The organism is Enterobacter sp. 118C5, from assembly GCF_034107645.1.
Taxonomy (GTDB): domain Bacteria; phylum Pseudomonadota; class Gammaproteobacteria; order Enterobacterales; family Enterobacteriaceae; genus Enterobacter; species Enterobacter nematophilus.
On sequence record NZ_JAWNEU010000002.1, the window covers coordinates 230,687 to 343,875 of the forward strand.

Annotated in this window: 111 protein-coding genes, 2 tRNA genes, 1 other RNA gene and 1 pseudogene (1 of these 115 cut by a window edge); 38 read left to right on the forward strand and 77 right to left on the reverse strand. The window is 56.2% G+C overall.

Annotated features, from left to right (window positions below; translation table 11 throughout):
• The 6 genes from UTO39_RS06315 to UTO39_RS06340 form a co-directional block, all read right to left on the reverse strand.
• Positions 1-1,253, reverse strand: the 5' portion of a protein-coding gene (locus tag UTO39_RS06315) for an ATP-binding protein (RefSeq protein WP_320726745.1). It extends 1,054 nt beyond the left edge of the window; 1,253 of the gene's 2,307 nt are visible here — the first part of the coding sequence; the start codon lies at positions 1,251-1,253; its stop codon lies off the left edge, out of view.
• 98 nt (positions 1,254-1,351) lie between these two features.
• A complete protein-coding gene (locus tag UTO39_RS06320) occupies positions 1,352-3,646 on the reverse strand; it encodes an ATP-binding protein (RefSeq protein ID WP_320726746.1) in 2,295 nt (764 codons plus the stop codon).
• A 162-nt stretch (positions 3,647-3,808) separates the two neighbouring features.
• A complete protein-coding gene (locus UTO39_RS06325) occupies positions 3,809-4,519 on the reverse strand; it encodes a response regulator transcription factor (RefSeq protein WP_320726747.1) in 711 nt (236 codons plus the stop codon).
• Positions 4,520-4,590: 71 nt separating this feature from the next.
• A complete protein-coding gene (locus tag UTO39_RS06330) occupies positions 4,591-6,891 on the reverse strand; it encodes a CS1-pili formation C-terminal domain-containing protein (RefSeq protein WP_320726748.1) in 2,301 nt (766 codons plus the stop codon).
• A gap of 210 nt (positions 6,892-7,101) precedes the next feature.
• Complete coding sequence (locus tag UTO39_RS06335) at positions 7,102-7,584, reverse strand: CS1 type fimbrial major subunit (RefSeq protein WP_061097171.1); 483 nt, start codon at positions 7,582-7,584, stop codon at positions 7,102-7,104.
• A gap of 26 nt (positions 7,585-7,610) precedes the next feature.
• Positions 7,611-8,339, reverse strand: coding sequence for a hypothetical protein (locus tag UTO39_RS06340; RefSeq protein ID WP_320726749.1), 729 nt, complete (start codon positions 8,337-8,339; stop codon positions 7,611-7,613).
• Between the two features lie 331 nt (positions 8,340-8,670).
• Between UTO39_RS06340 and UTO39_RS06345 the strand changes: the two genes are divergently transcribed.
• Positions 8,671-9,903, forward strand: a complete 1,233-nt coding sequence (locus tag UTO39_RS06345) for a hypothetical protein (RefSeq protein WP_154643295.1) — start codon at positions 8,671-8,673, stop codon at positions 9,901-9,903.
• Positions 9,904-9,914: 11 nt separating this feature from the next.
• Positions 9,915-10,937, forward strand: a complete 1,023-nt coding sequence (locus UTO39_RS06350) for a hypothetical protein (RefSeq protein WP_320726750.1) — start codon at positions 9,915-9,917, stop codon at positions 10,935-10,937.
• A 36-nt stretch (positions 10,938-10,973) separates the two neighbouring features.
• Here the strand turns inward: UTO39_RS06350 and UTO39_RS06355 are convergent, their stop codons facing one another.
• From UTO39_RS06355 to UTO39_RS06400, 10 genes are all read right to left on the reverse strand, one after another.
• A complete protein-coding gene (locus UTO39_RS06355) occupies positions 10,974-11,480 on the reverse strand; it encodes a fimbrial protein (RefSeq protein ID WP_320726751.1) in 507 nt (168 codons plus the stop codon).
• An 8-nt stretch (positions 11,481-11,488) separates the two neighbouring features.
• Positions 11,489-11,998: a fimbrial protein gene (locus UTO39_RS06360; RefSeq protein ID WP_320726752.1), complete on the reverse strand. Its 510-nt coding sequence runs from the start codon at positions 11,996-11,998 to the stop codon at positions 11,489-11,491.
• On the reverse strand, positions 11,991-12,494 hold the full coding sequence (locus UTO39_RS06365; protein WP_320726753.1) for a fimbrial protein: 504 nt from the start codon (positions 12,492-12,494) through the stop codon (positions 11,991-11,993). Before UTO39_RS06365 ends, UTO39_RS06360 begins: the two co-directional genes overlap by 8 nt.
• A 68-nt stretch (positions 12,495-12,562) precedes the next feature.
• Positions 12,563-13,036: a fimbrial protein gene (locus UTO39_RS06370; protein ID WP_061097164.1), complete on the reverse strand. Its 474-nt coding sequence runs from the start codon at positions 13,034-13,036 to the stop codon at positions 12,563-12,565.
• Between the two features lie 40 nt (positions 13,037-13,076).
• Entirely contained in the window at positions 13,077-13,610 is a 534-nt protein-coding gene (locus UTO39_RS06375) for a fimbrial protein (RefSeq protein ID WP_320726754.1), read from the reverse strand.
• Between the two features lie 20 nt (positions 13,611-13,630).
• On the reverse strand, positions 13,631-14,143 hold the full coding sequence (locus tag UTO39_RS06380; RefSeq protein ID WP_320726755.1) for a fimbrial protein: 513 nt from the start codon (positions 14,141-14,143) through the stop codon (positions 13,631-13,633).
• 26 nt (positions 14,144-14,169) lie between these two features.
• Positions 14,170-14,928: a fimbria/pilus periplasmic chaperone gene (locus UTO39_RS06385; RefSeq protein ID WP_320726756.1), complete on the reverse strand. Its 759-nt coding sequence runs from the start codon at positions 14,926-14,928 to the stop codon at positions 14,170-14,172.
• A 44-nt stretch (positions 14,929-14,972) separates the two neighbouring features.
• Positions 14,973-17,483 (reverse strand): outer membrane usher protein, encoded by a 2,511-nt coding sequence (locus UTO39_RS06390; RefSeq protein ID WP_320726757.1) that lies wholly within the window; start codon positions 17,481-17,483, stop codon positions 14,973-14,975.
• Between the two features lie 8 nt (positions 17,484-17,491).
• Complete coding sequence (locus tag UTO39_RS06395; RefSeq protein ID WP_320726758.1) at positions 17,492-18,010, reverse strand: hypothetical protein; 519 nt, start codon at positions 18,008-18,010, stop codon at positions 17,492-17,494.
• Between the two features lie 66 nt (positions 18,011-18,076).
• A complete protein-coding gene (locus UTO39_RS06400; RefSeq protein WP_320726759.1) occupies positions 18,077-18,631 on the reverse strand; it encodes a fimbrial protein in 555 nt (184 codons plus the stop codon).
• Positions 18,632-18,843: 212 nt separating this feature from the next.
• Between UTO39_RS06400 and UTO39_RS06405 the strand changes: the two genes are divergently transcribed.
• On the forward strand, positions 18,844-19,686 hold the full coding sequence (locus tag UTO39_RS06405; RefSeq protein ID WP_320726760.1) for a hypothetical protein: 843 nt from the start codon (positions 18,844-18,846) through the stop codon (positions 19,684-19,686).
• 167 nt (positions 19,687-19,853) lie between these two features.
• On the opposite strand, the gene UTO39_RS06410 is transcribed toward UTO39_RS06405, so the two are convergent.
• Together UTO39_RS06410 and actS are read right to left on the reverse strand one after the other, a co-directional pair.
• A tRNA-Gly gene (locus UTO39_RS06410) sits at positions 19,854-19,927 on the reverse strand.
• A gap of 80 nt (positions 19,928-20,007) precedes the next feature.
• Positions 20,008-20,751: an amidase activator ActS gene (actS, locus tag UTO39_RS06415; protein ID WP_041908359.1), complete on the reverse strand. Its 744-nt coding sequence runs from the start codon at positions 20,749-20,751 to the stop codon at positions 20,008-20,010.
• 163 nt (positions 20,752-20,914) lie between these two features.
• Between actS and idi the strand changes: the two genes are divergently transcribed.
• Positions 20,915-21,457 (forward strand): isopentenyl-diphosphate Delta-isomerase, encoded by a 543-nt coding sequence (gene idi, locus UTO39_RS06420; RefSeq protein ID WP_320726761.1) that lies wholly within the window; start codon positions 20,915-20,917, stop codon positions 21,455-21,457.
• 39 nt (positions 21,458-21,496) lie between these two features.
• Here idi and lysS read toward each other — a convergent pair whose 3' ends face one another.
• The 5 genes from lysS to xerD form a co-directional block, all read right to left on the reverse strand.
• Positions 21,497-23,014, reverse strand: coding sequence for a lysine--tRNA ligase (gene lysS, locus UTO39_RS06425; RefSeq protein WP_061097156.1), 1,518 nt, complete (start codon positions 23,012-23,014; stop codon positions 21,497-21,499).
• A 9-nt stretch (positions 23,015-23,023) separates the two neighbouring features.
• Positions 23,024-24,122, reverse strand: a protein-coding gene (gene prfB, locus UTO39_RS06430; RefSeq protein WP_096059326.1) for a peptide chain release factor 2 whose coding sequence is annotated in 2 segments (ribosomal slippage) — positions 23,024-24,046 and positions 24,048-24,122 — 1,098 coding nt in all. Because the reading frame shifts where the segments join, the coding sequence is not laid out codon by codon here.
• A gap of 90 nt (positions 24,123-24,212) precedes the next feature.
• Complete coding sequence (recJ, locus tag UTO39_RS06435) at positions 24,213-25,946, reverse strand: single-stranded-DNA-specific exonuclease RecJ (RefSeq protein ID WP_320726762.1); 1,734 nt, start codon at positions 25,944-25,946, stop codon at positions 24,213-24,215.
• A gap of 5 nt (positions 25,947-25,951) precedes the next feature.
• Complete coding sequence (gene dsbC, locus UTO39_RS06440) at positions 25,952-26,665, reverse strand: bifunctional protein-disulfide isomerase/oxidoreductase DsbC (RefSeq protein WP_320726763.1); 714 nt, start codon at positions 26,663-26,665, stop codon at positions 25,952-25,954.
• 28 nt (positions 26,666-26,693) lie between these two features.
• Complete coding sequence (gene xerD, locus UTO39_RS06445) at positions 26,694-27,590, reverse strand: site-specific tyrosine recombinase XerD (protein WP_061097153.1); 897 nt, start codon at positions 27,588-27,590, stop codon at positions 26,694-26,696.
• A gap of 101 nt (positions 27,591-27,691) precedes the next feature.
• Between xerD and fldB the strand changes: the two genes are divergently transcribed.
• On the forward strand, positions 27,692-28,213 hold the full coding sequence (fldB, locus tag UTO39_RS06450; protein ID WP_061097152.1) for a flavodoxin FldB: 522 nt from the start codon (positions 27,692-27,694) through the stop codon (positions 28,211-28,213).
• Positions 28,214-28,219: 6 nt separating this feature from the next.
• Here fldB and UTO39_RS06455 read toward each other — a convergent pair whose 3' ends face one another.
• Both UTO39_RS06455 and sdhE read right to left on the reverse strand, forming a co-directional pair.
• Positions 28,220-28,630, reverse strand: coding sequence for a protein YgfX (locus UTO39_RS06455; protein WP_028014322.1), 411 nt, complete (start codon positions 28,628-28,630; stop codon positions 28,220-28,222).
• Complete coding sequence (sdhE, locus tag UTO39_RS06460) at positions 28,611-28,877, reverse strand: FAD assembly factor SdhE (protein WP_014071654.1); 267 nt, start codon at positions 28,875-28,877, stop codon at positions 28,611-28,613. The genes UTO39_RS06455 and sdhE overlap by 20 nt, the downstream gene beginning before the upstream one ends.
• Positions 28,878-29,171: 294 nt before the next feature.
• Here sdhE and ygfZ point away from each other — a divergent pair, with 294 nt between their 5' ends.
• Positions 29,172-30,152, forward strand: coding sequence for a tRNA-modifying protein YgfZ (gene ygfZ / locus UTO39_RS06465; protein ID WP_320726764.1), 981 nt, complete (start codon positions 29,172-29,174; stop codon positions 30,150-30,152).
• Positions 30,153-30,262: 110 nt separating this feature from the next.
• Here ygfZ and UTO39_RS06470 read toward each other — a convergent pair whose 3' ends face one another.
• A complete protein-coding gene (locus UTO39_RS06470) occupies positions 30,263-30,922 on the reverse strand; it encodes a hemolysin III family protein (protein WP_023331242.1) in 660 nt (219 codons plus the stop codon).
• A gap of 265 nt (positions 30,923-31,187) precedes the next feature.
• On the opposite strand from UTO39_RS06470, the gene UTO39_RS06475 reads away from it, so the two are divergent.
• Together UTO39_RS06475 and bglA are read left to right on the forward strand one after the other, a co-directional pair.
• The gene (locus UTO39_RS06475; protein ID WP_320726872.1) at positions 31,188-31,919 is read left to right on the forward strand and encodes a MurR/RpiR family transcriptional regulator; all 732 of its coding nucleotides are present in this window, start codon (positions 31,188-31,190) and stop codon (positions 31,917-31,919) included.
• A 116-nt stretch (positions 31,920-32,035) separates the two neighbouring features.
• On the forward strand, positions 32,036-33,469 hold the full coding sequence (bglA, locus tag UTO39_RS06480; protein WP_320726765.1) for a 6-phospho-beta-glucosidase BglA: 1,434 nt from the start codon (positions 32,036-32,038) through the stop codon (positions 33,467-33,469).
• Positions 33,470-33,516: 47 nt separating this feature from the next.
• Here the strand turns inward: bglA and UTO39_RS06485 are convergent, their stop codons facing one another.
• From UTO39_RS06485 to UTO39_RS06520, 8 genes are all read right to left on the reverse strand, one after another.
• Positions 33,517-34,260, reverse strand: coding sequence for an SDR family oxidoreductase (locus UTO39_RS06485; protein WP_320726766.1), 744 nt, complete (start codon positions 34,258-34,260; stop codon positions 33,517-33,519).
• A gap of 70 nt (positions 34,261-34,330) precedes the next feature.
• Positions 34,331-37,204: an aminomethyl-transferring glycine dehydrogenase gene (gene gcvP, locus UTO39_RS06490; RefSeq protein WP_320726767.1), complete on the reverse strand. Its 2,874-nt coding sequence runs from the start codon at positions 37,202-37,204 to the stop codon at positions 34,331-34,333.
• Between the two features lie 70 nt (positions 37,205-37,274).
• A complete protein-coding gene (gcvH, locus tag UTO39_RS06495) occupies positions 37,275-37,664 on the reverse strand; it encodes a glycine cleavage system protein GcvH (RefSeq protein WP_014885143.1) in 390 nt (129 codons plus the stop codon).
• Positions 37,665-37,687: 23 nt separating this feature from the next.
• Complete coding sequence (gene gcvT / locus UTO39_RS06500) at positions 37,688-38,782, reverse strand: glycine cleavage system aminomethyltransferase GcvT (protein WP_320726768.1); 1,095 nt, start codon at positions 38,780-38,782, stop codon at positions 37,688-37,690.
• Between the two features lie 397 nt (positions 38,783-39,179).
• Positions 39,180-40,382, reverse strand: coding sequence for an FAD-dependent 2-octaprenylphenol hydroxylase (ubiI, locus tag UTO39_RS06505; protein WP_320726769.1), 1,203 nt, complete (start codon positions 40,380-40,382; stop codon positions 39,180-39,182).
• 12 nt (positions 40,383-40,394) lie between these two features.
• Complete coding sequence (gene ubiH / locus UTO39_RS06510) at positions 40,395-41,573, reverse strand: 2-octaprenyl-6-methoxyphenyl hydroxylase (RefSeq protein ID WP_320726770.1); 1,179 nt, start codon at positions 41,571-41,573, stop codon at positions 40,395-40,397.
• Positions 41,570-42,883, reverse strand: a complete 1,314-nt coding sequence (pepP, locus tag UTO39_RS06515; protein ID WP_320726873.1) for a Xaa-Pro aminopeptidase — start codon at positions 42,881-42,883, stop codon at positions 41,570-41,572. Before pepP ends, ubiH begins: the two co-directional genes overlap by 4 nt.
• A gap of 31 nt (positions 42,884-42,914) precedes the next feature.
• Positions 42,915-43,493: a YecA family protein gene (locus UTO39_RS06520; RefSeq protein WP_028014333.1), complete on the reverse strand. Its 579-nt coding sequence runs from the start codon at positions 43,491-43,493 to the stop codon at positions 42,915-42,917.
• A 167-nt stretch (positions 43,494-43,660) separates the two neighbouring features.
• Between UTO39_RS06520 and zapA the strand changes: the two genes are divergently transcribed.
• The 3 genes from zapA to UTO39_RS06535 all read left to right on the forward strand — a co-directional run bounded on the left by zapA (position 43,661) and on the right by UTO39_RS06535 (position 44,836).
• Positions 43,661-43,990, forward strand: a complete 330-nt coding sequence (gene zapA / locus UTO39_RS06525) for a cell division protein ZapA (RefSeq protein WP_006811891.1) — start codon at positions 43,661-43,663, stop codon at positions 43,988-43,990.
• 41 nt (positions 43,991-44,031) lie between these two features.
• Positions 44,032-44,215, forward strand: a non-coding RNA gene (ssrS, locus tag UTO39_RS06530) — 6S RNA.
• A 24-nt stretch (positions 44,216-44,239) separates the two neighbouring features.
• Positions 44,240-44,836 (forward strand): 5-formyltetrahydrofolate cyclo-ligase, encoded by a 597-nt coding sequence (locus UTO39_RS06535; RefSeq protein WP_061097141.1) that lies wholly within the window; start codon positions 44,240-44,242, stop codon positions 44,834-44,836.
• 97 nt (positions 44,837-44,933) lie between these two features.
• Here UTO39_RS06535 and serA read toward each other — a convergent pair whose 3' ends face one another.
• Both serA and rpiA read right to left on the reverse strand, forming a co-directional pair.
• On the reverse strand, positions 44,934-46,166 hold the full coding sequence (serA, locus tag UTO39_RS06540; RefSeq protein WP_116341913.1) for a phosphoglycerate dehydrogenase: 1,233 nt from the start codon (positions 46,164-46,166) through the stop codon (positions 44,934-44,936).
• A gap of 266 nt (positions 46,167-46,432) precedes the next feature.
• Positions 46,433-47,092 (reverse strand): ribose-5-phosphate isomerase RpiA, encoded by a 660-nt coding sequence (gene rpiA, locus UTO39_RS06545; RefSeq protein ID WP_320726771.1) that lies wholly within the window; start codon positions 47,090-47,092, stop codon positions 46,433-46,435.
• Between the two features lie 127 nt (positions 47,093-47,219).
• Between rpiA and argP the strand changes: the two genes are divergently transcribed.
• Positions 47,220-48,113, forward strand: coding sequence for a DNA-binding transcriptional regulator ArgP (gene argP, locus UTO39_RS06550; RefSeq protein ID WP_003860089.1), 894 nt, complete (start codon positions 47,220-47,222; stop codon positions 48,111-48,113).
• A gap of 485 nt (positions 48,114-48,598) precedes the next feature.
• On the opposite strand, the gene UTO39_RS06555 is transcribed toward argP, so the two are convergent.
• The 7 genes from UTO39_RS06555 to tkt all read right to left on the reverse strand — a co-directional run bounded on the left by UTO39_RS06555 (position 48,599) and on the right by tkt (position 56,993).
• The gene (locus UTO39_RS06555) at positions 48,599-49,339 is read right to left on the reverse strand and encodes an oxidative stress defense protein (protein ID WP_061097140.1); all 741 of its coding nucleotides are present in this window, start codon (positions 49,337-49,339) and stop codon (positions 48,599-48,601) included.
• Positions 49,340-49,431: 92 nt separating this feature from the next.
• On the reverse strand, positions 49,432-50,067 hold the full coding sequence (gene argO / locus UTO39_RS06560; RefSeq protein ID WP_320726772.1) for an arginine exporter ArgO: 636 nt from the start codon (positions 50,065-50,067) through the stop codon (positions 49,432-49,434).
• A gap of 145 nt (positions 50,068-50,212) precedes the next feature.
• Positions 50,213-51,067 (reverse strand): small-conductance mechanosensitive channel MscS, encoded by an 855-nt coding sequence (gene mscS, locus UTO39_RS06565; protein ID WP_266179101.1) that lies wholly within the window; start codon positions 51,065-51,067, stop codon positions 50,213-50,215.
• 186 nt (positions 51,068-51,253) lie between these two features.
• A complete protein-coding gene (fbaA, locus tag UTO39_RS06570; RefSeq protein WP_061097137.1) occupies positions 51,254-52,333 on the reverse strand; it encodes a class II fructose-bisphosphate aldolase in 1,080 nt (359 codons plus the stop codon).
• Between the two features lie 92 nt (positions 52,334-52,425).
• A complete protein-coding gene (pgk, locus tag UTO39_RS06575) occupies positions 52,426-53,589 on the reverse strand; it encodes a phosphoglycerate kinase (RefSeq protein WP_048957304.1) in 1,164 nt (387 codons plus the stop codon).
• Between the two features lie 49 nt (positions 53,590-53,638).
• Positions 53,639-54,658, reverse strand: a complete 1,020-nt coding sequence (gene epd / locus UTO39_RS06580) for an erythrose-4-phosphate dehydrogenase (RefSeq protein ID WP_320726773.1) — start codon at positions 54,656-54,658, stop codon at positions 53,639-53,641.
• A gap of 343 nt (positions 54,659-55,001) precedes the next feature.
• Positions 55,002-56,993 carry a transketolase gene (gene tkt, locus UTO39_RS06585; protein WP_266179100.1) on the reverse strand — a complete coding sequence of 664 codons (1,992 nt, stop codon included), beginning with the start codon at positions 56,991-56,993 and terminating at the stop codon, positions 55,002-55,004.
• A gap of 271 nt (positions 56,994-57,264) precedes the next feature.
• Between tkt and UTO39_RS06590 the strand changes: the two genes are divergently transcribed.
• Positions 57,265-58,023: a M48 family metallopeptidase gene (locus tag UTO39_RS06590; protein ID WP_320726774.1), complete on the forward strand. Its 759-nt coding sequence runs from the start codon at positions 57,265-57,267 to the stop codon at positions 58,021-58,023.
• 210 nt (positions 58,024-58,233) lie between these two features.
• Positions 58,234-59,502 (forward strand): OprD family outer membrane porin, encoded by a 1,269-nt coding sequence (locus tag UTO39_RS06595; RefSeq protein ID WP_320726775.1) that lies wholly within the window; start codon positions 58,234-58,236, stop codon positions 59,500-59,502.
• A gap of 100 nt (positions 59,503-59,602) precedes the next feature.
• Here the strand turns inward: UTO39_RS06595 and UTO39_RS06600 are convergent, their stop codons facing one another.
• The 14 genes from UTO39_RS06600 to UTO39_RS06665 form a co-directional block, all read right to left on the reverse strand.
• A complete protein-coding gene (locus UTO39_RS06600) occupies positions 59,603-61,243 on the reverse strand; it encodes a thiamine pyrophosphate-binding protein (RefSeq protein ID WP_320726776.1) in 1,641 nt (546 codons plus the stop codon).
• Positions 61,244-61,256: 13 nt separating this feature from the next.
• Entirely contained in the window at positions 61,257-62,726 is a 1,470-nt protein-coding gene (locus tag UTO39_RS06605) for an aldehyde dehydrogenase (protein WP_320726777.1), read from the reverse strand.
• Positions 62,727-62,735: 9 nt separating this feature from the next.
• On the reverse strand, positions 62,736-63,506 hold the full coding sequence (locus UTO39_RS06610) for an aspartate dehydrogenase (protein WP_061097131.1): 771 nt from the start codon (positions 63,504-63,506) through the stop codon (positions 62,736-62,738).
• Between the two features lie 9 nt (positions 63,507-63,515).
• Entirely contained in the window at positions 63,516-64,310 is a 795-nt protein-coding gene (locus UTO39_RS06615) for an SDR family oxidoreductase (RefSeq protein WP_151412624.1), read from the reverse strand.
• Entirely contained in the window at positions 64,294-65,064 is a 771-nt protein-coding gene (locus UTO39_RS06620) for an alpha/beta hydrolase (protein WP_320726778.1), read from the reverse strand. Before UTO39_RS06620 ends, UTO39_RS06615 begins: the two co-directional genes overlap by 17 nt.
• Before the next feature lie 9 nt (positions 65,065-65,073).
• A complete protein-coding gene (locus tag UTO39_RS06625; RefSeq protein WP_061097128.1) occupies positions 65,074-65,604 on the reverse strand; it encodes a cupin domain-containing protein in 531 nt (176 codons plus the stop codon).
• Between the two features lie 10 nt (positions 65,605-65,614).
• Positions 65,615-66,871 carry an MFS transporter gene (locus UTO39_RS06630; RefSeq protein WP_320726779.1) on the reverse strand — a complete coding sequence of 419 codons (1,257 nt, stop codon included), beginning with the start codon at positions 66,869-66,871 and terminating at the stop codon, positions 65,615-65,617.
• A 21-nt stretch (positions 66,872-66,892) separates the two neighbouring features.
• A complete protein-coding gene (locus UTO39_RS06635; protein WP_320726780.1) occupies positions 66,893-68,080 on the reverse strand; it encodes an FAD-dependent oxidoreductase in 1,188 nt (395 codons plus the stop codon).
• The gene (locus tag UTO39_RS06640; protein ID WP_320726781.1) at positions 68,077-69,003 is read right to left on the reverse strand and encodes a VOC family protein; all 927 of its coding nucleotides are present in this window, start codon (positions 69,001-69,003) and stop codon (positions 68,077-68,079) included. The genes UTO39_RS06635 and UTO39_RS06640 overlap by 4 nt, the downstream gene beginning before the upstream one ends.
• A gap of 78 nt (positions 69,004-69,081) precedes the next feature.
• The gene (locus UTO39_RS06645) at positions 69,082-69,870 is read right to left on the reverse strand and encodes an IclR family transcriptional regulator (protein WP_151412657.1); all 789 of its coding nucleotides are present in this window, start codon (positions 69,868-69,870) and stop codon (positions 69,082-69,084) included.
• 12 nt (positions 69,871-69,882) lie between these two features.
• Positions 69,883-70,632 (reverse strand): SDR family oxidoreductase, encoded by a 750-nt coding sequence (locus UTO39_RS06650; RefSeq protein WP_151412627.1) that lies wholly within the window; start codon positions 70,630-70,632, stop codon positions 69,883-69,885.
• The gene (locus UTO39_RS06655) at positions 70,632-71,654 is read right to left on the reverse strand and encodes an aromatic ring-hydroxylating dioxygenase subunit alpha (protein WP_017692695.1); all 1,023 of its coding nucleotides are present in this window, start codon (positions 71,652-71,654) and stop codon (positions 70,632-70,634) included. The genes UTO39_RS06650 and UTO39_RS06655 overlap by 1 nt, the downstream gene beginning before the upstream one ends.
• A 10-nt stretch (positions 71,655-71,664) precedes the next feature.
• The gene (locus UTO39_RS06660) at positions 71,665-71,973 is read right to left on the reverse strand and encodes a recombinase-like helix-turn-helix domain-containing protein (RefSeq protein WP_061097122.1); all 309 of its coding nucleotides are present in this window, start codon (positions 71,971-71,973) and stop codon (positions 71,665-71,667) included.
• On the reverse strand, positions 71,970-72,293 hold the full coding sequence (locus tag UTO39_RS06665; RefSeq protein ID WP_320726782.1) for a non-heme iron oxygenase ferredoxin subunit: 324 nt from the start codon (positions 72,291-72,293) through the stop codon (positions 71,970-71,972). Before UTO39_RS06665 ends, UTO39_RS06660 begins: the two co-directional genes overlap by 4 nt.
• 414 nt (positions 72,294-72,707) lie before the next feature.
• Here UTO39_RS06665 and UTO39_RS06670 point away from each other — a divergent pair, with 414 nt between their 5' ends.
• Positions 72,708-73,919 carry an MFS transporter gene (locus UTO39_RS06670; protein ID WP_320726783.1) on the forward strand — a complete coding sequence of 404 codons (1,212 nt, stop codon included), beginning with the start codon at positions 72,708-72,710 and terminating at the stop codon, positions 73,917-73,919.
• A gap of 3 nt (positions 73,920-73,922) precedes the next feature.
• Here UTO39_RS06670 and speB read toward each other — a convergent pair whose 3' ends face one another.
• The 4 genes from speB to UTO39_RS06695 all read right to left on the reverse strand — a co-directional run bounded on the left by speB (position 73,923) and on the right by UTO39_RS06695 (position 77,735).
• Positions 73,923-74,843, reverse strand: a complete 921-nt coding sequence (gene speB / locus UTO39_RS06675) for an agmatinase (RefSeq protein ID WP_006811917.1) — start codon at positions 74,841-74,843, stop codon at positions 73,923-73,925.
• Positions 74,844-75,093: 250 nt separating this feature from the next.
• The gene (speA, locus tag UTO39_RS06680) at positions 75,094-77,070 is read right to left on the reverse strand and encodes a biosynthetic arginine decarboxylase (protein ID WP_253543270.1); all 1,977 of its coding nucleotides are present in this window, start codon (positions 77,068-77,070) and stop codon (positions 75,094-75,096) included.
• Positions 77,071-77,078: 8 nt separating this feature from the next.
• A complete protein-coding gene (yqgB, locus tag UTO39_RS06685; protein ID WP_127312443.1) occupies positions 77,079-77,210 on the reverse strand; it encodes an acid stress response protein YqgB in 132 nt (43 codons plus the stop codon).
• A 306-nt stretch (positions 77,211-77,516) separates the two neighbouring features.
• Positions 77,517-77,735, reverse strand: a complete 219-nt coding sequence (locus UTO39_RS06695; protein ID WP_266179082.1) for a hypothetical protein — start codon at positions 77,733-77,735, stop codon at positions 77,517-77,519.
• A gap of 138 nt (positions 77,736-77,873) precedes the next feature.
• Here UTO39_RS06695 and metK point away from each other — a divergent pair, with 138 nt between their 5' ends.
• The 8 genes from metK to ruvX all read left to right on the forward strand — a co-directional run bounded on the left by metK (position 77,874) and on the right by ruvX (position 84,942).
• Positions 77,874-79,028, forward strand: a complete 1,155-nt coding sequence (gene metK, locus UTO39_RS06700; protein ID WP_061097111.1) for a methionine adenosyltransferase — start codon at positions 77,874-77,876, stop codon at positions 79,026-79,028.
• A gap of 357 nt (positions 79,029-79,385) precedes the next feature.
• Positions 79,386-80,783: a galactose/proton symporter gene (gene galP / locus UTO39_RS06705; RefSeq protein WP_041908328.1), complete on the forward strand. Its 1,398-nt coding sequence runs from the start codon at positions 79,386-79,388 to the stop codon at positions 80,781-80,783.
• Positions 80,784-80,841: 58 nt separating this feature from the next.
• Positions 80,842-81,339: a SprT family zinc-dependent metalloprotease gene (locus UTO39_RS06710; RefSeq protein ID WP_061097110.1), complete on the forward strand. Its 498-nt coding sequence runs from the start codon at positions 80,842-80,844 to the stop codon at positions 81,337-81,339.
• A 94-nt stretch (positions 81,340-81,433) separates the two neighbouring features.
• Positions 81,434-82,141 carry a deoxyribonuclease I gene (gene endA, locus UTO39_RS06715; RefSeq protein WP_061097109.1) on the forward strand — a complete coding sequence of 236 codons (708 nt, stop codon included), beginning with the start codon at positions 81,434-81,436 and terminating at the stop codon, positions 82,139-82,141.
• Positions 82,142-82,192: 51 nt separating this feature from the next.
• The gene (gene rsmE, locus UTO39_RS06720) at positions 82,193-82,924 is read left to right on the forward strand and encodes a 16S rRNA (uracil(1498)-N(3))-methyltransferase (RefSeq protein WP_041908327.1); all 732 of its coding nucleotides are present in this window, start codon (positions 82,193-82,195) and stop codon (positions 82,922-82,924) included.
• Positions 82,925-82,943: 19 nt separating this feature from the next.
• Positions 82,944-83,891 carry a glutathione synthase gene (gene gshB, locus UTO39_RS06725; protein WP_023331278.1) on the forward strand — a complete coding sequence of 316 codons (948 nt, stop codon included), beginning with the start codon at positions 82,944-82,946 and terminating at the stop codon, positions 83,889-83,891.
• A gap of 74 nt (positions 83,892-83,965) precedes the next feature.
• On the forward strand, positions 83,966-84,526 hold the full coding sequence (locus tag UTO39_RS06730; RefSeq protein WP_028014368.1) for a YqgE/AlgH family protein: 561 nt from the start codon (positions 83,966-83,968) through the stop codon (positions 84,524-84,526).
• The gene (gene ruvX / locus UTO39_RS06735; RefSeq protein WP_021242076.1) at positions 84,526-84,942 is read left to right on the forward strand and encodes a Holliday junction resolvase RuvX; all 417 of its coding nucleotides are present in this window, start codon (positions 84,526-84,528) and stop codon (positions 84,940-84,942) included. Before UTO39_RS06730 ends, ruvX begins: the two co-directional genes overlap by 1 nt.
• A gap of 10 nt (positions 84,943-84,952) precedes the next feature.
• Here ruvX and UTO39_RS06740 read toward each other — a convergent pair whose 3' ends face one another.
• Positions 84,953-85,933 (reverse strand): type IV pilus twitching motility protein PilT, encoded by a 981-nt coding sequence (locus tag UTO39_RS06740; protein WP_061097107.1) that lies wholly within the window; start codon positions 85,931-85,933, stop codon positions 84,953-84,955.
• A 17-nt stretch (positions 85,934-85,950) separates the two neighbouring features.
• Here UTO39_RS06740 and UTO39_RS06745 point away from each other — a divergent pair, with 17 nt between their 5' ends.
• The 6 genes from UTO39_RS06745 to UTO39_RS06770 all read left to right on the forward strand — a co-directional run bounded on the left by UTO39_RS06745 (position 85,951) and on the right by UTO39_RS06770 (position 89,691).
• Positions 85,951-86,652: a YggS family pyridoxal phosphate-dependent enzyme gene (locus UTO39_RS06745; protein ID WP_320726784.1), complete on the forward strand. Its 702-nt coding sequence runs from the start codon at positions 85,951-85,953 to the stop codon at positions 86,650-86,652.
• 21 nt (positions 86,653-86,673) lie between these two features.
• Positions 86,674-87,240, forward strand: a complete 567-nt coding sequence (locus tag UTO39_RS06750) for a YggT family protein (protein WP_320726785.1) — start codon at positions 86,674-86,676, stop codon at positions 87,238-87,240.
• Positions 87,237-87,533 (forward strand): DUF167 family protein YggU, encoded by a 297-nt coding sequence (gene yggU, locus UTO39_RS06755; RefSeq protein ID WP_008499758.1) that lies wholly within the window; start codon positions 87,237-87,239, stop codon positions 87,531-87,533. Before UTO39_RS06750 ends, yggU begins: the two co-directional genes overlap by 4 nt.
• Positions 87,534-87,536: 3 nt before the next feature.
• On the forward strand, positions 87,537-88,130 hold the full coding sequence (locus UTO39_RS06760) for an XTP/dITP diphosphatase (RefSeq protein WP_266179078.1): 594 nt from the start codon (positions 87,537-87,539) through the stop codon (positions 88,128-88,130).
• The gene (hemW, locus tag UTO39_RS06765) at positions 88,123-89,265 is read left to right on the forward strand and encodes a radical SAM family heme chaperone HemW (RefSeq protein ID WP_320726786.1); all 1,143 of its coding nucleotides are present in this window, start codon (positions 88,123-88,125) and stop codon (positions 89,263-89,265) included. The genes UTO39_RS06760 and hemW overlap by 8 nt, the downstream gene beginning before the upstream one ends.
• 63 nt (positions 89,266-89,328) lie before the next feature.
• Positions 89,329-89,691 carry an endonuclease domain-containing protein gene (locus UTO39_RS06770; protein WP_320726787.1) on the forward strand — a complete coding sequence of 121 codons (363 nt, stop codon included), beginning with the start codon at positions 89,329-89,331 and terminating at the stop codon, positions 89,689-89,691.
• Positions 89,692-89,765: 74 nt separating this feature from the next.
• Here the strand turns inward: UTO39_RS06770 and UTO39_RS06775 are convergent, their stop codons facing one another.
• Genes UTO39_RS06775 through trmB form a run of 3 tightly spaced genes read right to left on the reverse strand, consistent with a single transcriptional unit; the run spans position 89,766 to position 91,585 of the window.
• Positions 89,766-90,482 carry a DUF2884 domain-containing protein gene (locus tag UTO39_RS06775; RefSeq protein WP_320726788.1) on the reverse strand — a complete coding sequence of 239 codons (717 nt, stop codon included), beginning with the start codon at positions 90,480-90,482 and terminating at the stop codon, positions 89,766-89,768.
• A 57-nt stretch (positions 90,483-90,539) separates the two neighbouring features.
• A complete protein-coding gene (locus UTO39_RS06780; protein WP_151412639.1) occupies positions 90,540-90,866 on the reverse strand; it encodes a YggL family protein in 327 nt (108 codons plus the stop codon).
• Entirely contained in the window at positions 90,866-91,585 is a 720-nt protein-coding gene (gene trmB / locus UTO39_RS06785) for a tRNA (guanosine(46)-N7)-methyltransferase TrmB (RefSeq protein WP_248113525.1), read from the reverse strand. The genes UTO39_RS06780 and trmB overlap by 1 nt, the downstream gene beginning before the upstream one ends.
• A 144-nt stretch (positions 91,586-91,729) precedes the next feature.
• Between trmB and mutY the strand changes: the two genes are divergently transcribed.
• The 4 genes from mutY (at position 91,730) to UTO39_RS06805 (ending at position 95,688) form a co-directional block, all read left to right on the forward strand.
• Positions 91,730-92,782, forward strand: a complete 1,053-nt coding sequence (mutY, locus tag UTO39_RS06790; RefSeq protein WP_192845922.1) for an A/G-specific adenine glycosylase — start codon at positions 91,730-91,732, stop codon at positions 92,780-92,782.
• 25 nt (positions 92,783-92,807) lie between these two features.
• On the forward strand, positions 92,808-93,080 hold the full coding sequence (locus UTO39_RS06795; RefSeq protein ID WP_023309138.1) for an oxidative damage protection protein: 273 nt from the start codon (positions 92,808-92,810) through the stop codon (positions 93,078-93,080).
• A gap of 56 nt (positions 93,081-93,136) precedes the next feature.
• Entirely contained in the window at positions 93,137-94,213 is a 1,077-nt protein-coding gene (gene mltC, locus UTO39_RS06800) for a membrane-bound lytic murein transglycosylase MltC (RefSeq protein ID WP_061097099.1), read from the forward strand.
• 218 nt (positions 94,214-94,431) lie between these two features.
• Positions 94,432-95,688, forward strand: a complete 1,257-nt coding sequence (locus UTO39_RS06805; protein WP_061097098.1) for a nucleoside permease — start codon at positions 94,432-94,434, stop codon at positions 95,686-95,688.
• A 33-nt stretch (positions 95,689-95,721) separates the two neighbouring features.
• Here UTO39_RS06805 and citG read toward each other — a convergent pair whose 3' ends face one another.
• Genes citG through UTO39_RS06845 form a run of 8 tightly spaced genes read right to left on the reverse strand, consistent with a single transcriptional unit; the run spans position 95,722 to position 103,030 of the window.
• Positions 95,722-96,525 (reverse strand): triphosphoribosyl-dephospho-CoA synthase CitG, encoded by an 804-nt coding sequence (citG, locus tag UTO39_RS06810; RefSeq protein ID WP_061097097.1) that lies wholly within the window; start codon positions 96,523-96,525, stop codon positions 95,722-95,724.
• Complete coding sequence (gene citX, locus UTO39_RS06815) at positions 96,503-97,042, reverse strand: citrate lyase holo-[acyl-carrier protein] synthase (protein WP_061097096.1); 540 nt, start codon at positions 97,040-97,042, stop codon at positions 96,503-96,505. The genes citG and citX overlap by 23 nt, the downstream gene beginning before the upstream one ends.
• A gap of 2 nt (positions 97,043-97,044) precedes the next feature.
• Positions 97,045-98,562 carry a citrate lyase subunit alpha gene (gene citF, locus UTO39_RS06820; RefSeq protein WP_320726789.1) on the reverse strand — a complete coding sequence of 506 codons (1,518 nt, stop codon included), beginning with the start codon at positions 98,560-98,562 and terminating at the stop codon, positions 97,045-97,047.
• Between the two features lie 10 nt (positions 98,563-98,572).
• The gene (gene citE / locus UTO39_RS06825; RefSeq protein WP_320726790.1) at positions 98,573-99,448 is read right to left on the reverse strand and encodes a citrate (pro-3S)-lyase subunit beta; all 876 of its coding nucleotides are present in this window, start codon (positions 99,446-99,448) and stop codon (positions 98,573-98,575) included.
• On the reverse strand, positions 99,445-99,738 hold the full coding sequence (gene citD, locus UTO39_RS06830) for a citrate lyase acyl carrier protein (RefSeq protein WP_061097093.1): 294 nt from the start codon (positions 99,736-99,738) through the stop codon (positions 99,445-99,447). Before citD ends, citE begins: the two co-directional genes overlap by 4 nt.
• A 16-nt stretch (positions 99,739-99,754) precedes the next feature.
• Positions 99,755-100,777, reverse strand: a complete 1,023-nt coding sequence (gene citC / locus UTO39_RS06835) for a [citrate (pro-3S)-lyase] ligase (RefSeq protein ID WP_320726791.1) — start codon at positions 100,775-100,777, stop codon at positions 99,755-99,757.
• 10 nt (positions 100,778-100,787) lie between these two features.
• On the reverse strand, positions 100,788-101,651 hold the full coding sequence (locus UTO39_RS06840) for a fumarylacetoacetate hydrolase family protein (protein ID WP_320726792.1): 864 nt from the start codon (positions 101,649-101,651) through the stop codon (positions 100,788-100,790).
• Positions 101,652-101,668: 17 nt separating this feature from the next.
• On the reverse strand, positions 101,669-103,030 hold the full coding sequence (locus tag UTO39_RS06845) for a 2-hydroxycarboxylate transporter family protein (protein ID WP_023333366.1): 1,362 nt from the start codon (positions 103,028-103,030) through the stop codon (positions 101,669-101,671).
• 345 nt (positions 103,031-103,375) lie between these two features.
• On the opposite strand from UTO39_RS06845, the gene UTO39_RS06850 reads away from it, so the two are divergent.
• Positions 103,376-105,001, forward strand: coding sequence for a sensor histidine kinase (locus UTO39_RS06850; protein ID WP_320726793.1), 1,626 nt, complete (start codon positions 103,376-103,378; stop codon positions 104,999-105,001).
• Positions 104,991-105,683: a response regulator gene (locus UTO39_RS06855; protein WP_151412646.1), complete on the forward strand. Its 693-nt coding sequence runs from the start codon at positions 104,991-104,993 to the stop codon at positions 105,681-105,683. The genes UTO39_RS06850 and UTO39_RS06855 overlap by 11 nt, the downstream gene beginning before the upstream one ends.
• A 108-nt stretch (positions 105,684-105,791) precedes the next feature.
• Here UTO39_RS06855 and UTO39_RS06860 read toward each other — a convergent pair whose 3' ends face one another.
• Positions 105,792-107,927, reverse strand: a complete 2,136-nt coding sequence (locus tag UTO39_RS06860) for an ornithine decarboxylase (protein WP_320726794.1) — start codon at positions 107,925-107,927, stop codon at positions 105,792-105,794.
• Between the two features lie 181 nt (positions 107,928-108,108).
• On the opposite strand from UTO39_RS06860, the gene UTO39_RS06865 reads away from it, so the two are divergent.
• The 3 genes and pseudogenes from UTO39_RS06865 (at position 108,109) to UTO39_RS06875 (ending at position 110,158) form a co-directional block, all read left to right on the forward strand.
• The gene (locus UTO39_RS06865; RefSeq protein ID WP_320726795.1) at positions 108,109-108,822 is read left to right on the forward strand and encodes a DUF554 domain-containing protein; all 714 of its coding nucleotides are present in this window, start codon (positions 108,109-108,111) and stop codon (positions 108,820-108,822) included.
• A gap of 95 nt (positions 108,823-108,917) precedes the next feature.
• A tRNA-Phe gene (locus UTO39_RS06870) sits at positions 108,918-108,993 on the forward strand.
• Between the two features lie 345 nt (positions 108,994-109,338).
• Positions 109,339-110,158, forward strand: a pseudogene (locus UTO39_RS06875) (DUF4225 domain-containing protein).
• Here the strand turns inward: UTO39_RS06875 and UTO39_RS06880 are convergent.
• The 3 genes from UTO39_RS06880 to UTO39_RS06890 form a co-directional block, all read right to left on the reverse strand.
• Entirely contained in the window at positions 110,136-110,462 is a 327-nt protein-coding gene (locus UTO39_RS06880) for a hypothetical protein (protein WP_320726796.1), read from the reverse strand. The pseudogene UTO39_RS06875 and the gene UTO39_RS06880 sit on opposite strands and share 23 nt — an antisense overlap.
• 241 nt (positions 110,463-110,703) lie before the next feature.
• Complete coding sequence (locus UTO39_RS06885; RefSeq protein WP_320726797.1) at positions 110,704-112,500, reverse strand: hybrid sensor histidine kinase/response regulator; 1,797 nt, start codon at positions 112,498-112,500, stop codon at positions 110,704-110,706.
• Positions 112,497-113,129: a response regulator transcription factor gene (locus UTO39_RS06890; protein WP_320726798.1), complete on the reverse strand. Its 633-nt coding sequence runs from the start codon at positions 113,127-113,129 to the stop codon at positions 112,497-112,499. The genes UTO39_RS06885 and UTO39_RS06890 overlap by 4 nt, the downstream gene beginning before the upstream one ends.
• Between the last annotated feature and the right edge of the window lie 60 nt (positions 113,130-113,189).

Sequence of the window (113,189 nt, forward strand, 5' to 3'; positions counted from 1 at the left end):
CGTAAGCGATGTGCATCACCCACTATCCACTGCCGCTCAAGCGTCGTATCCAGCGTCACATTCAGCGATAATCTCTTTTGAGCTGCCAGGGGACGATGCACTGCCACCAGATCGTCTACCAGTTTTTTCAGTGAAAAGCCTTGCCTGTTCAGGACAAGCTGACTGTGCGACAGCTTGCTATGGTCGAGAATGTCGTTCAGCAAGTTCATTAAATGCGTTGATGAGCTGTGCGCAAGGGCGAGATACTCATTGCGCTGTGAAGGGGTGCCGGGCAGCCGTAGTAGCTCCAGGGCCGCAATCATCGCATTCATCGGGGTGCGGATTTCATGGCTCATCACTGCCAGAAACTGACTCATGCGCGCCTCGCTGGCGACAGCACGTTTGCGGTGCCATAGCGCGCGCCACAGCGCCCATGCGAGACCGAGCAGAAGCAGAGCAATGAGCGAAAGTTCCAGCTGGTAAAGGCCGAAAATCATGCCTGCAGTCATCTTTCCAATTTTGAGATCGCCAATCCACTGGCTGAACATGGCGTCTGTTCGGCTTGCTGGCATCTCGCCCAGCGCTTTATCGATAATGGTTTTCAGCAAAGGCAATTCGGGCAGCGTCCCCATGTGCAGGCCCGCCACTAGCGAGGGGAGTTGTCCGGAGACCACCAGCTTACTGCCCAAACTGCGGTAAAGCAGCGGACGAATGATGAGATCGGCACCGATGGCAACATCGGCTTCCCCTTCCCTTACGCTTCGCAACAGAGCAGGCATATCCTCCTGAGGAAAAAGATGAATCTCAGGATGGAAGCGGCGTAGCCAGCGCTCATAGTCACTGTCCTTACGAACCGCTACCCGTTTACCGCGCAGATGCTCAAGAGTACGTAAATTACTGGCATCATCTCGTGCGATCATCAGTGCATTCGTGGTGATCCAGCGCTGGCTGAAAAGCCATTTTGCACGTTCTGTGTCTGTCATCAGGGACGGTGCGAGATTGGTAACCAGCGCGGCCTTCCGGGGCTCTTCGGCCAGCTTAAAACGCAGCCCGGTCATCTTCTCAATCTGGTCGAGATACGCGCGGCTCAGGCCGAAGTGCCTGCCCCGATCGCTATAATCAAGCGGCCACTCCTGCTGCACGCTATAGCTAATCACGGGGTTTGCCACCATCCAGGCATGCTCTTCCTCACTGAACAGCGATGTGGCCCGAGCGCTGGTACTCAGGAGGGACAACGCCATTACAATTAATAAAGTTGCAATACGGGAGGGCATAACCATTTTCTCACTTTGCTACCACAGATGTTCGTGTAAATGAGTAGCAATTGAACAGAAAATGTTCTCACCCTAACTACGAGAGCACTCTTAAATCATTAGTCTTTAACAGGATTTAGGGGCGAACAAAGCGCCCATAATTGCTGACGCCACTGTTCAGGACGCCACTGCTCAGGGGGCAATTCGGCTCGCAAACTTTTTTCAATTGATTCAGCATATTCCGCCAGAGCGTGCAGCTGGTACATCAGCGCCACGCCTTTTATACGATGAATATGATGTATCATATGACGAGTTTGCTGCCGCTCGCTTGCCGCATAAAAATCCTGCACATCCTCCTGCAATGACTGCCAGACATCTTCCGAGAGCTGGAGGGGTATTTCATCTCTCACCGCTCTTATATCAGCAGGCTGAAACCACTTTTGTAACTGAGCGGCGAGTTCACCTAACCGGATCGGTTTTGTCAGTACCGCATCCATCCCGCTTTCACGGCAGCGGGCGAGATGGTTGGCAGACTGCAGAGCAGAAATGGCGATAATGATTGATGGGTCACGCTGCTGCTGCTGTTCTAACAGCCTGACTTTTCGCGACACGGCATATCCGTCCATTCCCGGAAGCCCGCAATCCAGCAGAATGACATCGTAATAATTCTCTTCCTCTAACAGCGCAAGTGCACTTTCTCCGTCTTCAGCCAGCTCGTAATGGCAAGCTAAAAGAGTAAGCTGCTCAGCCAGTAATTGTCTGTTCGCAAAATGATCTTCCACCACAAGCACTGCACACTTTCCGGCGAAATCGGGTAATGCCTGCAAATGAGAGCTACTGCCCCCCTCAACGGCTGAAACTGTCTGCAGTGGCAGAGTTATTGTTACCGTTGTGCCTTTTCCTGGAGCGCTTTCTAGCTGAATCGTCCCCTGCATCTGTGTCACCAGGGAGCGGCTGATGTATAAGCCAAGGCCGCTGCCACCCGCCTGAGGCTCTCCCTGTTGCCACGCCTGCATCAACTTTTTCTGCAGCGCTGGCGGAACGCCTGTTCCACTATCCTCGACGCAAATACGGAACTGCTGTTCTTCATCACTGACTCGCAACTTTACGCTGCCGCTGTGAGTAAATTTGATGGCATTAGAAATGATATTATTGACTACCTGCCGCAGACGATGCGGATCGGAAAGGATCCATTGGAACGGTTCGCTACGGACATCCTCAAAGATTAGCGATAATCCTTTACGCTCGGCGGCAGGCCGCTGGCTGTCGATAACGGCCTCCAGAAGCGCGCCTGGATCAACAGGCTCAAGGGCAAGCGCCAGACTATTCTGGTTGCTTTTCTCATGGTCGAGTACGCTGTTCAGCAGTTCCATTAGTTCCTGCGAAGAGGCATAGGCGAGGTCGGCATACTTCTGACGCTTATCGCCACTGCTTTGCTGTAACAACTCCAGCGAAGCAATAATGGCATTCATCGGCGTACGCACTTCATGACTCATTACGGCGAGGAACTGGCTTTTATACTGCTCGCTTCGGATAGCACGACGTCGTGAAACCCAGGCGAACCGCATGGCAATAAGTAACAGCACGATCAGGACACCAATCACTATCAACGGGTACCGATATTGCCATAACACAAAAAGCAAAGTCGGCGTTCCGATATCCACCACGCTGACCCAATGCGCAAATAAACGTTCAGCATCACGCGCGGTGATATTCGCCATGACGCTGTTGAGAATGTCCCGCAGTTCAGGATAAGCAGGGTCAATGCCCATATTCACGCCGCTGACCATTTCCGGAATCTGCGCTACGATGCCGAGATGATTAATATAGTGGCGCTGCAAAATGGGCAACACCACCAAACCTGAAGCAATAGCGGCCACGTTCTCACCCGACTGAACAGATTTTAATGCGCTAACCACATCGGGTTTGACGCTTAGCCGTATGGCAGGATAGTGCTGCCGGATCCACTGTGCGTATTCACCGTCTGCCGAGACGGCTATCCTTTTGCCCTGCATCTGGCTGAGCGTGCGCACCTGAACCTGATCTTTTGTGGACACGATAATGGGCATGGTATTAATCCATGGAAAGGTCAGAAGCCACCGCTTACGCTGTTCATCGCTCAGTAAATTGGCAGTAACAGCGCTGTCCATCATTGGCTTTTGCTCGCCGGTTTGCCCGGGAGGAACATAGATAAAGGTGATGCCGGTGCGCCGCGTGACTTCATCCAGCACTTCCCGGCTTAGCCCGGTATGCTTACCGTCACGCACGGATTCCTGAGGCCAGAGGTTTTTGACGGTGTAGAACACGCGCGGATGGGCATCGATCCAGGCTTGCTGCTGGGATGAAAATTGCTGTTTCGCCATGCACGGTAAGGATACCGCCACCAGCACAATCAGGAACCACCAACGTAGCATTCGCTATCCTTCACAGACCTGGACGTCATCTCCTACTGTATAGAATTTTAAGCAAGTAAAGTAGAGCGAGTAAAAGAATTGCCGGATTTGCGTTTATTTAAGGCCAGCAGCAGCCTGCAAAAGGCAACGCTAATGAACAGTTTTTCTGTTTATTGTAGCGACTTATGGCAACGGCACACTGGAGCCATTTAGCGCGTTATGATGTTGCAAAAAACTCCGGTCCGAACTGAAACCCAGTTTGCGCATTGCCGTCTGCTTCTGACCACTGATGGTTTTTATGCTGCGTTTAAACTTATCGGCGATTTCTGAAACGCTCATACCGTCGATGAAGCATTGAATCACCTCCTGCTCTCTCGGTGACAAAAGTGAAAAGTCCAGCGACGGCTGTTTAGCACTGTTACCAAAAGGCGGCAGATGGTGCGTGAGCTCGGTATTGAACAGCTGGGTCAATTCCAGCGCCATCTCAGGCATAAGATGAATTTGTCCGCTCGCGACATTGCCGACTGCACGGGCTAACTCCTCCGTATGCATGCTTTTACTGATAAATCCTTTGGCGCCTGCATGCAAAGCCAGCAGCACGGTAGCGCTGTTGTAAATGGCAGAAATCACAAGGACTGCCAGCGTCGGATACTGCGTCTGGAGTAAACGCAGCAGGCTGATGCCATCCATATCGTCGGGTGCGAGGGCAAAATCCATCACCAGAACGTCTGCGTCTAAGCTTGCCAGCTCTGCCAATAAGTCACTGCTATGAACATAGCGGCCAACGACCTGGAAGTCATTCGGCTTATTCAGTAGTGCGTACATGCCATGAAGGGCGATCGCCTGGTCATCAATAATGACGATTCGGGTACGATTGAGGGGATTATTACCCATGGTGACGGGTTCCTTTTATTAATGAATTTTAATCCCCAGGTCACGTTACTGGCCTGGGGATTAAATGCATATCAGCTTTTTGTATTACGTTTGCAGCTAAAATCGCCAATCATTAGCGTATCGTTCTCACGTTTATAATCCTTGAGGTCGAATTTAACCGTGCAGAGCTCTTTATCGCGAGCATGAACGACCACCTCAGGCGTGTGTTCGTGCATATCCATGATGAAAAAGCCGTCATTCTCTGTGATACCCTGGCCGGCATGATTAACCAGTTTCGCGCCGGAGAGCGGCGTCCCGTTGTGATCCAGTACGCGACCAATTAACGTTAGCGTTTTCATCACGCGTACTTTGCTGTGCGCGACACCACCTTTATTCAGGTGATAAGGCAGTTCCGCGGGCCAAATTTTCAGCGGCGGCGCATCGCGACCGTCGAAATCAATTTGCAGCTGGCCCGGTTTATATGCCGTGGTCGGAATAAAGTTACGTCCGGCTCGCAGCGTACTGCTACCTCCCTGGCTGTCCCGGGTTTTCAGGCGCACATCAGGATCGTCACTCTCCACATCAACGATAATGCCGGTTTTATTGCCATACGCATCCGGGCTATGGCTCACTGAAACCTTCCCTCCCCCCACGGCCAGGGTATTGTTCATGTTAAGGCCGCCGCTGAAAGCCTGTCCTTGCGAAGAATGATTGGCGTACGCGGTGCCGCTGGCGTAGAGACCTTCAAATCGGGTGTAAAGATTGGTGCTGACGCCGAACTTATCGCCGGTGACGCCTGCGCTCACGTCTTTAAACACGCTCTCTTCAAAACTCTGGCTGACGCTGGCCGACGCAAACAGATCGCGCCCGCCTTTGTTGTCGTTACGACTCCCTAAACTGGCGCTGACGCTCCGGTTTTCGCCACCCAATGCCAATGAGAGGTTAAGGCTGGCGCCACGATTACGCTTCTGAGCACCTTGCATGTATGGACGGTCGTAGGCGTTCAGACTTAACGTGACCGGCGTATCTTTTATTTTCATGCGCGTGCGCCAGGTCGCATCCACACCGACGCCATTCTCGCGACTGTAATGCGTGCCGCGCAGCGAAAGTGAATCGCCATTGCCGAGCCGCTGATTGATCGTTGCGCTGCTATTTTGCTGACGACCAGGTGAATTACGGCTCTTACTTTCCTGATACCAGCTCTGATTGTGGTTAAACATCAGGCTTGTTTGCTGGCCCAGCCTCCAGTTTAATTGCGTGTCGTAGCGCGATCCCCAACGATCGCTGCTTCCTGCGCTGCCGTATAATTGAATATTTTCCGCGGCCTGCACATCCGCAGATACGCCATATTGCTTGCCCTCTGCAGCATGTTGTGCAGCGGCGCCCAGTACCACTTTTGGGTGCGCCATATAGTTGACGCTGGCCCCAAGAGCGGGCTCGCCTTCATTATTTTTATAGCGGCTATTGCCGAGCTGCTGCTCCATGCCGGCATACGCTGAGTATTGCCAGCGCTTATTTGGATTGCGCCAGTTCGACGGCTTATAAATAGTTTCAGTGCTGCGGCTAATCTCTTTACCCGCTTCAACAATGCGCACTTCTACATCATAAATGCCGCCAGGCAGAACGGTGGTGTCGAGCTGCTGTAATCCTGGTGCAACCGGCTGACTATTAATCAGAACGCCGTCGCGAAAAATTTCAGCGACAGAGTCCCGATTCGCCGTAACCATGACCGGGTAAAGGCTGGCCTGCCCGGTTTGGATCAACAGCGTGTCGGATGATGCCAGCATGGCCCCCGCCACCGTTTGCACGCTGCTGCCACCCGGCATGTTCGGCTGGCGCAAAATACCCTGGCTATCCGGCTGGAACAGACCCGCTCGTAAGACCTGATCCGGGTATTCCCGCTGAACAAACAATGAGCTCACACGTGCTTCCGTTTGGCTGTTTTCGATATCGCTCCGGCTCAGCTGACCCGCGGCAATCCCCGTCCAGTTACCGAGGCTGCTTTCCAGGTTCAGGTTCTGTGAACCCGACCACGGCTGCTGTTCACCACCGATTAAATTCAGCTGATTACGCAAAATCAGCCCGCTGCTGCCACCTTCCGGCAGCGCAACATGGCGTTGCTCGCCTTGTACCGCGAGAGCCTCCGTTGTGGCAATCGATAGCGTGGTATTTACAAGGTTATAGTAAAGACTGACTAACCCCTGCGGGCACTGCTTATCACAGCTTCCCAGAGAAACGGGTTTACTCAGCGCCTGCGCCCAGCGGCTGCGCGTGGCAGGTGGAAACTGACTCTCGTTTGACTGGATGAAGTTAATAAGCTGTACCGTTTTTTCCGTCGATAACAAAATCATGGCGTCACCCAGGTATTGACCATCGAGTTCAATACGAGTCATCAAAGGCGCATTAAAGAAATGAGAGCTAAAATCTTCAGGCAGATTTTCTGTCTGAGAGATCAAGTCTTCCATTGGCAACGCCGCGGCCTGCAGAGACATCAGCGTAAATGCGATAACCGTTGCGAGGCGAGTTTTTGAAGATAACGTCATGAGTTTGTCCGCTAAAAAAGGACGCCTGCGCGTCCTTTAATGTGTCAGGAAGGTAACGGATTAAGGCAATTCAAAATCAAACATCATTTTGACTGCGCCGTTATAATCACCCGGCGCGTAAGTTGGCGTGCCGGTTGGCGTAACGGTTAACGGCAGTGACTGCGTCGTATTTGTAGAGGCGTTGATAATTTCAACCGCGCTTGTTGCTCCCACCGGCAGAGCAAGGTTGTTAATTGAAACCGTCAGCGGGATCGTTTGGGTGCCATTTGATAAGGCGGCAGCGGAATCCAGATGCGCGGTAATTTTGCCAACGTTATTTTTGGCCAGCAGGGTGGTGCTCACATCCTCCAGCTTTTCGTTTACGTTGTCCCATGCCATTGTTTGTGTCGTGGTACCAAAGGCGGGATCCTGAAACTCAACAAAATATTGTTGAGCAGGAATGTTAGCCTCCAGCTGAAACTGCAGTTCCGTTTGGTCATCTGCGATCGCGGCGGAGCTAGTGGCGAGCAGTGCAGCGAAAATAGTTTTATTTGAATATTTCATTTAAATATCTCATGTTAAATTAATGGTCATCCGAATGTTTTCGGCGTTTTCTTACGTCCTTCCAGCAAGGTAAATTGCCAGATTTTTTTCATTTCTTTCCGGAGTTGATGCTGCTTCCCGGGCAAGAGAATAATGGATGCGCTTTCCGAACAACTATTTCCGGCGCACTGTTTAATATTGTCCAGCACTACGGTGCTATTACCGTTATTACGAATAGTGATGCTACTTCCTTCACTCTGAATGGTAGTGTTAAATATTGAGTTTTTTGGCCGCACTACCGCTATAGTGCCAAAGCCGGTGAGGACATTGACGCCCGCATTCAGTTTTTTACTGTAATCGTCAAAATCTTTTTTAGTTTGTCCAAACTCATACTGATCCTTAGGCATAACCGGGATAAAACGCACACGGTAATAACGCTCTTTATCCCTGTTGCCCGTAACGATAAAACGCGCCGGCTGCATGTTTTTTGCAGGCACAATCATTCTGGCTGGCGTCACGATCAGACCATCGGCATTGGTATTTGATATTGCACTGGCATCAAAGCGCTTCTCATTTTTTTGCCCATTGGCGCTCCAGGTAATTTCACTGACTTCTGTTTTAATAAAGGCGGTATTGTCACCGTTATTCATGATTCTTTTCAGAAGCGTGCTCTTATCACTTTCAATAAATTCATACATCTGACCAACAGAGATCTGCGGTATAGCAGTTGCCGTAAAGCTCACGGCCATTAATGCTGTCGCTAACAGTTTTTTCACAATGGTAGTCCTCTTTTCATCAGCACCGCCACTAAACTGTTATCCTTGTCTGGCAGCACTTAATTAACGAAGCGAAGTATCTGGTTTTACTGCCTCTAAGAAATATGAGAGCACTCTCGAATTTCTCAATAACAAAAAATAACCATTCAAAATCAACAAGATGCAATAAATTCTCTTTTCTTTAAATTTCATTTCCACTATAAGCTCGATTTATTTTGTTTGATTTTTTTCTGGTTTGAGAGTGCTCTTGTATCCAAATTAAGACGATTTAAGACATCATTTGCAGATGATTTTTGACGTTACACATTGATGTTGTTCAGCGTGAGGTAAAATGAAATACATCTTTATATTGTTATCCTGTGTATCTCTTACACTTATCTTTCTACCGTCAGGCTATGCTGCGGAAGTTGTTGTCAATGCAGAATTTAAACCGTCCGCCGCAAATCCTGATGTGGTAGATTTTACAAATATCACGCCATCAACAGGATTTTGCGTTGGCGATCGTGCCAAAACCTGCCCTGAGGGCACGTTTTCAATCGACACGGGGATTGAGGTCGAGAATAAAATATTAAGAGGTACCGGTGGTATTTTGCGGGAACAAACATTTCAGAAAGTAAAATCCAACTGGCAATACGTTACTCTGACTGATGCTGAAACGGGCAAGACCATCATTTTACAGTTTCGCATTACCTTATTAGGCCAACGATTTTACCACCGCGATAAAGGACTTTTAAATAAATTGAACGGCGCTGGTGCACTTCCCGGTGGTGGGTGCACCGGGACGCAAGGATGGGCGCTTAGTGACGGTTCCTCATACCGTTTCGCATGGCTTCATCCAGACAGGGCTTCTTCAACATGTAACCGTGCGCCGGTATCATCGCTTGATCTAGATAATGTGAATATCGATGAAGTCTCGATTGGCTATGAATTAAGAAGTATCGCCAGCCCATTAACATTACCTAACGGCAATTACAGTGGCGGATTCCAGTATACAGTGGGAAAAGACAAGGATATTGATCTTGGGGAAGGAACCTATAACGATACCTACCTACAGGTTTATATCAATGCTGAAATCAAGCATGATTTTAAGGCCAGCATTCAGGGTTCTAACAGTATTGAATTAATCCCGCCAGGAGGATGGCGTTCATGGAGTAACAGCAGTAAGCCGCAGTTTCGACTGGAAGGTACGGGACAGATCCTGATGACGGCATCCTCACCTGTCAGCATTACGGCATATTGCACGCATGAGCAGCTGAAGAGCTGTGCCCTTAAACGTGAAGGAGGGGATGAAACCGTTGCCGTTGATATCAACTTCTCAATGCCTGGAGTGCATGAACGTGACACAGGGGAATCCGTTACCCGAGTGGCTATACCTATTACCACACCAGCCACGCCGGGCGTGATTATTGAGCCGGATAATTATCTTAATAATGTCACTGGCCAGGTGCATTTTACCGTTAATGAAGTCGAAAGCCTTAAAATGGCATCGCACCCGGGCTCGACCTGGAAGGGCTCTGCGACGCTGGTATTTGACGTTGATATCCCCTTTTTACCGGATCCCTGAACGAGAGCGTGATGAACATTGAGCATTCCTTCTCCGCCTGTAGTAACAATAAAAAATTATTGCTGCTTCTGATCCGTCAGTCGAAGCTGAGCTATACCTCCTGCTGCGCCTGCTGCCAGTCAGCGCTCAATGCATGGCACAACAATAATGTGGCGGGTGGAATTGCGTGTATCGACGATCTGCCCGATGCCGCCAGCGTCGAATTGCTGATGAAGAACCTGAAAAACCTGCGCTACGCAATGACAGCGGCGCCACGACAGGCAGGAGGCAGCATCATTCTGGTCTGTCAGCAGCTCTCCAGTATTACGCAGCAAAGCGCCATTCATCTTCAGCCCGCGATGTTATCGGAGGTGCAGCGTAACTGGATCATGCATGCCTTAAAACCGCGCCTGAAGCAACAGCAGCAGTCTGCTGAACTGCTGCGACGCTTACTCAACCCGGCTCCGCTGATTGCACGCATTCGCTATTGGCGCACGGTTGATTCAAACCAGGTCCTGGCGTGTGAACCTGAGCCTCACGATGCCACAATCTCATTTCTACGCCTCAATGAAAGCGGGCTGGAGATGCTTGCAAGCTTTCGCCTGCTGCAGGAGATGGTGCAACAGCAAATTCACGCGATTGCACCACTGTCTCTAACAGTCAGTCTTGCCTGGCTCTCCCATGCCAGCTTACCCGAGCTGCTGTACCGGACGCTCTCCTTCTCACAGCAACCGGTACAGCTGGTACTGAACATTGACAGCGGCAACAGCGATACGCTGACAGAACAGGTCCTTACCAATATTCGCGAGCTAAAACAGCAGGGTCTGCGTTTTGTTATGAGTACGCAAGGACGCTGCGATCGCTATTTACGCCTGAAAATGCTCTGTGATGGCGTGCGCTATGATATGGCGACACTCTTGGCCTCAAGCGATGCACAAGCCGAGCTTAAAATGCATCAGCGAGAAGGGAAGTTTATACAAATTGACGGTATCACTTCACCGGAGCAATCGCAGCTGGCTGGCGAACTGGGCGGTGAGCAATTGCTCAGTTATTAACGCAGGAATAGATGCATGAGCCGAATAGCTCAGCACTTAGTCGTGCATAATATGCACCGTGGCATTGGTATTAATGGTCAGAGGCTTCAGGTTGTTCTGATTTACCCATCGTACCGGCGTAACGGTTAAGTCAGGAACGCTATTTTTGTCGAATGAGTACCATTGGTTAACCGGCATGATGCTGTGTGCTGAAGCATCATCGAAGCGAAACCCAAAACCGTCTTGTGCAGATTTCAGTACATTACTGTCTTGCTCTGCGGCATCACCGCTGACCATGATCTTAAGCTGATCTTTTTTTGCTCCCTGACAATCTAAGCCTAAGGCTATTTTTCTTGTATTTTTATCACTGCCAACCGTTGAAGGGCTGATCTCATCGGTGAATATTCTTCCAAATGAAACCTCAATCGTGTTGCTTGTGACAACACAAGGCGGGGGATAAAAAACCTTACCAGATAAGGTCATCGCCACACTATTGGTATCCTGAGCAGCATGTGCGGGTAAAAATCCGCTATAAACGATGAGGGCAACAAGATGAACTCGCATAAACAACCTTAATCAACTGTCAGACGAAATGTCGCACTGGCAGTAAACTTGCCAGGCTGTAAGGCCACTGAGGGGTCTTTTAGCAATACCGCTTCGTATTTAGGCGCCGAATTGAGATCGACGACGTGCGCCTCGTTCATCCTTACCCGGTTATCATCAAGATTTACTTTTATGGCTAGCCCCGCTAGGTTGGTCGCGATAGCATTCTCATCAAAAGTAGAAATCGCGCCGGGAACAATTGTTATTTTCCCGGTGTAATTATTTGCCGCACAATTGAATGTCATGGCAATATCCTTTTTTTGTAAATCCCCCGCAATGGACGTTGTCAGTATGTCATCACCAAAACTCACTGAAATTGGATTTCCTGAATTGACCGTGCAAGGCGTCTCTAACACCGTAAAATTGACCGTGATCGTAAGGTCATCAGCATAAGCAGCCTTTAGCGATAATAAAGTAAATACGCAGACCGCTGCCGTTTTTTTTACCATCGCGAAGTCGTTTAGAAGAGTCTTATTCATGTTTGATTTCAAGCGTTATAGTGGCAGAGAAATTACCCGGTTCTATCACTGCGGTGGAATAGTGTCTCGTCCTGGCATAAAAAGTTGGCACATCGTTTTTGTTAAACGAATACCATGATCCAATTCTAAGTTGTGCATCATCCTGATTGTAAATTCCTATACCTAAACCACTAATACCGGTTTCAAACCACTGCCAGACATTGCCGGACATGCCGCGTCCCGTGACGCGATAAGCAAGTTGATCTTTTTTTGCGCCAGCACAATTTAACGTTAAAGGGATATCTTTGCGCTGGGTATTAGCATTTGTAGTCAGCATATCGTCGAACGTAACATTAACCTCTGATGAAACATTACATGGCGGCGGATAATGCAGTTTACCTGTAATGCTGACTTCAACCTCGTTCGCATCCGATGCTAGCACCATAGAACTTAAACTCAACAAGGCGACGAAGAGGGTAAAGCGCTGCTTTTTATTTTGAATAATTGTGCTATTCATCTTCCCACCTGAATATTTTTAAAATGCAATCATCGAGCATCTTATATAGTCTGTTTTATTTGAACACATTACTGATAATCCACTTCCAGCGTGGCCGTAGCGGTAAACTGACCGGGGGTTAAAACGCGTCCTGGCCTTACTATGGGTACAGCAGAAAGTTTAGGTGGTGTAGCGGTAAAATTAAGCCATTCACCATTCGCCAGCTTGTTCCCGCTCTGACGAATTTCAATGGCTAAATCACCATGCGTGGTGTTAAGTACCTCGCTATCGAATTCGGCCCCTTCTCCAACAAAACGTAATTTTAAGGCATTTACCGCAGCGGCACTGCAATCAAGGGTTTCCAGCACTTGTTCATATCTGACGCCGTCAACCGCATTGTGATGTAAATTGTCGCCAAAATCGACCTCGATCGTATCACTACTGAACTTACACGGGACTGGATAGGCCAGTTCTCCGGTGATATTGAGTACCAGATCATTGCTGTTTGCCTGTGAAGTAGCAGAGGCTATCGCCAATAGCCAGATACTGGATAATATTCTCATGAATCGCATTCACTCTTTTTGTAATTCTGATCTAACGCTATTACTGATAGCCAATCTCGAGCGTAGCAATTGCAGTAAATGCCCCGGGAATCGGTTTCCGATCAACTGGCACAGCTTTGAAGTGGAAAGCGCCAACTCGTATTTCTGGAACACTATCCTTATCAAAGTTGTAGGTTTTTCTGATGTTAACCCGTCCATTATCGTCCTCATCCGTATTACTTTCATCAATAAAAGTCACGCCAAGATTATCAATGGATGTTTTAATAACATACTGCTGGTCACCCGCCATTCCTTCCCCCCTGATGGCGTAGGTAAGCTGGTTTTTTCCGGCAGAAGCGCAGTTAAATGAAACGGGTAAGTTTATAAATGATGCACTCGTTGAATCAAAAATAACGTCTCCCAGCTCAACATTAACCACGCTGCTTATCGTGCAAGGCGGTGGATAGAATAAAGTACCCGAAAAAGTCACTTCAACTTCTGAAGACTGTGCCGTTGAAGCAGGTAAATTCAGCCCGGCAATAAAAGAAATAAAAGCCAGTTGGCGCATGGTAAGCTTTGATTTTTTACGTAACATTACGCCTCCTGCCTCCTGCGTTAGTTATGCTGAATTTTTAATGTCGCCGTCGCGGTGATATCGCGTGGTTCCAGTTCTGCGGTACCAATTTTTACCGGGACGAGCCACAGTTTTGGAACGGTTGTCTTTGTAAAATTAAAATCGGTATTAATATTCAAATCGACGGGCGTAGTTGCTCCCGTTTTAAAGCGAATGCCCAGTCGGTCATAGCTTGTTTTCAGCAACCCTGCCGGCACACCCGTTCCCGTTGCAGCATCGCCCGCAAACGATAGTTTAAGCGAGTCCTTTTTCGCTGCTGTACAGGTAATGGTCACCCCAATCTCTTTGATATATTCAGTGCCATCAACTTTAGAGGTCGTCATATCACCAAGCGGAACCGTAATATTTTCACTGCTGACAACGCAGGGAGGTGGGTAAAAAAGCCTGCCGGTAATATTAATGGTGACTTCGTTTTTATCTATGTCTGCAGCCTGTGCCGATACGCCACAGCAGAGTGATATCAGCAATGCTGATGTCATCATTTTCATCTTCATAAGTAATCCCGATTTGCTGGCAGCGCTTATTTACTGGCGCCTTTATCCACTTTGCAGCTGGAACCCGAACATTGATACACCAGTTCCGGCTGTGCACCGTAGTCATTGATATACGTTAGCACCGGTGTTGCCCCCAAACTGGATGCCGGAACGCTGAGCTTTTCGCTACCGTTTGGTGCAATCATCACGGCCTGGAAACCTTTAACGCTTTCTCCCCCTTTTTTATTGCTGGCACCAATAATGGTGATGTAATACGGCGTTGGGTTGTTGAGTAGATAGCTATCACCGGTTTTGCTCATCGTGAGTTTTTCCTGCCACGGCGCATTGCTTTGATTAGCGGCCGCGGAGGCTAACGGCGTCGGGCGATAGAAAAGCTTGATGCGCGTTTGCAAGGCAATTTGCAGCACGTTACCTTTATCTGCTTTCGGCGGAATTTCGCGCAGGTTAAAATAAAAAAGCGTTTCACGATCCTGCGGCAGCTGTGCGGCACCGGGCATTGCCTGAACTTTGACCTGCCCTTTGCCATTAGGCTCAACGCGCTGAACCGGCGGCAGGACCATCAATGGCGCGTTACCGGTGAGCTTGGTCCCCTCCTCCGATTCGAGCCACGCCTGCGCCAGATAAGGCAATTTCGGGTTTTGATTGCTGATGCTGAGGCTGATCGATTTCTCATTACCCGGATAAACCACGCGGGTACGATCGAGTGCAACCGCAGCATTCAGTACAGGAGAAAGAGTCGCCAGTAACGAGCCGGTTAACACGCTGGCTATAAAACGTTTTTTCATGCTTGTTCATTCCACAACATTGTCAGCGTAACGCCAACAGACTATTAATTTGGTTCCGGCTTGCGTTCGCAAGGCAGGAGCAGCTCAGAGCTCATATCCGCAGGCAGCACAGCAGGGAGGGTAATAACGCACTTCACGGCGCCGCCCCAGCGTACCGACATGATTCCACCCGCCTGGATGCCGCTTAAATAAGCGTGTCCATCATCACTCACAATTCCCGTTTCTTGCTGCTTGCTGTTCAGCACCGTGGCGCCAAAGGGTGGTACGCTGCCATCAGCAAGGCGAATAAACGCCATGGCTTTATCTCCTGACACAACTTCAAAACTGCGATAACCGATTGCGCCTTCGGTCAAAGTGGCCTGTGACACACTGCGCAGGGCTTCCGCGTGATCGGGCAGTTTTGCCACATCAATACTGACGCTGCTGCGCGAATAGTCGTTCATGCTGCCCACCACTGCCTTACCAAAGTAGTTGGTATAGGTACTGCGTCCTGAATCAGCGATGGGAATACCCGATACGCCGTGCGTATCAATTAACATACGCGTCCCCCCCAACGAGCTAATGCGGTGCAGGGCTGCGCCCTGGGGTGTGACGGTCGCGCCCCCCTGCACTGACACGCCGTATGATTCATATTGACCTTCAACCCAGCTGCCGGTCGCCGTCACATCCGCAATCGATCCGTTATAACCATAAAAGCCGTTGACTTCGTTTCGCCGCTGCGATTTGCCAAAACCAATTTGATAGCTTTGGTTATCGCCGGGACGATCGTAATAACTCACATTGTTGCGCTGCTCGCGTCGGGTATACGCGCCGTTATAGCTGAGACGCGACCGCTCGCCCAGCGGCATGGAGAGCGTTAAATACATGCCTTCATCGTTATCATTCCTGTATTTATTACGAAATCCCGTCAGCGAGAGATTCACGTTACGGAAGCGCCAAAAATCAAAACCTCGCGACATCGTCAGCGTATAGCTGTCGCTTTCCGGGCGATCCCAGTAGGTCTGGTGGTTGTAATTGAGATTGGCCGTCAACCCCAGCGGCTCGATATACTGGTTGAAACTGAGCGTATACATCTCTTTATTACGACCATAACGAGACCACTCGCCCTGAAGACGCGCCGCCAGATAATCGTTCATGTTGGCAAAGTCTTGTTCCGAGAAGCGATAGCCCGCAAACGTTATCTGGCTGTTCGTGCTGTCAAAGCGTTTCGAGTAGCTCAGACGGTACGAACGCCCACGCAGCAACGCCCGGTCGGCCAGGCGCATCCGTGACTCTGTGATATCGCCAGAAAGGGCACCAAACATCATTAAGTCACGGCCTACGCCCAGCGACAGCGCCTGATATTGACTGTCGCCCAGCAGTCCGCCATACAGCGACCAGCCGTTGCTGACGCCCCATGCGAACTCGCCGCCGGCAAAGAGTGAACCGTTCAAACGGTGTTCCCAGTCAGAGGGTTGTCCCACCGTCACTTTGTAACGCACCAGGCCGGGTCGCGTCAGATAGGGAATAGTCGCCGTGTCAACCTGCAGGCGCTGCTCGTTGCCGTCCTGCTCTTCAATCAGCACGTCTAACGTCCCGTTTACCGCACTGCTCAAGTCCTGAATGCGAAAGGGGCCAGCGGCAACCTGTACTTCTTTAATTAAGCGCCCTTGTTGCGAAATCACTACGCGCGCGTTGGTGCGTGCCACCCCTGTGACCTCTGGCGCATAACCGCGCAGGTTGGGTGGCAGCATGGCGTCATCCGTTGCCACATTCACGCCGGTATAGCGAAAACTGTCAAACATGGCGGAGTTGAGATAGTTCTCGCCTATCGTCAGTCTCGCCCCCATCTCACCCAGCGTGCGATAGGCATAAATACGACTCCACTGCCAGGGTTGCTCAGTCCCGGTCTGGTGTGGGGTTTTCTCATGACGCGCTTGCCAGTCGCCGCGCAAACGCCATGCGCCGACATTGACGCCTGCGGTCCCATTCGCTGACAGATAATGCGAGGCACCGGCGCTTTTCTGTTTTTGTGTCTGCACATTGACGTTGTAATCAAATAGCGCGCCTGAAATACCGTTTTCCCAGCGTACGGGTGGATCCCAGTCCGGATGGCTATATTCCAGATAAGCCTGCGGCACGCTGACATATAATGTCGCGCTGGAGAGATCGGTACGGATTTCCATGCCGGGCAAACTGGCTGTCGATAAACACTGACCGTCGTGCCACCAGGTTAAATCGCGTAATGCACTCTTCTTTAATCCCAATTGCTTAATAATATTCGTAGTTAAACAAGCCTCACTGCCGTTGGGATCGTCATCTGGCACAATAAAATCTATATTTTGTTCTGATAATTTCTGTTCATTAAGCTGTATGGCGAGGCTATACATGCCCGGCAAAATATATCCCTTACGGGAAAACTGACTTAAGTCATAATTCTCGCGATCTTTCACATCCAGAATATCAGTATTGAACTGGATCTCCTCAGCATGGACCGAACCTATTGATCCAGCCAGCACAGCCGCCAGCGCCTTACGGCAGTAAATATTCATCGCTGAACGACGAAAAATACGCATGGGATACCTCAGTTATAATCCACTCTGAACCTGACCGCCGGGCGGTAAAAACCATCCCTCAAAAGACTGCTGTCTCCCCTAAAATGGAAAGTATATTTTAATGCTCTGGTGTCAAATGAATGCCTAACAGGTTGATAACCATTCCCGCTCACTGTTTCATTACCTGCTGCGTCACGAATACTAACGTCCGGAAAGTTCAGGCTCGTCTCCTTTGCAGTCATAACTTCAGCAGGTAAAATTTCAAAACCGATGTCCGCATGATGGTGCGACAGCGTCGGGGTGTTACACCCTTTCAAATCAATTACCAGCGATAATGAACGCCTTATATTGTTAACGTCTTCTGAGGCAATATAGTTACCATCCCACGTTTTAGCATTATCCGAAAAATTGATCAGGCAGGGGGAGCTTAAGATTTCTCCCTGCAGGCTGACATGGCCATGCTTTAAAAAATCCGCCTGAGCAGTACGTTGTATAAATAATGATAAAACAACTAATAAAAATGCTGCGCTGGGTTTGTGGTTATTCATTATGTTTTGCGCAATAGATTTTTCAGTTTAACAGTCCCCTTCTGCTCAACAGAAGGAGACGCATCATTAGTTGTAGCTCAGTGCAAATGTCACCGGCACGGTGAATGCGCCCGGCACAATGGGAATCAACTCTGGATCTGCCCCCGTGGTGCTGCCGTCACCTTTTAGCTTTGCTGCAAATTCCAGCGTCATATCACCTCTACCAAAGCGCTGAGCAACGGACTCTTCGCCCAGTCCGATTTTAGTGCCGTCTTTTTCAGTCAATACCAGATGCGCACCAGACGCCGAACCGTTCAAAGCAAAGCTTTTCGGGTCAGCGGAAGCGGCATCACCCATAAACTTAGCGCTAACGGTATTTGCACCAGTGCCCGGAGCACAACCTTCCAGCTTAATGGTGAAAGGTTTAGGCGCGGTTTCACCCGTGTTGCCATTGGCTTCAAGGATAGCGTTACCAATCTGGCCCATATTAATATTGCTGGCATCGCCACCTTCGCCAGGGGCAATAGAGCAAGAAGCCGTAACGATTGAACCGGAGAAGTTTACGGTACCGGTAGAGGCCTGTGCAGCCGAGAGACTTGATGCAGCAATTGCCGCAGCCAGTGCTAAACGTGTTAATGTCATTTTTTATCCCTAAGGTATTGATGTAGATATCTGGCTCGGACGTTATTGAGGCTAACATCCGTGAGATAAATTTAAACTTGCATCATTCTTTCCACTACAAGAGCACTCTCAAATCGGGTTTAATTCAGCCATATTTGTTTTGAGAGCGCTCTTATTTATTTACTTTCTTTAACTCACATAATTAACAACCATACGAACTTAATGGTGAAACGATGAAAAATAGTGCCTTAAAGAAAAAAAATCTTGCCATAACACTCTTTCTTTCACTGAGCCTTGATGTGCAGGCTGCGACAATAAATAGTCTTGAAACATTAAGCCCCGGTATCGCCATGGATAACAACATAGCTTTTAGTTATGGCAATCCAGGGCAGATTTCTGTTCCGGTTAGGACTAACATGTCTCATAAGTTTTATCCATATGATATGCCAGCAGGTGCAACCTGGGTTATTCATAAATTCGTTGAAGAGGAAACAGGAGAAGAAAAAATCCTGGCAACATGTACCAAAGTTGCATGGAATTTAATGAACTGTACAGGGCAGATTAAGTATTTTCCTGGATGGTCTAATGAAGCATTGATCGCCGGTCCTATTCTTCTACCACTCAATAATACGGGCAGCAGAAGGACAAAATGGTGCCACTATTTCCGAAATAAGAATGGCAGCTGGTATTCAGGTTGTTTAGCCGAAATTCAGCGAGAACCTTGCTCTTTTACTTCAGTAACCCCTAACGTATCACTCACCACATACGTCGCTGGTAGCAGAGAAGATCAAGCTCAAGCCGCAGTAAACTGGTCATGCCCGCAGAATGAGAGACCTAAAATAGAAATACTTGACCAAAATTATTCTGACGATTGCAAGACATCTAATGAGTATCAGGATGTGAAAGGCGGGAAAGGAGACAATATTGCAAAATATCGCGTCAAGCTGGAGGGAGTTTGTAATAACCATACGCCTGCTTATGCCAGCAACGGCACTATTACTACCAGAATATTTGGCAAAGGCGTAAGTGCCGGCACAGGCACAACCTCCTTTGTCATGCGTATATCGTTGCCGTAAGGTTTCTTGTTATCCAAACTGTATTACACAAAGTGATGCTAAGAGTGCTATCAAAAATTTTCTGTTAATTTCAGAAAAAACACAACGGTAGAACACACAGGCGACTAAGAGAGATAAATATTTTTCTGATAGAGCAGGCTGTTAAGGCTTCTCTACATGGGAGAGAGTGGAGCGGGCGAAGGGAATCGAACCCTCGTATAGAGCTTGGGAAGCTCTCGTTCTACCATTGAACTACGCCCGCTTTGAGGTGCGTAAGGCATTATAGACCTTACGCCTCTTCATACAAGCCTATTCACCACTAAGTGGCGATTAAATAACCACTTAGCACTTCGGTTTGCTGCCGGGCGCAGGAAGATAACGCTGCGGATCGATGGCCGTCGCCTTATAGCGAATCTGGAAGTGCAGCTTCACCGAATCGGTACCGGTGCTGCCCATGGTGGCAATCTTCTGCCCCGCCTTCACGTTCTGGCCGTTGTTGACCAGCATCGTGTCGTTATGCGCGTAGGCGGTGATGTAATCTTCCCCATGCTTAATCATGATCAGGTTACCGTAGCCGCGCAACTGGTTACCGACGTAAACCACCTTCCCAGCCCCGGAGGCATAAACCGGCGTACCGCGCGCAGCGGCGATATCAATACCCTTGTTACCACCTTCAGAGAGTGAGTAAGGGGCAACAACTTTACCGCTGGCAGGCCAAATCCAGCAGCGCTGTCCAACCGGCGGCCATGACGACTGCGGTACCTGATAGGACGGCGTCACTTTGGCGGTTTTGCCTTTCGATGAGGATTTTTTGCCCGAGGACGAACTGCCGTTCACCTTCAGCTTTTGTCCCACTTCGATGGTGTACGGCGGAGAGATGTTATTCAGGCGCGCCAGATCCTTCACGCTGGTCCCCGTTGCGCGCGAAATCCGGTACAGCGTATCACCGCGCTTAACGGTATAGACCGAGCCGGAATAGCTACCCATATCCGACGATTTGCTTCCTGAGCAGCCTGCCAGGAATAGCGTCAGCGTCAGGCAAAAGATGGCGATGATGGGGTTTCTCGTCAGGCTTCCTGCAAACAAAACAGATCCTCGGTCAGCGTGAATGGCGCACTATGATAGCAGCCCGGAGAGTTATGGGTCAGCCCTTTTCCGCTCCTGGAGACAAACCGTTCGTATAAGAATGCAGTATAATGCTCTCTGCTGATGGTGCAGAACCATCCGCATCGTTGGCACTGGAGCATGAATGAGTATTCAAGAACACGTTATTTTGGTAAATGACCAGGGAATGGTGATTGGCACTCAGGAAAAATACGCCGCGCACACCACCCAAACCCCGCTGCATCTGGCTTTCTCATCCTGGCTCTTTAACGCCGAAGGCGAGTGTCTGGTAACACGACGCGCGTTAAGCAAAAAAGCCTGGCCGGGCGTCTGGACGAACTCCGTCTGCGGGCACCCTCAATCCGGTGAAAAGACGGAAGAGGCGATTATCCGCCGCTGCCGCTTTGAGGTTGGCGCTGAAATCACCGCGATTACGCCTGTCGCCTCCGAGTTTCGCTACCGTGAAACCGATCCTTCCGGCATCGTGGAAAATGAAATTTGCCCGGTCTTCGCGGCACGCGTTACCAGCGAACTGCGTATTAATCACGATGAAGTGATGGAATTTGAGTGGGTCAGGCTGGAGTCGTTATTCCGCGCGCTTGACGCCGCGCCCTGGAGCTTTAGCCCGTGGATGGTGCTGGAAGCAACGGCCGCACGAGAGGCGTTGAGAGCGTTCGCAGCGCAATAAAAAAGCCCCTTTCGGGGCTTTTTTTAGCAACGTAGCGCCTTATTTCACCGGGCGCATCGCCGGGAACAGGATCACGTCACGGATGGTGTGGCTGTTGGTGAACAGCATCACCATACGGTCGATACCAATACCCAGACCTGCAGTTGGTGGCAGGCCGTGCTCCAGCGCGGTCACGTAGTCTTCGTCGAAGAACATCGCTTCGTCGTCGCCTGCCGCTTTCGCGTCAACCTGATCCTGGAAGCGCTGCGCCTGGTCTTCCGCATCATTCAGCTCGCTAAAGCCGTTGCCGATTTCACGGCCGCCGATGAAGAACTCGAAACGGTCAGTGATTTCAGGGTTCTCGTCATTACGACGCGCCAGCGGAGAGACTTCAGCCGGGTATTCGGTGATGAAGGTCGGCTGAATCAGGTGCGCTTCCGCGACTTCTTCGAAGATCTCGGTCACGATACGGCCCAGACCCCAGCTCTTCTCAACCTTGATGCCGATGCTTTCAGCGATCGCTTTCGCAGAGTCGAAGTTATCCAGATCCGCCATATTGGTTTCCGGGCGGTATTTCTTGATCGCTTCGCGCATGGTCAGTTTTTCGAACGGCTTGCCGAAGTCGAACACTTCTTCACCGTAAGGGACCTGCGTGGTGCCCAGAATGTCCTGCGCCAGGGTACGGAACAGGGATTCGGTCAGCTCGATCAGGTCTTTGTAGTCCGCGTACGCCATATAGAGTTCCATCATGGTGAACTCTGGGTTATGACGAACGGAGATACCTTCGTTACGGAAGTTACGGTTGATTTCGAACACGCGGTCGAAACCACCGACCACCAGACGCTTCAGGTACAGTTCCGGCGCGATACGCAGGTACATGTCCAGGTCCAGTGCGTTGTGATGGGTGATGAACGGACGCGCAGACGCGCCGCCAGGGATCACCTGCATCATCGGGGTTTCCACTTCCATAAAGTCGCGGTTCACCATGAACTGGCGGATACCGGCCATGATCTGGGAGCGAATTTTGAAGGTCTTACGGGATTCATCGTTAGAGATGAGATCCAGGTAGCGCTGACGGTAGCGCGCTTCCTGATCCTGCAGGCCGTGGAACTTGTCCGGCAGCGGGCGCAGGGCTTTGGTCAGCAGACGCAGCTCGGTGCAGTGGATAGACAGTTCACCGGTTTTAGTTTTGAACAGCTTACCTTTCGCGCCCAGGATATCGCCCAGGTCCCACTTCTTGAACTGCTCGTTGTAGATGCCTTCCGGCAGGTCGTCACGGGAAACGTACAGCTGAATACGGCCGCCAACATCCTGCAAGGTCACGAAGGAGGCTTTACCCATGATGCGACGGGTCATCATACGGCCTGCAACGGCCACTTCAACGTTCAGCGCTTCCAGCTCTTCGTTCTCTTTACCGTCGAAGTCAGCGTGCAGTTGGTCTGAGGTATGGTCACGACGAAAATCGTTCGGGAACGGCACGCCCTGCTCGCGCAGCGCTGCCAGCTTCTCGCGGCGGGTTTTCAGTTCGTTGTTAAGATCGACTACCGCGTCAGCGCCCTGTGCTTGTTGTTCAGACATGTTGGTTCCTCATAACCCTGCTTTCAAACTTGCTTCGATAAATTGGTCCAGGCTGCCGTCCAGCACCGCCTGCGTGTTGCGGGTTTCAACCCCGGTACGCAGGTCTTTGATGCGGGAGTCGTCAAGGACGTAAGAACGGATCTGGCTGCCCCAACCGATGTCGGACTTGTTGTCTTCCATCGCCTGTTTCTCAGCATTTTTCTTCTGCATCTCCAGCTCATAAAGCTTCGCTTTCATCTGCTTCATAGCCTGGTCTTTGTTCTTATGCTGGGAACGGTCGTTCTGGCACTGTGTTACCAGCCCGGTTGGAATGTGGGTAATACGCACCGCAGATTCCGTACGGTTAACGTGCTGACCACCCGCGCCGGATGCGCGGTATACGTCAATGCGCAGGTCCGCCGGGTTAATTTCGATATCGATATCTTCGTCTACTTCCGGGTACACAAACGCGGAGCTGAAGGAGGTATGACGGCGACCGCCGGAGTCAAACGGGCTCTTACGCACCAGGCGGTGAACGCCGGTTTCGGTACGCAGCCAGCCGTAGGCGTAGTCGCCAATGATCTTGATAGTGACGGATTTAATGCCGGCCACTTCACCTTCAGACTCTTCGATGATTTCGGTTTTGAAGCCGCGCGCTTCCGCCCAGCGCAGGTACATACGCGTCAGCATGCTGGCCCAGTCCTGCGCTTCGGTACCGCCAGAACCTGCCTGAATATCGAGATAGCAGTCAGCGCTGTCGTATTCGCCGGAGAACATGCGACGGAATTCCAGCTGCGCCAGCTTCTCTTCCAGCACGTCGAGTTCTGCCACGGCTTCGTTAAAGGTTTCTTCGTCGTCGGCTTCGACGGCCAGCTCCAGCAAACCGGAAACGTCTTCCAGCCCCTGAGCCATTTGATCCAGCGTATCTACGATAGCTTCGAGAGAGGAACGCTCTTTACCCAGCGCCTGTGCGCGTTCAGGTTCGTTCCAGACGTCCGGCTGTTCCAGCTCGGCGTTTACTTCTTCAAGACGCTCTTTCTTGGCATCGTAGTCAAAGATACCCCCTAAGAACGTCAGAGCGCTCCGTGAGGTCCTGAATACGGTTTTTTACCGGATTAATTTCAAACATGGTCTGTTTTCTTTTATGGACTTGTCAAAATGCGGTGATAAGAGCGGGATTGTACCGAATCCACGCCCTTTTTTATAGAGATTACTGCCGCTAAATTGGCCAGATATTGTCGATGATGATCTGAAGGGTGCGGTTACCGCGAAACTCGTTGATATCCAGTTTGTACGCCAGCTCAACCTCGCGCACGCCGTTGTCCGGCCAGATGGAGGTGTCAACGTTGAAGGCAATGCCGTCCAGCAGCGGTCCGCCGCCCACGGGCTCAACCATCACTTTCAGGTGACGTTCGCCGACGATACGCTGCTGCAGCAGGCGGAATCGCCCGTCGAACAGCGGTTCCGGGAACATCTGCCCCCACGGCCCCGCATCGCGCAGCATCTGCGCGACGTCCATCGTCATTTCAGAGACAGACAGCTCACCGTCAGAGACCACTTCGCCCTGCAGCAGCGCCGGGTCAATCCACTCGGTGACCAGCTCGCCAAACAGGCGCTGGAATTCGTCGAACTTCGCCTCTTCCAGCGACAGGCCAGCCGCCATCGCGTGGCCGCCGAACTTGATCATCAGACCCGGATATAGCGTATCCAGACGCTCCAGCGCATCGCGCATGTGCAGCCCCTGAATCGAACGGCCAGAGCCTTTCAGCGTGCCGTCGCCCGCGGGCGCAAACGCGATCACCGGGCGGTGGAAGCGCTCTTTAATGCGCGACGCCAGAATGCCGACCACGCCCTGATGCCACTCAGGATGGTACATCGCCAGCCCGCCCGGCAGCGTATCGCCGCTGCGCTCAAGTTTTTCGCACAGGGTCAGCGCTTCGGCCTGCATCCCCTGCTCAATCTCTTTACGGGTCTGGTTCAGGGCGTCCAGCTCGTTGGCCAGCACGCGCGCTTCGCCGATGTTGTCGCACAGCAGCAGCGCCACGCCGACGGACATATCGTCCAGCCTTCCGGCAGCGTTCAGGCGTGGCCCGAGGGCAAAGCCCAGGTCGCTTGCCGCCAGCTTGAGCGGATCGCGGTTGGCAATCTCCAGCAGCGCCTTAATTCCGGGACGGCACTTGCCCGCGCGAATGCGGCTTAAGCCCTGCCAGGTCAAAATGCGGTTATTGGCATCAAGAGGCACCACGTCCGCCACGGTGCCCAGCGCCACCAGGTCGAGATATTCGGCCAGGTTTGGTACGGCAATGCCGCGGGATTCGAACCAGCCCTTATCACGCAGCAGGGTCCGTAGCGCCAGCATCAGATAAAACGCCACGCCCACGCCGGCGAGGGATTTCGACGGGAAATCGCAGTCGCGCAGGTTGGGGTTAATAATCGCTTCCGCTGCGGGGAGCGTATCGCCGGGCAGGTGGTGATCGGTGACCAGCACCGGGATCCCCAAAGCGTGAGCATGATCGACGCCCGCATGGGAAGAGATCCCGTTGTCTACGGTCATGATCATCTGCGCACCGCGGGCATGGGCCTGATCGACCACCTCCGGGCTGAGGCCATAGCCGTCTTCAAAGCGGTTCGGCACCAGGTAGGTGACGTTATCGCAGCCCAGCGCGCGCAGGCTGAGCACGCTCAGGGCGGTGCTGGTTGCGCCGTCGGCGTCGAAATCCCCAACCACCACAATGCGCGTTCCCTCACGAAGCGCGTTGTAGAGCATTTCGGTAGCTTTCTCGATACCGTTCAGCTGCTGCCAGGGCAGCATCCCTTTCACGCTGCGCTCAAGATCCTCCGCGCGACGCACGCCGCGGCTGGCGTAGAGGCGCTTTAGCAGCGCCGGGAGATCGTCCGGCAAATCAACGTGTTCAACCGCCTCGCGGCGGCGCAATTTGATGGGGGCTTTCACGCGAATTATTTACCACCAAACTGTTTCTGGTGCGCGTCGAGGAACTCTTTCATCTCTTTCGGTCCCTGGTAGCCCGGAACAACGTAACCGTTACTCAGGACAATCGCTGGCGTACCGCTCACGCCAAACTGCACGCCCAGCGCGTAGTGGTTAGCAATGTCGATGTCGCAGGAGGCAGGCTTAACGTCTTTACCGTTCATCGCGTCATCAAACGCTTTGTTGCGGTCTTTGGCACACCAGATCGCTTTCATGTCCTGCTCTGGCTTGCTCTGTACGCCTGCGCGCGGGAAGGCCAGGTAACGCACGGTAATGCCCAGCGCGTTATAGTCTTTCATCTGTTCATGCAGCTTGTGGCAGTAGCCGCAGGTGATGTCGGTGAAGACGGTAATCACATGTTTTTCCTGCGCCGCTTTATAGACGATCATCTCTTTTTCGAGCGCGTTCAGGTTTTTCATCAACAGCTGGTTGGTGACGTTCACCGGCTGCGCGCCGCTCACGTCGTACAGCGGTCCCTGAATGAAGTGTTTGCCGTCTTCGGTGACGTACAGCACGCCGCTGTTCGTCAGTACCGTTTTCATACCGGCAACCGGCGCAGGCTGGATGTCGCTGCTGGTGACGCCAAGCTTGGCCAGAGACTGTTTGATGGCGGCGTCATCCGCATGGGCTAAGCCGGTAAATGAGGCTGCCAGCAGGGTGAACAGCGCGAAAGACTTTTTCATAATTGATCCTGTTACAATTTGTCGGCACTCACGCACGAGGGTGGTGCTGTTGGTGTAGCTGCCGCAGGCGTTCCGTCGCGACATGGGTATAAATTTGCGTCGTTGAAAGATCGCTGTGTCCCAGCAGCATCTGCACCACACGTAAATCTGCGCCGTGGTTTAACAGATGCGTCGCGAAGGCGTGACGCAATACGTGCGGCGAAAGCTTTTCACTGTCGATACCCGCCAGTGTGGCGTAATGCTTGATGCGATGCCAGAACGTTTGCCGCGTCATCTGCTGCGCGCGCTGGCTCGGAAACAGGACGTCGATAGACGCGCCATTGAGCAGCCAGGGGCGGCCATGCTCAAGGTACGTCTCCAGCCAGTAAACCGCCTCTTCTCCCAGCGGAACCAGCCTTTCCTTGTTTCCTTTACCGATGACGCGCACCACGCCCTGACGCAGGCTGATGTCGCTCATCGTCAGGCCCACCAGTTCCGAAACGCGCAAGCCGGTAGCATACAATAGCTCAAGCATGGCTTTATCGCGTAACTCCAGCGGCAGGTCAACAGCCGGTGACTGTAATAATCTCTCAACTTGTGCTTCGCTGAGATCTTTCGGCAGCCGCTGCGGGAGTTTCGGGGACGCCAGCAGCGCGCTGGGATCGTCTTCGCGAATCTTCTCCCGGTAAAGATGCTGGAAAAGCCGACGCATTGCGCTGAGCAAGCGTGCAGAGCTGGTGGCTTTGTACCCCCCTTCTACGCGTTCAGCGAGCAGCGCCTGCAGGTCGTCGCTTTGCGCGCTGGCAAGCGATAGCGCCCGACGCGCCAGCCACTCCACCAGCATGGTGAGATCGCGCCGGTACGCACTGAGGGTATTCTCGGCCAGATTTTTCTCCAGCCACAGCGCGTCGAGAAACTGTTCAACGAGTGCGAGATCCTTTTCCACATCAGCCCCTTTGATTTTGCAGTCAGGCCATTATGCCTGATTGCGACCGGTTTCTGGTACACTACGCGCAAAGTCAAAGCATGAATTGAGATAGTTACGCGATGAATATTGGTCTGTTCTATGGTTCCAGCACCTGCTACACCGAGATGGCGGCAGAGAAAATTCGCGACATCATTGGCCCGGAACTGGTGACGTTGCATAACCTGAAAGATGACGCGGTCGCGCTGATGGAGCAGTACGACGTGCTGATCCTCGGCATCCCAACCTGGGATTTTGGTGAGATACAGGAAGACTGGGAAGCCATCTGGGATCGGCTCGATTCAGTCAATTTCGACGGTAAAATTATCGCGATGTACGGCATGGGTGACCAGTTAGGCTACGGCGAATGGTTCCTGGACGCACTCGGCATGCTGCACGACAAGCTGGCACCAAAAGGGGCGGCGTTTATCGGTTACTGGCCAACCGAAGGGTATGAATTCACCAGTAAAAAACCGATTATTGCCGACGGCGAGCTGTTTGTGGGGCTCGCGCTGGATGAAACCAATCAGTACGATCTCAGCGACGAGCGCCTGCAGGCCTGGTGCGAGCAGATCCTCGGCGAAATGGCAGAAAAATTCAGCTAACGCGCGTTACTCCTGCGTCGGCTGTTGCAGCAACATCCGGCGCAGATCCCGCCATTCTGATGCGTCCATACTGTCCGCCGCCAGCCACAGGTGCTGGCAACGTCCGCCCCCCACTTTGCGTAACCGTAACATCATCCCGGCGTTAAGCATCCAGGGCACACCGAGAATATCCCACTCTTTTCCCTGCCAGCGCAGGCGGGAATCCATCAGCAGCTTAATCTCGCCCTGACGCGCGTTAATGCGGCGCTGGCTACGTACGCTGTCAAAAACAACAAACGAAAGTAATAGCAGCCACAGCGGCGTATAGCTGAGCGGCCACGGCATGAGTAACACGATGGCCGCAACCAGGCCGTGGAGCAACAAAGACATCCACTGCGAGCGCCACGAGACGCGAAGATCAGATTGCCACAGGACCACGTTCCCGATTCCGTGTTTGAATTAATTGCACCATCCGTTGCAACTCGGTGTCGGCGGGTTTGCCGTGGTTCATCAGCCAGTTGAATAAATCCGGATCGTCAGACTCAAGCAGGCGAACAAACAGACGCTTATCATCCTCGCTTAAGCTGTCGTACTCATATTCGAAGAAAGGCATGATGGAAATATCAAGTTCACGCATGCCGCGACGGCATGCCCAGTGAATACGGGCCTTGTTGTTAATATCCATGTTCAGGTTCCTGCATTACGTTTGGCACAGTCGGTACCCCGTTCTCTGTTCTTAATTTCTCTACGGGGACACCAGCTAGTGTAACGTGTTTTTGACCGTTTCATTACTGGAATATTGCGATCGACGAGCTGGCTTCCAGAATAATCCCTACAAAGACAGCGGATTACACTATTTTGCGTAGCGCTACGCATAAGCGGTTTATGGCACAAATGGTCTGCTGAAAGCGCTTGCAATGCCTGCAGGCTCTTTTACCATTAGGCATTATCAAAGCGTTAAGCAATTCAGGATACCGTTATGGCATTTACACCATTTTCTCCTCGCCAGCCCGCCGCCTCTGCGCGTCTGCCGCTGACGCTTATTTCTCTTGATGACTGGGCGCTGGCAACCCTCTCCGGCGCCGACGCCGAAAAATACCTGCAGGGTCAGGTCACCGCGGATGTCGCCCAGTTGACTGAACACCAGCATCTGCTGGCCGCGCACTGCGATCCTAAAGGCAAAATGTGGAGCAACCTGCGTCTCTTCCGCCGTCAGGACGGTTTTGCCTTTATTGAGCGCCGCAGCCTGCGCGATGCGCAGCTCAAAGAGCTGAAAAAATACGCGGTCTTTTCCAAAGTCACCATCGCCCCGGACGACGAACATGTTCTGCTGGGCGTGGCGGGCTTCCAGGCGCGTGCGGCGCTGAAAAACCTGTTTGCTGAACTGCCGGATGCAGAAAAACTGGTGGTCAGCGAGGGCGCGACCTCCATCCTGTGGTTTGAACACCCGGCAGAGCGCTTCCTGTTAGTCACGGATGCCGCAACAGCCGAACGCGTGACCGAGGCGCTGCGCGGCGAAGCGCAGCTCAACAACAGCCAGCAGTGGCTGGCGCTTAACATCGAAGCGGGTCTGCCGGTAATTGACGCAGCCAACAGCGCGCAGTTTATTCCTCAGGCAACTAACCTGCAGGCGCTGGGGGGCATCAGCTTTAAAAAAGGCTGCTACACCGGTCAGGAGATGGTCGCGCGGGCAAAATTCCGTGGGGCAAACAAACGCGCGCTATGGACACTGGCAGGCCATGCCAGCCGCGTACCAGAAGCAGGTGAAGATTTAGAGCTGAAGATGGGTGAGAACTGGCGCCGCACCGGTACCGTGTTAGCCGCCGTCCAGCTGGACGATGGCCGTCTTTTGGTACAGGCTGTAATGAACAACGACATGGAAGCGGACAGCGTATTCCGCGTGCGCGACGACTCTAATACGTTGAGTATTGAGCCGCTGCCGTATTCACTGGAAGAGTGATGCTGTATCGCCCGGTGGCGCTGCGCTTACCGGACCTACGGTTTTGGTGTCCTCCCTCTCCCTGTGGGAGAGGGCCGGGGTGAGGGCCACCGCCCGCACGGTGGAAAAAACTACACCTGCCCTACGTACAAATAAATCGCCAAAAAGTGGCATACGCTGCCGCCCAGCACAAAGCCGTGCCAGATGGCATGGTTGTATGGGATGCGCTTGCAGACGTAGAAAATGACGCCCAGCGAGTAGACCACACCGCCCACCGCCAGCAGCGTTACCCCGCCGACCGCCAGCTTAATCGCCAGCTGATACACCACAATCAGCGACAGCCAGCCCATCGTCAGATAGGTGACCAGCGACAACACTTTAAACCGGTGCGCAATGGTCAGCTTAAACAGGATCCCCAGCAGCGCCAGGCTCCAGATAACAATCATCAGGCCGCGCGACAGCGGTGAATTGAGCCCCACCAGCAGGAAAGGCGTATAGGTACCCGCAATCAGCAGATAGATAGCGCAGTGGTCAAATTTCTTAAGCCATATTTTGGCTCGCTGATGCGGAATCGCGTGATAGAGCGTCGACGCCAGGAACAGCAGGATCATACTCCCGCCATACAGGCTATAGCTGGTAATGGCCATCGCGCTGGCATTGGTATCCACCGCCTGTACCAGCAATAACACTAAACCGACAATCCCAAACACCAGGCCAATGCCGTGGCTGATGCTGTTGGCTACTTCCTCAGCCAGCGAATATCCCTGTGCGATTAATGGTCTGCTCGCCATACAAAACTCCGGGAAAACTAAAGATGATTATTCATCGCATGACTATGCTAACTGAGAATGATTCCAGTGAACACCTGTTAGCTAAAATAATTTTAACGTAAATTTTTATAATAAAAATCAAAAACATATACAAATAATTCACCTGACATTTGTTCACATAAAAATTTAAGCGTTACTAATCAATAGCATAAAATTGGCTCCTGCCGTCTGGCTGCGTGATATGATGGATAAATGAGGTCTGAATGAGAGTTTTGCCACTGTGAGTATGTTCACCCACTCCGCCATTGCCAGTCTCAATAACCTGGAAATGATGGTCTACAACTATGCCATCAAAAACCGAGACAAAGTGATGTACATGACCATCCGCGAGCTGGCGGATGCGGCCGGCGTCTCAACCACCACCATCCTGCGCTTTTGCCGCAAGCTCAACTGCGAAGGGTATTCTGAATTTCGCGTGCGCTTTAAGCTCTATCTTGAGCAGAACGAGCCTCAGCAGGCGAATTTCGGCGCCAGCGAAATTATCAGCTTCTTTAAAAGCGTGAATAATGAGGAGTTCGATGCGCTATTAAATGACGCGGTAAATATCATTCTCTCTTCCGAGCGCATTATATTTGTCGGGGCGGGAACCTCAGGCTCACTGGCGAAATATGGCGCACGTTTCTTTTCGAATATTGGTAAATTCAGTAATCATATTGATGACCCTTATTTCCCGGTCACCAATGATATGGCGAAAAATGCGCTGGCCATTGTGCTCTCCGTCTCGGGTGAAACCGAGGAGATCCTGCGCTTCGCCAGCCAGTTCAGCCTGCATCGCTGCAAGGTGCTCTCCATCACCAGCCATGAGCACTCGCGTCTGGCAAAACTGGCGGACTTTAATCTCTCCTGGCACGTTCCCCAGACGCGAATTGGCGGCGTCTACGATATCACCACGCAAATTCCCGTTATCTATATTCTGGAATCTCTCGGACGCAAGCTGGCGAAGAAACTGACGGAATAAAACACCCTGTTTTTTTGATGTGACAAATCACAATTTCCGCAAATTGTTATATCGTGACATTCAATTTCGCTTTGCTAGACTCAATGCCAATAAGCCATTTATTGAGAATAGCAGCGATGAAAAAATTAACCTTACCAAAAGATTTTTTATGGGGCGGTGCGGTTGCCGCTCACCAGGTTGAAGGCGGCTGGAACAAAGGCGGCAAAGGGCCAAGCATTTGCGACGTCTTGACCGGCGGCGCACACGGCGTGCCGCGCGAAATCACGCAGGAGGTGGTGCCGGGTAAATACTACCCAAACCACGAGGCCATCGACTTCCACGGCCACTACAAAGAAGACATCAAGCTGTTTGCCGAGATGGGCTTCAAGTGCTTCCGTACCTCTATCGCCTGGACGCGCATCTTCCCGAAAGGTGACGAAACGCAGCCAAACGAAGAAGGGCTGAAGTTTTACGACGACATGTTCGATGAGCTGCTGAAGTACAACATCGAACCGGTGATCACCCTCTCCCACTTCGAAATGCCGCTGCACCTGGTGCAGGAGTACGGTAGCTGGACCAACCGCAAAGTGGTTGATTTCTTTGTGCGCTTCGCGGAAGTGGTGTTTGAGCGCTACAAGCACAAGGTCAAATACTGGATGACCTTCAACGAAATCAACAACCAGCGAAACTGGCGCGCCCCGCTGTTCGGCTACTGTTGCTCGGGCGTGGTCTATACCGAACATGAAAACCCGGAAGAGACCATGTACCAGGTGCTGCACCACCAGTTTGTGGCCAGCGCCCTGGCGGTAAAAGCCGCGCGCCGCATCAACCCGGAGATGAAAGTCGGCTGCATGCTGGCGATGGTGGCGCTCTATCCGTTCTCCTGCAAGCCGGAAGACGTGATGTTCGCCCAGGAATCCATGCGCGAGCGCTATGTCTTTACCGATGTCCAGCTGCGCGGTTACTACCCGTCCTACGTACTGAACGAGTGGGAGCGCCGCGGCTTCTCCATCAGAATGGAGGCGGGCGACGAGGAGATCCTGCGTGAAGGTACCTGCGACTACTTAGGCTTCAGCTACTACATGACCAACGCGGTGAAGGCGGAAGGCGGAACAGGTGACGCCATCTCCGGCTTTGAAGGCAGCGTGCCGAACCCGCACGTGAAGGCGTCCGACTGGGGCTGGCAGATTGACCCGGTGGGCCTGCGTTATTCCCTGTGCGAGCTTTACGAGCGTTATCAGAAGCCGCTGTTTATCGTGGAAAACGGCTTTGGCGCCTACGATAAGGTGGAAGAAGACGGCAGCATCAACGACGACTATCGCATCGACTACCTGCGTGCCCACGTGGAAGAGATGATCAAAGCCGTCACGCACGATGGCGTGGATCTGATGGGCTATACGCCGTGGGGCTGCATTGACTGCGTGTCGTTCACCACCGGCCAGTACAGCAAGCGCTACGGCTTTATCTACGTCAACAAGCACGACGATGGCACGGGCGACATGTCGCGCTCCCGTAAGAAAAGCTTCGAATGGTATAAAGGCGTGATTGCCAGCAACGGCGAGAAACTTTAACGCCGTGATCCCCTCTCCCCTTTGGGGAGAGGGTTAGGGTGAGGGGTTCATTTCCCGCCAGCCAGCTCGATAAAACTGCCCGTTACGTACGACGCCTTCTCGCTCAGCAGCCAGACAATCGCCTGAGCCACCTCTTCCGGCTGGCCGCCGCGCTGCATCGGCAGCAGCGATTTCACCCGATCCACCCGCCCCGGCTCTCCGCCGGACGCGTGAATATCGGTATAAATCAGCCCAGGCCGCACGCAGTTCACGCGAATGCCCTGCGCCGCCACCTCCAGCGATAGCCCGGTTGTAAGGGAATCTACCGCGCCTTTAGAAGCGGCATAGTCTACGTACTCACCCGGCGCGCCCAGACGAGATGCGGCGGATGATACATTTACAATCGCCCCGCCCTTGCCGCCATGCTTGATGGACATGCGTTTCACCGCTTCACGACAGCAGAGAAAGTAGCCCGTGACGTTGGTCGCCAGCACGCGGTTAATGCGCTCTGCGGACAGATTCTCAATGGTGGATTGCTCAAACAGAATGCCCGCATTATTGACCAGCGCACTAAGCGGCTCGCCTTCACGATCGATGCTGTCAAACATCGCCAGCACCTGAGCTTCATCGCTGATGTCCGCACGCACGGCAAAGGCTTTGCCGCCGGCCTCAACGATCTGGTTGATCACGTCCGTCGCGGCTTTAATGTTGTGGTGATAGTTCACCGCCACGGTGTAGCCTTCGCGTGCCAGCTGCAGCGCGGTGGCTTTCCCAATGCCCCGGCTCGCGCCGGTGACCAGTGCAATTGCCATTCTCTTCTCCCAATAAAAAAGCCGGGTGGCGGCTTCGCCTTACCCGGCCTGTGTTACTACACCAACAATGTTACTGGTATTCGCTCATCGGCACGCAGGAGCAGAACAGATTACGGTCGCCGTAAACGTCATCAAGACGCTTCACGGTCGGCCAGTATTTGTTTGCCACGCCTGCCGGGAAGACGGCCAGTTCGCGGGAGTAACCGTGGTTCCACTCTGCCACTATCTCGTGCTGGGTGTGCGGGGCGTTAACCAGCGGGTTATCTTCCAGCGGCCATTCGCCGTCCTGCACGCGATCGATTTCCATGCGGATGGCCAGCATCGCGTCGATAAAGCGGTCCAGCTCGGCTTTGCTTTCAGACTCGGTCGGCTCCACCATCAGCGTCCCCGCAACCGGGAACGACATGGTTGGCGCGTGGAAGCCGTAGTCGATCAGACGCTTGGCGATATCCAGCTCGCTGATGCCGGTCTGCTCTTTCAGCGGACGAATATCCAGAATGCACTCGTGCGCCACGCGACCGTCGCGACCGGTGTAGAGCACAGGGAAGGCAGACTTCAGGCGAGTCGCAATGTAGTTGGCGTTGAGGATCGCCACCTGGCTCGCCTGCTTCAGCCCTTCCGCGCCCATCATGCGGATGTACATCCAGCTGATTGGCAGGATTGATGCGCTACCGAACGGGGCCGCAGAGACCGCGCCCTGACGGGTCAGCATGCCTTCAATCTGCACCACGCTGTGGCCCGGCACAAACGGCGCCAGGTGCGCTTTCACGCCGATTGGTCCCATGCCCGGGCCGCCGCCGCCGTGTGGAATGCAGAAGGTTTTGTGCAGGTTCAGGTGCGACACGTCCGCGCCGATAAAGCCCGGAGAGGTAATACCCACCTGAGCGTTCATGTTCGCGCCGTCGAGGTAAACCTGACCGCCAAACTGATGCACCACTTCACACACTTCACGGATGGTCTCTTCGTACACGCCGTGGGTGGACGGGTAGGTCACCATGATGCAGGAGAGCTTGTCGCCCGCCTGCTCGGCTTTCGCACGCAGATCGGCCAGATCGATGTTGCCGTTCTTATCACACGCCACCACTACCACTTCCATGCCCGCCATCTGGGCTGAGGCCGGGTTGGTGCCGTGGGCGGAGCTTGGGATCAGGCAGATATCGCGGTGACCTTCGTTGCGGCTTTCGTGATAGTGACGGATCGCCAGCAGGCCCGCGTACTCGCCCTGCGCGCCGGAGTTCGGCTGCATGCAAAGCGCGTCGTAACCGGTCAGCTTCACCAGCCAGTCTGAAAGCTGGTTAATCATCATGTGATAGCCTTCCGCCTGTTCTGGCGGGCAGAACGGGTGCAGCTCGGAGAATTCAGGCCAGGTAATCGGGATCATCTCTGCCGCGGCGTTCAGCTTCATGGTGCAGGATCCCAGCGGGATCATCGCCTGGTTCAGCGCCAGATCCTTGCGCTCCAGAGAGTGCATATAGCGCATCATCTCGGTTTCGCTGTGATAGCGGTTGAACACCGGGTGAGTCAGGATCGCGTCATTGCGCAGCATGCTTTCCTGAATGGAGCGGCTGTCGAGCGCGACCTCTTTGTCGAGCGTATCAACGTCCAGACCGTGTGCGTCGCCCAGCAGCACGTTGAACAGGTTCAGGATATCGTCGCGGGCGGTGCTTTCATCCAGCGTAATGCCGACTGCATTGTGGATGTCGCTGCGCAGGTTGATTTCTGCTGCATCCGCACGCGCCAGCACGGCCGCTTTGTCTGCCACTTCCACGCACAGGGTATCGAAGTAGTGAGCATGGCGCAGCTTGAGGCCCTTCTGCTGGAGGCCGCAGGCCAGAATATCGGCCAGGCGGTGAATGCGGCTGGCAATGCGCTTCAGTCCAGCCGGACCGTGGAATACTGCATACAGGCTGGCGATGTTTGCCAGCAGGACCTGGGAGGTACAGATGTTGGAGTTCGCTTTCTCGCGGCGGATATGCTGCTCGCGGGTCTGCATCGCCATGCGCAGCGCGGTGTTACCGGCAGCATCTTTTGAGACGCCGATAATGCGGCCTGGCATGGAGCGTTTGAATTCATCTTTCGCGCCGAAGAACGCCGCGTGCGGGCCGCCGTAGCCCATCGGCACGCCGAAGCGCTGCGCGGAGCCGAATACAATATCCGCGCCCTGTTTGCCCGGCGCTGTCAGCAGCACCAGCGCCATAAAATCGGCGGCAACGCTGACAACCACTTTGCGGGATTTCAGCTCGGCAATCAGCGCGCCGTAGTCGTGAACTTCACCGGTGGTACCCACCTGCTGAAGCAGCACGCCGAAGACGTCCTGGTGATCCAGCACTTTGTCGGCGTCGTCGACGATCACGTCGAAGCCGAAGGTTTCCGCGCGGGTGCGCACCACGTCCAGCGTCTGCGGATGCACGTCAGCCGCCACGAAGAAGCGGTTGGCATTTTTCAGCTTGCTGACGCGCTTTGCCATCGCCATCGCTTCGGCAGCCGCGGTCGCTTCATCCAGCAGAGAGGCGGAGGCGATATCCATCCCGGTCAGATCCAGCGTCACCTGCTGGAAGTTCAGCAGCGCTTCCAGACGACCCTGGGAGACTTCTGGCTGATAAGGGGTGTAAGCGGTGTACCAGCCCGGGTTTTCCAGCATGTTGCGCAGGATAACCGGCGGCAGCTGCACGTTGGTGTAGCCCATGCCAATGTAAGACTTATAGCGCTTGTTCAGGCCTGCGATAGCCTTCAGCTCCGCCAGCGCGGCAAACTCCGTGGTGGCTTCCCCCACCTGAGGCGGCGTGGCAAGCTGGATGTCTTTTGGCACAATCTGGCCGATCAGTGCGTCTAATGAATCCGCGCCAACCGTCTTCAGCATCTCCTGCTGTTGCTGAGCATCCGGCCCAATGTGACGTTCAATGAAGGCGCCACGGTTTTCAAGCTGGCTTAAAGTCTGTGTCATGAGCGATGGTTCCTGAAACGTGCAGTGAATGTGTTTTCTCCCTCTCCCCAAAGGGGAGAGGGATAATAGCTTACTCGTCTTCTAACAGTGCTTCGTACGCGGTCGCATCCAGCAGCGCGGCAACCTGAGATTCGTCGCTGGCTTTGATCTTGAAGATCCAGCCGCCTTCATACGGCTCGCTGTTGACCAGTTCCGGGGAGTCGCTCAGCGCGTCGTTCACGGCAACAATCTCGCCGCTTACCGGTGCGTAGATATCGGATGCCGCTTTGACGGACTCCGCCACGGCGCAGTCATCGCCTGCGCTGACGGTTGCGCCCACTTCAGGCAGGTCAACAAACACCATGTCGCCCAGCAGCTCCTGCGCGTGCTCGGTGATCCCTACGGTGTAAGTGCCGTCCGCCTCTTTGCGCAGCCACTCGTGTTCTTTGCTGTATTTCAGTTCTGCTGGCACATTGCTCATTGAAGTTCTCCTGATAAAAATGATTAGGCGACCGGCTTACCGGCGCGAACAAAAATCGGTTTGGTCACGTGGACCGGCATTTCGCGGTTGCGGATTTGTACCACCGCCGTGTCGCCAATGCCCGCCGGCACGCGTGCCAGTGCAATACTGTAGCCCAGCGTCGGGGAGAAGGTACCGCTGGTGATCACGCCTTCGCGAGGATTGCCGTCGGCATCGGTAAAACGCACCGGCAGTTCGCCGCGCAGCACGCCTTTTTCCTTCATCACCAGGCCAACCAGCTGTTCGGTATCCTTCTCGCGCTGCATCTCCAGCGCTTCACGGCCAATGAAATCACGGTCAGCCGGTTCCCACGCGATGGTCCAGCCCATGTTGGCCGCCAGCGGAGAAACCCCTTCATCCATCTCCTGACCGTAGAGATTCATCCCCGCTTCAAGACGCAGCGTATCGCGCGCGCCCAGACCCGCAGGCTTCACGCCCGCTTCCACCAGCGCGCGCCAGAAATCGGCTGCTTTCTCGTTCGGCATCGCAATTTCGTAGCCCGCTTCACCGGTATAGCCGGTGGTGGCGATAAACAGATCCCCCGCCTGCACGCCGAAGAACGGCTTCATGCCTTCGGTGACGTTGCGCTGATTGTCGTCAAACAGAGACGCGGCTTTTGCCTGCGCGTTCGGCCCCTGCACGGCGATCAGCGACAGATCGTCACGGACGGTGATGTCGATGGCATAAGGTTCGGCGTGTTGGGTGATCCAGGAGAGGTCTTTTTCGCGGGTGGCGGAGTTTACAACGAGGCGGAAGAAATCTTCGGTGAAGTAGTAGACGATAAGATCATCAATCACGCCGCCCGAGGCATTCAGCATGCCGGTATAGAGCGCTTTGCCCGGCGTCTTGAGCTTGGCGACGTCGTTTGCCAGCAGATAACGCAAAAACTCCCGGGTGCGGCTTCCGCGCAGGTCGACAATCGTCATGTGGGACACGTCGAACATACCGGCATCGGTGCGCACCGCGTGGTGCTCATCAATCTGCGAGCCGTAGTGCAGCGGCATCATCCAGCCATGGAAGTCCACCATGCGGGCGCCGCATAACACGTGCTGTTCGTACAAAGGAGTCTGTTGAGCCATCTTGTCCTCGTTGAAAAATTCACCGTGAAACCCGGTATCGGCCTCGTTCCCGAATGCCGACGCAAACGTTCTCTTTTACCTGAACTTACCACCGAAACCGGCGGTTAACCATAAGGTAAAATGGGTCATCACATTAGCTTATGACCAAAAAACGCTGAAAAGCCTACAGAGTTATTCACTGGAAAAATGCGATTAACCCCGCACAAAATTAACAATGATCTAACAGGATTTAGCACATGGTGATATTTCGTGCGGAAAAACGGGCCGAATTTCCGTCACATAAAAATCATGACATGAGAATATCTAATGCGAAAAATGGCGTGGAATTAGAATATTTCAAACGAGGGAATTTTCCCGGCGCAGAGGCCGGGAAAATAAAGTGTGACGGGGATCGAGATTAGCGTAACCAGTCGGGAAGGTCGTTTAGACCCATTGCCTGACGCAGAAGTTGAGGTTTGACGCCGGGAAGGGTGTCGGCCAGCTTGAGGCCGATATCGCGCAGCAGTTTTTTCGCCGGATTTGCCCCGGCAAACAGCTCGCGAAAGCCCTGCATGCCTGCCAGCATCATCGCCGCACTGTGCTTGCGGCTGCGCTCGTAGCGACGCAGATACAGATGCTGGCCGATATCTTTACCTTCACGATGCAGGCGACGCAGTTCTTCCACCAGCTCAGCCGCGTCCATAAAGCCGAGGTTAACGCCCTGCCCGGCCAGCGGATGAATGGTATGGGCCGCATCGCCCACCAGCGCCAGACGGTGCGCCGCAAACTGGCGCGCGTAGCGGCCGGTTAACGGAAACACCTGACGCTCGCTTTCAAGCGCGCACAGGCCAAGGCGGTTATCAAACGCCACGCACAGCGCCTGGTTAAATTCTTCCGGCGTTGCCTCCTGCATCTGCTGGGCTTTCTCCGGCACCAGGGACCAGACAATCGAGCACAGGTGCGGATCGGCAAGCGGCAGGAACGCCAGAATACCGTCGTTGTGGAAAATCTGCCGGGCCACGCCGCCGTGCGGCTCTTCGGTGCGGATCGTCGCCACCATCGCATGATGGCGGTAATCCCAGTACGTCAGTGGAATATCGGCCTTGTTGCGCAGCCAGGAGTTGGCGCCATCGGCACCCACCACCAGACGCGCGGTGAGCATGTCGCCGCTTTGCAGGGTGATAAACGCCTCGTTTTCGCCCCATGCCACCTGCTGGATCTGCGCAGGCGCTACCAGCGTCACGTCGCTGCACTGCTCTGCTTTCTGCCACAGCGCGTGGTGGATCACCGCATTCTCAATGATATGGCCCAGATGGCTATAGCCCATGCTTTCATCATCAAAGGCAATATGGCCAAAGCTGTCTTTGTCCCACACTTCCATGCCGTGATAGCAGCTTGCGCGCTGGGCGACGATATCTGACCAGACGCCGAGACGCGTCAGCAGCTTTTCGCTGGCCGCGTTAATCGCCGACACGCGGAGTTCCGGCGGGACATCAGGCGCGACGGGCTGGGGCTGCTTTTGCTCCAGTACGGCCACGCGCAGGCCGCTGCCCTGTAATCCACAGGCCAGCGCCAGCCCAACCATTCCGCCGCCAACGATGGCAACATCAACATTATGCACGGTGATAACTCCTTAACGCGCGACCCAACCCAGGGTCCGCTGCGCCAGCACGTCACGTGCCGGAATGAACAATTCCATCGCCATCAGCCCGAGGTTGCGACCGGCAACCAGCGGCGCCCAGCGATTGGCAAAGAGATGGACTAAACCATCGGTGACGCCAATTGTCGCCTCTTTATCGGCCTGGCGTCGCGTCTGGTAATGGCTTAGCACCGAATATGCACCGCAGTCTTTTTGTTCGCTCCACGCCTGCGAAAGCGTTTCTGCCAGGCTCATCACATCCCGCAGGCCGAGGTTAAAGCCCTGACCGGCGATGGGGTGGAGGGTTTGCGCCGCGTTGCCAACCAGCGCCACGCGGTGAGAAACAGACTGTGATGCCGTGGTTAACGACAGCGGATAGACCGCACGTTTTCCGGCATGGGTAATACGCCCCAGCCGCCAGCCAAAGGCTTTCTGCAGCTCGGTACAAAAACGTTCGTCTGACCAGGACTTAACCTCTTCGGCCTTATCCTGCGGGTGGCACCAGACCAGCGAACAGCGCCCGTCCGTCATCGGCAGCATCGCCAGCGGGCCGTGCTGGGTGAAGCGCTCGAACGCCCGGCCGTTGTGTTCTGCTGCGGTCGAGACGTTCGCAATGACCGCGACCTGCCCGTAAGGCTGCTGCCGCCACTCTACGCCGCACTGGGTGCCGAGCGCCGAGCGCGACCCGTCAGCCGCAACCAAAAGCAGTCCGTCAAGCACGGTGCCATTGTCCAGCGTTACGCTGACCGCGTCTTCACTGCGGGTAAAGCTGGCAACGCGTGCCGGGCAGTGCAGCGTAACGCCCGGCGCGTCCTGCAACAGGCGGAACAGGCGCAGGCCAATATCGTGCAGTTCAACGACCTGACCCAGCGCGTCAATACGGTAATCGTGGGCATCCAGCGTCACAAACCCGGCATGGCCGCGATCGCTTACGTGCACGGTATTAATGGCGGTGGCGCAGTCGGCGATGGCCTGCCAGATGCCAATGCGCGACAGCTGCTGGCAGGTTCCTTGCGCCAGGGCAATGGCGCGGGAATCAAACCCAGGGTGATTCTTCGCCTGCGGCGCGACGGCTTCAACCAGATGCACCGGAAGCTGGCCCTTCGTCAAATGCGAAATGGCCAGCGCCAGCGTGGCGCCGGTCATGCCGCCGCCAACGATAATCACGCTCATACGCGCGCCGCTGCCATCAGCGCCTCGATATCGTCCGCTTTTTTCACCACGCTCGCGGTCAGGTTTTCGTTGCCGGTTTCGGTAATGACGATGTCGTCTTCAATACGAATGCCAATTCCGCGGTATTCCTCTGGCAAGTCGGCATCCGGCGCGATGTACAGACCCGGCTCGACGGTCAGCACCATGCCCGGCTCAAGCACGCGCGAACGTTCAGGGCCGTACGCGCCCACGTCGTGCACGTCCAGCCCCAGCCAGTGGCTCAGGCCGTGCATAAAGTACGTACGGTGAGCATTCTCGGTAATCAGGGTGTCGACATCCCCTTTGAGGATCCCAAGCTTAACCAGCCCGGTAATCATGATGCGCACCACCTCACCGGTCACCTCCTGAATGGAGGTGCCAGGGCGATACAGCGTGAGCGCCGTCTCAAGCGATTCGAGAACAATGTCATAAATCGCCCGCTGCGCCGGCGAAAATTTACCGTTCACCGGGAAGGTACGGGTGATGTCGCCCGCATAGCCCTGATATTCGCAACCGGCGTCAATCAGCACCAGATCGCCGTCGCGCAGCGCGCTTTCGTTTTCGGTGTAGTGCAGAATGCAGCCGTTTTCCCCGCCGCCAACGATGGTGTTGTAGGACGGGAAGCGCGCGCCGTGACGGTTAAATTCATGGTGAATTTCGCCTTCCAGCTGGTATTCGAACATTCCAGGACGACATTTTTCCATCGCGCGGGTGTGCGCCAGGGCGCTGATTTCGCCCGCGCGGCGCATCACGTTCAGCTCCTCTTCAGATTTGAACAGACGCATCTCGTGCACCACCGGACGCCAGTCCGTGAGTGTCGCGGGCGCGGACAGGTTCTGCCGCGAGCCTTTACGCAGCTTTTCCAGCGCGTTGAAAACAATCTCATCGGCGTAGGCGTATTCGCCCTGCGCGTGGTAGAGCACGTCGAGGCCATTAAGCAGCTGATAGAGCTGCTGGTTGATTTCGCTAAATGCCAGCGCACGGTCAACGCCCAGCTTTTCCGGTGCGGCCTCTTGCCCTAAGCGGCGGCCAAACCAGATTTCAGCGGTTAAGTCTCGTACGCGGTTGAAAATCACGCTGTGGTTGTGGGTGTCATTGCTCTTAATCAGCACCAGCACCGCTTCCGGCTCGTTAAAGCCGGTGAAGTACCAGAAATCGCTGCTCTGGCGATAGGGGTATTCGCTGTCTGCGCTGCGCGTCACTTCGGGCGCGGCAAAAATCAGCGCCGCGCTGCCCGGCTGCATCTTTGCCAGCAGCGCCTGACGACGGCGCAAATACTCTTGTTGCGAGATAACCATGACACCCTCCTGTGCGTTATTTTTCTTAATGTAAGGTTGGCTTGCGAACTTCCGGCGCGGTCGGCTGCGAGCGCGTGAAATTGTCGTGGCACAGCAGCGCCGCCACGCGCACGTACTCGATGATCTCTTCGAGAGACATCTCCAGCTCTTCCTGATCTTCTTCTTCATCGTAGCCAAGCTGGGCGATGTTGCGCAGATCGTCAATCGCTTCACCCGCTTCGCCGGTGACTTTATCAAGCTTAGGCTGGGTGACGCCCAGGCCAAGCAGATAGTGGTTTACCCACCCCGCGAGCGCATCGGCGCGATCGAAGACGCTGACATCGTCGCCTTCAGGCAGATAAAGCTGAAAAAGGAAGCCATCGTCTTCCAGCGAATCGCTGGTTGCCGCGTGCATTTTTCGCAGCGCTTCCGCCAGTTCGTGGCCAAACGCCAGCCCTTCGTTCGTGAGGTCGTGGATCAGCGGCTGCCATGAGCTGTCGCTGTTTCCGCCACACAGTATGCCGCTGATCAGACCGTGCATTTCGGCAGGGGTAAGACCGACTCCCTGCTGGTTCAGTAACTGGTTTAAATCCTTGTAACCAGGCATTTCGTTCTGTATAGACATACGCATTCGTCATCAAAGGGAGGATATTCATGATATGCTACCACTTTGGACCCTGGTGATACCAGAAAAGGGCTTGTATCTTCACATCAGGGTAGCTATAGTGTCGCCCCTTCGCAGCCCCCGGGGCAGTAAGCGAAGGCAGCGCAGTCAATCAGCAGGAAGGTGGCATGTCTGCACAACCCGTCGATCTCCAGATTTTTGGCCGTTCACTGCGAGTGAATTGTCCGCCTGAACAAAGGGATGCTTTGAATCAGGCTGCGGACGATTTGAATCAGCGGTTGCAAGATCTAAAAGAACGCACTAGAGTCACAAATACTGAGCAGCTGGTTTTCATCGCCGCGTTGAACATCAGCTATGAACTGACTCAGGAAAAAGCGAAGACCCGCGACTACGCGGCTAGCATGGAGCAGCGCATTAAAATGCTCCAGCAGACCATTGAACAGGCGTTGCTTGATCAAGGTCGCAATCCCGAAAGACCGGGACCAAAGTTTGAATAACACTTCTCAGTTGACTATGGTAGAGTAACTGTGAAGACAAAATTTCTCTGAGATGTTCGCAAGCGGGCCAGTCCCCTGAGCCGATATTTCATACCACAAGAATGTGGCGCTCCATGGTTGGTGAGCATGCTCGGTTCGTCCGAGAAGCCTTAAAACTATGACGACACATTCACCTTGAACCAAGGGTTCAAGGGTTACAGCCTGCGGCGGCATCTCGGAGATTCCCTCTTTCTTCTTCTACCCACTACCATGACTCAATTCCCTGAAGTTTCTGCCTCACGCCAGGATATTCGTCAGCTCATTCGACAGCGTCGTCGCGCACTTACGTCCGAACAACAAGCACACTTTGCGCAGCAGGCCGCCGCCCGCATGATGGCGTATCCGCCTGTGGTGATGGCCAACACGGTCGCTCTGTTCCTGTCGTTTGATGGCGAGCTGGATACCCAACCGCTTATCGACCAGCTCTGGCGCGCCGGAAAGAAGGTTTACCTGCCGGTACTGCATCCGTTTAGCCAGGGTAATTTGCTGTTTCTGCACTACCACCCGCACAGCGAACTGGTGGTAAATCGTCTGAAAATTACCGAGCCGAAACTCGACGTGCGCGACGTATTACCGCTGTCCGAGCTGGACGTGCTGATTACGCCGCTGGTGGCGTTTGATGAACAGGGCCAGCGTTTAGGCATGGGCGGGGGATTCTATGACAGAACCCTGCAAAACTGGCAGCAGTACGGGCTGCAGCCGGTCGGCTATGCGCATGATTGCCAGGCTGTAGAAGCCTTGCCGGTGGAGAAATGGGATGTGCCGCTGCCGGCGGTGGTGACGCCCGGCAAAATCTGGGTCTGGTAGAACAAAGCCGGGTGGCGCTTACGCTTACCCGGCTTACAAAACCTCAACGTAGGTCGGGTAAGGCGCAGCCGCCACCCGACACCACAGACCGCACGGATCAGTACAGCAGACGCGCGCGAATTGTCCCCGGTATGGCCTTCATGCTCTGCAGCGCTTTCTCGGCAACATCTTCATCGGCTTCAATATCGATAACCACATAACCCATCTGCGAGTTGGTTTGCAGGTACTGGGCGGCAATGTTAACGCCCTGCTCGGCAAAGATCTGGTTGATGGCGGTCAGCACGCCAGGACGGTTTTCGTGGATGTGCAGCAGACGACGACCGCCGTGCAGCGGCAGAGACACTTCCGGGAAGTTCACCGCAGAGAGCGTTGAACCGTTGTCGGAATATTTGCTCAGCTTACCCGCCACTTCCAGGCCGATATTCTCCTGCGCTTCCTGAGTAGAACCGCCGATGTGCGGCGTCAGGATCACGTTGTCGAATTCGCACAGCGGAGAGTTAAACGGATCGCTGTTGGTGGCCGGTTCCGTCGGGAACACGTCGATGGCCGCCCCCGCCAGATGCTTACGCTTCAGCGCATCGCACAGCGCAGGGATATCGACCACCGTACCGCGCGCGGCGTTGATCAGCAGCGAGCCCGGCTTCATCAGCGCCAGCTCTTCCGCGCCCATCATGTTTTTGGTGGAGGCGTTTTCCGGCACGTGCAGGCTGACTACGTCGCTCATGTTCAGCAGGTCAGAAAGATGCTGCACCTGCGTCGCGTTACCCAGCGGCAGCTTGCTTTCGATATCGTAGAAGTAGACGTGCATCCCCAGCGACTCCGCCAGGATCCCCAGCTGGGTACCGATGTGGCCGTAGCCGATGATGCCCAGCTTTTTACCACGGGCTTCGTAGGAGCCCGCGGCCAGTTTGTTCCACACGCCGCGGTGCGCTTTGGCGTTAGCTTCCGGGATACCGCGCAGCAGCAGCAGCAGCTCGCCAATTACCAGCTCCGCCACGGAACGGGTGTTGGAGAACGGGGCGTTAAAGACCGGGATACCGCGTTTTGCGGCAGCGTTCAGGTCGACCTGGTTGGTGCCGATGCAGAAGCAGCCAATAGCAACCAGCTTTTCTGCCGCGGCAATCACGTCTTCAGTCAGGTGGGTACGGGATCGCAGGCCAATGAAGTGGGCATCACGGATGGCGGCTTTCAGCTCTTCCGTGTCCAGCGCGCCTTTGTGAAATTCGATGTTGGTGTAACCCGCCGCACGAAGGCTATCAAGCGCTTTCTGGTGCACGCCCTCGACCAGCAGGAATTTAATCTTGTCTTTCTCCAGTGATACCTTTGCCATTTCCCCGACCCTGTTTTTATCTGAACTGATGTTGTGCTGGATTGAAATCCGCTGTAGCCAACATATCAAAAAAAACTATTGCAGCAATATGAACGTTTGCGTCGGCACTCTGAAGAAAAGTCATACAGGGCAAAATGACAGAGTAAAATGCTGAGGAAATTTACAAACGTGGCAGGATCGGCAAAAGAGGCGGAAAAGCGTGACACAAGTCACCAAATTTAGCTTTTCAAAAATTTTTTAGCGGGGGGAGCACACCCCCCGTCAGATCATTTTACGATGGTTTTCACACCGTCAGCCGTACCGATCAGCGCCACGTCCGCGCCGCGGTTGGCGAATAACCCTACGGTGACGACGCCTGGAATGCTGTTGATGGCGTTTTCCAGGGCAATCGCGTCGAGAATCTCCAGACCGTGAACGTCGAGGATGACGTTACCGTTGTCGGTGACCACGCCCTGACGGTATTCCGGACGGCCGCCCAGCTTCACCAGCTGACGGGCCACCGCACTGCGCGCCATCGGGATCACTTCAACCGGCAGCGGGAAACTACCCAGAATGTCGACCTGCTTGGAGGCATCCGCGATGCAGATGAACTTGTCCGCAACCGAGGCGATGATCTTTTCACGAGTCAGCGCCGCGCCGCCGCCTTTGATCATCTGCATATGGCCGTTGATTTCATCCGCGCCATCAACGTAAATGCCCAGACGATCCACTTCGTTGAGATCGAAAACGGTAATGCCGAGGCTTTTCAGCTTTTCCGTGGACGCATCGGAGCTGGAAACCGCGCCCTCGATCTGCCCCTTCATCGTGCCCAGTGCATCGATAAAGTGCGCCGCCGTTGACCCCGTACCAACACCGACAATGGTCCCTGGCTGTACGTACTGGAGAGCGGCCCATCCTACTGCTTTTTTCAGTTCATCCTGCGTCATGATCGTTTTGCCTGTGGTGTGAAAACTCAGGGCGCATTATAGAACACGTCGAATGGATTTCGTCTGCCAGGAAGGGAAAATTGTGTCATAGTGCAGATTAAGCAAAATTTAGGAGCCAGCCAGAGCAATGAAACGTCCGGACTACAGAACACTACAGGCACTTGATGCAGTTATTCGTGAACGCGGCTTTGAGCGCGCAGCGCAAAAGCTGTGTATCACCCAGTCCGCCGTATCACAGCGTATCAAACAGCTTGAAAACATGTTCGGGCAGCCGCTGCTGGTGCGTACCGTGCCGCCGCGCCCAACGGAGCAAGGGCAAAAACTTCTCGCCCTGCTGCGTCAGGTTGAGCTGCTGGAAGACGAGTGGCTGGGTGACGAACAAACGGGTTCCACGCCGCTGCTGCTCTCGCTGGCGGTCAACGCCGACAGTCTGGCGACCTGGCTGCTGCCGGCCCTTGCTCCAGTGCTGGCCGACTCCCCTATCCGCCTGAATCTTCAGGTTGAAGATGAAACCCGCACCCAGGAGCGCCTGCGTCGCGGCGAAGTGGTTGGGGCGGTCAGTATCCAGCCTCAGGCGCTGCCAAGCTGTCTTGTCGATCAGCTGGGCGCGCTCGACTACCTGTTTGTCGGTTCAAAAGCCTTTGCGGAGCGCTACTTCCCGAATGGCGTTACCCGCGCCGCGCTGCTGAAAGCGCCTGCCGTGGCGTTCGACCATCTGGACGATATGCACCAGGCGTTTTTGCAGCAAAACTTTGACCTGCCGCCGGGCAGCGTGCCGTGCCATATCGTCAACTCGTCAGAAGCCTTTGTGCAGCTGGCGCGTCAGGGCACCACCTGCTGCATGATCCCGCATCTGCAAATTGAGAAAGAGTTGAAAAGCGGTGAGCTGATTGACCTAACGCCGGGGCTCTATCAGCGCCGGATGCTTTACTGGCACCGCTTTGCGCCGGAAAGCCGCATGATGCGCAACGTCACCGACGCGCTGCTGGCGTTTGGGCATAAGGTGTTGAGACAGGATTAATCGCTTGAATTCCCTCTCCCTGTGGGCTGAGGAATCCCCACAAATTAATGCGTGCAGTGAACAATCCCCTCGCCCCTTTGGGGAGAGGGTTAGGGTGAGGGGCATATACGGCGGTAGTGGTCATTCCGTTCACTTTACGTTCCTTGCTACTCTGTTACGACAGGACCAGTGAACGTGCCAGGGTGGCTCAGTCGCCACCACCCTGGCGACCCGGGCTCCCGGCGGTAAATCGCCGCTTCGCGGTACCCTCGGCTTATTCCTTTCGGCTTATCGGGGACGGGCGGAGGTAACGTCCATGTAAAGCCCGCCCTCTCGGCGCATCCATGCGCCTCGCCCCGGCCTGCAGGAAACGCCTCAGCGATTTACAGCCGGACCAGGGCGTCGCTGCAAGCCATTCATTTTACTGAAGCAACGTTCATCGCTTCGGGTAGAGAAATTACTGGGGATTCCTCAGCCCTGTGGGAGAGGGTTAGGGTGAGGGCAAATTACTGCGCCTTAGCCGCCTCAGTTTGCTGAGTTTGAGTTGGCTCCAGTTGGAACACCACATCCACCTGATCGTCGAACTGAATGGTCGGCTGCTCGTAGGTTTCCTGAGCAGAAACCGGCGCGGCGTCCGCCTTCATCATCCGAACCATCGGGCTTGGCTGGTAGTTAGAGACGTGGTAACGCACGCTGTATACCGGGCCAAGCTTGCTCTTAAAGCCAGACGCCAGCTGTTCCGCCTGATGAATGGCATCATTAATCGCCGCTTTACGCGCTTCGTCTTTGTATTTCTCCGGTTGCGCAACGCCCAGCGACACCGAACGGATTTCGTTCAGGCCGGCCTTCAGCGCGCCGTCCAGCAGGGAATTCAGCTTGTCCAGCTGACGCACGGTCACTTCCACGGCGCGCACGGCGCGATAGCCTTTAAGAATGCTTTTGCCGTTCTGGTAGTCGTAATCCGGCTGGGTACGAAGGTTAGCAGAGCTGATGTCTTTTTTAGCGACACCGTTCTGCTCCAGGAAGGAGAGGTATTGCGCAACACGATCGTCCGCCTGTTTCTTGGCGGAAGCGGCATCTTTCGCAGCCACGTTCACTTCAATCGCCAGGGTTGCAACATCCGGTACCGCATCGACGCTTGCGGTGCCTGACGTGACGATGTGCGGGCCATCCGGCAGTTCACTTGCCTGCACCGACACCGCACCGAAACTTACTAATGCCGCCAGGGCCATCACTTTAAACTTCACTGTCATTCCTCCATGTTGCGAAGAGTGCCCCAACAACAGGGCGCATGCCAGCAAGCTTAGCGGGTCTTGTTCAGTTGTCCATAAGACAACGCTTAGTTGAGCAATCCCTGTACATGATGAATGCCCTCTTTCGCCAGCTGGAAAGCGATAAACCACATCACCAGACCGACCAGCGTATTGATGATGCGCTGCGCTTTGGCGGTACGTAGCCGCGGTGCCAGCCACGCCGCCAGGATCGCCAGGCCGAAGAACCAGAGGAAAGAGGCGCTGACCGTGCCGAGCGCAAACCAGCGTTTTGGCTCAACGTCCAGCTGTCCTCCCAGGCTGCCCAGCACCACGAAGGTATCGAGGTAAACGTGCGGATTTAGCCAGGTGACCGCCAGCATGGTGACGATAATCTTCCAGCGGCCCTGCTTCATCACTTCAGCGCTTGCCAGCTCAATGTTGCTGCTCATCGCCGTTTTCAGGGCACCGAATCCGTACCACAGCAGAAACGCCACGCCGCCCCAGGTCACCAGCGCCAGCAGCCAGGGTGACTGCATCAGCAGCGCGCTGCCGCCAAAAATGCCGGCGCAAATCAGCAGCAGATCGCTCACTGCGCACAGCAGGGCAATCATCAGATGATACTGGCGGCGAATGCCCTGATTCATGACGAACGCATTTTGCGGGCCGAGAGGGAGGATCATGGCCGCACCTAAGGCAAGCCCTTGAAAGTAATACGATAACATGACGAAATTCTCACAGTGTTGTTCTGGAGATTGACTATACTGCGCGAATCACATTAGAGGAAATGGATAATATTAATTGGGGATTAGCATGCCTAATAACCAAAAAGCCCGGTGGCGCTAGCGCTTACCGGGCCTGCAGGTAAAGTTACTCTGCTTCTTTGACTTTTTTGACGTTTACGTCCATCTGCGGGTACGGGAAGCTGATGCCGTTGGCGTCGAAGTCGCGCTTGATGCGCTCCAGCACGTCCCAGTATACGTTTTGCAGATCGCTGCTCTTACTCCAGATACGCACCACGAAGTTAATAGAGGAAGCGCCCAGTTCGTTCAGGCGAACCGTCTGCTCTTTGTCTTTCAGAATGCGATCGTCAGAGGCGATGATATTCGCGATCAGCGACTTCACCCGATCGATATCGGAATCATACGCCACGCTGATGATGAGCTCGTTACGGCGCACCGGCTCGCGGGAGAAGTTAATGATGTTGCCCGCGATGATTTTCCCGTTCGGCACCACCACGATGCGGCCGTCGACGGTACGCAGGGTGGTAGAGAAAATCTGCACCTGCAGCACGGTACCGGCGATGCCGCCAAGGTCAACATATTCACCGGAACGGAATGGACGGAAGGTCACCAGCAGCACGCCTGCCGCCAGGTTTGAAAGCGAGCCCTGCAATGCCAGACCAATAGCCAGACCCGCAGCACCAAGTACGGCAATAACGGATGCCGTCTGTACGCCCACACGACCCAGCGCCGCAATCAGCGTAAAGGCAATGATACCGTAACGTACCAGCGCGGAGAGAAAATCAGCCACCGTGGCGTCGATGTGTCGCGCGACCATCACACGGTTGACGGCGTTCGACACGATGCGCGCCACGATCATACCCACGATGATGATGGCAATTGCCGCAACGATGTTCACCGCATAGCTCAGGAGCAGCGCCTGGTTACGCACCAGCCAGTTACCGGCGTGATTGATGCTGTCTACAACATCGAGTTGTTCCATTTATTCTTCCTTTTGTTAAACCAAAACACTAAATCTATCCCTCAGGGAGACAGGCAGGTCAGTAAAGGGTAAACAAAAAGCGCAAGTTTTGCCAAACAGATCACAAAAGCAGATGTTGCAGCATGTTGAAAACGCATAAAAAAAGGCCCGCATTTGCGGGCCTTCTGATGCTGTTAGCAGCTCAAATTACAGAACGTCGATCGCGTTCAGTTCTTTGAATGCCTGCTCCAGACGGGTCACCATGGACGTCTGCGCTGCGCGCAGCCATACGCGTGGATCGTAGTATTTCTTGTTCGGCTGGTCTTCGCCTTTCGGGTTGCCCAGCTGGCCCTGCAGGTAAGCTTCGTTGGTTTTGTAGTACTGCAGGATACCGTCCCAGGTTGCCCACTGGGTGTCGGTATCGATGTTCATTTTCACTACGCCGTAGCTTACGGAGTCTTTGATTTCCTGAGCAGAAGAACCGGAACCGCCGTGGAAGACAAAGTTCAGGCTGTTGTGCGGCAGGTTGTGTTTCTTAGACACGTATTCCTGAGAATCACGCAGGATAGTTGGCGTCAGAACCACGTTACCTGGTTTGTAAACGCCGTGTACGTTACCGAAGGACGCAGCGATGGTGAAGCGTGGGCTGATTTTGCTCAGCTCGGTGTAAGCGTAATCAACGTCTTCTGGCTGGGTGTACAGGGCAGAAGCGTCCATGTGGCTGTTGTCCACGCCGTCTTCTTCACCGCCGGTGCAGCCCAGTTCAATTTCCAGGGTCATGTCCATTTTGGCCATGCGCGCCAGGTATTTAGAGCAGATTTCGATGTTTTCGTGCAGTGACTCTTCAGACAGGTCAATCATGTGAGAAGAGAACAGTGGCTTACCGGTAGCCGCGAAGTGTTTTTCACCCGCGTCCAGCAGACCGTCGATCCACGGCAGCAGTTTCTTCGCGCAGTGGTCAGTGTGCAGGATAACCGGAACACCGTAGTGCTCAGCCATCTGGTGAACGTGGTGCGCACCAGAGATAGCGCCCAGGATTGCAGCACCCTGAGGAATGTCAGTTTTCACGCCTTTACCTGCGATGAACGCAGCGCCGCCGTTAGAGAACTGAACGATAACTGGCGCTTTAACTTTAGCAGCAGTTTCCAGTACGGCGTTGATGGAGTCGGTACCTACGCAGTTAACTGCTGGCAGAGCGAAGTTGTTTTCTTTAGCTACCTGGAACACTTTCTGTACGTCATCACCAGTGATCACGCCAGGTTTTACGAAATCAAAAATTTTAGACATGTTGCTTAGTCCTGTATCTTCGGCCGTTAGAAAAGGTGCGAGCTCTTAAAAGCGCGCTGAAAATTGGGCAGGTTTCCCTGCCCTTGAATGGCTTACTTCTTAGCGCGCTCTTCGAGCATTGCTACTGCTGGCAGTACTTTGCCTTCCACGAACTCGAGGAATGCGCCGCCACCAGTGGAGATGTAGGAGATCTTGTCAGCGATACCGAACAGGTCGATTGCTGCCAGGGTGTCACCACCGCCTGCGATAGAGAACGCTTCGCTGTCTGCGATAGCGTTAGCAACGATTTCAGTCCCTTTGCGGAAGTTCGGGAATTCGAACACGCCGACAGGACCGTTCCACAGGATAGTTTTTGCGTTTTTCAGGATTTCAGCCAGTTTCTGTGCAGAAACGTCGCCCAGGTCCAGGATCTGCTCTTCATCTTTGATGTCGTTAACAGATTTCAGGGTCGCGGTAGCGGTTTCGGAGAATTCGGTCGCCACGCGAACGTCAGTTGGAACCGGGATATCACAGGTGCCCAGCAGGCGTTTGGCTTCGTCAACCAGGTCTGCTTCGTACAGGGATTTACCCACGTTGTGGCCCTGAGCGGCAACGAAGGTGTTTGCGATACCACCACCGACGATCAGCTGATCAGCGATTTTAGACAGGGAATCCAGAACGGTCAGTTTGGTAGACACTTTAGAACCACCAACGATAGCGACCATTGGGCGAGCAGGTTCTTTCAGCGCTTTACCCAGTGCTTCCAGTTCGTCAGCCAGCAGAGGACCCGCACACGCAACGTCGGCGAATTTACCGATACCGTGGGTAGACGCCTGCGCACGGTGCGCCGTACCGAACGCATCCATTACGAATACGTCGCACAGCGCAGCGTATTTTTTGGACAGGGTTTCGTCGTCTTTCTTCTCGCCTTTGTTGAAGCGAACGTTTTCCAGAACCACCAGCTCACCTTCGGCAACTTCAACGCCGTCCAGGTAATCTTTCACCAGGCGAACCGGGTTGGACAGTTTGTCTTTCAGGTAATTAACAACCGGCAGCAGAGAGAACTCTTCGTTGTACTCGCCTTCGGTTGGACGGCCCAGGTGGGAGGTGACCATCACTTTAGCGCCCTGCTTCAGAGCCAGCTCGATGGTTGGCAGAGATGCGCGGATACGCGCGTCGCTGGTCACTTTGCCATCTTTAACCGGTACGTTCAGATCGGCACGGATGAAAACGCGTTTACCAGCCAGATCCAGATCGGTCATCTTAATTACAGACATGGTGAATCCTCTCGTTGATTCTTAAAGTTTTGCAGACGCACGATGCGTCTTACCTGAAACCTTGAGCGGCCATTGCTAACGTGGTGTCGAGCATTCGGTTAGCAAAGCCCCATTCGTTATCACACCAGACCAGCGTCTTGATGAGGTGTGCGCCACTGACTCGCGTCTGAGTGCCATCGACGATGGCGCTGTGCGGGTCGTGGTTAAAATCTACTGAGACCAACGGTAATTCCGTATAGTCAACTATACCATGAAATGCTCCCTGTGCCGCTTTTTGCAGCAACAGGTTGACTTCACAGGCTTTTACCGTTTTTTTCACCGTCACGCTGAGGTCAATTGCCGTCACGTTAATTGTCGGAACACGCACGGCAATCGCTTCAAAACGGTCATTAAACTGCGGGAAAATTCGGGTGATCCCTGCCGCCAGCTTTGTGTCCACCGGAATGATTGACTGGCTCGCCGCGCGAGTGCGTCGTAAATCCGGGTGATAGGCGTCGATAACCTGCTGATCGTGCATGGCGGAGTGAATCGTGGTCACGGTGCCGGATTCAATGCCGTACGCATCGTCTAACAGTTTGATGACCGGAATAATGCAGTTGGTGGTGCAGGAGGCGTTGGAAACGATGAGATGTTCAGCCTTCAGCTCATGCTGGTTGACGCCAAACACGACGGTCGCGTCGAGATCGTTACTGCCGGGATGAGAAAACAGGACTTTTTTTGCGCCAGCTGCCAGATGCGCTTCGCCGTGTTCGCGGTTACCGTAAACACCGGTGCAGTCGAGCACCACATCCACGCCCAGTTCACGCCAGGGCAGCCCTGCAATACTGCTCTCATGCAGCACGCGAATCGCATCGTCACCGACAAACAGCTGCTCTCTTTCCTGACGAACGTCCCAGGCAAAGCGGCCGTGGCTGGTGTCATATTTCAACAAATGCGCCATGCCCGCAGCATCCGCCAGTTCATTGATTGCCACCACGGTGATTTCCGCACGACGCCCGGATTCATATAAAGCACGAACCACGTTGCGCCCGATGCGACCGAAGCCATTAATCGCTACGCGTACGGTCATAGATCTCCTGCAAAGCTATCCCTGAGTTTGAGGTGGCTGAAAGAGTAATCCAGCTACGCCCGAAGGGGAATCTTTGCTATCACAAACTGCGATTGATTGGTCAATTGTCGAACATTTAATCGACTGAAACGCTTCAGCAAGAATAAGCGAATCGAGGAATAAAAGGAATGTCTGTCCAGATGAATAAGCGAGCTATATGACTTGCGTCACATTTTGGGTGGAATAATGCCTGCAAAAAAGCCGGGTGGCGCGCTAGCGCTTACCCGGCCTACTTTATACTCCCTCTCCCTGTGGGTGTGGGAGAGGGTCGAGGTGAGGGCATCAGCCCGCACCGGACAAACAGTTACAGCAGTTCTTTCGCCTTAGCGACAACGTTCTCAACGGTGAAGCCGAACTCTTCGAACAGCTGTTCTGCCGGAGCAGACTCACCGAAGGTGGTCATACCGACGATAGCGCCGTTCAGACCCACGTATTTGAACCAGTAGTCAGCGATACCCGCTTCCACCGCCACGCGAGCGGAAACCGCTTTAGGCAGTACGGATTCGCGGTAAGCCGCATCCTGCTTGTCGAACGCATCGGTAGACGGCATGGAGACCACGCGCGCCTTCACGCCTTCGGCAGTCAGTTTTTCCCATGCTGCTACAGCCAGTTCAACTTCAGAACCGGTCGCGATGAAGATCAGCTCAGGCTGGCCCGCGCAATCTTTCAGCACGTAACCACCGCGCGCGATGTTAGCCAGCTGCTCTGGGGTACGCTCCTGCTGCGCCAGGTTCTGACGGGAGAGGATCAGCGCGGTTGGGCCGTCCTGACGCTCAACGCCGTATTTCCACGCCACTGCGGATTCAACCTGGTCACATGGACGCCACGTGCTCATGTTCGGGGTCACGCGCAGGGAAGCCACCTGCTCTACCGGCTGGTGAGTTGGACCATCTTCGCCCAGACCGATGGAGTCGTGGGTGTAGACCATCACCTGACGCTGTTTCATCAGCGCAGCCATACGCACGGCGTTACGCGCATACTCTACGAACATCAGGAAGGTAGAGGTGTACGGCAGGAAACCACCGTGCAGGGAGATACCGTTCGCGATAGCGGTCATACCGAATTCACGTACACCGTAATGGATGTAGTTACCGGCAGTGTCTTCGTTGATTGGCTTAGAACCAGACCACAGGGTCAGGTTAGATGGTGCCAGGTCAGCGGAGCCGCCCAGGAATTCTGGCAGCAGCGGACCAAACGCTTCGATCGCATTCTGAGACGCTTTACGGCTGGCGATTTTAGACGGGTTCGCCTGCAGCTTCGCGATGAACTCGCTCGCTTTCGCGTCGAAGTCAGACGGCATATCGCCTTTCATACGACGAGTGAATTCAGCCGCTTCCTGTGGGAACGCCTTCGCATAGGCAGCGAACTTCTCGTTCCAGGCCGCTTCTTTCGCCTGGCCCACTTCTTTTGCATCCCACTGAGCGTAGATTTCAGACGGGATTTCGAAGGCAGGGTATTTCCAGCCCAGCGCTTCGCGAGTCAGCGCGATTTCCGCGTCGCCCAGCGGTGCGCCGTGAGAGTCATGGGTGCCCGCTTTGTTCGGAGAACCGAAGCCGATGATGGTTTTGCACATCAGCAGGGACGGTTTGTCGGTCACTGCGCGCGCTTCTTCTACTGCACGTTTAATCGAGTCAGCATCGTGGCCATCAACGCCACGCACAACGTGCCAGCCGTAGGCTTCGAAACGCGCGGCGGTGTCGTCAGTGAACCAGCCTTCAACGTGACCGTCGATGGAGATACCGTTGTCGTCATAGAACGCAACCAGTTTGCCCAGCTTCAGGGTACCGGCCAGGGAGCACACTTCGTGAGAAATGCCTTCCATCATGCAGCCGTCGCCCAGGAACGCGTAGGTGAAGTGGTCAACGATGTCGTGGCCAGGACGGTTGAACTGCGCCGCCAGGGTCTTCTCGGCAATCGCCATACCTACAGCGTTAGCAATACCCTGACCCAGCGGGCCGGTGGTGGTTTCTACGCCAGCGGTGTAGCCCACTTCCGGGTGACCTGGAGTTTTGGAGTGCAGCTGACGGAAGTTTTTCAGCTCTTCGATAGGCAGATCGTAGCCGGTGAGGTGCAGCAGGCTGTAGATCAGCATAGAGCCGTGGCCGTTAGACAGCACGAAACGGTCGCGGTCAGCCCATGACGGGTTCTGCGGGTTGTGGTTAAGGAAATCACGCCACAGGACTTCGGCGATATCAGCCATACCCATAGGGGCACCCGGGTGGCCGGATTTGGCTTTCTGTACTGCGTCCATGCTCAGCGCACGAATAGCATTAGCAAGCTCTTTACGTGAGGACATTTTAACTCCAGATCGGACTGTTAAAGGCCATGCCCTTGACGACAGCGCGTTTTGGGCTACGCCGGAAAAAAGTGCCAACAATGTAACCCAAGCCGCAGGGCATGTACATGGACCATTCTTTTGCAGCTTAAGAAATCTCTGGATCATGCTCGCATGTTGCGCAATCTGCTCGCCCGCGCCTGTAGATATTCCTTATACTTATCCCGCCCCGGCTTCGTTGCGGGTGCACTTTTCGGATTTTATTCAGATTAACGAGTACGGAAGCAACCTCATGAAAATGCGTGCAATAGTGCTGGCCCTGGGTACAACGCTCGTGCTGAGCGGCTGTCAGAATATGGACTCTAACGGTCTGATGACCTCAGGCGCAGAAGCCTTTCAGGCCTACTCCCTGAGCGACGCGCAGGTTAAAGCGCTGAGCGATCAGGCCTGTAAAGATATGGACGGAAAAGCCACGCTTGCGCCGGCTGACAGTACCTACACACAGCGTCTGAATAAGATTGCTTCCGCGCTCGGCGATAACATCAACGGCCAGCCGGTGAACTACAAGGTTTACATAGCGAAAGACGTCAACGCCTTCGCGATGGCCAACGGCTGTATCCGCGTCTACAGCGGGCTGATGGACATGATGACCGACAACGAAGTGGAAGCGGTGATCGGCCATGAAATGGGCCACGTTGCGCTCGGCCACGTGAAAAAAGGGATGCAGGTTGCCTTAGGCACCAACGCCATTCGTGCGGCGGCGGCCTCTGCGGGCGGTATCGTTGGCAGCCTGTCACAGTCGCAGCTTGGTGACGTAGGCGAAAAGCTGGTTAACTCCCAGTTCTCGCAGCGTCAGGAGTCAGAAGCGGATGACTACTCCTACGATCTGTTGCGCAAACGCGGTATTAATCCATCCGGTTTAGCCACCAGCTTCGAAAAGCTGGCAAAACTGGAAGCGGGTCGCCAGAGCTCCATGTTTGACGACCACCCGGCTTCAGAAGCCCGCGCGCAGCATATTCGCGACCGAATGGCCGCAGACGGAATTAAATAATATTGGCAGGAGGCATTTATGCCTCCTTTTTATTTAGCATGAATTGCTAACTAAATCGCACGTATCGGTAACACCTCTGAAAGCCGCGTCAACCCTACCCTTTTCGGCTGAAACGTCTGGTCACATATTTATTGCAATCGTTAACCTTTCCGGTAATTATCAAACGCGCAGTAATTCAATTTAATATATTAAGACAGAGACGTTCCCTCCGTGAAAAAAGAATTATCGTTAATTGCTTTAAGTTTATTCGCCGCATTACCCGCCGCTGCAAGCCAGCAATCTGACAGCAAGGGTTTTATCGACGACAGCCATTTAGACCTGTTTTTACGCAATGCGTATATCAGCCGCGACTACCATCAGGGGCAGCAGGATAAAGCAGAATGGGGCCAGGGCATCATCGCCACCTTTGAATCCGGCTATACCGAAGGGCTGGTGGGATTTGGCGTGGACGGCATCGCGCAGTACGGCGTGCGCCTGGACGGCGGTCGCGGCAAGAGCGGCGCGGGCGGTATCGACTTCTTTAAACAGGAAGACGATGGCCGGGCCAAATCCGATTTAGCGAAATTTGGCGCTACCGCCAAAATGCGGATCTCGAATACCGTGCTGAGCTACGGTAACCAGCGTCCTGAACTGCCTATTGTTAACGCCGACAGCTCTCGACTGCTGTTTGAAAGCTACACCGGTGCCATGCTGACCTCGAAAGAGATCGACGGCCTGGAAGTGAACGCCGGTTACTTCACCGACGAGCAGCGTAAAAGCGACGACCGCCACGACAGCGGCCTGAAAAGCCTGACCTTCGGTGGCGCAAGCTACCAGTTCAACGACCAGTTCAGCGGCGCGCTGTACGCCTCTCATAACGAAGAGGTGATGAACAAACAGTACCTGGGGCTGAATTTCAAACAGCCGTTCAGCACCGGGCAGCAGCTGGTGCTCGACTTTAACGGCTATAACTCGCGTCTGGATCAGAGCTACGCGGACAGCCTCGACACCGGCCGCAGCAACTCCATCTGGAGCCTGGCGGCGAGCTACATCTGGGATATTCACACGTTCAAAGTAGCGTACCAGCAAAGCAGCGGCAGCACCGGCTACAACTACGGCGGCTATCGCGACCAGGGCGGCGTGGGCGACGGCGGCAACACCATCTGGCTGGCGAACTCCTACTGGTCTGATTTTAACGGTGAAGACGAGCGCTCATGGCAGGCGTCGTATGGCCTGGACTTCGGCGGCCTTGGCCTGCCGGGCCTGAGCTGGACTACCGCCTACGTGCGCGGGGACAATATCAAGACCTCGGAAACCAATAACGGCAAAGAGCATGAATGGTTTAACCAGATCCAGTACCAGGTGCAGGACGGCCCGGCGAAAGATCTGAAGCTGAAGCTGCGCTACTCCGTGCTGCGCGTCTCCAGCAACGCCAGCGAGTACAACGTGGGCGGAGACGAGATCCGCGCTTACGTGGAATACCCGTTTAACGTGTTCTGATTTGCCCCCTCACCCTAACCCTCTCCCCAAAGGGGAGAGGGGATTGAATACACCCTCTCCCCTTTGGGGAGAGGGCTGGGGTGAGGGGAAACCTCACACCTCAGTAAAGCGTCTTCTGCGGCGGCCCGGCAAACTTCAGCGCGCCAATCTGCCCCATCCGCACCTCCACCACCGACGGCCCCGGCATTGCCAGCGCTTCCGTCATCACGGCTTCAAAATCCTCTGCCCGCTCAACGCTCCACGCCTGCAGGCCAATTGCCTGTGCCAGCAGGGTAAAGTCCGGCGTATGCAGTTCGTTATAGTACTGACGCCCGCCGAAGTACTTATCCTGAATACCGCGCATCACGCCGTAGCCGCCGTCGTTCATGATCAGCAGCGTCACGTTAGCTTTCTCCTGCGCCAGCGTCGCCAGCTCGCCTAAATTCAGGCTCAGGCCACCGTCGCCCACCAGCCCCACCACCTTACGCTGCGGGTTGGCAATCGCGGTACCAATCGCCATTGGCAGCCCCATGCCAATCGCCCCGGCAAGAGAGTGAATGTTCATCAGCGGACCGTTAGCGCGAAACAGACGACTGCCCCACAGGCTGCCGGAAACGGTGATATCGCGCACCAGCAGGCCGTCCTGCGGCAGGGCTTTCTCGATGGCGTCGTTAAGCTTCGCGTAGGCGCCGCACTGTTCGCGCAGCCCCTGCTCTGCTTCAGCCACCGCCTGCTGCACCTGCGTATCCCACTGCGCGTCCCCCCATTCCCGGCCCTGAGCTTTCTCGGCCAGCGCGGGAAGCAACGCGGAGCAGTCGGCTATCAGCGTGTTATCCATCAGGTAATTGCGGCTCGCCGCCGCCGGATCGATATCAATCTGGACGCGCGGAGAGGGAAGCGCCAGCGTCCAGGAGCGGGTTTCGTTGCTGCGCAGGCGTGAACCGGCGACCAGCGTAAAGTCACACTGCGCGATAAGCGCCTCCACCGACGGCGAGTTGTGGAACGCCCGCAGGCTGGCGCGATGGCTGTCCGGCAGCACGCCGCGCGCGTGGGTGCTGGAGATCACCGTCACGCCCGCATCCGCCAGCGTTTTAACGGCGTCAGCGCTTCCCAGCGCCCCGCCGCCCAGCCACAGCAGCGGCCGTTTCGCCTGCCTGAGCTGCGTCCACAACGCATCCACCATCGCGGGATCCACGGCTGCAGCCGAAGCCGGTTTCACCGGTGCGGTCACCAGAGACAGGGGTATTTTGGCCCCCTGAATATCAATCGGGATCTCCACTGATACCGGCCCGCACGGCGGCGTCTGCGCCTCCTGAATCGCTTTATGCAGAATCGCTATCGCCTGGCTGGCGTTGCCGATCCGATAAGCCCGCTTTGAGCTGGCCTTCAGGAAGGTCAGCTGGTCGCGGGTTTCGTGGATAAACCCGGTGTCGGCATCCAGCCACGCTTTCTCCACCTGTCCGGTTAAATGCAGCAGCGGCGTGCAGGCATTCATCGCCTCCACCAGCGCGCCGACCGCGTTGCCCGCCCCCGCGCCGGTGCTGGTCAGCGCCACGCCGAGGCCGGAAAAACGCCCGTGGGCGTCGGCCATGGTGACGGACCCCGCCTCGCCGCGCGCGGGCACGAAGCGAATGTTGCCGCGCTGCCCCACCGCGTCCGCGATCGGCAGGTTGTGAATGGAGATGACGCCGTAGATGGCCTCAACCTGATACTGCTCCAGCGTTCTGGCGATGGCGTCGCCGACGGTTATCATTTCGCTCATTGCTCACCCTTTCTCAGTCGCACCAGTGGTTGACGCTATTACCCGTCGCCAGATAAATGCTCTTTTGCTGCATCCAGGCTTTCAGCCCCTGAATGCCCTTTTCACGGCCCAGGCCGCTCTCTTTAAAGCCCCCGAACGGGGTCGAAATCGCAAAAACTTTGTAGGTGTTGATCCACACCGTGCCCGCCTCCAGCTGCTCGCTCAGGCGCAGCGCGCGCCCGGTGTCGCGGGTCCAAATCCCTGCCGCCAGGCCGTAAACCGAGTCGTTCGCCTCGCGGATAAGCGTGGCTTCATCGCGAAACGGCATCGCCACCAGCACCGGGCCGAAAATCTCCTCCTGACACGCGCGGGCGCTGTTCGTCAGCCCTTCGATAATGGTCGGCTGGAAGAAGCTGCCGTTTGCCAGGTCTGGATCCGCCGGAATCTCCCCGCCGCACAGCACGCGGCCTCCCTCGCGCTTCGCCAGCTCGACGTATTCCTGCACGCTCTGGCGATGTTTCTCATTGATCAGCGGCCCAACGTGGACGCCGTCGGTGAAGGGGTGCCCCACGCGCAGCCCGCGAGTTAATTCCAGCAGCCGCGCCATCAGCGGCGCGTAGATGCTTTCGTGAATAAACAGCCGGGACCCGGCGATGCACGCCTGCCCTGCCGAACTGAAAATGCCGTAGCAAATCCCGCGCGCGGCCTGCTCAACGTCTGCATCCTCCAGCACGATGGTCGGGGATTTTCCGCCCAGCTCCAGCGAGGCCGGGATCAGCTTTTCCGCCGCCACGTGCGCCAGATGGCGGCCGGTGGTGGTGCCGCCCGTAAACGAAATTTTTCGCACCTTAGGGTGACGCGCCAGCGCATCGCCAATCACCGAGCCTTTGCCCGGCAGGACGCTCAGCAGCCCGGCAGGTAGCCCGGCCTGTTCAAAAATCCGCGCCAGCTCCAGCGCCATCAGCGGCGTGGCTTCGGCGGGCTTAAGGATCGCTGCGTTACCCGCGGCAATCGCCGGCGCGACCTTCTGTATCTCGCTGGCAATGGGCGAGTTCCACGGCGTAATGGCGGCCACCACGCCGAGCGGCTCATAGCGGCTCAGGGTCAGCAAATCCGGCTGGCGCGGCGTCGGGAGCTCGCCTTCCAGCAGCTCGCAGGCGGCGGCAAAGTAGCGCGCCGTGCCCGCCGCGCTCATCACCAGCCCGCGCGCTTCCGCCAGCGGCTTGCCGTTATCGCGGCTCTGCATCTGCGCCAGTTCATCCACGCGGGATTCGATGAGATCCGCAACCTTGTGCAGGATCTTCGCCCGCATATGCGGCAGGCAGTTGCGCCACGCGGGATCGCGCCACGCCCGCTCGCCGGCCTCGATCGCGCCCTGCAGGTCGTCCAGACTTGCCGCATTCAGCGTCGCATTGATCGACCCGTCAGCCGGGAAGCGGCTCTGCATCGGGTTACCGCCGCCGCGTCGCCACTGGCCGCCGATAAAAATCTTCAGATCGTCCATCGTCACTCCTCAGCTCAGGGCCAGTTCGCGGCAGGCGCGCACCGCGCTCAGTGCCGCAAGGGTGGAGGTTTTAGGATTAGACGCCAGCGGCAGCCCGCTCAGCTCCAGATGGAACTCGCCGAACAATCCTTCGACGTGCAGCGTGTGGGTATTGCGCTTCGTTGCCGGGTCGACCATCAGCTGCACGCGGGTGTCATCCATCCCCACGCCGCCGAGCGCCACGGTTGCCGCCACGTTGGCGTTCGCCGGGAACAGGCGCGCCGCCTCGCGGGCGCTGCCTTCAAAGAAGACCTGCGCCTCTGAGACCGCGTTAAGATCGATAAGCTGCTCGGCGTAGCTGCCGCGCCAGCTGGCCGGGCTTTTGCGCGACTGATAGGTGACGCGCTCAAGCCCGCCCTCTTTCGCCGCCGCCAGCCCGTCAATGCCCGCAACCGCCCCGGAGAGCAGCGTCAGCCTGCCGCCCGCCGCCAGCAGGCACTGTTCCAGCGCGCTGTCCGCCAGCGCGCCGGTTGAAATAACTGCCAGATGCCAGCCGCGGCGCAGGATCGCTTCGCCATACTGCGCCACCGCCTGCTGGCTGGCGCACTCCAGCACCAGGTCGGGCGTTTGTGCGCAGTCTACCGGCGAGGTCAGCGCGATTACCGCATCACCAAGCTGCGCGCGAATGGCCGCGTGGTGGGCTTCACGCGCCACGATCCAGCCGATAGCCACGCCGGCGGGTAAACGCTCAATCACCGCCTGCGCCATGGCGCCAAACCCAATTAACATTACCTTTTTCATGATGCGTCCTTACAGATGGCGGCAGAAGCCGCCGGAAACGTCCAGCGCGGCGCCCGTGGTAAACGACGCCAGCGGCGAGGCGAGAAACAGCAGCGCCTGCGCGGGCTCCTGCGGCTTGCCGAGACGCGCCATCGGAATGCCGCGCCTGCGCGCGATGTCCGCCGTCCACTCCGGCCAGCTCTGGCTTTTATCCGCCCGGTTTTCGAAGCGGCGCTGCCACTGGCCGGACTCCACCATGCCGAGCAAAATGGAGTTGACGCGAATGCCTTTGCCTACCAGCTCTTTCGAGAGCGTGAGCGTCATATTCAGCAGCGCGGCGCGGGCGGCGGAGGTGGCGATCATGTGCTCCTCCGGTTGCAGCGCCAGCAGGGAGTTGACGCAGGTGATGGAGGCGATGTCGGACCGCTCCAGCAGAGGCTGAAACGCCTGCACCGGGTTGATCACGCCGAACAGTTTGAGTTCGGCTTCGTGCAGCCACGCCTCGCGCGGGGTGTCGTGGAAGTGCGCCACGTAGCCCTGCCCGGCGTTGTTGATCAGCATATCCGCCGCGCCGAAGCGAGCCTGAACGGCATCCGCGAAGGCCTGCACCTCGTCGGCGTTCAGCACATCGCAGCGGTAAGAGAAAATCTCCCCGTTAGGGTATTCGTTTTGCAGCGTCGCGTGGGCGCTGGCGAGCCGGTCCGGGTCGCGGCCGCAGAAGGCCACTTTTGCCCCCTCGCCCAGCAGCAGGCGCAGCGTTTCAAAGCCAATGCCGGAAGAACCGCCTGTGACTACCGCTACGCGGCCGTCAATTTGTGCATTCATCGCGCACCTCTTCGTTAATGCGTAAAAGCTGTTGGTTAAAAAACGCGTCGTTATCGAGATAGCTGGCGTGCCCGGCCTGTGGAATGGCGGTAAACGGCATGCGGTAGCGCAGCGCCAGCCCCTGCACCAGCTCGGGCTGCGTGATGGCGTCCTGCTCGCCGCACCAGACTTCAAACGCGCCTGAGTAACCTTTAAGCCAGCCGTGAATGTCGTCGTGCGCCAGCATCCACGCGGCGGCAAGGTAGCCCTCAGAACGCAGCGCGCGCATGCCCGCCGCGACGGTGGCGATATCTTCCGCGCGCGCGCCGGGGCGCAGCAGCTTCGCGGCGCGGGCCTGCGCGAGGATTTCACCGCCGAGCGCCATCTGCTGCTCGCGGCTGCGCCAGACCTGCTCCCGCTGTTCCGGGACTGCATTGCCGTAGCCCTGCGCGGCGTCCGCCAGCACCAGGTGCAGCACGCGCTGCGGATACTTCGCCGCAAAGGCGCTGGCCACCATCGCTCCCAGCGAATGGCCCACCAGAACCGCCTGCCAGACGCTCGCGCGGTCGAGCATCGCCGCCAGCGCGTCGGCGTAATCCCCCGCGTTCGCACGCTCAACCGCCAGCATCGGGCTTTCGCCATAGCCGGGCATGTCCCACGCCAGCACGCGAAAGCCCTCCAGCGCCATCTGCTTGTGCCAGGAGGCCGCGCCGGAGCTGATGCCGTGCAGCAGCATCAGCGGAATGCCGCTTCCCTGTTCACGAAAACCCGTCATCGTGCCCCCTTAGTTCCGCTTCACTTTTGAGAGCGGATGATCGGAGGGATAGGTCGGAATTTCCGGCTTGTTGGTTCCCAGCATGACGCACATCAGCGCCTCTTCTTCCCCGTGGTTAAACAGGCCGCGATAGATCCCCGGCGGAACGGAAATCAGATCGCGCTCGCGCAGCACGGTTTCGGTGTAGTTATCGCCGTCCTGGATCATCAGCGTGATCTGCCCTTTAAGCATGAAGAACACCTCTTCCACGTCGTCGTGCAGGTGCAGCGGCCCCTCGCACTTCGACGGCAGCACCATAGTGGAGAAGGTAAAATGCTCCGCCTGCACGGTATTGGTGTCGTTCGCCACGCCGGTTGCGCCGGTGCCGATATAGCGCATCTGCGCCCGGCGGTATTTCGGGTCAAAATCGGCCTGGAACTTCAGCGCGTTCCAGTCATATTTACGGCCTTCGAAGCGCGCGATGCGCGACTCGACCCACTCTTCCATTGTCAGGTGGTCAGGTTTGATGCCTGATGTGTTGGTTACGGTTGAATCAGTCATGACACTCTCCTCAGTAACGTCTCAGCAGCGGCAGTAACAGGACGCAGCCCACCGCCGCCATCACCGCCAGAAAAATCAGCCCGGAATCCATGCTGTGGGTGAAGGCGATAAGCGCGCCCATCACCGCCGGCGACAGCGCGCCCGCAAAGTTTCCCAGCCCGTTGAAAATGCCGCCCGCCGTGGCGCTCACCCGTGGATGGGTGGCCTTCGCCAGCAGGGCGAAAATGTTGGGTGCGCCGGTGCCCCACATGAAGGTGCTGAAGCTCATCGCCGTGATGATGGCAAGCGGGGTGTCGAGGTGCATCACCGCCGCGAGACCTGCCGCCGCCCCGGCCATGGAGATAAAGCAGGCCGCCGCGCGTTTATCGACCCGGTCCGAAAGCCACGCGCCAATCACCTCGCCCGCCAGCATGGCCATGAACGGCATTGACGACAGCCAGCCCGCGTGTTCCAGATGAATGCCTTTGCCCTTGATGAGATAGCCCGGCAGCCAGCCGTTGATGCCCCAAAGGTAGGTCAGGAAGGCAATGTTAAAGATGCAGATGATCCAGAAGTGCGGGCTGACGAACAGCTCGCGGCGCGCGGCGCGGCGCTCGTCCTGAGATGCCTGCGAGGTGCCGGGTTTTGCCTCCAGACGGATCCCGCGCAGCCCGACGCGCACGAAAATCAGCACCGGCACGGTGAGCATTGCCATCACGAAAAAGGTGCTCTGCCAGCCGAAGGCGTTCAGCAGCCAGAGGGAGAGCGGGAAGCCAATCGCCGCGCCCACCGGCGTGCCAAGCAGCCACAGCATGGTGGCGCGCGCCTGCAGATGCTGCGGGAAGTTGTGGCGCACGATGGCGAAGGCGAGCGGGAACAGCGGCCCTTCCGCCACGCCCAGCAGGATGCGCAGCACGATCATCAGCGTGTAGTTATGGGTAAAGCCCATCGCCACCATCAGCACGCACCAGACGACCATCATTCCGGTGAGCAGGCGCAGCGGGGCGATTTTGTCGCCTAAGCCGCTTAAAAAGACTGACGAAAAGCCGTAGCTCAGCAGAAAGGCGCTCATCAGAATGCCGAGGCGCGTGGTGTCGAAATCAATGCCCATCGCCTGCTGGAAATGGCCGTCAGAAAACAGCGCCGCAATGCTGATTTTGTCGAAAAACGCCAGCAGCACGCAGGCCAGCAGCGACAGCGGGATGGCCCAGCGCACCGCTTTTTCAGGCGTGCGGGCTCCCTCACCGCTCGCCTCAGCGGGCGCGGTGTTGGTCTCTAATGTGGTCATGTCTCCCCCTACGGGTGCGGGTTATCGCAGTGACATCAGTGAAAAGGTCGGGTCGGCGAGCGGCACGTCCGATAAATCCCGCCCTGCCGCCATCCAGCGCTTCGCCAGCTTGACGGTGCGCGCATCGTTAAACGCCACCAGCTGCGTCAGCCTCCCGCTCTCGTCCAGCGAGAAGTACAGCGAATCTTCGCGCGCTATCGTTGTGCTCCCCGGCTGCGGAATACCGAGGATTTGAATGTTGTGCTGATATTGATCCGACCACAGCCAAGACGCGTCGTCGTAGCCTGGCGCATCGGGGTTGAGCATCGCTTTTGCCGTCGCCACCGCCTGATTCTGCGCAAACGCCCAGGACTGAATGCACAGGCCGTAATGATGATGCTGGGCCACATCTCCGGCGGCAAAAATGGACGGATCCGACGTGCGTCCCTGAGCGTCCACGACGATCCCCCGTTCGGTGCGCAGCCCCGCGTCGCGCGCCAGCTCCAGATTGAGATCGACGCCGATCCCCACCACCACCGCGTCAAAGGTTTCGCGCTGGCCGTCGCAGTGGATAACCGGCAGACCGCTATCGTCCTCCAGCTCCAGCGCGCCGCAGCCGGTGCGGATATCCACACCCTGCTCGCGGTGGATAGCCGCCAAGCGCTGCGACACCTCGCCACTCACCGAGCGCATGCACAGCGCGGGCTGCTGCTCGAACAGCGTGACCGCCACGCCGCTTTTGCGCGCGGAGGCGGCAATCTCCAGGCCAATCCAGCCGCCGCCGATAATCGCCAGCTTTTGGCTTTCCGCCAGACGCCCCTTCAGGCGCTGCGCGTCCTGCCAGTGGCGCAGGGTGTAGACCTGCGGATGCGCAGACCACGCCTCGCCCGGCAGGCGCGCCCGCCCTCCGGTGGCAATCAAAAGAATGTTGTAACTAATATGCTCACCGTTGCTTAACCGCACCGTTTTCGCCGCGTGGTCGATCTGCACCGCACGCAGCGGGCGGTGCCATGTCAGGTTCAGCGCCTGCTGTGCTTCTTCACTAAACAGCCGCGGGAGGGCCGCGTTCGGCTCCAGCAGGGACGCTTTCGACAGCGGCGGACGTTCGTAGAAATCCCACTCCTCTTCCGCCACCACGCAAATCTCGCCGTCGAAGCCTTCGTCGCGCAGTGTTTTCGCCGCCCAGCCGCCCGCCTGGCCGCCGCCGATAATGACAATGCGCGACGTCATACCGCCTCCGGCTTTTTCTGCTGGCGGCGCGTGTCGTGGTCAATCCCACCTTCCACCGCCCATTCGGTAAAGGAGACCAGCGAGTGCTCCAGCTCGCGCGGCTGCCAGTTTTCAGTCAGGTAGTCGTCGTTGGTGTAATACTCAAACGCGCCGCCGGTCGGGCTGTTGACGTACCAGAAATAGGCCGACGACACCGGATGGCGGCCCGGCCCGATAAAGGTGCTCCAGTCGTGTTTATTCATCGCGATACCGCCGCCGATCACCTCGTGGATGTCGCGCACCGTGAAGGCCACGTGGTTCAGACCGCGCCTGCGGTTCGGCAGTTGCAGCAGGAACAGGTTGTGATGGCCGCCGCGCGCCCCGCAGCGCAGGAACACCGCGCGGTTGATGTAGCGGTCAGAGACCTGAAAGCCGAGCACCTCGCGGTAGAATTTCTCCACCGCCGCCAGCTCCTCCACGAAGAACACCACGTGCCCGACGTTGATGGGCTGGGCGCGATCGTAAACCGGGCTGGGAGTGTCGATGCGGCGAGCGTCGCCCCACTGGTTAATCGGCTCAACGTTCAGCTCCACCTCGGTCTGCTGGCTGACCTGCACCCGCAGGGTCATGCCGTTCGGATCGAGGCACTCCAGCGCGTCGCCCACCTCGCGGAAGCCGGGCTGCTGCGCAAGCTTCGGGCGCAGCGCGTCAAGATCGGACTGCGCGGCAACCGCCCAGGTCATGCGGCGCAGGGTGTTGCCCGCCTCAAACGCCGGCGGCAGGTCGGGGCTGTCGATCGGGTTTAGCTCCACTCGCGCGCCGCTCAGGGTGGTAAAACGCTGGCCGCTGGCATCGCCCGTCAGGCCAAAATCACGCATAAATTTGGCGCAGTGCGTCAGGTCTTCCACGCCAAATTCCAGCTTTTCAATTCCGGTTACACTCATCGTTCGTTGCCTCATCTGGCCCAAATTGGGCGTAAACCATGCCCGACGCAGTTAAGCGCCTGACGTTAACTCACTGATTTAACTGGCCTGTGACAAATACCCTAAAAAGCCAGAAATTTTATCCGCCGCGAGGCGAACCTCGTTTTGCAGGCGCTCGCGGTCGGTCTGCGGGATCTCCTCCGACGGCACCAGAATGCTCACCACCGCCGCCACGCGTCCGCTTCGGTCGTACACCGGGTAGACGATGGAGGAGATGCCGTGGCGGAAGAAAGATTCGCCGATGACAAACCCGCGGGCTTTGTCCTGCTGCACCATCTGCCACAGGGCCTCGCGGTCGTGAAGCTGCCCCGGCGTGTTGCCCGGCAGGCGCTCGTGCGGGAACAATTGTTCAAAATCGGCGCGGGAAATATCGGTCAGCAGCATGCGGCCGAGCGAGGTGCAGTGCACCGGCAGACGGGTGCCAATGCTGACCTGATTGATGCGCGACCCGGCGGCGCTGACGCGGGCGATGTAGATAATGTCGCGCCCGTCGCGGATCGCCAGATGGCTGCTGCACTGGCTGACGTCGCGCAGCTGCTCGATCACCGGCTGGCCGACCTGCGCCACGTCCAGCGAGGCGATGTACTCAAAGCCCAGGCGCAGAACGTTCATGCCGAGCGAAAAGGTATTGGCTCGCGCGTTGCGCTCCAGAAACCCCATGAACTCCAGGGTCTGCACCACGCGGTAGGCGGTCGCCTTCGGCATATCCACCAGCCGGTGCAGCTCGGCAAAGGTCAGTTCGCGGTGCTGCTCGCCGAAGGCCAACAGCAGCTGCAGGCCGCGCTCCAGCCCCGGCACCAGATACTTCACTTCCCGATCGTTTGCCATACTCGCCATACCTCAGTTAAAGACAAAACCGCCGTTGACCGGGATCAGCTGTCCGGTGACAAACCGCGACAGATCGCTTAACAGCCAGACCACGCTGCCGGTCACATCCTCCGGCTGCTGCGCGCCCGTTAACGCCCGGCCGTTTTCGTAAAGCTGATGCCGTTCGGCGGGCACATATTCGGTTGCCTCGACGCGGGTCAGCCCCGGCGCGATAGCGTTGATGCGAATGCGCTTTTCGCCCAGCTCGCGCGCCATCGAGCGGGTCATGGCGATCACCGCCCCCTTGCTGGCGACGTAGGCCATCAGGCGCGGCGCGCCCCACAGGGCGGTATCGGACGCCACGTTCACGATTGCCGTCCCTTCGCGCAGCAGCGGTACGGCGGCGCGCGTCACCAGCCAGGTACCTTTGACGTTCACGCTCATCACGCGGTCCCACAGGTCCGGGTCGTAATCGAGCATGTTTTTACCGCCCACGCCGGTCGCCATCGCCGCGTTGTTCACCAGACCGTCAATCTGACCCTGCTCGCCAATGGCGCTAAACACCTGCTCAATGGAGTGCGGATCGGCCAGATCGATGACGTGTGATTCGATCGCAAAGCCCTGCTTGCTCAGCCCGTGGGCGCTCTCGGCCAGCTCGCCTTTGAGGATGTCGCACATCACCACCGCCGCGCCCTGCTCCGCGCAGGCTTTGGCAAAGTGATAGCCCAGCCCGCGCGCGGCGCCGGTCACGACGATGCGCTTTCCGCCCAGCAGTCCGTTCATCAGGCGGCTCCCTGCTGCGCTTCGCGCATCGCCAGCTGCTCTTTGGCGGCCTTCTGCATCATGCGGCGCAGGCGGGAGAGGCCGACGTCGTGCTGATAAAGGTATTCATGGTCGCGGGCGTTCGGGGCCAGGCTCTCCAGCACCACGCGGTCCTGCTCCAGCACCTCCCAGTGCAGCTTTTCCAGACGGTTGCGGTACATGAAGCGCCACATATCGCGCTGCCAGCCCTGCACGCGGCGAATGCGCCAGAAGAAGACGCGGCAGTTGTCGTTATCTTCCGGCACCACCATGCCGACGATAAAGAAGTGGCCGCCCGGTCCGAAGCGCTTCTTATACGGAATGGAGAGACGCATCCAGCAGGTGCCGCTGTTGCCCAGCTCCACCCAGTCAAAGTTGACGCCGCTCTGCCCTTTCTTCTCGAAGATGAAGCCGGTTTTGGTCGGCTGAAGAACCATGTCGGCCTTGCGATCCCCCTCCGCCATCGAGTGCGAGGATGAATGCAGATAGGTGCCGTGCATCGGATCCATCACGTTTTCCAGCGCGTACTGGTAGTTGCATTTCCACGCGGCGGTGCAAAGGAAGTTGCTGAAATTTTCCGTGTCGGCGAGCTCATCCGGGAAGGTCAGCTCGTCCGGCTGCTGGTCGGCGGTCACGCCAAACCACAGGAAGATGGCGCCGTGCGCCTCCTGCACGTTGTAGCTGCGCACGCACTGCTGGCCGACCAGCGGGCATTTGTCCACGGCGGGCACGTCTTTCACCTCACCGTTGCCCGCCACTTCTACGCCGTGATACCAGCAGGCGATACGGTCGCCGAGGTTCCAGCCCATCGACAGGCGCGCGCCGCGGTGCGGACAGCGGTCTTCCAGCGCCTGGACCTGGCCGTCCTTGTTACGCCAGACCACAATCTGCTCGCCCAGGCGGGTGATGCCCACGGGAGCAGACTGCACTTCCCAGCTTGCCAGCACCGGATACCAGAGGCCGCGCAGACCTTTATCAAGATAATGTTGTACGGTAGTCGTCATCGCGTTGTCCTCAGTAGCCGTTAACCTGTAAGAAAGCCTGGAAGCTGGCGTTGCTCCACGGCTCGCCCTGCTGGTCGTGCATGCGCACCGCGTTCAGCCCGTTCACCAGTTCCGGTAGGGTTTCAACGCCCTGTTCGAAGAGATCTTCCAGCGTCGCAATCAGGTTCACCTCCCAGTTTTCCGGCTCGCGGCTGCGGGTTTGCCAGATGAGATTCTGGTAATCGCCCGGCTTATGAATGGCACCGTTACCGCCTTCGGCAGGTGGGGTAAACTGGCGGCTTTCCGGCAGCGCCGGGTTGTAGTTCAGGGTGTCGCTCATGCCACGATCTCCTCGACGAAGGTAATCTGGATTTGGTTTTCAAAGACCCGAACCGGGTAGCGGTTAAGGTTGCGACCGCCGGGGCCGTGCAGGCACTGGCCGGTTTTGACGTCGAATACCGCCTCGTGCAGCGGGCACTCCACCTTGCCGTCTTCGACGAAACCCTGGCTCAGAAGGGCATAAGCGTGCGGGCATACGTCTTCCAGCGCGTAATACTCGCCGTCAATCAAATAAACGCCGATCTCTTTACCCTCGACGCTGCCGCTAAAAGGGAAATCTTCCTGTACTTGTTCTGCGTCACATACGCCTATCCAGCTCATCACGATCCTCCAGGCTTTTGTTTCATATATGAAACTCTGTTTCTTATTTAATACGGTCAATATAAAAGCGATGAATGTTTCGTCAAGCGGCAATGTGAAGAATTTGTTAAGCGAAAGCTAATTAATTAACTAAGTGTGGAAAGGATCACGAAAAAATGCAGCGATATGAAATTTTCATTATTGCGGCGTGAATGAATACGTTTTTTCAATGGCTTTAAATTTCAATATTCAGATATTGACTTCCTTTGTTTTTGCTTCGTAAAAATAAAAGAGCGGAAGAACCTTGCGTTTCACCTGTGAAACGATTTTTTATTTTATCTTTTAAAAACAAAGAGTTTCACAGGTTAACCATTTTAGATCCGTGACAATCACGCTGATAAAAATATCACTATGCGCACGCATAAGGCAGGCATCATGACGGCAAGATGGCAAGGAACAATTGCACTGTTATTACTCATCATTATCTCCTACATCGACCGGGTAAATATTTCAGTAATGATATTAAACCCGGAATTTGCCCGGCACTTTCAGTTAAATGAAAACAGAATGTTACAGGGAATGCTAATGACCTGCTTTCTTCTGGGTTATGGTTTTTCGGCTTTATTATTAACACCAGTTATTGAAAGCAAATTTCATTATCGGCAGGGGTTATTAGGCAGCATTGTGATTTGGGCCGTGGTCTGCGCGATCTCTCCACTGCTCGGCTCGCTGATGGGGATGCTCATCGCGCGCGTGATCCTGGGGATAGCGGAAGGACCGCTCTTTTCGCTGAAGACCCGCTTTATCAGCGATAACTTTAGCGCGGATGAGATCGGCAAACCCAACGCCGTAACCGCGCTGGGCGTCTCGCTCGGGCTGGCCGTGGGCTTTCCGCTGGTGACCTGGCTGATGGCCCATCTGGGCTGGGCCGGATCGTTTTACGCGCTGGCGATACTGAATCTTGTTCTCGGCGGCGGGCTCATCTGGCGCTACCTTCCCGCGCCGCGCGGCATCCCGAAGACAAAAAAACCGGGGTTTGCCCAGACCTTTACGCTGGCGTGGCAAACGCCGCTGCTGGGCTGGATCTTACTGGTTGAAATCGCCACGCTGAGCTATCTCTGGGGGAGCAGCGCCTGGCTGCCCGCATGGCTGCGCGATGAACACCACTTCTCGCTGCACGCCACCGGCATGCTTGCGGCCATTCCCTTCCTGCTGAGCCTGGGCTCTAAATTTCTCGGCGGCGTGCTGCTCGACAAAATGCGTCCGGAACAGGCACCGGTGCTGTTTGTGGCGGGTGGAGCGATGACGGCGCTGTCCGTGGTCGGGCTGATGCTCAGCCATCAGCCCGCATGGCTGGCGCTGTTTATGCTGTCCGCCAACGTCTTCTGGGGGCTTCAGGGGGCGGCCATTCCTGCGGTTATCCAGCATCACGCCGCGCGGGAAGCGGTGGGGAGCGCATATGGTATCGTTAATGGCATAGGGAATATCTGCGCGGCGTTTATTCCGCTGCTGATGGGAATGGTGATGAAAACGGTCGGGTCGGTTAGCTCAGGCTTTTCGGTTTTGGTCGTTTCGCAGGTTATCACCCTGCTGGCCGGGGGTATGTTGCTGCTGCGCATGCGTCGCGCAGCAGCAATCAGCGCGTAAGGCTTATTCGCCTTTTTTCGCCGCCTGGATGTAGAGCATTTCCAGCGCCAGCGTCGCCGCGGCCAGCGCGGTGATCTCAGACTGGTCATAGGCAGGCGCCACTTCAACCACGTCCATCCCGACGATGTTCAGATCCTTCAGGCCGCGCACCAGCTTAATGGCGCGGTCTGAAGTCAGGCCGCCGATGACCGGCGTACCGGTGCCTGGCGCAAAGGCCGGATCCAGGCAGTCGATATCGAAAGTCAGATAGACAGGCATATCACCGACGATCTGCTTAACCTGAGCCAGAATATCGTCCACGCCACGATCGTTGACCTGGCCGGCGTCCAGCACGGTGAAGCCGTTATCTTTGTCGAACTCGGTACGGATACCGATCTGCACGGAGTGGTTCGGATCGATCAGGCCTTCGTTCGGCGCGGTGTAGAACATGGTGCCGTGGTCAAACTCGCAGCCGTTCGCGTAGGTGTCGGTATGCGCATCAAAGTGTACCAGCGCCATTTTGCCGAAGTGCTTCGCGTGGGCGCGCAGCAGCGGCAGGGTTACAAAGTGGTCACCGCCGAAGGAGAGCATGCGCTTGCCGGCAGCCAGCAGCTTTTCGGCATGGGCCTGCAGCTTTTCGCTCATTTCACGCGCGTCGCCAAAGGCGTACACCAGGTCACCGCAGTCCACCACGTTCAGGCGCTCGCGCATGTCGAAGTTCCACGGGAAGCGGTTATGCTCCCAGGCCAGGTTGGTAGACACCTGACGGATCGCCGCCGGACCGTGACGACCGCCCGCACGGCCGGACGTTGCCATATCGAACGGCACGCCGGTGATCACCCAGTCCGCGTCGCTGTCGTACGGCTGGAAGTTCATCGGAAGACGTAAAAAACCAAACGCGTTAGATACCAGAGAGTTATCGTACTGATGACCTAAAGTGCTCATGTCCTGACCTCGTTTAAAGTCGATGCGTTAAAAACAGATGAAAAAAAATCCCCTCCGCGTCGTTAAACCCGACGAGGAAGGGATTGATTCGTAAATCGCTTATTGGGGCGAATTATCGCCGTTAATTCATACGGGTTCAAGTGAGTATAGGGCATTGTGCAGTCTTTGCCCCTCACCCTAACCCTCTCCCCAAAGGGGAGAGGGAATTTGAACACCCTCTCCCCTTTGGGGGGAGGGGAAGGCGAATGCCTTACTCGTCTTCCAGGTACGTGTACCCGTACAGACCCGCTTCAAACTCTTCCAGGAACTGCTGCTGCAGCGCATCGTCCAGACCGGTGTTTTTCACCTGATCGCGGAATTGCGTCAGCAGGGTTTTCGGATCCAGCTGCACGTATTCCAGCATGTCCGCCACGGTGTCCCCTTCGTCGGACAGCTCCACTTCCACGCTGCCGTCAGGGAACACGAACACGTCAACCGCTTCGGTATCGCCGAACAGGTTGTGCATGTTGCCGAGGATCTCCTGATACGCCCCGACCATAAAGAAGCCCAGCATCGGCGGGTTCTCCGGGTCGTACTCCGGCATTGGCATGGTGGTGGCGATACCGTCGCCGTCAACGTAGTGGTCAATAGCGCCGTCGGAGTCACAGGTGATGTCCAGCAGCACGGCACGACGTTCAGGCGCGTGGTTCAGCCCTTCCAGCGGCAGAACCGGGAACAGCTGATCGATACCCCAGGCATCCGGCATAGACTGGAACAGCGAGAAGTTGACGTAAATCTTATCCGCCATACGCTCCTGCAGCTCGTCGATAATCGGACGGTGCGCGCGGTTGCTCGGATCGAGCTGCTTCTGCACCTCATGGCACATGTTCAGATAGAGCTGCTCCGCCCACGCGCGCTCCTGCAGGCTGAAGGTGCCTGACGAGTAGCCGACGTGAATATCGTGCAGATCCATCTGGCTGTCGTGCAGCCACTCGCGCAGGGAACGGCGCGTGCCCGGCTCGTGCATCTCCTGCCAGGTTTCCCACATGCTTTGCAGGGAGCGAGGGGCATCATCTTGCGGAGGCGTCGCTTCGCTGATTTCGCTGCGCTCAACGCCAATGATGTTAGACACCAGCACCGTATGGTGGGCGGTAACCGCGCGGCCGGACTCGGTGATCACCGTTGGATGCGGCAGGCCGTGCTCTTCACAGGCATCGCCAATCGCCCAGATGATGTTGTTGGCATATTCGTTCAGGCCGTAGTTCACCGAGCAGTCGGACTGCGAGCGGGTCCCTTCGTAGTCCACGCCCAGGCCGCCGCCCACGTCGAAGCACTGAATATTCACGCCAAGCTTGTGCAGCTCAACGTAGAAACGCGCGGATTCACGCACGCCGGTGGCGATGTCGCGAATATTCGCCATCTGCGAGCCGAGGTGGAAGTGCAGCAGCTGAATGCTGTCCAGACGACCGCGCTCGCGCAAAATCTCCACCAGCTGCAGCACCTGGTTTGCCGCGAGGCCGAACTTGGATTTTTCGCCGCCGGAGGACTGCCATTTACCGGAACCCTGCGACGCCAGACGCGCACGCACCCCAAGGCGCGGGATGACATTCAGACGCTCGGCCTCTTCCAGCACGATGGCAATTTCGGTCATCTTCTCGATAACCAGATAGACCTTGTGGCCCATCTTCTCACCAATCAGCGCCAGACGAATGTATTCGCGGTCTTTATAGCCGTTACAAACGATCACCGAGCGGGTCATGCCCGCATGGGCCAGGACCGCCATCAGCTCCGCTTTGGAGCCCGCTTCCAGCCCCAGCGGTTCGCCGGAGTGGATCAGGGATTCAATCACGCGGCGGTGCTGGTTCACCTTGATCGGGTAAACCAGGAAGTAGTCGCCTTTATAGCCGTAGGATTCACGCGCGCGCTTGAACGCGGCGTTAATAGAACGCAGGCGATGTTGCAGGATCTGCGGGAAGCAGAACAGTGCAGGCAAACGCTGGCCCTGTGCTTCGCGGGCTTTCACCAGCTTGGCGAGGTCCACGCGCGCTTCAGGAACGTCTGGATCCGGGCAGACGCTGATATGGCCCAGTTCATTGACGTCGTAGTAGTTATTGCCCCACCAGGCAATATTGTAAGTGCGCAGCATCTTGCTGGCTTCCTGGGAGCTCATCGCAACCTCCTGCATAGAACGTAGTACACCCTGTTCGCCCGCTGACGAAGGCGAAAAAGAAGACATGTCGTCAGACATAGCGAACCTCAACTCTTTGTATTAAGTGTAAAACAGTTGACTACTATCGCAGCGTTATACGGCGATAACAACCCATAAACGGCTCCGTTTCCCAGCAGAGTATGCTGAAATCCAGACCGTGCGACCGGTTTCTTATTCATATCATTGTAAAACACGTATCCGAACTCTGTATGACAAGGTTCGGCGAAACCACGAGAAAACTCTTGTATTAACAAGAGCGCCCTTGTTCAGTTTTCACAGAGCGTAACCGGCCCTTGAATCCTGAGAAGCGCCGAGATGGGTATAACATCGGCAGGTTTGCAGACTAGAAATGCGGGTTGCGGGAATCAATGGCGCGCCAGAACGGCAGCGCTGAGTTAGCGGAAAACGATGGTTCATTATCTCGTATCACCTCCACGGCCGCCTCTGCTGAAACGGACCCCAAGCCAAAGCTAAAAGTTCACTGCTCAACCCGGCTGGAAGTGGCGACACGATGAGTTCATCGAGCGCTTTTTTTGTATGAGCCGCGCGCCGCGTTTTATACCGAGAAGGGGGCTAAAAAGCAAAACAAAAATGCGCGCGTTGCCAGCAGCGTCAGGAAAAATTTCCAGCAGCCATTTCAACGCAGTGAGAGATGAATCAAAAAAAACTGGAAATCGGGCGAAGAAGTGACCTAAAATAGCCATCCAGATGTTAATCCATCTATACTGATTAACACTCATACTGCCAGTGTCAAAAACCTGCAGGCCTTGGTAGAATTATCTCCTTTGGCTATTCCACACAGCAGCTTGAGCTAACCAAATTCCTCTTAGGTGAAATAAAACATGGCAAAACACCTGTTTACGTCCGAGTCCGTATCAGAAGGACATCCTGATAAAATTGCTGACCAAATCTCCGATGCGGTGCTGGATGCGATCCTGGCGCAGGATCCTAAAGCGCGCGTAGCGTGCGAAACCTATGTCAAAACCGGCATGGTTCTGGTTGGCGGTGAGATCACCACCAGCGCATGGGTTGATATCGAAGAGATCACCCGTAACACGGTGCGTGAGATCGGCTATGTGCATTCTGATATGGGCTTTGATGCCAACTCCTGCGCGGTGCTGAGCGCGATTGGCAAACAGTCTCCAGACATTAACCAGGGCGTTGACCGCGCCGATCCGCTGGAACAGGGCGCGGGCGACCAGGGCCTGATGTTCGGTTATGCAACCAACGAAACCGACGTGCTGATGCCAGCGCCTGTGACCTACGCACACCGTCTGGTGCAGCGTCAGGCTGAAGTGCGTAAAAACGGCACCCTGCCGTGGCTGCGCCCGGATGCGAAAAGCCAGGTCACCTTCCAGTACGACGACGGCAAAATCGTCGGTATTGACGCGGTGGTGCTCTCTACCCAGCATGCCGAAGATATCGATCAGAAATCCCTGCAGGAAGCAGTGATGGAAGAGATCATCAAGCCGGTTCTTCCGACCGAATGGCTGAGCTCTGCGACCAAATTCTTCATCAACCCAACCGGACGCTTCGTTATCGGCGGCCCAATGGGCGACTGCGGCCTGACCGGTCGTAAAATCATCGTTGATACCTACGGCGGCATGGCGCGTCACGGTGGCGGCGCGTTCTCCGGTAAAGATCCGTCTAAAGTTGACCGTTCTGCCGCGTACGCTGCACGTTATGTGGCGAAAAACATCGTTGCTGCCGGCCTGGCCGACCGCTGTGAGATCCAGGTTTCCTACGCTATCGGCGTGGCTGAGCCAACCTCCATCATGGTGGAAACCTTCGGTACCGAGAAAGTGCCTTCAGAACAGCTGACCCTGCTGGTGCGCGAGTTCTTCGACCTGCGTCCATACGGCCTGATTCAGATGCTGGATCTGCTGCACCCAATCTACCAGGAAACCGCTGCATACGGTCACTTTGGTCGTGAACATTTCCCATGGGAAAAAACCGACAAAGCCGCTCTGCTGCGTGAGGCTGCCGGTCTGAAGTAATCGACTGACCGCGCTAAACAGGCCAGCCTTTGTGCTGGCCTTTTTTGTGTCAGGTGGCGGCCAAAAGCCGCACAACTGGAAGCGATTACACCGCACCGGATATATCCCGCTTTCAGAATATTCTCTTTGCATGATCGCCTTTCTTCTGCTGTTACATTTTCTTTCAGTTAAGTCTGAAATTCAAACAAACGCGATGCACATCACCTCGTTTACCTCTATATTTTCAAAGCTTTAATATTTTTTACGGTTATACGCTAGTGTAACCGATTACACCATTGTGATTAATCTCACATATTTTTATGGGTCGCTCACCTACCCTTAACATCAATAAAACTGATAACCCAACTGGAGGGCATAATGCCTGACAATAAAAAACAGGGGCGTACGTCCAACAAGGCGATGACTTTCTTCGTCTGCTTCCTCGCCGCCCTGGCAGGATTACTCTTTGGCCTGGATATCGGCGTCATTGCCGGCGCTCTTCCCTTCATCGCAGACGAATTCCAGATTAACGCGCACACCCAGGAATGGGTGGTCAGCTCCATGATGTTCGGTGCGGCCGTTGGGGCCGTCGGCAGCGGCTGGCTCTCATTCAAGCTCGGACGCAAAAAGAGCCTGATGATCGGCGCGATCCTCTTCGTCGCCGGTTCGCTCTTCTCCGCTGCCGCCCCTAACGTTGAAGTGCTGATCCTCTCCCGCGTGCTGCTGGGCCTTGCGGTGGGCGTGGCGTCATACACCGCCCCGCTCTACCTCTCTGAAATTGCACCGGAGAAAATCCGCGGCAGCATGATTTCCATGTACCAGCTGATGATCACCATCGGTATTCTCGGCGCTTACCTGTCCGATACCGCGTTCAGCTACAGCGGCGCATGGCGCTGGATGCTCGGCGTGATCATTATCCCGGCCATTCTGCTGCTGATTGGCGTCTTCTTCCTGCCGGACAGCCCGCGCTGGTTTGCCGCGAAGCGCCGCTTCGTTGATGCCGAACGCGTGCTGCTTCGCCTGCGCGATACCAGCGCCGAGGCGAAAAACGAGCTGGAAGAGATCCGCGAAAGCCTGAAGGTAAAACAGTCCGGCTGGGCGCTGTTTAAAGAGAACAGCAACTTCCGTCGGGCGGTGTTCCTCGGCGTGCTGCTGCAGGTGATGCAGCAGTTCACGGGGATGAACGTCATCATGTACTACGCGCCAAAAATCTTTGAGCTGGCGGGCTACACCAACACCACCGAGCAGATGTGGGGCACGGTTATCGTGGGCCTGACCAACGTGCTGGCGACCTTTATCGCCATCGGCCTGGTGGACCGCTGGGGACGTAAGCCAACCCTGACGCTGGGCTTCCTGGTGATGGCGACGGGTATGGGCGTTCTCGGTACGATGATGCATGTGGGCATCCACTCCCCAACCGCCCAGTACTTCGCGGTGGGCATGCTGCTGATGTTTATCGTCGGGTTTGCGATGAGCGCCGGTCCGCTGATTTGGGTGCTGTGCTCTGAGATCCAGCCGCTGAAAGGGCGTGATTTTGGTATCACCTGCTCTACCGCAACCAACTGGATTGCCAACATGATCGTCGGCGCAACGTTCCTGACCATGCTCAACACCCTGGGCAATGCCAATACCTTCTGGGTCTACGCCGGTCTGAATATCTTCTTTATTGTGCTGACCGTCTGGCTGGTTCCAGAAACCAAACACGTTTCACTGGAACACATTGAACGTAACCTGATGAAAGGTCGTCCGCTGCGCGAAATCGGTGCACACGACTAATCCTCTTGCGGGAGGCGCCTCTTGCGCCTCCCTGCTTCCCGCTTTATGCTCTGCCCCTATGAAAGCTCCCCGTCTCCCTATCGCCATTCAGCAAGCCGTTATGCGCAGCCTGCGGGAAAAACTCGCCCAGGCCAACCTGAAGCTCGGCCGCAACTATCCTGAACCGAAGCTGGTCTATCAGCAGCGCGGCACCGCGGCCGGCACCGCCTGGCTGGAATCATACGAGATCCGCCTTAATCCGGTGCTGATGATGGAAAACCAGCAGGCGTTTATTGAAGAAGTGGTGCCGCACGAGCTGGCGCACCTTCTTGTGTGGAAGCACTTCGGACGCGTCGCGCCGCACGGAAAAGAGTGGAAGTGGATGATGGAGGCGGTGCTCGGCGTTCCGGCCCGCCGCACCCATCAGTTCGAGCTGGAATCGGTGCGCCGCAATACCTTCCCCTACCGCTGCCGGTGCCAGCAGCACCAGCTTACCGTCCGCCGCCATAACCGCGTGGTGCGCGGCGAGGCAACCTACCGCTGCGTCAAATGCGGCGAACCGCTGGTCGCTGAGTAATATCCTGAACTTTCAGGAACTTTCCTGATCTGACTGATTGCATACGGGAACAACATTCGTTACGTTGCGGGCTCGTTTTGACACGGAGTGTAAGATGTCCCGTAATTTCTCTCTCGCGGTCGCTTTTCTGACGACGGCGCTTTCCGGCCAGGCCCTGGCCGACGGTATCAACAGTTTTTCCCAGGCCAAGGCAGCAGGCGTGAAGGTGAACGCCGATGTGCCGGGCGATTTCTACTGCGGCTGCAAAATTAACTGGCAGGGCAAAAAAGGGGTCGTTGACCTTGAGTCATGCGGCTATAAGGTGCGTAAAAACGAAAACCGCGCCAGCCGCATCGAATGGGAGCATGTCGTTCCGGCCTGGCAGTTTGGCCACCAGCGCCAGTGCTGGCAGGACGGCGGACGTAAAAACTGCGCCAAAGATCCGGTATATCGCCAGATGGAAAGCGATATGCACAACCTGCAGCCTGCGGTTGGTGAAGTGAACGGCGACCGCGGCAACTTCATGTACAGCCAGTGGAACGGTGGCGAAGGCCAGTACGGCCAGTGCGGCATGAAGGTGGATTTTAAGGAGAAAGTCGCCGAGCCCCCTGCCCGCGCGCGCGGCAGCATCGCCCGCACCTACTTCTACATGCGTGACCGTTATGACCTCAACCTTTCGCGCCAGCAGACGCAGCTGTTCAATGCCTGGGATAAGCAGTATCCGGTGACGGAATGGGAGTGCCAGCGCGACGAACGCATTGCCAGAGTCCAGGGGAATCATAACCCGTACGTCCAGCGGGCTTGCCAGGCGCAAAAGAGCTAACCTACACTACGGCAATTCGCTTATACCGCATGACATATGGAATTTTTGACTATGCGCATTCCCCGCATTTACCACCCTGAACTGATTACCGCAGGCCGTGAGATCGCCCTGTCTGACGACGCCGCTAACCACGTTGGCCGCGTGCTGCGCATGGGAGCAGGCCAGGCAATACAGCTGTTCGACGGCTCTAATCAGGTTTTCGACGCGGAAATCACGCGGGCGGATAAAAAAAGCGTGCATGTAAACGTCTTGCGCGGCGAAGTGGACGACCGTGAATCGCCGCTGCACATCCACCTTGGGCAGGTGATGTCGCGCGGGGAAAAGATGGAGTTCACTATTCAAAAATCCATTGAGCTGGGTGTAAGCCTCATTACGCCACTTTTTTCCGAGCGCTGCGGCGTTAAACTGGATGCTGAACGTCTGAACAAAAAGATCCAGCAGTGGCAGAAAATCGCCATTGCTGCCTGTGAACAGAGCGGCCGCAACCGGATCCCGGAGATCCGCCCGGCGATGGATCTGGAAGACTGGTGTGCGGAAGAGGATAGCGGGCTGAAGCTCAATCTTCATCCGCGCGCCAGCGCCAGCATCAATACGCTGCCGCTGCCCGTTGAGCGCGTACGCCTCCTGATTGGACCCGAAGGCGGCCTGTCGGCGGACGAAATTGCGATGACGGCGCGCTACCAGTTTACTGATATTCTGTTGGGACCTCGCGTTCTGCGCACTGAGACAACGGCACTCACGGCCATAACCGCGCTACAGGTACGGTTTGGCGACCTGGGTTGAAGTATTAACGGAGAAGAACATGATAAAGCTCGGCATCGTGATGGACCCCATCGCAAACATTAACATCAAGAAAGATTCCAGCTTCGCTATGCTGCTGGAAGCGCAGCGTCGCGGCTATGAACTCCACTATATGGAGATGAACGATCTTTATCTGATCAACGGTGAAGCCCGCGCACGCACCCGCATCGTTAACGTCGAGCAGAACTACGACAAATGGTACGAATTCGGCACCGAGCAGGACATTGCCCTGGCCGACCTCAACGTTATCCTGATGCGTAAAGACCCGCCGTTCGACACCGAATATATCTATAGCACCTACATCCTTGAGCGTGCCGAAGAGAAAGGGACGCTTATTGTCAACAAGCCGCAGAGCCTGCGCGACTGCAACGAGAAGCTTTACACCGCCTGGTTCTCTGACCTGACGCCGGAAACGCTGGTGACCCGCAGCAAAGCGCAGCTGAAGGAGTTCTGGCAGAAGCACGGCGACATCATCATGAAGCCGCTGGACGGCATGGGCGGCGCGTCTATTTTCCGCGTGAAGGAAGGCGACCCGAACATCGGCGTGATTGCCGAAACGCTGACCGAGCTGGGCACCCGCTACTGCATGGCGCAGAACTATCTGCCAGCCATTAAAGATGGCGATAAGCGCGTGCTGGTCGTGGACGGCGAGCCGGTGCCTTACTGCCTGGCGCGTATCCCGCAGGGTGGTGAAACCCGCGGTAACCTGGCGGCAGGCGGTCGTGGTGAACCCCGTCCGCTGACCGAAAGCGACTGGGAAATTGCCCGCCGCGTTGGCCCTACGCTGAAAGCCAAAGGCCTGATCTTCGTTGGCCTGGATATCATCGGCGATCGCCTGACTGAAGTGAACGTCACCAGCCCAACCTGCATTCGCGAAATTGAAGCCGAGTTCCCGATCTCGATCACCGGAATGCTGATGGACGCCATAGAAAAACGTTTACAGAAATAACCTGTGACAGCGCCTGTGTTTATCCCCATACTGGGCGCTGTCGCTTTTTAAACCAGGAAACAGTACCTCTGACAATGAATTTACAGCATCACTTTCTTATTGCCATGCCTGCTCTCCAGGATCCGATTTTTCGCCGCGCCGTGGTTTATATTTGTGAATACAATGAAGACGGCGCGATGGGTATTATCATCAACAAACCGCTGGAAAACCTGCAGGTTGAAGGGATTCTGGACAAGCTGAAAATCTCGGCTGAAGCGCGCCTGCCGGAAATTCGGCTTGATAAACCGGTGATGCTGGGTGGTCCTCTTGCCGAAGATCGCGGCTTTATCCTCCATACCCCGCCGGTATTCTCTTCCAGCATTCGCATCTCCGACAACACCGTGATCACCACCTCGCGCGACGTGCTTGAAACGCTGGGCACCGCTGAGCAGCCTTCCGAAGTGCTGGTGGCGCTGGGCTATTCGTCGTGGGAGAAAGGCCAACTTGAGCAAGAGATCCTCGATAACGCCTGGCTTACCGCGCCTGCGGACATGAATATTCTGTTTAAAACCCCGATTGCCGATCGCTGGCGTGACGCGGCAAAGCTGATTGGCATCGATATCCTGACGATGCCTGGCGTAGCGGGGCACGCCTGATGAGCGGAACACTGCTGGCTTTCGATTTTGGCACTAAAAGCATCGGCGTCGCCGTGGGTCAGCGCATCACCGGTACTGCGCGTCCGCTCACGGCCCTGAAGGCTAACGACGGCACGCCAGACTGGAATCTTATCGAGCGCTTGCTCAAAGAGTGGCAGCCGGATGACGTCATCGTTGGGCTACCGCTGAACATGGACGGCACGGAACAGCCGCTGACCGCCCGGGCGCGTAAGTTCGCCAATAAAATCCATGGCCGCTTTGGCGTCTCCGTGAAGCTTCATGACGAGCGTCTCAGCACCGTCGAAGCGCGTGCAGGCCTGTTTGAGCACGGCGGCTTTCGGGCGCTCAACAAAGGCAGCGTGGACTCCGCTTCAGCCGTCATCATCCTCGAAAGCTATTTCGAACAGGGCTTTTAAACGCAGGGGCCTACAGCCGCCCCTGCGCCCGTCTCTCCGCCAGGCTCTGGTCAAAGTTCTGCATTCCCGCCTGCTGACCGGTTTGAATGATGCCGGGCAGCTGCCACGTCTTTCCCTCACGAATCAGATTCGCCGCCGCCGCGGTGTTTACCAGCAGCTCATACAGCGCGACGCGCCCGCCCTGAAGATCGGGAAGCAGCTTTTGCGCCAGCACCGCCCGCAGGCTGCCGGCCAGCTGGTTACGCACCGGATCTTTCTCCTGCGCCGGGAACGTATCGACCAGCCGTTCAATCGCCTGTGCTGCCCCGCGCGTATGCAGCGTCGCCAGCACCAGATGCCCGGTCTCCGCCGCCGTCAGCGCCAGGCGGATCGTTTCGCTGTCGCGCAGCTCGCCCAGCAAAATAACGTCCGGGTCCTCGCGTAAGGCACTGCGCAGCGCCTCTGCAAATGACGGGCTATGCTGGCCTATCTCCCGCTGCTGAATCAGGCAACGTTCACTCTGGTACATAAACTCCACCGGATCTTCGAGGGTGAGGATATGGCCGTCAGTATGGCGGTTGAGAAAATCGACCATTGCGGCCAGCGTGGTGGATTTGCCGCTGCCGGTCGCGCCCGTGACCAGAATCAACCCGTTGTCGCTGGACAACAGTTCGGGAATGGCGCGCGGCACGCCCAGCGACGAGAGCTGCGGACAGGTGCGCGGCAACAGCCGCAGGGTAACGGAGATGCCCTTCATCTGCTTAAACGCACTGCCGCGCAGACGCTGGTCTCCTGCGACGGTCACGGCAAAATCGACCTGCCCGCTTGCCCACCAGGCTCCCTGCTGCTCGTCGTTGAGCCACGCTTTCAATAACGCCCCGACATCGGGCGGCGGAAACGGCGCCGGCTCAAGGCGGCCTAATCTGCGCCAGCGGGGTGGTGAATCACTGCACAGGTGTAGATCGGAGACGTTATGCTTTACACTAAGGGCCACAATTTCTTCCACATCCATAGACTACTCCTCGGAAAATGAACGACATTGCGCATAACCTGGCACAGGTCCGGGACAAAATCTCAGCCGCTGCAACGCGTTGCGGCCGTGCTTCAGAAGAAATTACGCTACTTGCAGTCAGTAAAACCAAGCCTGCGAGCGCCATCGCAGAAGCCATTGCTGCAGCTCACCGGGCGTTTGGCGAAAACTACGTGCAGGAAGGCGTGGATAAAATTCGCTACTTCCAGGAGCAGGGGACGTCCGATCTGCAATGGCACTTTATTGGTCCGCTGCAGTCGAACAAAAGCCGTCTGGTGGCAGAGCACTTCGACTGGTGCCATACCGTTGACCGTCTGCGCATTGCCACGCGCCTGAGCGACCAGCGCCCGGCAGAGATGCCCGCGCTTAACGTGCTGATTCAAATCAATATCAGCGATGAAAACAGCAAGTCCGGCATCGCGCTGAGCGAGCTGGATGCGCTGGCGGCAGAGGTGGCCGCCCTGCCGCGCTTAACCCTGCGCGGGCTGATGGCAATCCCAGCACCTGAGTCAAGTTATGAAAGGCAGTTTGCCGTGGCACAGCAAATGGCTGTAGCATTTGAGGCGCTTAAAGCGCGCTATGAAACGGTAGACACGCTTTCACTGGGCATGTCGGATGATATGGAAGCCGCCATCGCGGCAGGCAGCACTATGGTGCGCATCGGCACAGCCATTTTCGGTGCGCGCGACTACACCAAATAATAAGGAAACCTGAGGAACGCCATGAAGACGTTGACTTTCCTGCTCTCAACGGTCATTGAGCTGTACACGATGGCGCTTTTGCTGCGCGTCTGGATGCAGTGGGCCCGCTGTGACTTTTACAATCCGTTCTCCCAGTTTGTCGTGAAAATCACGCAACCTGTTGTCGGACCGCTGCGCCGCATTATTCCGGCCATGGGGCCCATCGACAGCGCTTCGCTGCTGGTGGCGTTTATTCTGAGCGTGCTCAAAGCCATCGTGCTGTTTATGGTCATCACCTTCCAGCCGATCATTTGGATTGCCGCCATCCTGATTCTGATCAAAACCGTCGGTTTGCTGATCTTCTGGGTGCTGCTGGTGATGGCGATCATGAGCTGGGTGAGCCAGGGGCGTAGCCCGGTGGAGTACGCCTTAATTCAGCTGGCCGAGCCGCTGCTGCGTCCGATCCGGAACCTGCTTCCGTCCATGGGCGGCATCGACTTCTCCCCGATGATTCTGGTTCTGCTGCTCTATGTAATCAACATGGGGATCGCCGAGCTGCTCCAGTCTACGGGCGATATGCTGCTGCCGGGGCTGTGGATGGCGCTATGAGTGCAGTAAGCACCTGCGCCGACGGGCTGGTTTTACGGCTGTATATTCAGCCAAAAGCCAGCCGTGACGGTATTGTTGGGCTGCATGGCGACGAGCTAAAGGTCGCCATCACCGCCCCGCCGGTCGATGGCCAGGCGAACGCGCATCTGACCAAATATCTGGCAAAACAGTTTCGCGTCGCCAAAAGCCAGGTCATCATTGAAAAAGGTGAACTTGGGCGGCATAAACAGGTAAAAATCCTTAATCCGCAATCTATCCCGACGGAAGTCGCGGCTCTGACAGAACAGGACTAAACCATGCAAAAAGTTGTTCTCGCGACCGGTAACGCCGGTAAAGTGCGCGAGCTGGCCTCGCTGTTAAATGATTTTGGGCTGGACGTGGTGGCTCAGACCGAGCTGGGCGTGGAGTCCGCCGAAGAGACGGGGCTGACGTTTATCGAAAACGCCATCCTGAAAGCGCGCCATGCGGCGCAGGTAACCGGCCTGCCCGCGATTGCCGACGACTCCGGTCTGGCCGTCGATTTCCTCGGCGGCGCGCCGGGAATTTACTCCGCGCGCTATTCCGGCGTGGACGCCACCGACCAGCAGAATCTGGAAAAGCTGCTTGTGGCCCTGAAAGACGTGCCGGACGAACAGCGCACCGCGCAGTTCCACTGCGTGCTGGTCTATATGCGCCACGCGGAAGACCCAACGCCTGTCGTCTGCCACGGCAGCTGGCCGGGCGTGATTACCCGTGAAGCGGCTGGCAGCGGTGGCTTTGGCTACGACCCAATTTTCTTTGTCCCGACCGAGGGCAAAACCGCTGCGGAACTGACCCGCGAAGAGAAAAGCGCGATTTCCCACCGTGGACGCGCGCTGAAACTGTTACTGGAAGCATTGCGTAATGGCTAATTTGCCGCCTCTGAGTCTTTATATTCACATCCCCTGGTGCGTGCAGAAATGCCCGTACTGCGATTTCAACTCGCACGCGCTGAAGGGCGAAGTGCCGCACGATGACTACGTTGCGCATCTGCTGGCCGACCTGGATGCCGATGTAGCTTACGCACAGGGACGTGAAGTTAAGACCATTTTCATTGGTGGCGGTACGCCGAGCCTGCTTTCCGGCCCGGCAATGCAGACGCTGCTGGACGGCGTGCGCGCGCGCCTGAACCTGGCGGCGGATGCGGAAATTACGATGGAAGCCAACCCCGGCACCGTTGAGGCCGACCGTTTTGTTGAGTATCAGCGCGCGGGCGTGAACCGCATCTCCATCGGCGTGCAGAGCTTCAGCGAGCCGAAGCTGAAACGACTGGGACGTATTCACGGACCGGAAGAGGCGAAGCGGGCGGCCAACCTGGCGACCGGGCTTGGGCTGCGCAGCTTTAACCTGGATTTGATGCACGGCCTGCCGGATCAGTCGCTCGAAGAGGCGCTGGACGACCTGCGCCAGGCAATTGAACTGAACCCGCCGCACCTGTCGTGGTATCAGCTCACCATCGAACCCAACACCCTGTTTGGCTCCCGCCCGCCGGTGCTGCCGGATGACGATGCGCTGTGGGATATCTTCGAGCAGGGTCACAGGCTGTTGACCGCTGCCGGGTATCAGCAATATGAAACGTCCGCGTACGCGAAGCCGGGCTACCAGTGTCAGCACAACCTGAACTACTGGCGCTTTGGCGACTATCTGGGCATTGGCTGCGGCGCGCACGGCAAGGTGACCTTCCCGGACGGACGCATTCTGCGCACCGCCAAAACCCGCCACCCGCGCGGGTATATGGAAGGCCGCTACCTGGAGCGTCAGCACGACGTTGAGGCGGCGGATAAGCCGTTTGAGTTCTTTATGAACCGCTTCCGCCTGCTGGAAGCCGCCCCGCGCGCGGAGTTTGCGCTGTACACCGGGCTGGCGGAGTCGGTGATTCGCCCGCAGATTGACGAGGCGCTGGCGCAGGGGTATCTGACCGAGTGTGATGAGTACTGGCAGATCACCGAGCACGGCAAGCTGTTCTTAAACTCCCTTCTTGAGCTGTTCCTCGTTGAAGATTCCTGAAGCCTGATTCAGGATTTTGCATCCCGTTCTGCCGGCTGAGAAAAAGGCTGGCAGAGTGTGGGGATGGAAATTATTCGTTCTTACGCAAAACAGCTCAGACGCGAGCTGACAAAAGAAGAAAGGCGGCTTTGGTATTTACTACGGAGCCGCCGTTTCGAAAATTATAAATTTCGTCGACAGCATCCGTTAGGTAATTACATTCTGGATTTCGCCTGCTGCGCGGCTCGTCTGGCCGTTGAACTGGATGGCGGACAGCATGATGAGAATCAGGAATACGATCTTCAAAGAACGCTCTGGCTAAATCGAAAGGGCTGGTACGTCATTCGTTTCTGGAACAACGAACTCTGGGATAACGAAGAGGCGGTGTTAGAGAGGATCCTTGAGACGCTGCAGGCGCTGCAACCCTCACCCCGGCCCTCTCCCTGAAAGGGAGAGGGAGAAAACCATTCCCTCTCCCCTCTGGGGAGAGGGTTAGGGTGAGGGGCCCAGCGCGCAGAGGGCTACTTCAGCGTCCCCACCAGCGCCTTCCGGCTATCTTCCAGCGACACCACGCGTTTACACACGTCTTTGCCGAACTGCTGGAAATCATCTTCCTGGTTCTTCCACTCGTTCTGAATCGAGGTCTGCAGGCCGCCCAGGCTGCCCAGCATGCCCTGCAGCGGGTTACCGCCGCCTTTCAGCACGGCTTTGGCGCCCATCTCGTTGATGCTGTCCTGCAGGATGCCGCCCATCGCCTGGTTCACCAGCTGCTGGCCGTCAGCGCGGACCTGATCGATCGCCTTGTAGTGGAACGTCAGGCCGTCGGAGCGCGTCTCGATAATGCGGTTCATCTGCTCTTTGAGCTGCTTGTCGAGCCTGGTCAGGCGGGAGCGCATGTTGCTGCTCTCCCCCACCTCTTTGGTGATGATTTTGTCCAGCGCGACGCGGCTCTTTTCGACGCGCGTCAGGGCACCTTCGTTAATCCATGGCAGCGCGGTACGCAAATCGGCCTGATAATCTTTCGCCTGCTCGCGCTGTGCGGCAGTCAGGGTATACTGTTTGCCGTTAAAGGTGACGTTCCCTTCCGGCGTAATCACCAGATTGCCGTTCTCGCCTTTGACCTGCACGGTTTGCGGGCTTAACACCACGTCATCACGCGGGGTGACGCTACATTGATAATCCGCATGGGCGGTGAATCCGGTTGCCATCAAAGCAACAGCCAGCAACGTTTTGCGCATTTTAAACACTCCCTCAGACAAAATGGGCCAGCTAATGCTGGCCCGCTTACTGCTTTCTTAGTCCCACCAAACGTCGAAAAGTTCGCTGATGCGGACATCTTCCAGCTTGTGCTCTTCAAGCCATTTGCGAACCAGCGCCTGATGTTCTTCGGTGCATTTGCCCACTTCCTGGGTGCAGATCAGACCTTCCCACGCCAGATAGCCGCTACCGTCGAAGGCCAGCTTGTTCGGCTCGATTACCTCGTTGATGAACGCATCCACGTCCCGATCGATCTGCTCAACGCTGGTGCCTTCCGGGAAACGCCACGCGACGGAGAAGCCCACTTCCTGGAATTCTTCGATATGCATCTTTTTACGCAGACGACGGCTACGATTCTTTGCCATTATTTCACCCTCTCGAACATTAAGTCCCATACGCCGTGACCAAGACGATGGCCACGCTGTTCAAATTTCGTTACCGGACGCGATTCCGGACGCGGTACGTAGTCGTTGCTCTCGGACTGATTTTTATAACCATCCAGCGACGACATCACTTCCAGCATGTGTTCCGCATAAGGTTCCCAGTCGGTCGCCATGTGGAAGACGCCGCCCAGTTTAAGCTTACTTTTCACCAGCTCGGCAAACGGTGCCTGAACGATACGGCGTTTATTATGACGCGCTTTGTGCCACGGGTCAGGGAAAAAGAGCTGAACCATGTTCAAAGAATTGTCAGGAATCATTTTATGCAGCACTTCCACCGCGTCGTGACACATCACGCGCAGGTTCTCAACGCCCTCTTCATGAGCGGTTGCGAGACAGGCGCCCACGCCCGGCGAGTGTACTTCAATGCCGAGGAAGTTCTGCTCAGGACGCGCCTTCGCCATGGTCACCAGCGATGCGCCCATACCAAAGCCGATCTCCAGCGTGACGGGCGCGTCGCGACCAAACAGCTCAGTAAAGTCGAGTGGCTGCTCGCTAAACTCAACGCCCATCACCGGCCAGTAGTTGTCCAGCGCGTGTTGCTGCCCTTTTGTCAGGCGGCCCTGACGACGGACAAAGCTGCGAATACGGCGCAGCGGGCGGCCGTTTTCATCAAATTCCGGTGAAATGACGTCGTTTTTCATAAAAGAGTTGTCTGCTTGTGAGAGTGTTCGGGAAACGGGCATTATCCAAAGTTAAGGCTTCTATGCAAGCATGGGAAAGATCCGGTTTACAGCAGATTGACGCTGTGCTGCAATCTGCGTCCCTGATTATGCGAATCGATGACCATGCAAGCCTCTCAATTTTCAGCCCAGGTGCTGGACTGGTACGACAAATACGGGCGTAAAACCCTGCCCTGGCAAATTGAAAAAACGCCGTACAAAGTATGGCTCTCCGAGGTGATGTTGCAACAAACGCAGGTCGCCACGGTGATCCCTTACTTCGAGCGTTTCATGGCGCGCTTCCCGACGGTGACCGATCTGGCCAACGCCCCGCTGGACGAGGTGCTGCACCTGTGGACCGGTCTTGGCTATTACGCCCGCGCGCGTAACCTGCACAAGGCCGCACAGCAGGTCGCGACGCGCCATAACGGTAAATTCCCGGAAACCTTCGACGAGGTGGCGGACTTACCCGGCGTCGGGCGTTCAACCGCAGGCGCCATTCTCTCCCTGTCTTTAGGCAAGCATTTCCCGATCCTCGACGGCAACGTGAAGCGCGTGCTCGCGCGCTGCTATGCCGTCGACGGCTGGCCGGGGAAGAAAGACGTAGAAAAACGTCTTTGGGAAATAAGTGAAGCGGTCACCCCGGCGAAAGGCGTCGAGCGTTTCAACCAGGCGATGATGGATCTTGGCGCAATGGTCTGCACGCGCTCAAAACCAAAGTGCGAACTCTGCCCGGTGAATAACCTCTGCGTGGCCTACGCCAACCATTCATGGGCGCAGTATCCAGGTAAAAAACCCAAACAGACGCTGCCGGAGCGCACCGGCTATATGCTGCTGATGCAGCACGGCGACGAGGTGTTCCTTGCCCAGCGCCCGCCGAGCGGCCTGTGGGGTGGTCTATACTGCTTCCCACAGTTTGAAGATGAAGATTTGCTGCGTGAATGGCTTAAACAGCGCGGCATTGCGGCAGATACCCTGACGCAGCTGAACGCGTTCCGCCATACTTTCAGCCATTTCCATCTGGATATTGTGCCTATGTGGCTTCCCGTGTCCTCATTCACCTCCTGCATGGATGAAGGCACCGCTCTCTGGTATAACTTAGCGCAACCGCCATCAGTCGGGCTGGCGGCTCCCGTGGAGCGCCTGTTACAGCAATTACGTGCCGGTGCAATGGTTTAGCATCGGCTAAAAAAGAGGAATACGTATGGCCAGAACCATTTTTTGTACTTTCCTGCAGCGCGACGCTGAGGGCCAGGATTTCCAGCTTTATCCAGGGGATCTGGGTAAGCGCATCTACAACGAGATCTCCAAAGAAGCCTGGGGACAGTGGCAGAAAAAGCAGACCATGCTGATCAACGAGAAAAAGCTCAGCATGATGAACCCGGAGCACCGCAAGCTGCTGGAGCAGGAGATGGTGAGCTTCCTGTTCGAAGGCAAAGACGTACACATCGAAGGCTATACGCCGCCGGAAAAATAACAGCGTGCGGGTGAAACCCCGCCGTTAAAGCAAACACAACACGCACTCCCGGAATGATGAAAAAACTTTTAGCGCTAGCCCTTGTTGCGCCGTTGCTGGTCTCGTGTTCGTCCAAAAAAGGCGATGAATACAACGAAGCCTGGGTCAAGGACACCAACGGTTTTGACATTTTGATGGGGCAGTTTGCCCATAACATCGAGAACATATGGGGATTTAACGAAGTTCTTATTGCCGGACCGAAGGACTACGTTAAGTACACCGACGCCTATCTGACCCGTAGCCACATCAACTTTGATGAGGGTACGATCACCATTGAAACCATCGCAGGCACCGACCCTGCGGCACGGCTGCGTCAGGCGATCGTCAAAACCCTGCTGATGGGTGACGATCCGGGATCTATCGATCTCTACTCCGATGCGGACGACATCACCATTTCGAAAGAGCCGTTCCTGTACGGTCAGGTAGTTGACCAGACCGGGCAGCCGATCCGTTGGGAAGGTCGCGCCACGAAATTTGCCGACTACCTGCTGCAGACGCGCCTGAAAAGCCGCTCTAACGGCCTGAAGATTATCTACAGCGTCACCATTAATCTCGTGCCGAACCACCTCGACAAGCGTGCGCATAAGTACCTCGGCATGGTGCGTCAGGCCTCGCGTAAGTACGGCGTGGATGAGTCGCTGATCCTGGCGATTATGCAGACCGAATCGTCGTTCAACCCGTACGCGGTCAGCCGTTCTGACGCGCTGGGGCTGATGCAGGTTGTCCAGCACAGCGCCGGTAAAGACGTCTTCCGCTCGCAGGGCAAATCCGGCACGCCGAGCCGCAGCTACCTGTTCGACCCGCAAAGCAACATTGATACCGGCACGGCCTATCTGGCGATGCTGAACAATGTCTATCTTGGCGGAATTGATAACCCGACTTCACGCCGCTACGCGGTAATCACCGCCTACAACGGCGGCGCGGGCAGCGTGCTGCGCGTGTTCTCGAATGACAAAGTGCAGGCCGCGAACATCATCAACAGCATGGCGCCGGGGGATGTCTACTCAACCCTCACCACCCGCCACCCGTCTGCGGAATCCCGCCGCTATCTGTACAAGGTGAATACGGCGCAGAAGAACTATCGTCGTCGATAATCAACACACCTTCTCCTGCAAGGAGAAGGTGTTCTGCTTTTCCCCACCCATACGAAAATGTTATTTGCATCACAATCCAAACTGCAAATTAATGTGGATTGCATTTTTTTGCGGGAGGTAACAAAACATATCGTTGCCAACTGATAGAATTGCATCAAATAACAACCCTGAATGTTCCCAAAACAACATATCTCCCGCTCACTTGTGAGGAAAGTAACATGAACCTTAAGCTGCAGCTTAAAATATTGTCGTTTCTGCAGTTCTGCCTGTGGGGTAGCTGGCTGACTACACTCGGCTCCTATATGTTTGTGACGCTCAAGTTCGACGGTGCGTCAATCGGTGCCGTATACAGCTCGCTGGGTATTGCGGCTGTCTTTATGCCAACGCTGCTCGGTATCGTGGCGGATAAGTGGTTAAGCGCGAAATGGCTGTACATGCTTTGCCATCTGGTGGGTGCGGGGACGCTGTTTATGGCGGCCGAAGTGACCACGCCGGGGGCGATGTTTATGGTGATCCTGCTTAACTCGCTGGCCTATATGCCAACGCTTGGGCTGATCAACACCATCTCCTACTACCGCCTGAAATCTGCCGGCCTGGATATCGTTACCGATTTCCCGCCAATCCGTATCTGGGGCACCATCGGCTTTATCATGGCGATGTGGGGCGTGAGCTTCGCGGGCTTCGAGCTGAGCCATATGCAGCTGTACATCGGCGCGGCGCTCTCCGTGCTGCTGGCGCTGTTCACCCTGACGCTGCCAACCATTCCGGTGTCTAACCAGCAGAAAAACCAGAGCTGGAGCACCATGCTCGGCCTGGACGCGTTCGCGCTGTTCAAAAACAAACGCATGGCGATCTTCTTTATCTTCTCCATGCTGCTGGGCGCGGAGCTGCAGATCACCAACATGTTCGGCAACACCTTCCTGCACAGCTTCGATAACGATCCGCTGTTTGCCGGCAGCTTTATCGTTGAGCACGCGTCGGTGATGATGTCCATCTCGCAGATCTCCGAAACGCTGTTCATCCTGACCATCCCGTTCTTCCTGAGCCGCTACGGCATCAAGAACGTTATGCTGATCAGTATCGCCGCGTGGATGCTGCGCTTCGGCCTGTTCGCCTACGGCGACCCGAGCGCGTTCGGTACCGTGCTGCTGGTGCTGTCGATGATTGTTTACGGCTGCGCCTTCGACTTCTTCAACATCTCCGGTTCGGTGTTTGTGGAAAAAGAGGTGAAGCCTGAAATCCGCGCCAGCGCGCAGGGTATGTTCCTCATGATGACCAACGGCTTCGGCTGTATTCTGGGCGGCGTGGTGAGCGGTAAAGTGGTTGAGATGTACACCACCAACGGCATCACCAACTGGCAGCCGGTGTGGCTGATCTTCGCGGCGTACTCGCTGGTGCTGTTCTTCGCGTTTATCGTGCTGTTCCAGTACAAGCATGTACGCGAACCGCACGGCGTACAGCCAGTCGCGCATTAATTGTTGTGCCGGGCAGGCGAAGCCGCCGCCCGGCTATTTTATTGCAGCAAGTACCCACCCCACCGACAGCAAATCCGCGCTGCCTCCAGGGCTTAAATTCCGTTCGATCAATGCATTATCCATTCTACGCAACGCCTCGCGGTCCCAGCCGTTAGCCAGCAGCTCCCGCGCATAGCCCTGAACGTAGCGCAGCCCCTCAATGCCGCCGCGCGACACCAGATTGCTGTCCTGATTTATCGCCATCAGGCGCAACAGCAGGCCGTGAAGCGACCGTCCGTTCCACTGCCTCAGCGCCTTACGCACCGTCGCAAAACCGCTCTCCGCCTCGCCCCGCGCACCGGTTAAGCCGTACTGCTGATACTGCCGCTCACCCGCTGTCGCCTGCCCGCTGCGCGCGGCCAGCTCCCGCGACACCAGCCCGCGGCAGATGTTACTCACTTCACAACAGAGACTATCTGCCGAGACGTTTTTCACACGCCCGGCGGCGAAGCACAGTAAACCCAGAGCAAAAATCCCGCCCTTGTGGGTGTTCACGCCGTCCGTCGCGGCGTACATCGCCTGCTCGCAGGCCATCCCCATCGGGCGGATAATCCGTAGCTGTGCGTCAGCGGGCTTATCCGCATGCGCGTTACCGAGTTCAGCAAAGCGTGAAAACCAGGGCGCAATCGCCGTAATGCTGCGGACAAACAGCCCGTGGTCCATATCGCGATGGGAACCGCTGTTAAGCATGTCCACCAGCCCCGGCTTGGGCGTCAGCTCCAGCTCCTGCCACAGCGCCGCTTCGGCAAGCGCGGGAACGTCAATCGGGCGCGGCTTAGTCGCGAGCAAACCAGTCATCAATCATCTTCTCCACGCGGGAAACCACCGCCTCAACAGGATGCTTTCGCGAACGGGAGCAGGCGTGGGCGGGCTCGTCGCAGATCAGGCAGCGCCTGAGGTTCGCCCCCAGCGACTGGCGCCCAACGTGGCCGTTCTGAGGGCAAATCACGTCCAGATCCCACAGCCTGCCGAGCGGGTGCCTCTGCTCCAGCTCCGCGCAGTGCGCTTTGATTTCCACCGCCGGATGCGCCACGCACCAGATGGCCTCAGGCCCGGTGGGCAGCCACAGCACCTGACGATCCAGCACATGCCAGCGGTTCTCCCACAGGAGCTGGTCGCACGTTTGTAGCGCCACGCCCATGGTGTTGCGATAGCGCAGGCTGTCTTTAATTTCCCCCGGCGTGACCAGCGTGAGGGAGATCACCGGCTGTTGATAGTGCTCAAGCATGTCAGCCTGACGGGCTGCGCGGCGCTCTTTCGCCGCCAGCAGTTCCTCCAGGCTGACACCCGCCCGCACGGGTGTCGCAATCGTCATATTCACTCCTTTACCTGTCGCACGGTGTCGATCACGCTGCCGTCGCGGTAGCGGATCACCCCGACGATTTTGTCTGTAAATTCAATCGGTTTTGGTACGCCGGTCAGGGAAATTGCCCGCTCGTAGAGCGCGCTGATGTCCACAACCTTCAGCCCGGCCTTCAGCAGACGCTCGCGGATCTCCGGGCGCGCCGGGTTGACCGCAATGCCGTGATCGGTAACCAGCACGTCGATGCTTTCGCCTGGCGTAAGGCGCGTGGTAACCCGCTTCACCACCGTCGGAATGCGGCTTCGCAGCAGCGGCGCGACGACGATGGTCAGGTTCGCCGCGGCGGCCACGTCGCAGTGTCCGCCGGACGCGCCGCGCATCACCCCATCGGAGCCGGTAATGACGTTAACGTTGAAATCAACGTCGATTTCGAGGGCGCTGAGGATCACCACGTCGAGCTGGTCGCAGCTTGCCGCCTTGCTGCCGGGGTTGGCGTAAACGTTGGTGGAGATCTCCACGTGGTTCGGATTGCGCGCCAGCGAGGCCGCCGCCTGGCCGTCAAAGCACTGGGTGTCGAGCAGCTTTTCAATGAGCCCCCTCTCGTGCAGATCCACCAGGCTGCCGGTGATGCCGCCGAGCGCAAAACGCGCCTTCACGCCGCTGCGCTCCATCTTCTCTTCCATAAAGCGGGTGCAGGCGGTGGCCGCCGCGCCGGAGCCGGTCTGCATCGAGAAGCCCGGTTTGAAGTAGCCGGAGTGTTCAATCACGTCCGCCGCATAGCGGGCAATCATCAGCTCGCGCGGGTTGCTGGTGACGCGCGCCGCGCCGACGCTTATTTTCGCCGGGTCGCCCACGCTCTCCACCTGCACGATGTAGTCCACCTGATCCTGCACCAGGCTGGCGGGCATATTCGGGAACGGCACCAGCTCTTCGGTCAATAGCACCACCTTGCGGGCAAAGTGCGCGTCCACCATCGCGTAGCCGAGCGAGCCGCAGCACGATTTGCCGTGCGTCCCGTTGGCGTTGCCGAACTCATCGCTGCACGGCACGCCGAGAAACGCCACGTCGATGTTCAGCTCGCCGTCCTGAAGCAGCTTCACGCGCCCGCCGTGGGAGTGAATCTGCACCGGCTCGTCCATCAGCCCGTGGGAGATGGCGTCCGCCAGCCTGCCGCGCATGCCCGAGGTGTAAATCCGGGTGATGACGCCGCTTTCGATATGCTCGATCAGCGCGTCGTTGCAGGTCATCAGCGAGCTGGAGGCCAGCGTCAGTTTTTTGAATCCCATTCGCGCCAGCAGCGCCACGACGGTGTTGATCACCCGGTCGCCTTCGCGAAACGCGTGGTGGAAGGAGATGGTCATTCCGTCCCGCAGGCCGCAGCGCTTGACCGCCTCTTCAACGGAGGCGCAGAGCTTGCGGCCGTGCTTCGCGTCGCTGTCCGCCAGCCACGGCGTGGCGCTGTGGGCGGTATCAAAGGGTTTTAAGTCCCGCAGATGGGGAAAATTCACGTGGAGAAGTTCTGTCTGATTCATTCTGTCATCCTTACCGACGCACGCCGGAGGCCGCCGCGCGCTCCAGCACCACCTGCGCGTGGTTAATAATCGGTGCATCCACCATTTTGCCGTTGAGCGACACCACGCCCAGGCCGTTACGCTCGCCCTCTTCTGCCGCCTCAATCACCCTTTTGGCATGATCCACCTCATCCTGCGTCGGGGCGTAGGCGTTGTGCAGCAGGTCAATCTGGCGCGGGTTAATCAGCGATTTGCCGTTAAAGCCCATCTTGCGGATCAGATCGACCTCGCGCAGGAACCCGGCCTCGTCGTTAACGTCTGACCACACCACGTCGAACGCGTCGATGCCCGCCGCGCGGGCGGCGTGCAGCACGGCGCAGCGGGCGTAGAACAGCTCGGTGCCGTCGCCGCGCTCGGTCTGCATGTCCATCACGTAGTCAAAGGCGGCCAGCGCAATGCCGATGAGGCGCACAGAGCTGCGGGCAATCGCCACGGCGTTGATGACGCCAACGGCCGACTCAATCGCCGCCATCACGCGGGTGGAGCCGGCCTCGCGGCCGCACTCGCGCTCAATGCGCTCAAGGTGGCCTTCCAGCTCGTAGATGTCGTCCGGGGTGTCGGTTTTCGGCAGACGAATAACGTCCACGCCCGCGCGCACGGCCGCCTCCAGATCCAGCAGGCCAAACGGCGTGCTCAGAGGGTTAATGCGTACCACGGTTTCGATATCCTGATACATCGGGTGCTGAAGCGCGTGGAACACCAGCATGCGCGCGGTATCCTTCTCACGCAGGGCGACGGCGTCCTCAAGGTCAAACATGATGGAGTCGGGGCGGTAGATAAACGCGGTGGAGAGCATGGCGGCGTTGGCGCCCGGCAGGAACAGCATACTGCGGCGGAGCTTGCTCATTTCAGCGCCCCCCAGTTGATGGCCTGCTCATCGGCAGCGCGCAGAAGCGCGCTCTGCAGGCGGGCACGGATCACACAGTCCAGCGCCCCTTTGTCTTCAATAATGATGAGTCCCTGGCGCACGTTCATGGCGCACAGCGTGTCGTTGACCACCTGGCGAATCTGCTCGCCAAACTGCTTAATCACTTCACTGTGGATGACAATCTCCAGCTCATCGTGAGCGGGAGCGATTTTCACCATCAGGTCGCTGGACTCCTGCGTTCCGGCCAGCGCCTCCCTTACAATTTTCATGATAAATTCCTGATAGTTATGCGACTTCCGCACTCGCACGATAATGCGTTTCGAGATGCGCGAAGGTGGAGTCCGGGACGATCTCCCGGATCCGGGAAAACTGCTGTGTCTTCAGTAAGCGGCGCACTTCGGACGCCGAAATAGCGTTGCCGGTGGCCTTGATGCGCGGCATTTCCACCACCTCGATGTGCGAGGCCAGCAGGTCGTGCAGCGTCTGGTTGTACTGGCGAGTGATATCGCAAAACGGCTCCGAGCCGATGAAGCGGTGGGTGATGCCGAGCGCCGGGGCGATGAAGTCCCGGAAGATCAGCACGTCGATCTCGCTCCACGCCTGCTGCACTTTGCCGGTCTCCTTCAGGAAGTAGGCCGGGAAGGTGGCGCGGGAGATGATGTACTGCGAGCCTTCATGCACCACCACGTTTGGCAGATGCGCCACGCCCGCGCGCACCATCTCAAGACGGGCGCTGAACGGGAAGAACGAGGCGTCTTCACGCACCACGAACAGATGCAGGGCATCGCACCGCTGCGCCGCCTGCTCCACCAGATGGCGGTGGCCGAGGGTAAACGGATTGGCGTTCATCACTATCGCGCCAATGCTCTCCCCGCACCTGCGCTTCGCGCGCAGGGAACGGCAGTAGCGTTCGATCCCCTGCGGGGTGTTCTCCATCAGCACCGCGTTGTTCCCGCTCTGGGCAATCGGCCAAAAGCCGCTGCGGGCAAAGCGCTCCCGGTTGCACGGACGGGTGCAGAGGAAGAGGTGAAAATGGCCGCGCTCCAGCGCCGCATTTTCCACCTCTGCCAGCAGCCGCGCGCTGAGGTTCTCGCCGCGAAGCTGCTCGTTGACCGCCACGCACTTGATGACGTTGGCGGCAAGCCCTGCGCAACCCACCAGCTGCGCGCCGGACCAGGCTTCGACAAACAGCGTGATGTCGTTGTCCAGGCCAAGGCCGCTGTCTGCCAGCAGGTAGCGGATCTGGCTTAAGCGTTCCGGGTGTTTCGCCACGAGGGTGTGGCGAAAATCGATGGGTTGACTGTTCATGCCGCCTTTCTCAGTGAGCCGCCGCAAGCCCGACGGCTGGCGCTTCCACGATCACGTTGCTCAGATGACCGATATGCTCGATCTCCACCTCAATGCGATCCCCCTCCTTCATAAACAGCGGCGGGTTACGCTTTTTACCCACGCCGCCCGGAGATCCGGTGATGATCACGTCGCCCGGGCTTAAGCGGGTGAAGGTGCTGATGTACTCGATCAGCTCCGCGACCTTGTGGATCATGCTGCTGGTGTTGTCTTCCTGCACCATGCGGCCGTTCAGCCAGGTGCGGATCGCAAGCTGGTGCGGATCCGGGATCTCATCCGCCGTCGCCATCCACGGACCAAACGCCCCGGTCTGGCGCCAGTTTTTTCCGGCCGTAAACCAGGTGTGCTGCCAGTCGCGGGCGGAGCCGTCCATGTAGCAGCTGTAGCCCGCCACGTGGCGCAGAGCGTCGTCGCGGCTGATGTTCTCCCCGCCTTTGCCGATGATCACCGCCAGCTCGCCTTCGTAGTCGAATTCGCTGGAGTGGCGCGGCTTCAGCACCGGCTCGTTGTGGCCGGTCTGTGAATCCGGGAAGCGGACGAACAGCGTCGGGGCCGGGTTGTGCTGGTCAAACTCCTTGCGCTTGTCGGCGTAGTTCATGCCCACGCAGAGGATTTTTTCCGGCTGCACAATCACCGGCAAGAAGGTGATGGCGCTCATCGGCACGTCCACCGCGTCGTTCAGGTAACGGGTGGCCAGCGCCAGCCCGTTGCCCTGCAGCAGCGCCTTGAGGTCGCCGTAGCGGTCGCCCAGACGGCGGCCTAAATCAATCACGCCGTCGGCCTGGACGATGCCGTAGCTGCGTTTTTCCTGGTATAAAAAGCTTGCGAGTTTCATTGTTCTTTCCTGAATACTTAAACGAGGAAGTTGCCCAAAATCAGCAGTGAGATAGAGACGTTAATCGCCCCGCCGATTCGGGTTGCAATCTGGGCGAACGGCATCAGGCTCATGCGGTTGCCTGCGGTCAGGATCGCCACGTCGCCGGTACCGCCCTGCCCGCTCTGGCAGCAGGAGACGATGGCGACGTCAATCGGGTGCATACCAATCTTTTTGCCGACGAAGAAGCCGGTCGCCACCAGCGCGGAGACGGTGCTGACGATCACCAGCAGGTTGCTGACGGTGAAGGCCGCCACCAGCTCATGCCACGGGGTGATGGCCACGCCAACGGCGAAGAGAATCGGGTAGGTCACGGAGGTCTGGAAGAATTTGTACACCACCTGCGAGCCTTCCAGCAGGCGCGGAGAGGCGCCGTTGCAGAGCTTCACCAGCACCGCCATAAACAGCATGCCGACCGGAGCAGGCAGGCCAATCAGCTTGTGGCCGAGCATGCCGAGCATGTAGAGCAGCACCGCCAGCAGCGCGCCGGAGGCGATGGTGGTGACGTCCGCTTTGCCGGAAAACGCAGGCTGAGAGACGGTGGCATCAGCATTCGCGCGGTTAGGCATCAGCTGGCCTTCACCGGTCAGGTGCGGGTAGCGTTTACCGAGCTGGTTCAGGCAGCCGGAGATGATGATTGCCGTCAGGCCGCCGAGCATCACCATCGGCAGCACGCGGCCGAGCGCCACGCCCTGGTCCATGTGCAGCAGGGTGGCATAGCCGATGGAAAGCGGAATTGCCCCTTCCCCGACGCCGCCCGCCATGATCGGCAGAATGATAAAGAAGAAGATCTGGAACGGCTCAAGGCCCAGCGCCAGGCCGACGCCCATCCCCACCAGCATGCCGACGATTTCACCGCACAGCATCGGGAAGAAGATGCGCAGGAAGCCCTGAATCAGCACGGTGCGGTTCATGCTCATGATGCTGCCGACAATAATGCAGCAGATGTAGAGATAGAGAATGTTGGTGGATTTGTAGAACTTAGTGGTGGACTCGACCACCACGTCCGGCAGCAGGCCGTAATAGACCAGCGCGGAAGGGATAAAGGTGGCGCAAATCGCCGCCGCGCCGAGCTTGCCGACAATCGGCAGGCGTTTGCCAAACTCGCCGCAGGCAAAGCCGAAGAAGGCCAGCGTGGCTACCATCACCACGATGTCGCTCGGCAGCTTTCCGCCCAGGCAGTCAATCGCAATCAGCGCGCCCGCCAGAACGAACAGCGGCAGAGGAATAATCCCGATTTTCCAGGTATCCATAATATGCCACCAGCGCTCCTTGAGCGAAGGCCGCTGAATTTCAATCGGGTCGTGGGTAACAGAGAAAGAATCGTCAGTTGTGCTCATAATAAGCCCCTTAGTTATTTTGTGCGTTCAGCTTAGAGTCACAAAGGCTTACTTTATGTGAGGAATGGCATATTAAAAGCGAAGTTTTAATGGCAGCTATGGTTTTAATGGTTTCTTTTATTTAATGTGATTTATGCCTTATTTATTATCGTGGTTTTTATGGTTTCTTTTCTGAATTGAACAAGCAAATAACATTTAACTTAGCGGCATGAAGAGCCTAAGCCTTCAGGATAAATCATTTACAGCCCTTGCTGTGCAAGGGATCACAAGTTTCCCGCAAAGCGGACATCCGCATGAAAAAAGATGATATATTGACGATCTTTGCCGCTACTTTGCGTGATAGTTATGAAAGTCTCTTTCCAGATTAAGCTGTTTATTTCGCTGGTTGCCTTTTTCTCAGTGCTTTTTGCGCTGCTGGGCGGATATTATTATGCCGATGTCGGAAAACAGCTATATCAGGAAATGAGCGCGCGCGCCAAAATACAGGCGGAAGAGATTGCGCTTATTCCGTCATTGCGTACTGAAGTTGAACAAAAAGATATCAACGCCATTCATGATTTTATGCAGAAAATGGCCGCGCACAGCGACGCCAGCTTTATTGTCATCGGCGATAATACGGGACGGCATCTTTTTCACTCCGTTTTTGCCGACAGGGTGGGCACGACGCTGGTCGGCGGCGATAATGAAGCCGTGCTGCAAGGGAAAAGCACGACAACCATTCGTAAAGGCGGGCTGGGCATTTCGCTGCGCAGTAAAGCGCCCATTTTCAACGACGCCGGGCAGGTGGTCGGCATTGTTTCGGTGGGCTATCTCACCAGCTACCTGGACACCATTACCGTCAGTAAAGTGGTCAATATCCTCATTGCCGCCGTGCTGCTGCTGATCGCCCTCTTTGTCTTCTCCTGGTTCTTTACCCGCAGCATCAAGAAGCAGATCTTCTCCCTGGAGCCACGAGAGATCGGCCTGCTGGTGCGACAGCAAAAGGCGATGATGGAGTCCATCTACGAAGGCGTGATCGCCATTGATAACGAACGGCGCATAGAGGTGATCAACCAGGCGGCGCGCAAGCTGCTGGGCCTGAGCCAGCCGGCCCGGGAACTGCGCGGGCAGTTGATAAGCCAGGTGATCGATCCGGTCCCGTTCTTCGACACGCAGACGATGCTGGCGAAAGATACCCATGACGAGATTTGCCGCTTTAACGATCTCACGGTGATTGCCAGCCGGGTACACATCATGCTTGAGGGGTCGCTGCAGGGCTGGGTGATCACCTTCCGCGATCGCAACGAGATCGACTCGCTGAGCGCCCAGCTCAGCCAGGTAAAACGCTACGTCGATAACCTGCGCATTATGCGCCATGAGCAGTTAAACCGGATGACCACCCTCTCCGGCCTGCTGCATATGGGCCGCTATGAAGAGGCCATTCGCTACATTCAGGCGCAGTCGGAGCATGCTCAGGAGCTGCTGGACTTTATCTCCTCCCGCTTTAGTTCCCCGACACTTTGCGGGCTGCTGCTGGGGAAAGCCGCCCGCGCGCGGGAGAAAGGCGTCGAGCTGAGTTTCGATCCGGCGTGTCGGCTGGACAAACCGTTCCTGCCGCTGGGGGAGCAAGAGCTGATTTCGATTATTGGCAACCTGCTGGATAACGCCATCGAAGCGACACAGCGATCGCAGCTTCCCCATGCGCCGGTGGAAGTGCTGATAAAACTCAGCGAGCAGGAGCTGATTATTGAAGTGGCCGACCAGGGCGTTGGCATTACACCGGCGATCCGTGACCGGATCTTTGAACGCGGCATCACCACCAAAACGCGGGGCGATCACGGGATTGGCCTGTATCTGATCGAAAGCTACGTCACGCAGGCTGGCGGCACAATAGAAGTTGCCGATAACACGCCGCACGGTGCCATTTTCTCACTGTTTATCCCGGCCTCGGGAACCGTCCGGCAACTGGAAGATACCGACTATGCAACATGAACTTATCGACGTACTGATTGTTGAAGACGAGAACGAACTGGCACAGCTGCACGCGGAGCTGATAAGTAAACATCCGCGCCTGCGGCTGGTCGGGATTGCCTCGTCGCTGGCCGACGCGCAGGTTCAGCTTGAGAGTAAACAGCCACAGCTGATGCTGCTGGATAACTATCTGCCTGACGGCAAAGGCATCACCCTTATCAGCAACCCGATGCTGACCCGCGCCAACTGCTCGGTGATTTTCATCACCGCCGCCAGCGATATGGACACCTGCAGCCAGGCGATTCGCAACGGCGCGTTTGACTATATCCTCAAGCCGGTCTCCTGGAAGCGGCTCAGCCAGTCGCTGGAGCGCTTTGTGCAGTTTGCCGAACAGCAGCGGGTCTGGAAGATTGTCGACCAGCAGAACGTCGATTCGCTCTATCAGCTACAGGCGAAAAACTACCGCCAGGACAGCGGCAGCAAGGGCATTGAGGAGAATACGCTGGCGCGGGTTCAGGCGCTGTTTAACGCCAAGGCAACCCACTGCTTTTCGGTAGATGAAGTGGTAAGCGAGACGGGATTGAGTAAAACCACCACCCGGCGCTATCTGGAACACTGCGTGGAAACGGGTTTTCTGAGCGTGGAGATGCTGTACGGCAAGATTGGGCACCCGAGGAGGATGTACAAGCGTAGTGCGGCTTAACCCCCTCACCCCGGCCCTCTCCCCAAAGGGGCGAGGGTGAAAAGACGGCTCCGTGCCATGCCCTCTCCCCTTTGGGGAGAGGGTTAGGGTGAGGGGCAACGGCCCACACTACTTCAACACATACCCATACAGGCGCTTGATCCCGTCGGCATCCTTCTCGCTATACACGCCCTGCAATTCCGGCGAGAAGCCCGGCAGCAGGTTGATGCCCTCCTCCAGCGCCAGGAAGTAGCGCTGTACCGCCCCGCCCCAGACTTCACCCGGCACCACGCACAGCACGCCCGGCGGATAGGGCAGCGCCCCTTCTGCAGCAATGCGCCCTGCCGCATCCCGTATGCGCACCAGCTCCACCTCTCCGCGAATATATGCCCGGTTCGCATCCTGCGGGTTCATCACCACCGCAGGCAGGCTCTCCTTACGGAACATCGCCTTCTGCAGATCCTTCACGTCAAAGCTGACGTAGAGATCGTGCATTTCCTGGCACAGCTGGCGGAGGGTGTAATCCCGGTAGCGCACCGGGTATTTCTGAAAGATCGTCGGCAGCACGTCCGCCAGCGGCGTGTCGTCTTCAATATGCTGCTCAAACTGCCCCAGCATCGCCACCAGCTGCGCCAGCTTCTCGCTGCTTTCGGCAGGCGTCAGCAGGAACAGGATCGAGTTGAGATCGCACTTCTCCGGCACGATGCCGTTTTCACGCAGGTAGTGCGCCAGAATCGTCGCCGGGATACCGAAATCCGTGTACTCCCCGGTTTCGGCATCAATGCCCGGCGTGGTCAGCAGCAGCTTGCACGGGTCGACAAAATACTGCTCGCGGGCATAGCCCTCAAATCCGTGCCATTTGGCCCCCGGCTCGAAGCTGAAGAAGCGAAGCTCGCTGGCAATGGCGTGAGTCGGATGATCCTGCCACGGCCGCCCCGCCACCACCGGCGGGATAAACGGTTTGATCATATGGCAGTTGGCAATGATTGCCTTGCGCGCCTCAATGCCCAGCTCGACGCACTCCGCCCACAGCCTGCGCCCGCTCTCCCCTTCGTGGATTTTGGCGTTCACGTCCAGCGCCGCGAACAGCGGATAAAACGGGCTGGTGGAGGCGTGCAGCATAAACGCGTTGTTCAGCCGCTTGTGCGGGCAGAAGCGCGCCTGACCGCGAATGTGGTTATCCTTTTTATGGATCTGCGACGTTTGCGAGAACCCGGCCTGCTGCTTATGCACCGACTGGGTCACGAAAATGCCCGGATCGTTCTCGTTCAGCTCCAGCAAGAGCGGGGACGTTTCCGCCATCATCGGGATAAACTGCTCGTAGCCCACCCAGGCGGAGTCAAAGAGAATGTAGTCACACAGATGGCCGATCTTGTCGATCACCTGGCGAGCGTTGTAGATCGTCCCGTCGTAGGTGCCAAGCTGGATGATCGCCAGGCGGAACGGGCGGGCCTCGTCGGCCTTCTCCGGCGCAGCCTCGCGGATCAGATCCCGAAGATACGCGTCATTAAAGCAGTGCTCGTCAATCCCGCCAATAAAGCCAAACGGATTGCGCGCTGCCTCAAGATACACCGGCGTGGCGCCCGCCTGAATCAGCGCGCCGTGGTGGTTAGATTTATGGTTGTTGCGGTCGAACAGCACCAGGTCCCCGCGCGTCAGCAGCGCGTTGGTCACCACCTTGTTGGCCGCTGACGTACCGTTCAGCACAAAGTAGGTTTTGTCCGCGTTGAACACTTTCGCCGCGAACTTTTGCGCGTGCTTGGCGGAGCCTTCGTGGATCAGCAGATCGCCCAGCTTTACGTCGGCGTTACACATGTCGGCGCGAAACACGTTCTCACCGAAGAAATCATAGAACTGTCGCCCTGCCGGGTGTTTTTTGAAAAACGCCCCGTGCTGGTGGCCCGGACAGGCGAAGGTGCTGTTGCCCATCTCCACGTACTGGCTCAGGGTGTCGAAAAAAGGCGGCAGCAGATCCTCTTCGTAACGGCAGGCGGCGCTCTCCAGTTCCAGGAACTCCTGAGCTTTACCCGAGATAATCGCCGTGACGCCATCAGGCATCTCTCCAGGCTCTTGCGAGAACATAAACACCGGTAGCTGAAAGCCCGTACGCTTCAGCAATGCGAGAATGCCGCTGTAGCTTTCAACCACCGTAATGACGACTGCCGCCACATCGGTGAAATCGGTGTTATCCAGCGTCACCTTTTCACGGTGCGTAGAAACTTTGGATACCAGCTCGTGGCTGACGGCAATTTTCATGGTTTTCATAAGTGCAAATACCCTCACCGAACGGTGAGACAGGGAGGAGAAAATTCGCGCAATCATGTCACCTTTTATTTTGAGGCGCAAGAAGGAATCAGTATGCACGAAACCACCCAAAGCTAAGGCCCGCGCAGCCCTGACGTGCCATAATAATGCAATATCAATGAGTAAATAACAGGAGTTAACCGTGGTTATCGGGCCATTTATTAACGCCGGAGCCGTATTGCTGGGCGGCGTACTGGGCGCAGTGTTGAGTCAGCGGCTGCCAGAGCGTATCCGCTCATCCATGCCCTCTATATTCGGCCTGGCATCCTTAGGCATCGGCATCCTTTTAGTCATCAAATGCGCCAACCTGCCCGTCATGGTGCTGGCCACCCTGCTCGGCGCGCTGATTGGCGAGTTTTGCTATCTGGAAAAAGGCATCAATAGCGCGGTAGGCAAAGCCAAAAACCTGATTGCCCGGCCGGGCAAGGCGAAGCACGGCACGCACGAGTCGTTTATTCAGAACTACGTCGCCATCATTATTCTGTTTTGCGCCAGCGGCACCGGGATTTTCGGTTCAATGCAGGAAGGGATGACGGGCGACCCGAGCATATTGATTGCGAAAGCGTTTCTCGATTTCTTCACCGCCACCATTTTTGCCACCACGCTCGGCATTGCCGTGGCGGCGATTTGCATCCCGATGCTGCTGATCCAGCTGGCGCTTGCCACCTGCGCCACCTTGATTCTCCCGCTGACCACGCCGGCGATGATGGCGGACTTCACCGCCGTCGGCGGCCTGCTGCTGCTGGCGACGGGGTTACGCATCTGCGGGATCAAGATGTTTGCCGTGGTGAATATGCTGCCCGCATTGCTGCTTGCCATGCCGCTCTCTGCGCTCTGGACGCACTTTTTCGCTTAAGAGTACGGCGAAATGGCGAGAGATTGCGCAGTCTGTAACGAAAACAACATTTTTCGTTGACGGCAACGGGCAGATCGGGTTTAATGCGCCCCGTTGCCCGGATAGCTCAGTCGGTAGAGCAGGGGATTGAAAATCCCCGTGTCCTTGGTTCGATTCCGAGTCCGGGCACCACTTATTTTGAACCCTCGCTTAGGCGGGGGTTTTTGCTTTCTGAGTCAGCAAAGTAGTTACCGCCCTTTTCTTTACTCCATCCCCCGCTTCCCGGTGGTACGCAATTGGCGTGTTTACCGCCACACAGAAACAGAAAAACCTTACCTTCACCGATCTGTTCAAGAATTGTAAGGCACATATCAACCCCACAAAGCCCGACAAAGCGGCGTCGCGTATACGTGAAGTGACTTCTGCTTCAGACCACGTAACCACATTGCTACTATATAGTGCATTGGCTCGCATGGCTGTCAGGGGGTCGTTTATCAGTCTAAGCAGTGGCCGGTAAAGCAATGGAGAGAAATTACAATGGATGCAGCATTACTTAACATGATGCACTCAGGTGGAAGAAATAAAGCCTGGGCGGAAACTATGGTGAATATGGAAGCCAGGAAACTGGTAAATACAGCCAACACTCTGTCGGCTTTTCATCTCAGCGATAGTCTGACTCGAATGAAGTTTGTTCAGGAAATTCGTGACCTCATAGAACAACAGTTTACGTTAGCTCGTCGGGCTCAATCAGATGAAGAATGCATGGAATGCGTTTAAATTCTGAGAGAAGAAAACTGTAACCTCCTGGAACAAGCTCGTTTATTACGAACGAAGGCGGCGAAGCTTTACGCTAAAGTCGAGTTCATCCGAGAGAATAACAAAATTGTTGGGTATGTGATCTCGGCTGTTAGTGTTGTCCTGGCCGGTGCTGAAATAGCCGCAGGATTTACCCTCATTGGCACTATGACCCCTCTCGGGGTTCTTGCTGGTGCGATTCTGGTTACTGACGGGGCAAAACAGCATCAGTAAAGAAGTGGCTCGCTACGCAACTCACAACACTACCAGTGAAGGGCTGGTCGCGAATGCCGCGATGTCTACAGCTGAGTTTATGGGCTTTAGTCGTGAGAATGGGTTAGGTGTCTACAAATCAATTTCACTGGCCGCTAATGCGTACACCATTTTTGGCTTGTTACGGCGACCTGGTACCTGGCGACTATTTCGTTATCTGCCTGCTGACTATTACCGAAAGGTGAGCACACTGAGCCGCCCGCAGCTTACAATGAAAATAGCTGGTTATGGCGTGAAAGCTAAGATTATTTTTGATTTGTTGTCCGTCAGCGACCCGTCCCAGAATTAGTCAGCATTTTACGATAACGCCAGGATTTGTAGCCAAGTTTTGCTGGCGTTATATACCAGATGAAAGGTAGTACAACCAATAATGTGAGCGCAAGCGTCAGGCTTGTATCCCTGGATGCAAGTCCAAGAGTTAAAGCCAGTATGATGAAGGCAATAATAGTTATCCACTTCATTGCTTTAAAACGATTGGCCAGATCATGAGTTACGCTATCAAACGAACCACCGTAATTTTCAATATTGTTTTTTAGCTTTTGAAGATCTCGTTTGCTAAAACCTGATTTTAAAAGTGCCTCTTCGCTGGTCATTTTGTTATCCGTCCCATAACCCACTGAAACCTGTGACGAAGTTTAACTTAATTTGACGGATAAATCGCTACCTGACGATATTCGTCAAATTTATATATCAACTAGTTGAAGATATCTTAGAGTATACGCTCGAAAACTGACATCTACCCAGTGCAAGAAACGTGCAGGACACCGCGAACTATATGGCCTTACAGCCTGGCGACCGGGAGCAGGCGGTGAAGCGCAACGCTGCTGCTGTTATCTATTCCCCTATCCACGCCCCCCCGGACCACTGCGTCAGCAGCGCATGCAGTTTAGCCGGCTCCAGAGGCTTGCGCAGCACCAGATACCCTTCCTGCTCCGCCTCCAGCAGAACCGGCGAGTTAAATTCGCCGCTAACCATCGCGCCGCTCATGTCCGGCAGACGTTCAAAAAGCGCTTTCAGGATGTCGAAGCCGCTTTCGCCGGATCGCAGGCGCTGGTCGCACAGCACGGCGAACGGCGTGAAGCCGTCGTCGATGATGGCGAACGCTTCTTCAGCAGAGGCCGCGCAGCGCACGTTGATCCCCCAAACGCTCATCAGGCTCTCCCAGGCAGACGTCACCAGCGGGTCGTCATCGACGACCAGGCAAGAACCGCAAAGCGGCGCATAGCGTACCGGCGCAGAGGTGTTGGTATCGGCGGGCGGAGTGTCCGGCGCGATCTCTTCGCCAGCATATTGAGTAAAGCGCATCCAGAAGCGTGAGCCTTTACCTTCAATGGATTGCATTCCGTACTTCACCTTCATCAGCCTGGCACAGCGGGCAACCACGGCCAGGCCCAGCCCGTGTCCGGCGCTGTCGATCTTCCAGGCCAGTTCGGGGCGGTAGTAAGGGGAGAATATTTTACCTTTTTCGTCATCGGCGATACCGACCCCCGTGTCCCACACCTCCACCAGGCACTCGTCACCGCGCGGTCGGATGGCGACCAGCACGCCGCCCTGCTGCGTGTAGCGGAGGGCGTTTTGGATAAGGTTAATCAGCGATTGTCGCACCAGCAGCGGGTCGCCCATCACGTGGATGCGGCGCTTGGGCCGACGGGTGGACAGCCTAAGTGCGCGGCTGTTGGCCTCTTCGCGAAACAGCGTGATCACCGAATCGAGCAGAGCGCCGATGTCCACTCTGGTAGGGGCAGTGAGCACTTTCCCGGATTCAATCTTGCTGAGGTCGAGCAGAGAATTGAACATTAAATGCACCGAGCGTACGCTCTGCTGCAGGTCAAGCAGCTGGGGCGTCAGGCTGTCGTCCCGGTTTCGGTGGATAATCGCTTCAATCAGAAAGCCCATGGCGTGTACCGGCTGACGCAGGTCGTGGCTGGCCGTCGTCAGGAACTGATTTTTATCCAGCAGCGCCTGCTCCGCTTCCTCTTTGGCCTGGCGAAACTGTTCAGCAAGGCGTGAGCTTTTTTCCTCAAGCAGCGCTTGCTGAATGAAGTACGCGTGCGACGTTAACGCATGGCGGTAAATGGCGAAGCCGTACAGCAGGTTTAGCATCAGCACAATGAATATCAGATCGTCCAGCCGCCAGATGATGCCGATATTCAATACTCCCCAGGAGGCGAAGAAAAAACACGTAAAGGTGCTGATGACCGGCGTCAGATGCGTCGCATTGGCGGCGACGATGGCGGCAATACTGATATTAAGGAGCAGGAAGAAGTCAAAGTTCTGCGTCTGCGGAGTAATTAAATAGAGAGATGAAATTCCCAGCCCGTGAATAAAAGCGATCTTATTTATGCGCGGAAGCCAGCGGCGCAGGACGTCCTCTTCATCATGCTCTTTCACTTCGCGCTGGTAGCGTCGGTGCAATATTCGGATTGCCACGGCACATAGCAGGTAAATAATTATCCAGGTAATGGTTGGGCCAAGTTTATCGCCCAGCAAATAAATCCAGATGGCGAAAGGAATACCAACAAATGGTACCGCGCTAAAGCTGAACACCAGCCGCAAAAAAGTGTTATTTAGCAAACGGATCTGCGCGGGAGAAGAGATTCCATCTTTCTGTAAGCTTTGGAAAAACCTCATTCTGATGATTCCCGCTTGCCATGCAGAAGCGTGATGGCTTCGACCCGACTGTTAACGCCTATCTTTTTCAATATATTGCTAATGTGTTCTTTGACCGTAGGCTCAGAAATTGAAAGCTGCGCGGCGATTCGTTTATTTGGCAGGCCGCGCATAATCATATTTAACACGTCTATTTGTCGCGGCGTTAAGTTAAATTTACTTAACTTCTCATTATTCGCCTCAGCGGAAAATTCGTTTCTTTCAGGAAACCAGGTCAGATTATCAAGGAGTGCACAAACGGCCCGTGAGAACATTTCAGGTGGCTCGCTTTTCAATACGAAACCGTGTCCCCCGGCGGCGTGAACTTTCTGCCAGATGTCATTATTGTCATCCCCGCTGACCACCAGGAACCGCACCTGTGGGTAAAGTTGTTTTACTTCTTTGAGTAATTTCAGTGCCGTTCCGGACGAAAGCCAAAAATCGATTACCAGCAAACGCGGTGGGCCATTATCCCTAATTTGACGGTAGCAATCTTCCTCATTCGTCACCACGCACGCCTGCTTAAACTGGCAATGTGAAATCAGAAAATTGGCGATGCCGCTTGCTACCAATGGATGGTCATCAACGACCAACGCATAATTCTGCCCCAAAGGATCCTCCTTTTACCTTCGCATATCTTAGAGTACAGATGAATTATTATCTACCTACCC

What these genes read in the sequence shown, in the direction of transcription:
- endA (WP_061097109.1), top strand. Translation starts at nt 81,434, where the DNA reads ATGTCCCGTAATTTCTCTCTCGCGGTCGCTTTTCTGACGACGGCGCTT.
- mltC (WP_061097099.1), top strand. Translation starts at nt 93,137, where the DNA reads ATGAAAAAACTTTTAGCGCTAGCCCTTGTTGCGCCGTTGCTGGTCTCG.
- UTO39_RS06630 (WP_320726779.1), bottom strand. Translation starts at nt 66,871, where the DNA reads ATGACCACATTAGAGACCAACACCGCGCCCGCTGAGGCGAGCGGTGAG.
- UTO39_RS06400 (WP_320726759.1), bottom strand. Translation starts at nt 18,631, where the DNA reads ATGACATTAACACGTTTAGCACTGGCTGCGGCAATTGCTGCATCAAGT.
- UTO39_RS06805 (WP_061097098.1), top strand. Translation starts at nt 94,432, where the DNA reads ATGAACCTTAAGCTGCAGCTTAAAATATTGTCGTTTCTGCAGTTCTGC.
- mutY (WP_192845922.1), top strand. Translation starts at nt 91,730, where the DNA reads ATGCAAGCCTCTCAATTTTCAGCCCAGGTGCTGGACTGGTACGACAAA.
- UTO39_RS06590 (WP_320726774.1), top strand. Translation starts at nt 57,265, where the DNA reads ATGAAAATGCGTGCAATAGTGCTGGCCCTGGGTACAACGCTCGTGCTG.
- UTO39_RS06405 (WP_320726760.1), top strand. Translation starts at nt 18,844, where the DNA reads ATGAAAAATAGTGCCTTAAAGAAAAAAAATCTTGCCATAACACTCTTT.
- ubiH (WP_320726770.1), bottom strand. Translation starts at nt 41,573, where the DNA reads ATGAGCGTGATTATCGTTGGCGGCGGCATGACCGGCGCCACGCTGGCG.
- idi (WP_320726761.1), top strand. Translation starts at nt 20,915, where the DNA reads ATGAGTATTCAAGAACACGTTATTTTGGTAAATGACCAGGGAATGGTG.
- hemW (WP_320726786.1), top strand. Translation starts at nt 88,123, where the DNA reads ATGGCTAATTTGCCGCCTCTGAGTCTTTATATTCACATCCCCTGGTGC.
- UTO39_RS06520 (WP_028014333.1), bottom strand. Translation starts at nt 43,493, where the DNA reads ATGTCTATACAGAACGAAATGCCTGGTTACAAGGATTTAAACCAGTTA.
- UTO39_RS06635 (WP_320726780.1), bottom strand. Translation starts at nt 68,080, where the DNA reads ATGACGTCGCGCATTGTCATTATCGGCGGCGGCCAGGCGGGCGGCTGG.
- UTO39_RS06655 (WP_017692695.1), bottom strand. Translation starts at nt 71,654, where the DNA reads ATGACGACTACCGTACAACATTATCTTGATAAAGGTCTGCGCGGCCTC.
- UTO39_RS06620 (WP_320726778.1), bottom strand. Translation starts at nt 65,064, where the DNA reads ATGACGGGTTTTCGTGAACAGGGAAGCGGCATTCCGCTGATGCTGCTG.
- UTO39_RS06660 (WP_061097122.1), bottom strand. Translation starts at nt 71,973, where the DNA reads ATGAGCGACACCCTGAACTACAACCCGGCGCTGCCGGAAAGCCGCCAG.
- argO (WP_320726772.1), bottom strand. Translation starts at nt 50,067, where the DNA reads ATGTTATCGTATTACTTTCAAGGGCTTGCCTTAGGTGCGGCCATGATC.
- UTO39_RS06645 (WP_151412657.1), bottom strand. Translation starts at nt 69,870, where the DNA reads ATGGCAAACGATCGGGAAGTGAAGTATCTGGTGCCGGGGCTGGAGCGC.
- ruvX (WP_021242076.1), top strand. Translation starts at nt 84,526, where the DNA reads ATGAGCGGAACACTGCTGGCTTTCGATTTTGGCACTAAAAGCATCGGC.
- UTO39_RS06600 (WP_320726776.1), bottom strand. Translation starts at nt 61,243, where the DNA reads ATGAGCGAAATGATAACCGTCGGCGACGCCATCGCCAGAACGCTGGAG.
- UTO39_RS06390 (WP_320726757.1), bottom strand. Translation starts at nt 17,483, where the DNA reads ATGCGTATTTTTCGTCGTTCAGCGATGAATATTTACTGCCGTAAGGCG.
- gshB (WP_023331278.1), top strand. Translation starts at nt 82,944, where the DNA reads ATGATAAAGCTCGGCATCGTGATGGACCCCATCGCAAACATTAACATC.
- UTO39_RS06775 (WP_320726788.1), bottom strand. Translation starts at nt 90,482, where the DNA reads ATGCGCAAAACGTTGCTGGCTGTTGCTTTGATGGCAACCGGATTCACC.
- rsmE (WP_041908327.1), top strand. Translation starts at nt 82,193, where the DNA reads ATGCGCATTCCCCGCATTTACCACCCTGAACTGATTACCGCAGGCCGT.
- UTO39_RS06380 (WP_320726755.1), bottom strand. Translation starts at nt 14,143, where the DNA reads ATGAAGATGAAAATGATGACATCAGCATTGCTGATATCACTCTGCTGT.
- UTO39_RS06615 (WP_151412624.1), bottom strand. Translation starts at nt 64,310, where the DNA reads ATGAATGCACAAATTGACGGCCGCGTAGCGGTAGTCACAGGCGGTTCT.
- UTO39_RS06695 (WP_266179082.1), bottom strand. Translation starts at nt 77,735, where the DNA reads ATGGCTATTTTAGGTCACTTCTTCGCCCGATTTCCAGTTTTTTTTGAT.
- citC (WP_320726791.1), bottom strand. Translation starts at nt 100,777, where the DNA reads ATGAACAGTCAACCCATCGATTTTCGCCACACCCTCGTGGCGAAACAC.
- UTO39_RS06475 (WP_320726872.1), top strand. Translation starts at nt 31,188, where the DNA reads ATGTTCACCCACTCCGCCATTGCCAGTCTCAATAACCTGGAAATGATG.
- epd (WP_320726773.1), bottom strand. Translation starts at nt 54,658, where the DNA reads ATGACCGTACGCGTAGCGATTAATGGCTTCGGTCGCATCGGGCGCAAC.
- UTO39_RS06320 (WP_320726746.1), bottom strand. Translation starts at nt 3,646, where the DNA reads ATGCTACGTTGGTGGTTCCTGATTGTGCTGGTGGCGGTATCCTTACCG.
- zapA (WP_006811891.1), top strand. Translation starts at nt 43,661, where the DNA reads ATGTCTGCACAACCCGTCGATCTCCAGATTTTTGGCCGTTCACTGCGA.
- lysS (WP_061097156.1), bottom strand. Translation starts at nt 23,014, where the DNA reads ATGTCTGAACAACAAGCACAGGGCGCTGACGCGGTAGTCGATCTTAAC.
- gcvT (WP_320726768.1), bottom strand. Translation starts at nt 38,782, where the DNA reads ATGGCTCAACAGACTCCTTTGTACGAACAGCACGTGTTATGCGGCGCC.
- UTO39_RS06780 (WP_151412639.1), bottom strand. Translation starts at nt 90,866, where the DNA reads ATGGCAAAGAATCGTAGCCGTCGTCTGCGTAAAAAGATGCATATCGAA.
- UTO39_RS06625 (WP_061097128.1), bottom strand. Translation starts at nt 65,604, where the DNA reads ATGACTGATTCAACCGTAACCAACACATCAGGCATCAAACCTGACCAC.
- speA (WP_253543270.1), bottom strand. Translation starts at nt 77,070, where the DNA reads ATGTCTGACGACATGTCTTCTTTTTCGCCTTCGTCAGCGGGCGAACAG.
- rpiA (WP_320726771.1), bottom strand. Translation starts at nt 47,092, where the DNA reads ATGACGCAGGATGAACTGAAAAAAGCAGTAGGATGGGCCGCTCTCCAG.
- UTO39_RS06335 (WP_061097171.1), bottom strand. Translation starts at nt 7,584, where the DNA reads ATGAAATATTCAAATAAAACTATTTTCGCTGCACTGCTCGCCACTAGC.
- UTO39_RS06840 (WP_320726792.1), bottom strand. Translation starts at nt 101,651, where the DNA reads ATGAAACTCGCAAGCTTTTTATACCAGGAAAAACGCAGCTACGGCATC.
- UTO39_RS06365 (WP_320726753.1), bottom strand. Translation starts at nt 12,494, where the DNA reads ATGAATAGCACAATTATTCAAAATAAAAAGCAGCGCTTTACCCTCTTC.
- UTO39_RS06795 (WP_023309138.1), top strand. Translation starts at nt 92,808, where the DNA reads ATGGCCAGAACCATTTTTTGTACTTTCCTGCAGCGCGACGCTGAGGGC.
- citE (WP_320726790.1), bottom strand. Translation starts at nt 99,448, where the DNA reads ATGAGCAAGCTCCGCCGCAGTATGCTGTTCCTGCCGGGCGCCAACGCC.
- sdhE (WP_014071654.1), bottom strand. Translation starts at nt 28,877, where the DNA reads ATGGATATTAACAACAAGGCCCGTATTCACTGGGCATGCCGTCGCGGC.
- trmB (WP_248113525.1), bottom strand. Translation starts at nt 91,585, where the DNA reads ATGAAAAACGACGTCATTTCACCGGAATTTGATGAAAACGGCCGCCCG.
- UTO39_RS06885 (WP_320726797.1), bottom strand. Translation starts at nt 112,500, where the DNA reads ATGAGGTTTTTCCAAAGCTTACAGAAAGATGGAATCTCTTCTCCCGCG.
- pgk (WP_048957304.1), bottom strand. Translation starts at nt 53,589, where the DNA reads ATGTCTGTAATTAAGATGACCGATCTGGATCTGGCTGGTAAACGCGTT.
- UTO39_RS06535 (WP_061097141.1), top strand. Translation starts at nt 44,240, where the DNA reads ATGACTCAATTCCCTGAAGTTTCTGCCTCACGCCAGGATATTCGTCAG.
- UTO39_RS06770 (WP_320726787.1), top strand. Translation starts at nt 89,329, where the DNA reads ATGGAAATTATTCGTTCTTACGCAAAACAGCTCAGACGCGAGCTGACA.
- yggU (WP_008499758.1), top strand. Translation starts at nt 87,237, where the DNA reads ATGAGTGCAGTAAGCACCTGCGCCGACGGGCTGGTTTTACGGCTGTAT.
- UTO39_RS06740 (WP_061097107.1), bottom strand. Translation starts at nt 85,933, where the DNA reads ATGGATGTGGAAGAAATTGTGGCCCTTAGTGTAAAGCATAACGTCTCC.
- UTO39_RS06350 (WP_320726750.1), top strand. Translation starts at nt 9,915, where the DNA reads ATGAACATTGAGCATTCCTTCTCCGCCTGTAGTAACAATAAAAAATTA.
- UTO39_RS06880 (WP_320726796.1), bottom strand. Translation starts at nt 110,462, where the DNA reads ATGACCAGCGAAGAGGCACTTTTAAAATCAGGTTTTAGCAAACGAGAT.
- metK (WP_061097111.1), top strand. Translation starts at nt 77,874, where the DNA reads ATGGCAAAACACCTGTTTACGTCCGAGTCCGTATCAGAAGGACATCCT.
- yqgB (WP_127312443.1), bottom strand. Translation starts at nt 77,210, where the DNA reads ATGAATAAGAAACCGGTCGCACGGTCTGGATTTCAGCATACTCTGCTG.
- citX (WP_061097096.1), bottom strand. Translation starts at nt 97,042, where the DNA reads ATGACGATTGCGACACCCGTGCGGGCGGGTGTCAGCCTGGAGGAACTG.
- UTO39_RS06760 (WP_266179078.1), top strand. Translation starts at nt 87,537, where the DNA reads ATGCAAAAAGTTGTTCTCGCGACCGGTAACGCCGGTAAAGTGCGCGAG.
- UTO39_RS06370 (WP_061097164.1), bottom strand. Translation starts at nt 13,036, where the DNA reads ATGAGAATATTATCCAGTATCTGGCTATTGGCGATAGCCTCTGCTACT.
- UTO39_RS06355 (WP_320726751.1), bottom strand. Translation starts at nt 11,480, where the DNA reads ATGCGAGTTCATCTTGTTGCCCTCATCGTTTATAGCGGATTTTTACCC.
- UTO39_RS06375 (WP_320726754.1), bottom strand. Translation starts at nt 13,610, where the DNA reads ATGTTACGTAAAAAATCAAAGCTTACCATGCGCCAACTGGCTTTTATT.
- UTO39_RS06745 (WP_320726784.1), top strand. Translation starts at nt 85,951, where the DNA reads ATGAACGACATTGCGCATAACCTGGCACAGGTCCGGGACAAAATCTCA.
- speB (WP_006811917.1), bottom strand. Translation starts at nt 74,843, where the DNA reads ATGAGCACTTTAGGTCATCAGTACGATAACTCTCTGGTATCTAACGCG.
- UTO39_RS06605 (WP_320726777.1), bottom strand. Translation starts at nt 62,726, where the DNA reads ATGGACGATCTGAAGATTTTTATCGGCGGCCAGTGGCGACGCGGCGGC.
- UTO39_RS06750 (WP_320726785.1), top strand. Translation starts at nt 86,674, where the DNA reads ATGAAGACGTTGACTTTCCTGCTCTCAACGGTCATTGAGCTGTACACG.
- UTO39_RS06845 (WP_023333366.1), bottom strand. Translation starts at nt 103,030, where the DNA reads ATGAGCACAACTGACGATTCTTTCTCTGTTACCCACGACCCGATTGAA.
- UTO39_RS06395 (WP_320726758.1), bottom strand. Translation starts at nt 18,010, where the DNA reads ATGAATAACCACAAACCCAGCGCAGCATTTTTATTAGTTGTTTTATCA.
- UTO39_RS06670 (WP_320726783.1), top strand. Translation starts at nt 72,708, where the DNA reads ATGACGGCAAGATGGCAAGGAACAATTGCACTGTTATTACTCATCATT.
- UTO39_RS06665 (WP_320726782.1), bottom strand. Translation starts at nt 72,293, where the DNA reads ATGAGCTGGATAGGCGTATGTGACGCAGAACAAGTACAGGAAGATTTC.
- dsbC (WP_320726763.1), bottom strand. Translation starts at nt 26,665, where the DNA reads ATGAAAAAGTCTTTCGCGCTGTTCACCCTGCTGGCAGCCTCATTTACC.
- UTO39_RS06345 (WP_154643295.1), top strand. Translation starts at nt 8,671, where the DNA reads ATGAAATACATCTTTATATTGTTATCCTGTGTATCTCTTACACTTATC.
- citG (WP_061097097.1), bottom strand. Translation starts at nt 96,525, where the DNA reads ATGACTGGTTTGCTCGCGACTAAGCCGCGCCCGATTGACGTTCCCGCG.
- argP (WP_003860089.1), top strand. Translation starts at nt 47,220, where the DNA reads ATGAAACGTCCGGACTACAGAACACTACAGGCACTTGATGCAGTTATT.
- serA (WP_116341913.1), bottom strand. Translation starts at nt 46,166, where the DNA reads ATGGCAAAGGTATCACTGGAGAAAGACAAGATTAAATTCCTGCTGGTC.
- fldB (WP_061097152.1), top strand. Translation starts at nt 27,692, where the DNA reads ATGAATATTGGTCTGTTCTATGGTTCCAGCACCTGCTACACCGAGATG.
- UTO39_RS06860 (WP_320726794.1), bottom strand. Translation starts at nt 107,927, where the DNA reads ATGAAAACCATGAAAATTGCCGTCAGCCACGAGCTGGTATCCAAAGTT.
- UTO39_RS06710 (WP_061097110.1), top strand. Translation starts at nt 80,842, where the DNA reads ATGAAAGCTCCCCGTCTCCCTATCGCCATTCAGCAAGCCGTTATGCGC.
- tkt (WP_266179100.1), bottom strand. Translation starts at nt 56,993, where the DNA reads ATGTCCTCACGTAAAGAGCTTGCTAATGCTATTCGTGCGCTGAGCATG.
- citD (WP_061097093.1), bottom strand. Translation starts at nt 99,738, where the DNA reads ATGAAAATTGTAAGGGAGGCGCTGGCCGGAACGCAGGAGTCCAGCGAC.
- UTO39_RS06325 (WP_320726747.1), bottom strand. Translation starts at nt 4,519, where the DNA reads ATGGGTAATAATCCCCTCAATCGTACCCGAATCGTCATTATTGATGAC.
- UTO39_RS06850 (WP_320726793.1), top strand. Translation starts at nt 103,376, where the DNA reads ATGAAAGTCTCTTTCCAGATTAAGCTGTTTATTTCGCTGGTTGCCTTT.
- UTO39_RS06330 (WP_320726748.1), bottom strand. Translation starts at nt 6,891, where the DNA reads ATGACTCGTATTGAACTCGATGGTCAATACCTGGGTGACGCCATGATT.
- UTO39_RS06485 (WP_320726766.1), bottom strand. Translation starts at nt 34,260, where the DNA reads ATGGCAATTGCACTGGTCACCGGCGCGAGCCGGGGCATTGGGAAAGCC.
- UTO39_RS06360 (WP_320726752.1), bottom strand. Translation starts at nt 11,998, where the DNA reads ATGAATAAGACTCTTCTAAACGACTTCGCGATGGTAAAAAAAACGGCA.
- galP (WP_041908328.1), top strand. Translation starts at nt 79,386, where the DNA reads ATGCCTGACAATAAAAAACAGGGGCGTACGTCCAACAAGGCGATGACT.
- citF (WP_320726789.1), bottom strand. Translation starts at nt 98,562, where the DNA reads ATGAATCAGACAGAACTTCTCCACGTGAATTTTCCCCATCTGCGGGAC.
- UTO39_RS06610 (WP_061097131.1), bottom strand. Translation starts at nt 63,506, where the DNA reads ATGAAAAAGGTAATGTTAATTGGGTTTGGCGCCATGGCGCAGGCGGTG.
- ygfZ (WP_320726764.1), top strand. Translation starts at nt 29,172, where the DNA reads ATGGCATTTACACCATTTTCTCCTCGCCAGCCCGCCGCCTCTGCGCGT.
- UTO39_RS06640 (WP_320726781.1), bottom strand. Translation starts at nt 69,003, where the DNA reads ATGAGTGTAACCGGAATTGAAAAGCTGGAATTTGGCGTGGAAGACCTG.
- UTO39_RS06730 (WP_028014368.1), top strand. Translation starts at nt 83,966, where the DNA reads ATGAATTTACAGCATCACTTTCTTATTGCCATGCCTGCTCTCCAGGAT.
- UTO39_RS06470 (WP_023331242.1), bottom strand. Translation starts at nt 30,922, where the DNA reads ATGGCGAGCAGACCATTAATCGCACAGGGATATTCGCTGGCTGAGGAA.
- mscS (WP_266179101.1), bottom strand. Translation starts at nt 51,067, where the DNA reads ATGGAACAACTCGATGTTGTAGACAGCATCAATCACGCCGGTAACTGG.
- UTO39_RS06650 (WP_151412627.1), bottom strand. Translation starts at nt 70,632, where the DNA reads ATGAACGGACTGCTGGGCGGAAAGCGCATCGTCGTGACCGGCGCCGCG.
- gcvH (WP_014885143.1), bottom strand. Translation starts at nt 37,664, where the DNA reads ATGAGCAATGTGCCAGCAGAACTGAAATACAGCAAAGAACACGAGTGG.
- UTO39_RS06385 (WP_320726756.1), bottom strand. Translation starts at nt 14,928, where the DNA reads ATGAAAAAACGTTTTATAGCCAGCGTGTTAACCGGCTCGTTACTGGCG.
- bglA (WP_320726765.1), top strand. Translation starts at nt 32,036, where the DNA reads ATGAAAAAATTAACCTTACCAAAAGATTTTTTATGGGGCGGTGCGGTT.
- fbaA (WP_061097137.1), bottom strand. Translation starts at nt 52,333, where the DNA reads ATGTCTAAAATTTTTGATTTCGTAAAACCTGGCGTGATCACTGGTGAT.
- gcvP (WP_320726767.1), bottom strand. Translation starts at nt 37,204, where the DNA reads ATGACACAGACTTTAAGCCAGCTTGAAAACCGTGGCGCCTTCATTGAA.
- UTO39_RS06855 (WP_151412646.1), top strand. Translation starts at nt 104,991, where the DNA reads ATGCAACATGAACTTATCGACGTACTGATTGTTGAAGACGAGAACGAA.